This window comes from Streptomyces viridosporus T7A, assembly GCF_008704515.1.
Lineage (GTDB): Bacteria > Actinomycetota > Actinomycetes > Streptomycetales > Streptomycetaceae > Streptomyces > Streptomyces viridosporus.
On record NZ_CP023700.1, the window covers coordinates 1,205,660 to 1,318,121 of the forward strand.

The 112,462-nt window shown below is 73.7% G+C and carries 106 protein-coding genes and 2 pseudogenes (1 of these 108 only partly in view); 59 read left to right on the plus strand and 49 right to left on the minus strand.

All coding sequences use genetic code 11. The annotated features are described in order from the left end of the window. The 3 genes from CP969_RS05695 to mgrA all read right to left on the minus strand — a co-directional run. On the minus strand, positions 1-1,350 hold the 5' portion of the coding sequence (locus CP969_RS05695; protein ID WP_004991858.1) for an ABC transporter ATP-binding protein/permease. The gene continues 966 nt to the left of window position 1, outside the view; 1,350 of the gene's 2,316 nt are visible here — the first part of the coding sequence; it begins with the start codon at positions 1,348-1,350; its stop codon lies beyond the left edge, outside the window. 75 nt (positions 1,351-1,425) lie between these two features. Continuing rightward, positions 1,426-1,836 (minus strand): hypothetical protein, encoded by a 411-nt coding sequence (locus tag CP969_RS05700; RefSeq protein ID WP_004991856.1) that lies wholly within the window; start codon positions 1,834-1,836, stop codon positions 1,426-1,428. Positions 1,837-2,149: 313 nt separating this feature from the next. Then, on the minus strand, positions 2,150-3,142 hold the full coding sequence (gene mgrA / locus CP969_RS05705; RefSeq protein ID WP_016827524.1) for an L-glyceraldehyde 3-phosphate reductase: 993 nt from the start codon (positions 3,140-3,142) through the stop codon (positions 2,150-2,152). Positions 3,143-3,269: 127 nt separating this feature from the next. Between mgrA and CP969_RS05710 the strand changes: the two genes are divergently transcribed. Next, entirely contained in the window at positions 3,270-4,154 is an 885-nt protein-coding gene (locus CP969_RS05710; RefSeq protein WP_004991854.1) for a LysR family transcriptional regulator, read from the plus strand. Between the two features lie 27 nt (positions 4,155-4,181). Then, positions 4,182-4,697, plus strand: a complete 516-nt coding sequence (locus tag CP969_RS05715) for a mycothiol transferase (RefSeq protein ID WP_004991853.1) — start codon at positions 4,182-4,184, stop codon at positions 4,695-4,697. Here CP969_RS05715 and CP969_RS05720 read toward each other — a convergent pair. From CP969_RS05720 to CP969_RS34585, 10 genes are all read right to left on the minus strand, one after another. Next, complete coding sequence (locus CP969_RS05720; protein WP_016827523.1) at positions 4,679-5,758, minus strand: adenosine deaminase; 1,080 nt, start codon at positions 5,756-5,758, stop codon at positions 4,679-4,681. The two genes, CP969_RS05715 and CP969_RS05720, sit on opposite strands and share 19 nt — an antisense overlap. Before the next feature lie 44 nt (positions 5,759-5,802). Continuing rightward, positions 5,803-6,195, minus strand: coding sequence for a VOC family protein (locus CP969_RS05725; RefSeq protein WP_004991851.1), 393 nt, complete (start codon positions 6,193-6,195; stop codon positions 5,803-5,805). Positions 6,196-6,330: 135 nt separating this feature from the next. Beyond that, positions 6,331-7,701 carry a phosphoinositide-specific phospholipase C-related protein gene (locus CP969_RS05730; protein WP_016827522.1) on the minus strand — a complete coding sequence of 457 codons (1,371 nt, stop codon included), beginning with the start codon at positions 7,699-7,701 and terminating at the stop codon, positions 6,331-6,333. 104 nt (positions 7,702-7,805) lie between these two features. Continuing rightward, positions 7,806-8,696 carry a glycoside hydrolase family 19 protein gene (locus tag CP969_RS05735; RefSeq protein ID WP_026085390.1) on the minus strand — a complete coding sequence of 297 codons (891 nt, stop codon included), beginning with the start codon at positions 8,694-8,696 and terminating at the stop codon, positions 7,806-7,808. Between the two features lie 206 nt (positions 8,697-8,902). Continuing rightward, positions 8,903-10,048, minus strand: coding sequence for an LLM class flavin-dependent oxidoreductase (locus CP969_RS05740; RefSeq protein ID WP_016827520.1), 1,146 nt, complete (start codon positions 10,046-10,048; stop codon positions 8,903-8,905). 38 nt (positions 10,049-10,086) lie between these two features. After that, positions 10,087-11,271 carry an SfnB family sulfur acquisition oxidoreductase gene (locus tag CP969_RS05745; RefSeq protein WP_016827519.1) on the minus strand — a complete coding sequence of 395 codons (1,185 nt, stop codon included), beginning with the start codon at positions 11,269-11,271 and terminating at the stop codon, positions 10,087-10,089. Positions 11,272-11,276: 5 nt separating this feature from the next. Then, complete coding sequence (gene ssuE, locus CP969_RS05750; RefSeq protein WP_016827518.1) at positions 11,277-11,831, minus strand: NADPH-dependent FMN reductase; 555 nt, start codon at positions 11,829-11,831, stop codon at positions 11,277-11,279. Positions 11,832-11,956: 125 nt separating this feature from the next. After that, positions 11,957-13,174, minus strand: a complete 1,218-nt coding sequence (locus CP969_RS05755; RefSeq protein WP_016827517.1) for an acyl-CoA dehydrogenase family protein — start codon at positions 13,172-13,174, stop codon at positions 11,957-11,959. A gap of 61 nt (positions 13,175-13,235) precedes the next feature. Continuing rightward, positions 13,236-14,354, minus strand: a complete 1,119-nt coding sequence (sfnG, locus tag CP969_RS05760; protein WP_004991838.1) for a dimethylsulfone monooxygenase SfnG — start codon at positions 14,352-14,354, stop codon at positions 13,236-13,238. Positions 14,355-14,535: 181 nt separating this feature from the next. After that, on the minus strand, positions 14,536-14,628 hold the full coding sequence (locus tag CP969_RS34585) for a putative leader peptide (RefSeq protein ID WP_352159845.1): 93 nt from the start codon (positions 14,626-14,628) through the stop codon (positions 14,536-14,538). Between the two features lie 128 nt (positions 14,629-14,756). Here CP969_RS34585 and CP969_RS05770 point away from each other — a divergent pair, with 128 nt between their 5' ends. Further along, positions 14,757-15,719 carry a LysR family transcriptional regulator gene (locus CP969_RS05770; protein ID WP_004991835.1) on the plus strand — a complete coding sequence of 321 codons (963 nt, stop codon included), beginning with the start codon at positions 14,757-14,759 and terminating at the stop codon, positions 15,717-15,719. Here CP969_RS05770 and CP969_RS05775 read toward each other — a convergent pair. The 3 genes from CP969_RS05775 to CP969_RS05785 form a co-directional block, all read right to left on the minus strand. Then, positions 15,661-15,840, minus strand: coding sequence for a hypothetical protein (locus CP969_RS05775; RefSeq protein ID WP_026085389.1), 180 nt, complete (start codon positions 15,838-15,840; stop codon positions 15,661-15,663). The two genes, CP969_RS05770 and CP969_RS05775, sit on opposite strands and share 59 nt — an antisense overlap. A 202-nt stretch (positions 15,841-16,042) precedes the next feature. Then, positions 16,043-18,130, minus strand: coding sequence for an MMPL family transporter (locus tag CP969_RS05780; RefSeq protein ID WP_016827515.1), 2,088 nt, complete (start codon positions 18,128-18,130; stop codon positions 16,043-16,045). 117 nt (positions 18,131-18,247) lie between these two features. Next, the gene (locus tag CP969_RS05785) at positions 18,248-18,757 is read right to left on the minus strand and encodes a MarR family winged helix-turn-helix transcriptional regulator (RefSeq protein ID WP_004991830.1); all 510 of its coding nucleotides are present in this window, start codon (positions 18,755-18,757) and stop codon (positions 18,248-18,250) included. A 160-nt stretch (positions 18,758-18,917) separates the two neighbouring features. Between CP969_RS05785 and CP969_RS05790 the strand changes: the two genes are divergently transcribed. Together CP969_RS05790 and CP969_RS05795 are read left to right on the plus strand one after the other, a co-directional pair. Then, complete coding sequence (locus tag CP969_RS05790; protein ID WP_004991827.1) at positions 18,918-19,358, plus strand: SPW repeat protein; 441 nt, start codon at positions 18,918-18,920, stop codon at positions 19,356-19,358. A 152-nt stretch (positions 19,359-19,510) separates the two neighbouring features. Continuing rightward, entirely contained in the window at positions 19,511-19,774 is a 264-nt protein-coding gene (locus tag CP969_RS05795) for a GlsB/YeaQ/YmgE family stress response membrane protein (RefSeq protein ID WP_004991826.1), read from the plus strand. A 154-nt stretch (positions 19,775-19,928) separates the two neighbouring features. On the opposite strand, the gene CP969_RS05800 is transcribed toward CP969_RS05795, so the two are convergent. Further along, on the minus strand, positions 19,929-20,711 hold the full coding sequence (locus tag CP969_RS05800) for a GNAT family N-acetyltransferase (RefSeq protein WP_016827514.1): 783 nt from the start codon (positions 20,709-20,711) through the stop codon (positions 19,929-19,931). Positions 20,712-20,843: 132 nt separating this feature from the next. Between CP969_RS05800 and CP969_RS05805 the strand changes: the two genes are divergently transcribed. After that, entirely contained in the window at positions 20,844-21,329 is a 486-nt protein-coding gene (locus CP969_RS05805) for a nucleoside deaminase (protein WP_004991821.1), read from the plus strand. Between the two features lie 56 nt (positions 21,330-21,385). Here CP969_RS05805 and CP969_RS34425 read toward each other — a convergent pair whose 3' ends face one another. Continuing rightward, positions 21,386-22,009, minus strand: a complete 624-nt coding sequence (locus CP969_RS34425) for a chaplin (RefSeq protein ID WP_016827513.1) — start codon at positions 22,007-22,009, stop codon at positions 21,386-21,388. A 310-nt stretch (positions 22,010-22,319) separates the two neighbouring features. Here CP969_RS34425 and CP969_RS05815 point away from each other — a divergent pair, with 310 nt between their 5' ends. The 3 genes from CP969_RS05815 (at position 22,320) to CP969_RS05825 (ending at position 26,859) form a co-directional block, all read left to right on the plus strand. Further along, a complete protein-coding gene (locus CP969_RS05815; RefSeq protein ID WP_026085387.1) occupies positions 22,320-23,921 on the plus strand; it encodes an alpha/beta hydrolase in 1,602 nt (533 codons plus the stop codon). Between the two features lie 134 nt (positions 23,922-24,055). After that, positions 24,056-25,150, plus strand: a complete 1,095-nt coding sequence (locus tag CP969_RS05820; RefSeq protein WP_004991816.1) for a baeRF3 domain-containing protein — start codon at positions 24,056-24,058, stop codon at positions 25,148-25,150. A gap of 290 nt (positions 25,151-25,440) precedes the next feature. After that, positions 25,441-26,859, plus strand: a complete 1,419-nt coding sequence (locus CP969_RS05825) for a PP2C family protein-serine/threonine phosphatase (RefSeq protein ID WP_016827511.1) — start codon at positions 25,441-25,443, stop codon at positions 26,857-26,859. Positions 26,860-26,955: 96 nt separating this feature from the next. On the opposite strand, the gene CP969_RS05830 is transcribed toward CP969_RS05825, so the two are convergent. Beyond that, complete coding sequence (locus CP969_RS05830) at positions 26,956-28,449, minus strand: DNA-binding protein NsdB (protein ID WP_004991814.1); 1,494 nt, start codon at positions 28,447-28,449, stop codon at positions 26,956-26,958. A gap of 233 nt (positions 28,450-28,682) precedes the next feature. Between CP969_RS05830 and CP969_RS05835 the strand changes: the two genes are divergently transcribed. Together CP969_RS05835 and CP969_RS05840 are read left to right on the plus strand one after the other, a co-directional pair. After that, a complete protein-coding gene (locus CP969_RS05835) occupies positions 28,683-29,819 on the plus strand; it encodes an aminoglycoside phosphotransferase family protein (protein WP_004991808.1) in 1,137 nt (378 codons plus the stop codon). Between the two features lie 294 nt (positions 29,820-30,113). Beyond that, entirely contained in the window at positions 30,114-32,072 is a 1,959-nt protein-coding gene (locus tag CP969_RS05840) for an N-acetylmuramoyl-L-alanine amidase (RefSeq protein WP_026085386.1), read from the plus strand. 47 nt (positions 32,073-32,119) lie between these two features. Here the strand turns inward: CP969_RS05840 and CP969_RS05845 are convergent, their stop codons facing one another. From CP969_RS05845 to CP969_RS05860, 4 genes are all read right to left on the minus strand, one after another. Further along, complete coding sequence (locus CP969_RS05845) at positions 32,120-32,617, minus strand: hypothetical protein (RefSeq protein ID WP_004991805.1); 498 nt, start codon at positions 32,615-32,617, stop codon at positions 32,120-32,122. A gap of 90 nt (positions 32,618-32,707) precedes the next feature. Further along, positions 32,708-33,307, minus strand: coding sequence for a CGNR zinc finger domain-containing protein (locus tag CP969_RS05850; protein WP_150474898.1), 600 nt, complete (start codon positions 33,305-33,307; stop codon positions 32,708-32,710). A gap of 94 nt (positions 33,308-33,401) precedes the next feature. After that, a complete protein-coding gene (locus CP969_RS05855; RefSeq protein WP_004991798.1) occupies positions 33,402-34,307 on the minus strand; it encodes a universal stress protein in 906 nt (301 codons plus the stop codon). A gap of 157 nt (positions 34,308-34,464) precedes the next feature. Next, positions 34,465-34,707, minus strand: a complete 243-nt coding sequence (locus tag CP969_RS05860) for a DUF397 domain-containing protein (protein WP_004991796.1) — start codon at positions 34,705-34,707, stop codon at positions 34,465-34,467. A gap of 199 nt (positions 34,708-34,906) precedes the next feature. Between CP969_RS05860 and CP969_RS05865 the strand changes: the two genes are divergently transcribed. Both CP969_RS05865 and paaK read left to right on the plus strand, forming a co-directional pair. Next, positions 34,907-36,820: an alkaline phosphatase family protein gene (locus CP969_RS05865; protein WP_016827508.1), complete on the plus strand. Its 1,914-nt coding sequence runs from the start codon at positions 34,907-34,909 to the stop codon at positions 36,818-36,820. A 312-nt stretch (positions 36,821-37,132) separates the two neighbouring features. Then, the gene (paaK, locus tag CP969_RS05875; protein ID WP_016827507.1) at positions 37,133-38,434 is read left to right on the plus strand and encodes a phenylacetate--CoA ligase PaaK; all 1,302 of its coding nucleotides are present in this window, start codon (positions 37,133-37,135) and stop codon (positions 38,432-38,434) included. A 157-nt stretch (positions 38,435-38,591) separates the two neighbouring features. Here paaK and CP969_RS05880 read toward each other — a convergent pair whose 3' ends face one another. Then, on the minus strand, positions 38,592-40,088 hold the full coding sequence (locus tag CP969_RS05880; protein ID WP_016827506.1) for an acyl-CoA synthetase: 1,497 nt from the start codon (positions 40,086-40,088) through the stop codon (positions 38,592-38,594). 163 nt (positions 40,089-40,251) lie between these two features. Between CP969_RS05880 and CP969_RS05885 the strand changes: the two genes are divergently transcribed. After that, the gene (locus CP969_RS05885) at positions 40,252-42,030 is read left to right on the plus strand and encodes a serine hydrolase domain-containing protein (RefSeq protein WP_016827505.1); all 1,779 of its coding nucleotides are present in this window, start codon (positions 40,252-40,254) and stop codon (positions 42,028-42,030) included. Between the two features lie 49 nt (positions 42,031-42,079). On the opposite strand, the gene CP969_RS05890 is transcribed toward CP969_RS05885, so the two are convergent. From CP969_RS05890 to CP969_RS05900, 3 genes are all read right to left on the minus strand, one after another. Beyond that, a complete protein-coding gene (locus CP969_RS05890; protein ID WP_016827504.1) occupies positions 42,080-43,648 on the minus strand; it encodes a phytoene desaturase family protein in 1,569 nt (522 codons plus the stop codon). A 58-nt stretch (positions 43,649-43,706) separates the two neighbouring features. Beyond that, positions 43,707-45,965 (minus strand): serine/threonine-protein kinase, encoded by a 2,259-nt coding sequence (locus tag CP969_RS05895; protein ID WP_150474899.1) that lies wholly within the window; start codon positions 45,963-45,965, stop codon positions 43,707-43,709. Between the two features lie 172 nt (positions 45,966-46,137). Then, the gene (locus CP969_RS05900) at positions 46,138-46,509 is read right to left on the minus strand and encodes a four-helix bundle copper-binding protein (protein WP_004991785.1); all 372 of its coding nucleotides are present in this window, start codon (positions 46,507-46,509) and stop codon (positions 46,138-46,140) included. 162 nt (positions 46,510-46,671) lie between these two features. Between CP969_RS05900 and CP969_RS05905 the strand changes: the two genes are divergently transcribed. Both CP969_RS05905 and CP969_RS05910 read left to right on the plus strand, forming a co-directional pair. After that, a complete protein-coding gene (locus tag CP969_RS05905) occupies positions 46,672-47,052 on the plus strand; it encodes a DUF6479 family protein (RefSeq protein ID WP_026085385.1) in 381 nt (126 codons plus the stop codon). Positions 47,053-47,113: 61 nt separating this feature from the next. Beyond that, the gene (locus CP969_RS05910) at positions 47,114-47,464 is read left to right on the plus strand and encodes a DUF8129 domain-containing protein (protein ID WP_004991780.1); all 351 of its coding nucleotides are present in this window, start codon (positions 47,114-47,116) and stop codon (positions 47,462-47,464) included. Between the two features lie 160 nt (positions 47,465-47,624). On the opposite strand, the gene CP969_RS05915 is transcribed toward CP969_RS05910, so the two are convergent. The 7 genes from CP969_RS05915 to CP969_RS34215 all read right to left on the minus strand — a co-directional run bounded on the left by CP969_RS05915 (position 47,625) and on the right by CP969_RS34215 (position 53,553). Then, positions 47,625-47,960, minus strand: coding sequence for a DUF6343 family protein (locus tag CP969_RS05915; RefSeq protein ID WP_004991773.1), 336 nt, complete (start codon positions 47,958-47,960; stop codon positions 47,625-47,627). 388 nt (positions 47,961-48,348) lie between these two features. Further along, complete coding sequence (locus CP969_RS05925; RefSeq protein WP_223887059.1) at positions 48,349-48,960, minus strand: AAA family ATPase; 612 nt, start codon at positions 48,958-48,960, stop codon at positions 48,349-48,351. A 40-nt stretch (positions 48,961-49,000) separates the two neighbouring features. Then, the gene (gene nhaA, locus CP969_RS05930; protein ID WP_016827499.1) at positions 49,001-50,824 is read right to left on the minus strand and encodes a Na+/H+ antiporter NhaA; all 1,824 of its coding nucleotides are present in this window, start codon (positions 50,822-50,824) and stop codon (positions 49,001-49,003) included. Between the two features lie 441 nt (positions 50,825-51,265). Continuing rightward, entirely contained in the window at positions 51,266-52,051 is a 786-nt protein-coding gene (locus CP969_RS05935; RefSeq protein ID WP_016827498.1) for a sulfite exporter TauE/SafE family protein, read from the minus strand. 1 nt (position 52,052) lies between these two features. Next, the gene (locus CP969_RS05940; RefSeq protein WP_016827497.1) at positions 52,053-52,247 is read right to left on the minus strand and encodes a hypothetical protein; all 195 of its coding nucleotides are present in this window, start codon (positions 52,245-52,247) and stop codon (positions 52,053-52,055) included. 86 nt (positions 52,248-52,333) lie between these two features. Then, on the minus strand, positions 52,334-53,293 hold the full coding sequence (locus CP969_RS05945; RefSeq protein ID WP_016827496.1) for a glutathione S-transferase C-terminal domain-containing protein: 960 nt from the start codon (positions 53,291-53,293) through the stop codon (positions 52,334-52,336). 134 nt (positions 53,294-53,427) lie between these two features. Continuing rightward, positions 53,428-53,553, minus strand: a complete 126-nt coding sequence (locus CP969_RS34215; RefSeq protein ID WP_016827495.1) for a hypothetical protein — start codon at positions 53,551-53,553, stop codon at positions 53,428-53,430. Positions 53,554-54,191: 638 nt separating this feature from the next. Between CP969_RS34215 and CP969_RS05950 the strand changes: the two genes are divergently transcribed. The 8 genes from CP969_RS05950 (at position 54,192) to CP969_RS05985 (ending at position 63,194) form a co-directional block, all read left to right on the plus strand. After that, positions 54,192-55,421: an acyl-CoA dehydrogenase family protein gene (locus CP969_RS05950; protein WP_016827494.1), complete on the plus strand. Its 1,230-nt coding sequence runs from the start codon at positions 54,192-54,194 to the stop codon at positions 55,419-55,421. Positions 55,422-55,492: 71 nt separating this feature from the next. After that, positions 55,493-55,951: an RrF2 family transcriptional regulator gene (locus CP969_RS05955; protein ID WP_016827493.1), complete on the plus strand. Its 459-nt coding sequence runs from the start codon at positions 55,493-55,495 to the stop codon at positions 55,949-55,951. A 464-nt stretch (positions 55,952-56,415) separates the two neighbouring features. Beyond that, entirely contained in the window at positions 56,416-57,522 is a 1,107-nt protein-coding gene (locus CP969_RS05960; RefSeq protein ID WP_004991743.1) for an ABC transporter substrate-binding protein, read from the plus strand. 40 nt (positions 57,523-57,562) lie between these two features. Continuing rightward, positions 57,563-58,360 carry an ABC transporter ATP-binding protein gene (locus CP969_RS05965; protein WP_016827492.1) on the plus strand — a complete coding sequence of 266 codons (798 nt, stop codon included), beginning with the start codon at positions 57,563-57,565 and terminating at the stop codon, positions 58,358-58,360. Next, the gene (locus tag CP969_RS05970) at positions 58,347-59,273 is read left to right on the plus strand and encodes an ABC transporter permease (RefSeq protein WP_004991740.1); all 927 of its coding nucleotides are present in this window, start codon (positions 58,347-58,349) and stop codon (positions 59,271-59,273) included. The genes CP969_RS05965 and CP969_RS05970 overlap by 14 nt, the downstream gene beginning before the upstream one ends. Positions 59,274-59,929: 656 nt before the next feature. Then, entirely contained in the window at positions 59,930-60,115 is a 186-nt protein-coding gene (locus tag CP969_RS05975) for a hypothetical protein (RefSeq protein ID WP_016827491.1), read from the plus strand. A 765-nt stretch (positions 60,116-60,880) separates the two neighbouring features. After that, positions 60,881-62,761: a Na+/H+ antiporter NhaA gene (gene nhaA / locus CP969_RS05980; protein WP_016827489.1), complete on the plus strand. Its 1,881-nt coding sequence runs from the start codon at positions 60,881-60,883 to the stop codon at positions 62,759-62,761. Positions 62,762-63,002: 241 nt separating this feature from the next. Continuing rightward, a complete protein-coding gene (locus CP969_RS05985; protein ID WP_223887179.1) occupies positions 63,003-63,194 on the plus strand; it encodes an MOSC domain-containing protein in 192 nt (63 codons plus the stop codon). A 53-nt stretch (positions 63,195-63,247) separates the two neighbouring features. On the opposite strand, the pseudogene CP969_RS05990 reads toward CP969_RS05985, so the two are convergent. After that, a pseudogene (locus tag CP969_RS05990) lies at positions 63,248-63,457 on the minus strand (SAM-dependent methyltransferase); the annotation flags it as partial. Between the two features lie 323 nt (positions 63,458-63,780). Here CP969_RS05990 and CP969_RS05995 point away from each other — a divergent pair. The 3 genes and pseudogenes from CP969_RS05995 to CP969_RS06005 form a co-directional block, all read left to right on the plus strand. After that, on the plus strand, positions 63,781-64,188 hold the full coding sequence (locus CP969_RS05995; RefSeq protein ID WP_004991727.1) for a YciI family protein: 408 nt from the start codon (positions 63,781-63,783) through the stop codon (positions 64,186-64,188). Between the two features lie 8 nt (positions 64,189-64,196). Then, positions 64,197-65,342: an RNA polymerase sigma factor gene (locus tag CP969_RS06000; RefSeq protein ID WP_016827487.1), complete on the plus strand. Its 1,146-nt coding sequence runs from the start codon at positions 64,197-64,199 to the stop codon at positions 65,340-65,342. A gap of 16 nt (positions 65,343-65,358) precedes the next feature. Then, positions 65,359-65,673: pseudogene (locus CP969_RS06005) on the plus strand (ABC transporter ATP-binding protein); the annotation flags it as partial. Between the two features lie 70 nt (positions 65,674-65,743). Here CP969_RS06005 and CP969_RS06010 read toward each other — a convergent pair. Then, positions 65,744-67,252, minus strand: a complete 1,509-nt coding sequence (locus tag CP969_RS06010; protein ID WP_016827485.1) for a SulP family inorganic anion transporter — start codon at positions 67,250-67,252, stop codon at positions 65,744-65,746. A 404-nt stretch (positions 67,253-67,656) separates the two neighbouring features. Between CP969_RS06010 and CP969_RS06015 the strand changes: the two genes are divergently transcribed. From CP969_RS06015 to CP969_RS06030, 4 genes are all read left to right on the plus strand, one after another. Then, positions 67,657-68,079: a MerR family transcriptional regulator gene (locus tag CP969_RS06015; protein ID WP_016827484.1), complete on the plus strand. Its 423-nt coding sequence runs from the start codon at positions 67,657-67,659 to the stop codon at positions 68,077-68,079. Positions 68,080-68,576: 497 nt separating this feature from the next. Next, positions 68,577-69,569, plus strand: coding sequence for a dihydroxyacetone kinase subunit DhaK (gene dhaK, locus CP969_RS06020; protein WP_016827483.1), 993 nt, complete (start codon positions 68,577-68,579; stop codon positions 69,567-69,569). 48 nt (positions 69,570-69,617) lie between these two features. Further along, a complete protein-coding gene (gene dhaL / locus CP969_RS06025; protein WP_004991714.1) occupies positions 69,618-70,235 on the plus strand; it encodes a dihydroxyacetone kinase subunit DhaL in 618 nt (205 codons plus the stop codon). Then, positions 70,228-70,638: a PTS-dependent dihydroxyacetone kinase phosphotransferase subunit DhaM gene (locus CP969_RS06030; protein WP_016827482.1), complete on the plus strand. Its 411-nt coding sequence runs from the start codon at positions 70,228-70,230 to the stop codon at positions 70,636-70,638. Before dhaL ends, CP969_RS06030 begins: the two co-directional genes overlap by 8 nt. A gap of 134 nt (positions 70,639-70,772) precedes the next feature. Here the strand turns inward: CP969_RS06030 and CP969_RS06035 are convergent, their stop codons facing one another. After that, positions 70,773-71,417, minus strand: coding sequence for a glycoside hydrolase family 75 protein (locus CP969_RS06035; RefSeq protein WP_050793909.1), 645 nt, complete (start codon positions 71,415-71,417; stop codon positions 70,773-70,775). A gap of 446 nt (positions 71,418-71,863) precedes the next feature. Between CP969_RS06035 and CP969_RS06040 the strand changes: the two genes are divergently transcribed. Beyond that, positions 71,864-72,862: a fibronectin type III domain-containing protein gene (locus CP969_RS06040; protein WP_026085383.1), complete on the plus strand. Its 999-nt coding sequence runs from the start codon at positions 71,864-71,866 to the stop codon at positions 72,860-72,862. A 170-nt stretch (positions 72,863-73,032) separates the two neighbouring features. Further along, positions 73,033-73,566 carry a hypothetical protein gene (locus CP969_RS06045; RefSeq protein WP_016827479.1) on the plus strand — a complete coding sequence of 178 codons (534 nt, stop codon included), beginning with the start codon at positions 73,033-73,035 and terminating at the stop codon, positions 73,564-73,566. Between the two features lie 76 nt (positions 73,567-73,642). Here CP969_RS06045 and CP969_RS06050 read toward each other — a convergent pair whose 3' ends face one another. The 3 genes from CP969_RS06050 to CP969_RS06060 form a co-directional block, all read right to left on the minus strand. Beyond that, on the minus strand, positions 73,643-74,218 hold the full coding sequence (locus CP969_RS06050) for a PadR family transcriptional regulator (protein ID WP_016827478.1): 576 nt from the start codon (positions 74,216-74,218) through the stop codon (positions 73,643-73,645). 32 nt (positions 74,219-74,250) lie between these two features. Continuing rightward, positions 74,251-76,266 (minus strand): NADPH-dependent 2,4-dienoyl-CoA reductase, encoded by a 2,016-nt coding sequence (locus CP969_RS06055; protein WP_016827477.1) that lies wholly within the window; start codon positions 76,264-76,266, stop codon positions 74,251-74,253. A 129-nt stretch (positions 76,267-76,395) separates the two neighbouring features. Further along, on the minus strand, positions 76,396-76,764 hold the full coding sequence (locus CP969_RS06060) for a hypothetical protein (protein ID WP_004991698.1): 369 nt from the start codon (positions 76,762-76,764) through the stop codon (positions 76,396-76,398). Between the two features lie 247 nt (positions 76,765-77,011). On the opposite strand from CP969_RS06060, the gene CP969_RS06065 reads away from it, so the two are divergent. After that, complete coding sequence (locus tag CP969_RS06065; RefSeq protein WP_026085382.1) at positions 77,012-79,081, plus strand: SpoIIE family protein phosphatase; 2,070 nt, start codon at positions 77,012-77,014, stop codon at positions 79,079-79,081. A gap of 54 nt (positions 79,082-79,135) precedes the next feature. On the opposite strand, the gene CP969_RS06070 is transcribed toward CP969_RS06065, so the two are convergent. Continuing rightward, the gene (locus tag CP969_RS06070) at positions 79,136-79,978 is read right to left on the minus strand and encodes a putative protein N(5)-glutamine methyltransferase (RefSeq protein ID WP_078495452.1); all 843 of its coding nucleotides are present in this window, start codon (positions 79,976-79,978) and stop codon (positions 79,136-79,138) included. Between the two features lie 223 nt (positions 79,979-80,201). Between CP969_RS06070 and CP969_RS06075 the strand changes: the two genes are divergently transcribed. From CP969_RS06075 to CP969_RS06105, 7 genes are all read left to right on the plus strand, one after another. Beyond that, positions 80,202-80,636 carry a MarR family winged helix-turn-helix transcriptional regulator gene (locus CP969_RS06075; RefSeq protein ID WP_016827474.1) on the plus strand — a complete coding sequence of 145 codons (435 nt, stop codon included), beginning with the start codon at positions 80,202-80,204 and terminating at the stop codon, positions 80,634-80,636. Positions 80,637-80,732: 96 nt separating this feature from the next. Further along, positions 80,733-81,338, plus strand: a complete 606-nt coding sequence (locus CP969_RS06080; RefSeq protein WP_016827473.1) for a sulfite oxidase-like oxidoreductase — start codon at positions 80,733-80,735, stop codon at positions 81,336-81,338. Positions 81,339-81,495: 157 nt separating this feature from the next. Continuing rightward, a complete protein-coding gene (locus CP969_RS06085) occupies positions 81,496-82,215 on the plus strand; it encodes a ferredoxin reductase (protein ID WP_016827472.1) in 720 nt (239 codons plus the stop codon). 147 nt (positions 82,216-82,362) lie between these two features. Next, positions 82,363-82,947: an Rv1733c family protein gene (locus CP969_RS06090; RefSeq protein ID WP_016827471.1), complete on the plus strand. Its 585-nt coding sequence runs from the start codon at positions 82,363-82,365 to the stop codon at positions 82,945-82,947. Between the two features lie 343 nt (positions 82,948-83,290). Further along, positions 83,291-84,259: an acetylxylan esterase gene (locus CP969_RS06095; RefSeq protein WP_016827470.1), complete on the plus strand. Its 969-nt coding sequence runs from the start codon at positions 83,291-83,293 to the stop codon at positions 84,257-84,259. A gap of 114 nt (positions 84,260-84,373) precedes the next feature. Next, entirely contained in the window at positions 84,374-85,540 is a 1,167-nt protein-coding gene (locus CP969_RS06100) for an EstA family serine hydrolase (RefSeq protein WP_004991682.1), read from the plus strand. Between the two features lie 130 nt (positions 85,541-85,670). Then, positions 85,671-86,414, plus strand: a complete 744-nt coding sequence (locus CP969_RS06105; RefSeq protein WP_016827469.1) for a GntR family transcriptional regulator — start codon at positions 85,671-85,673, stop codon at positions 86,412-86,414. Here the strand turns inward: CP969_RS06105 and CP969_RS06110 are convergent. From CP969_RS06110 to CP969_RS06120, 3 genes are all read right to left on the minus strand, one after another. Next, positions 86,384-87,202 carry an acyl-CoA thioesterase gene (locus tag CP969_RS06110; protein WP_039831748.1) on the minus strand — a complete coding sequence of 273 codons (819 nt, stop codon included), beginning with the start codon at positions 87,200-87,202 and terminating at the stop codon, positions 86,384-86,386. The genes CP969_RS06105 and CP969_RS06110 overlap by 31 nt on opposite strands. A gap of 77 nt (positions 87,203-87,279) precedes the next feature. Beyond that, the gene (locus CP969_RS06115) at positions 87,280-88,008 is read right to left on the minus strand and encodes a class I SAM-dependent methyltransferase (protein WP_004991665.1); all 729 of its coding nucleotides are present in this window, start codon (positions 88,006-88,008) and stop codon (positions 87,280-87,282) included. Next, positions 87,995-88,576 (minus strand): PadR family transcriptional regulator, encoded by a 582-nt coding sequence (locus CP969_RS06120; protein WP_016827467.1) that lies wholly within the window; start codon positions 88,574-88,576, stop codon positions 87,995-87,997. The genes CP969_RS06115 and CP969_RS06120 overlap by 14 nt, the downstream gene beginning before the upstream one ends. Positions 88,577-88,646: 70 nt before the next feature. Here CP969_RS06120 and CP969_RS06125 point away from each other — a divergent pair, with 70 nt between their 5' ends. The 3 genes from CP969_RS06125 to CP969_RS06135 all read left to right on the plus strand — a co-directional run bounded on the left by CP969_RS06125 (position 88,647) and on the right by CP969_RS06135 (position 91,896). Further along, positions 88,647-89,036: a nuclear transport factor 2 family protein gene (locus CP969_RS06125; RefSeq protein WP_016827466.1), complete on the plus strand. Its 390-nt coding sequence runs from the start codon at positions 88,647-88,649 to the stop codon at positions 89,034-89,036. 405 nt (positions 89,037-89,441) lie between these two features. Next, positions 89,442-90,587 carry a transcription termination factor Rho gene (gene rho / locus CP969_RS06130; RefSeq protein ID WP_016827465.1) on the plus strand — a complete coding sequence of 382 codons (1,146 nt, stop codon included), beginning with the start codon at positions 89,442-89,444 and terminating at the stop codon, positions 90,585-90,587. A gap of 88 nt (positions 90,588-90,675) precedes the next feature. After that, positions 90,676-91,896 carry a D-alanyl-D-alanine carboxypeptidase family protein gene (locus CP969_RS06135; RefSeq protein WP_016827464.1) on the plus strand — a complete coding sequence of 407 codons (1,221 nt, stop codon included), beginning with the start codon at positions 90,676-90,678 and terminating at the stop codon, positions 91,894-91,896. Between the two features lie 72 nt (positions 91,897-91,968). On the opposite strand, the gene CP969_RS06140 is transcribed toward CP969_RS06135, so the two are convergent. Both CP969_RS06140 and CP969_RS06145 read right to left on the minus strand, forming a co-directional pair. Next, the gene (locus CP969_RS06140; RefSeq protein WP_016827463.1) at positions 91,969-92,235 is read right to left on the minus strand and encodes a helix-turn-helix domain-containing protein; all 267 of its coding nucleotides are present in this window, start codon (positions 92,233-92,235) and stop codon (positions 91,969-91,971) included. A 419-nt stretch (positions 92,236-92,654) separates the two neighbouring features. Further along, positions 92,655-94,676: a beta-galactosidase gene (locus CP969_RS06145; RefSeq protein WP_016827462.1), complete on the minus strand. Its 2,022-nt coding sequence runs from the start codon at positions 94,674-94,676 to the stop codon at positions 92,655-92,657. A gap of 183 nt (positions 94,677-94,859) precedes the next feature. On the opposite strand from CP969_RS06145, the gene CP969_RS06150 reads away from it, so the two are divergent. The 5 genes from CP969_RS06150 to CP969_RS06170 all read left to right on the plus strand — a co-directional run bounded on the left by CP969_RS06150 (position 94,860) and on the right by CP969_RS06170 (position 99,523). Beyond that, positions 94,860-96,179: an ABC transporter substrate-binding protein gene (locus CP969_RS06150; protein WP_016827461.1), complete on the plus strand. Its 1,320-nt coding sequence runs from the start codon at positions 94,860-94,862 to the stop codon at positions 96,177-96,179. After that, positions 96,176-97,114: a carbohydrate ABC transporter permease gene (locus CP969_RS06155; protein ID WP_016827460.1), complete on the plus strand. Its 939-nt coding sequence runs from the start codon at positions 96,176-96,178 to the stop codon at positions 97,112-97,114. The genes CP969_RS06150 and CP969_RS06155 overlap by 4 nt, the downstream gene beginning before the upstream one ends. Further along, a complete protein-coding gene (locus tag CP969_RS06160) occupies positions 97,111-98,016 on the plus strand; it encodes a carbohydrate ABC transporter permease (RefSeq protein WP_004991650.1) in 906 nt (301 codons plus the stop codon). Before CP969_RS06155 ends, CP969_RS06160 begins: the two co-directional genes overlap by 4 nt. Continuing rightward, positions 98,013-99,044: a LacI family DNA-binding transcriptional regulator gene (locus CP969_RS06165; RefSeq protein ID WP_016827459.1), complete on the plus strand. Its 1,032-nt coding sequence runs from the start codon at positions 98,013-98,015 to the stop codon at positions 99,042-99,044. Before CP969_RS06160 ends, CP969_RS06165 begins: the two co-directional genes overlap by 4 nt. An 89-nt stretch (positions 99,045-99,133) precedes the next feature. Next, complete coding sequence (locus CP969_RS06170) at positions 99,134-99,523, plus strand: MarR family winged helix-turn-helix transcriptional regulator (protein WP_004991645.1); 390 nt, start codon at positions 99,134-99,136, stop codon at positions 99,521-99,523. A 36-nt stretch (positions 99,524-99,559) separates the two neighbouring features. On the opposite strand, the gene CP969_RS06175 is transcribed toward CP969_RS06170, so the two are convergent. Further along, positions 99,560-99,964, minus strand: coding sequence for an SseB family protein (locus CP969_RS06175; RefSeq protein ID WP_004991640.1), 405 nt, complete (start codon positions 99,962-99,964; stop codon positions 99,560-99,562). A gap of 267 nt (positions 99,965-100,231) precedes the next feature. Between CP969_RS06175 and CP969_RS06180 the strand changes: the two genes are divergently transcribed. After that, complete coding sequence (locus CP969_RS06180; RefSeq protein WP_004991639.1) at positions 100,232-101,677, plus strand: glyceraldehyde-3-phosphate dehydrogenase; 1,446 nt, start codon at positions 100,232-100,234, stop codon at positions 101,675-101,677. Positions 101,678-101,841: 164 nt separating this feature from the next. Further along, the gene (locus CP969_RS06185) at positions 101,842-102,810 is read left to right on the plus strand and encodes a tetratricopeptide repeat protein (protein ID WP_004991636.1); all 969 of its coding nucleotides are present in this window, start codon (positions 101,842-101,844) and stop codon (positions 102,808-102,810) included. A 23-nt stretch (positions 102,811-102,833) separates the two neighbouring features. On the opposite strand, the gene CP969_RS06190 is transcribed toward CP969_RS06185, so the two are convergent. Beyond that, positions 102,834-104,594 carry an FAD-dependent oxidoreductase gene (locus CP969_RS06190; protein ID WP_004991635.1) on the minus strand — a complete coding sequence of 587 codons (1,761 nt, stop codon included), beginning with the start codon at positions 104,592-104,594 and terminating at the stop codon, positions 102,834-102,836. A 233-nt stretch (positions 104,595-104,827) separates the two neighbouring features. On the opposite strand from CP969_RS06190, the gene CP969_RS06195 reads away from it, so the two are divergent. The 8 genes from CP969_RS06195 to CP969_RS06230 all read left to right on the plus strand — a co-directional run bounded on the left by CP969_RS06195 (position 104,828) and on the right by CP969_RS06230 (position 111,964). After that, the gene (locus CP969_RS06195) at positions 104,828-105,952 is read left to right on the plus strand and encodes a SchA/CurD-like domain-containing protein (protein WP_016827457.1); all 1,125 of its coding nucleotides are present in this window, start codon (positions 104,828-104,830) and stop codon (positions 105,950-105,952) included. 187 nt (positions 105,953-106,139) lie between these two features. Continuing rightward, positions 106,140-106,490, plus strand: a complete 351-nt coding sequence (locus CP969_RS06200) for a cupin domain-containing protein (protein ID WP_375137777.1) — start codon at positions 106,140-106,142, stop codon at positions 106,488-106,490. Beyond that, positions 106,487-107,755: a beta-ketoacyl-[acyl-carrier-protein] synthase family protein gene (locus tag CP969_RS06205; RefSeq protein WP_004991632.1), complete on the plus strand. Its 1,269-nt coding sequence runs from the start codon at positions 106,487-106,489 to the stop codon at positions 107,753-107,755. The genes CP969_RS06200 and CP969_RS06205 overlap by 4 nt, the downstream gene beginning before the upstream one ends. Continuing rightward, positions 107,752-109,008 (plus strand): ketosynthase chain-length factor, encoded by a 1,257-nt coding sequence (locus CP969_RS06210; protein ID WP_004991631.1) that lies wholly within the window; start codon positions 107,752-107,754, stop codon positions 109,006-109,008. Before CP969_RS06205 ends, CP969_RS06210 begins: the two co-directional genes overlap by 4 nt. Before the next feature lie 28 nt (positions 109,009-109,036). Beyond that, positions 109,037-109,297 carry an acyl carrier protein gene (locus tag CP969_RS06215; protein ID WP_016827456.1) on the plus strand — a complete coding sequence of 87 codons (261 nt, stop codon included), beginning with the start codon at positions 109,037-109,039 and terminating at the stop codon, positions 109,295-109,297. Positions 109,298-109,299: 2 nt separating this feature from the next. Beyond that, positions 109,300-109,782: an SRPBCC family protein gene (locus tag CP969_RS06220; protein WP_004991629.1), complete on the plus strand. Its 483-nt coding sequence runs from the start codon at positions 109,300-109,302 to the stop codon at positions 109,780-109,782. Positions 109,783-109,809: 27 nt separating this feature from the next. Continuing rightward, positions 109,810-110,145 carry a TcmI family type II polyketide cyclase gene (locus CP969_RS06225; RefSeq protein WP_004991628.1) on the plus strand — a complete coding sequence of 112 codons (336 nt, stop codon included), beginning with the start codon at positions 109,810-109,812 and terminating at the stop codon, positions 110,143-110,145. A gap of 394 nt (positions 110,146-110,539) precedes the next feature. Further along, complete coding sequence (locus CP969_RS06230; protein WP_004991627.1) at positions 110,540-111,964, plus strand: Gfo/Idh/MocA family protein; 1,425 nt, start codon at positions 110,540-110,542, stop codon at positions 111,962-111,964. A gap of 86 nt (positions 111,965-112,050) precedes the next feature. Here the strand turns inward: CP969_RS06230 and CP969_RS06235 are convergent, their stop codons facing one another. Beyond that, the gene (locus tag CP969_RS06235; RefSeq protein ID WP_016827455.1) at positions 112,051-112,269 is read right to left on the minus strand and encodes an EF-hand domain-containing protein; all 219 of its coding nucleotides are present in this window, start codon (positions 112,267-112,269) and stop codon (positions 112,051-112,053) included. Positions 112,270-112,462 lie beyond the last annotated feature (193 nt).

Here is a 112,462-nt window from a genome sequence, read left to right on the forward strand (position 1 = left end):
GTGCTCGAAGCCGAAGAAGGCGAGGGCGTCGCCGGGCGGGCCGTAGTAGGCGGTCCTGCCGCCGGGGGCGAGGACGAGGAGGCGGTCGCAGACGTCCAGGCTGAGCACGCTGTGGGTGACGACGATGACGGTCCGGCCGTCGTCGGCGAGGCCGCGCAGCATGTACATCACCGAGCGGTCCATGCCGGGGTCGAGGCCCGAGGTCGGCTCATCGAGGAAGAGCAGCGACGGCTTGGTCAGCAGTTCCAGCGCGACGCTGACCCGTTTGCGCTGTCCGCCGGAGAGGCTGTGCACGTGCTGGCGGGTCCGCTCCTCGAGGCCGAGTTCGCGGATCACCTCGTCGACCCGGGCCCGCCGTTCGGCCTTGGCGGTGTCCTGCGGGAACCGCAGCTCGGCGGCGTAGGACAGGGCGGCGTGCACGGTCAGCTGGGTGTGCAGGATGTCGTCCTGGGGGACGAGGCCGATGCGCTGGCGCAGCTCTGCGTAGTCGTGGTAGAGGTCGCGGCCGTCGTAGAGGACGGTGCCGTGGTCGGCGGGGCGCTGGCCGGTGAGCGCGTTCATCAGGGTGGACTTGCCGGAGCCGCTCGGGCCGACGACCGCGAGCAGGCACTTCTCCCCCACCGGGAAGGAGACGTGGTCGAGGAGGCGTTTGGTGCCCCGGTCGACGGTGACGGTGAGGTCCTGGACGTCGAGGGAGACCTCGCCGGTGTCGACGTACTGCTGGAGTTCGTCGTCGATCAGGCAGAAGTCGGAGTGGCCGACGCCGACGATGTCGCCGGGGCGGATGTCGGCCCGGTCGACCTGCAGGCCGTTGAGGTAGGTGCCGTTGTGGCTGCCGAGGTCGACGATCTCGTAGGAGCCGTCGGCGTGGGCGTGCAGTTCGGCGTGGTACCGGGAGACCATCAGGTCGTCGACGACCAGGTCGTTGCCGGGGTCCCGGCCGATGCGGACGGTGCGGGTGGGCAGCGGCCGTACGGAGGTCGGCTGCCGGAAGGTGTGGGTGAGGGCGGGGTGGGAGACCGCCGACGGCCGGGCGCGCGCGGGGGCGGTGAGGACGGCGCGGGGCCCGTCGTCGGGACTGCCGAAGCGGATGACGCTGCCGGGGCCGACCTCCCCGACACGGACGCGCCGGCCGTCGGCGTAGGTGCCGTTGGCGCTGTGTTCGTCCTCGACGGTCCAGTGGCCGTCCTCGGGGTGGAGCACCGCATGGTGCCAGGAGACCCGGGCGTCGTCGAAGACGATGTCGCTCGACGGGTCGCGTCCGACGTGGTAGTCGCGGATCGGATTCATCGGGGTGGAGCCGGTCTCGGTCTCCAGCACGAGCTCCGGCGCGACCGGCCGCTCCGTCATGCCTGAATTCTACCGACGGGTCCGTTCGGGTGCCCGGCGTGGGGGGGCGGGGCGGTGCCCCCGGGGGGGCGGGGGTCAGGCGACCGGGACGCCCGGTGAGCGGGCGGCGCGCTGCATGCGCAGGGCGTCCACGGACTCGGCCAGCAGCTCGTACTCGGTGGTGTCGTCGCCGGTGGCGACGCGCACCAGGCGTCCGGCGGCCAGCGCCTCGGCCACTTCCTCCTGCCGGGCGACGTCGCCGCACCAGGCGCGCAGCGCGGCGGGCACGTCGGGCACGCCGTCGGGGACGGGGACGAGCGAGCCCGACGGTAAGTGCTCGGTGTCGGGCTGCGGATCCAGGCGCTCGGCGATCCAGGAGGCACGGTCGCGCAGCCACCACAGGGCGAGGGCCAGGGTGGGCGCCCGGTAGGTGCCCAGCGGTACGCCGATGCGCCGGCCGTCGCAGACACCGTACGCCGTGACGTGGCACAGGAATTCGTCGTGCACGTTCCCCTCCCCCGCTGCGTTGCCCGCCCGCCGGGCGGGTTCGCCGCCCGTCCGTGGCTCGCGTGCTGTGCGTGAGGGCGCCGTCGCGCGGTGTGAAGCGCTCTCGTTGTCGAGTATGTTCACCGCTGAAACACTGTCACCATGTGTTTCCGGCCAGTCTCCTGGCATATTCACGGTCGCGTCTGGCCGAAACATTGCGCCGGCCGGTGGCCGTACGGACGGGGCGCGGGGTCGGCGGTCCCACGGCCCGCGGGGCGGCCGGCCGCGCCCCGGGAGGGCAGGGCGCGCGGCCGCCGGTCCGCCGGTGCGGTCCCTACTGCTTGACGACGGCGTCGATGCGGGCCAGCTCCTCCGCGTCGAAGCCGAGGGCGCGGGTGGCCGCGACGCTGTCCTCCAGCTGCTGCGGGCTGCTCGCCCCGACCAGGGCGGAGGTCACCCGGCCGCCGCGCAGCACCCAGGACAGCGCCATTTGCGCCAGGCTCTGGCCGCGGGAGGCGGCGATCTCATTCAGCGCGCGCAGTCGGCCCACCAGCTCTTCGGTGAGGGCGTCGGTGTTCAGGAACGGGCTGTCGCTCGCCGCCCGGGAGTCCTCGGGGATGCCGTCGAGGTAGCGGGCGGTCAGCAGACCCTGCTCCAGCGGGGAGTAGGCGATGGAACCGACCTGCAGCTCGTCCAGGGCGTCCAGGAGGCCCTCGTCCTCCGGGCGGCGGTCGAGCATCGAGTAGCGCGGCTGGTGGATCAGCAGCGGGGTGCCCAGCTCGCCGAGGATGCGGGCGGCCTCGCGGGTCTGCTCCGCGGAGTAGTTGGACACGCCGACGTAGAGCGCCTTGCCCTGCTGGACCGCCGTGTGCAGGGCGCCCATCGTCTCCTCCAGGGGAGTCTCCGGGTCGAAGCGGTGCGAGTAGAAGATGTCGACGTACTCCAGACCCATGCGTTCCAGGCTCCGGTCCAGCGAGGACAGCAGGTACTTGCGGGAGCCCCATTCGCCGTACGGGCCGGGCCACATGAGGTAGCCGGCCTTGGTGGAGATCACCAGTTCGTCGCGGTACGGCGCGAAGTCCGCCTTCAGCGCCTCGCCGAGCGCGGACTCGGCGGCGCCGGGCGGCGGCCCGTAGTTGTTGGCGAGGTCGAAGTGGGTGACGCCGAGGTCGAAGGCGCGGCGCAGGATGGCGCGCTGGGTCTCGGCCGGGCGGTCCGGACCGAAGTTGTGCCACAGGCCGAGCGAGAGCGCGGGGAGCTTCAGGCCGCTGCGTCCGGTGCGCCGGTAGGGCATGTCCGCGTAACGGTCGGGGTGTGCGGTGTACAACGCGACTCCAGAGGGGTTGGCACAGGTCTCGGCGGTTCCGTCGAACCGCCGTTCCACTCTGGCGTGACCCGGGGGCAGTGGTCCAACAGAAGAATCCGATGGGATTCAGCGGATACGCTTCTCAATCATGGAACTGCGCCATCTCCAGCACTTCGTCGCCGTCGCCGAGGACCAGCACTTCACCCGGGCGGCGGAACGGCTGATGGTCTCCCAGTCGGGTCTGTCCGCGTCCATCCGCGCCCTGGAGCGCGAACTGCAGACCCCGTTGTTCGTCCGGACGACCCGCAGGGTGACGCTCACCGAGGCCGGGCGGGCCCTGCTGGCGGAGGCCGAGCGGATCCTGGCGCAGGTGCGGGCGGCGCACGAGGCGGTGGCCGCGGTGCAGGGCGTGCTGCGCGGCACCCTCGCGCTGGGCGCCGAGCAGTGCATCGCCGGGGTGCACGTGGCGGAGCTGCTCGCGGCGTTCCGGCGGCGCCACCCGGACGTGGAGATCCGGCTGCGGCAGTGGGGTTCGGCCGCGCTCGCGGAGGAGGTCGCGGCGGGGCGGCTGGACCTCGCCTTCGCCTACCGGACGGAGGCGGACTCCGACCACCTGCGGTCGGTGCCGCTCACCAGCGAGCCGATGACCGTGCTGTGCCACCCCGGCCACCGGCTCGCGCGGGCCGGGGCGCCGCCGACCCCGCACGACCTGGCCGACGAGGTCTTCGTGGACTTCCACCCCGACTGGGGCCCGCGCCGCACCACCGACGCCGCCTTCGCCGCCGCCGGGGTGCGGCGCACGGTGGCGCTGGAGGTGAACGACGTGCACAGCCTGCTCGACCTGGTCGACGAGAACCTGGGCGTCGCCGTGGTGCCGCGCCACTTCCGGCACAAGCGCGAGGCGCTGACCGCGCTGCCGCTGAAGGACACCGGCGAGTCGGCCTACGAGACCGTCGCCCTGGTGCCGGCCCCGCGGGCCACCAGCCCGGCGGCGCGGGCGCTGATGGCCCTGCTGGACGACGGGGGCGCGTGAGGGGCGGCGATGCGCGAGGGTGGACCCATGCACGCCAAGGACATCCTCATCGACGGCTTCGGCCGCGTCCGCGAAGAGGTCCACGCCGCCGTCGAGGGCCTGGACCCCGACGACCTGGGCTTCCGGCCCGCCTCCGGCGCCAACTCCGTCGCCTGGCTGGTCTGGCACCTCACCCGGATCCAGGACGACCACGTCGCGGACGCCTTCGGCCTCGACCAGGTGTGGCTCTCCCGGGGCTGGGAGGAACGCCTCGGGCTCGGCCTGCCCCGCCGCGACACCGGGTACGGGCACGATCCGGCGCAGGTGGCCGAGGTACGGGTCGACTCCGCCGACCTGCTGACCGGCTACCACGACGCGGTGCACGAGCAGACGCTCGGGGCCCTGCGCGCGCTGACCGCCAAGGACCTGGAGCGGATCGTGGACGAGCGCTGGGACCCCCCGGTCAGCCTGGGCGTGCGGCTGGTCAGCGTCCTGTCCGACGATCTGCAGCACGTCGGACAGGCCGCCTACGTACGGGGACTACTTCAGAGCGCGGACGCGTAACCGGGCAGGACCACGTCCCGGATCAGGGCACCGCGCTCGTCGAACGGCAGGAACGCGCTCTTCACCGCGTTGACCGTGACGGTGCGCAGGTCCTCGACCGTCCAGCCGGCCTGCTCCACCAGCAGGGACATCTCGCGGGTCATGGTGGTGCCCGACACCAGCCGGTTGTCGGTGTTGACGGTGACGCGGAAGCCGAGGTCCTTCAGCGCGGTGACGGGGTGCTCGGCGATCGAGGTCGCGGCGCCGGTCTGGAGGTTGGAGGTGGGGCACATCTCCAGCGCGATCCTGCGGTCGCGCACCCACCCGGCCAGCCGGCCGAGCTTGCCGGCCGCGAGGTCGGGGATGTCCTCGGTGATCCGCACCCCGTGCCCGATGCGCTGGGCGCCGCACACCTGGAGGGCCTGGTGGATGCTGGGCAGGCCGTGGGCCTCACCGGCGTGGATGGTGAAGGGGACGTTCTCGCGGCGCAGGTACTCGAACGCGTCGAGGTGGTCGGCGGCGGGGAAGCCGTCCTCGGCGCCGGCGATGTCGAAGCCGACGACACCGGCGTCCCGGAACGCCACGACCAGGTCGGCGATCTCCCGCGTCCGGTCGAACATCCGCATGCCGCACAGCAGCGTCCCGACCCGCACCGGCGTGCCCGCGGCCGCCGCCTTGGCCATGCCGGCCGCGAGCCCCTCCTGCACCGCCTCGACGACCTCGGACAGGGTCAGCCCGCCCTTGGTCATCAGCTCGGGGGCGTAGCGCACCTCGCCGTAGACGACGCCGTCGGCGGCGAGGTCGAGCACGTACTCCTCGGCGGTGCGCAGCAGGCCCTCGCGGTGCTGCATGACGGCGAGGGTGTGCTCGAAGGTGGCTATGTAGCGGACCAGGTCGCCGGAGCCGGCGGCCTCGACGTACCAGGCGGCGAGTTCGTCGGGGTCGGTGGTGGGCAGGGTGTGGCCGACCGCGTCCGCGAGCTCCACCAGGGTGGCGGGGCGCAGGGCGCCGTCGAGGTGGTCGTGCAGCACGGCCTTGGGCAGCCGGCGGAGGGTGTCGGTGTCGATGCGGGGCGCGGTCATGGGCGGTGCGTTCCTCGGCAGGTGGTTTCTCGGGTGCGAAGGGGTCATTCGGCGGGCTGGAGCAGGTCCCAGCGGTTGCCGTACAGGTCCCGGAAGACGGCGACCGAGCCGTACGGCTCGTGGCGCGGCTCCTCCAGGAAGGCCACGCCCGCGGCGGCCATCCGGGCGTGGTCGCGGGCGAAGTCGTCGGTGTGCAGGAAGAAGCCCACGCGTCCGCCGGTCTGGTCGCCGACCCGGGCGCGCTGCTCCTCCCCCTTGGCGCGGGCGAGCAGCAGTCCCGTTCCGGTGCGCCCGTCGTCCGGTGCGACGACGACCCAGCGGGAGCCGTCGGGCCGGGGCGTGTCCTCGGCGAGCCGGAAGCCCAGGGCCTCGGTGAAGAAGCGGATCGCCTCGTCGTAGTCGTCGACGACGAGGGTGACCAGGGCGACGCGTCTCATCGTGGCCTTTCGGAAGGAGGGTCGACCGGAGAGGTTATACGTAAAACTACCGGACGCGCCAGTCACGCCTCCGTCGGCCCCGCCCCGGACGGCGCGGGGTCCGGGGCGGGGCCGGTGGGACGGGTGGGGGGGCCGCTACGGATACGTGTACGTGTTGAGGGCGGCGACGGCGGACGCCGGGTCGCCGAGGTCGTAGCGGTCCACGGCGAGGTAGTTGGGCTTCTTGCGGGCGGCCGGCTGGCAGAACCGGCGGGCGCGGTCGGCGAGTTTGGAGTTGTCCGTGCCGGCCGTGGAGGCGATCGCGGTGTCCCGGAAGTGGTTCATGACGAACAGCGGGCGGAAGCCGGGCTCGGTGCGGGTCAGCGGGATGTTGGTGTCGGCGCCGTACCAGCGGCTGTGGCAGGACCAGTCGGACGCGCCGACGCCCGGACCCATGGACCAGTGGTTCTCGACGGTCCACTCGCGCTGGTACATCACGCCGAAGCTGTCCCGGGTGAGCCCGGCCGCCTGGTCGGCGGCCCGGCTGCGGTCGGTGAAGACCAGCAGCCGGTTCCCGGTGGCGGTCAGGTCGGCCAGGGCCGGCCAGCCGTTCTCGCGCACACCGGTGCGGTCCGGCCGGTAGAGCACGTCCGACAGCCCCCGGACCCGGGCGAGTTCGGCGCGCAGGACGCCCGGGTCGACGTAGTCCTCCAGGAAGACCGTGACGAACTGGTCGGGGTGGGCGCGGAGGAAGTCGACGATCCGCTGGAGGTCGACCCACAGGGCGACGGGCCTGCTGACCAGCGTGCAGCTGTTGTGGCAGAGGATCGCGCCGTCCGGGGTCTGATGGATGTCCAGCATGAATCCGCGGACGCCGTCGGCGAGTTGGCGCTCGATTCCCCGGGTCTGGTTGGGGAAGAGGTCGACGAACGGCGGGGCGAAGCCGCCGTCGACCCCGTTGGCGTAGGCGTTGTGGGCGGTGAGGAAGGTGACCTGGTCGAGGGTGCGCCGGTCCTGGGGCGGCATGGGGCGGGTGACCGGGTCGACCGGGGTCAGGTACCAGGTGGCGAGGTCGTCCGCGCCGGTGCCGACGGCGAGGGCGGCGGGATGGTTGGCGCCGGGAGGCTTGGGCGCGACGGTGAGGCGGCGGTCGGTGCCGGGCGCGGTGAGGGTGAACCGGTCGGCCCCGGCGGGGACGATCCGCCAGGAGGCGTCCGGGCCGGTACAGGCGACGGTCCGGGCCCGGTCGCCGTCCCGGCCGAGGCAGGTGCCGGGGCGGTCGGTGCTCTCCAGGAGGTGTCCGGCGCCGTCGGCCCGCAGGATCCACTGCTGGTGGTCCTCGTCGCCGCGGGGTCTGTGCTGCTCGACGGCTCCGGCGCTGTCGGCGGCGTTCAGCCCGGTGGTCGCGCTCTGGACGTAGTAGGTGCCCGGCGGCGGTGCCTCGTCGGCCCCGGCGGCGGGGACCGGCGCCACGGCCGCCGCGACGAGCGCGACGGCCGTGGTGAGCAGGACGTGGGGGGTGCGCATGGTGGATGCCCTTCGTCCGAAGGACGGCCGCGCGCACACGGGGTGCGCGCGGACCGTGACCCGATTGTGGTCAGGTGCATGACACCATGCCCCGCCGTCCCCCGTCAGCAGTACAGGTTGCCGCCGGGAGTCGTGCCGAGGATCTGGGCGAACCGCTGGTACGTGTTCACCCTGCTCTGCACCTGGGCCGGGTTCTTGCCGTCGCACTCCAGGGAGCCGTTGATGCTGCGGATCGTCTGGCCGAAACCGGCCTGGTTGACCATGGCGTTGTGCGGGGTCATGGTGCCGGGGCCGGACTGGGTGTTCCAGTACCACAGGGCCGTCTTCCAGGCGACGGCGGCGTCGTTCTGCACCAGCCAAGGGTTGTTCAGCAGGTCGATGCCGAGCGCGTCGCCCGCGGCCTTGTAGTTGAAGTTCCAGCTCAGCTGGATCGGACCGCGCCCGTAGTAGGCGGCCTGACCGGCCGGGCAGCCGTACGGCTGCCCCCAGTCGCAGTAGTGCGGGTAGTTGGCCGTGTTCTGCTCGACCACGTGCACCAGGCCGCCGGTCTCGTGGCTGACGTTGGCCAGGAAGGCGGCGGCCTCCTGCTTCTTCACCGTGTCGCTGCCGGTGTTGGCGAAACCGGGGTAGGCGCTCAGGGCCGCCGTGAGCCCGCTGTAGCTGTAGAAGGAATTCCGGTTCGGGAACATCTGGTTGAACTGCGCCTCGGTCACCACGAAGTTCCCGACCGGCGTCCCGGGGCCGTTGTCACAGGCGTAGGGCTCCCAGTACCAGGTGCTGATCGTCGGGTCGTAGCCCGGGTTGGCGTGCTCGGCGATGTACGCCCGGCCGTCGGTGTAGCGCACGATGTCACCGGCGTTGTACGACTTGCCGGCCACCCAGGCCGGGTAGCTGGAGCAGGAGGCGGCGGAGGCGGTGGCCGCGGGCAGCAGGATCGGTGCGCTGCCGGCCAGGATGACGGCGGTCAGCACGGCGGAGATACGGCGTCTCGACAAGGGGGCAACTCCTTTGCGGGACACGGCCGCTCCCGGGCGGGGACATGCCTGGGCGAAGGCCCGGCCCGCACGCGCCGGCGAGACCGGTCACGGCGTGGGGCGGCCGTGGTGGGGGGTGTGGAGCACACTCAACCGCTTTGGTCTGTACCAGTCAAGGCCGTCGACCAGTAATCCCGGATTGTCCACCAAGTCACTTGCTACAGGCCTCAGTTCGCGAACGGCACCTGTACCGCGGGGACTTCCCGCCGCACTCCCGCCGGATGCCACCACAGCCCCTGCGCGGCGAGACGCGGCAGCACTCCCTCACCGAACCAGTACGCCTCCTCCAGGTGCGGATGGCCGGAGAGGACGAACTCCTCGACGCCCAGCGCGTGGTACTCGCGGATCCGTTCGGCGACGTCGTCGTGGCTGCCGACCAGGGCGGTGCCCGCGCCGCCGCGCACCAGGCCGATGCCGGCCCACAGGTTGGGGTGGATCTCCAGCCCGTCCCGGGTTCCGCCGTGCAGGGCGAGCATGCGCCGCTGCCCCTCGGACTCGCTGCGGGCGAGACCGGCCTGCACGGCGCGCACGGTCTCCGGGTCGAACCCGTCGAGCAGCCGGTCCGCCTCGGCCCAGGCCTGCTCTGCGGTGTCGCGGGTGATGACGTGCAGCCGGATGCCGAACCGCAGGCCGCGGCCCTCCCGGACGGCGAGCGACCGCAACCGGACGATCTTCGCCTCGACCTGGGCGGGCGGCTCGCCCCAGGTGAGGTAGACGTCCGCGTGCCGGGCGGCCACCTCCAGGGCGGCGGGTGAGGAGCCGCCGAAGTACACCTGCGGCACGGGGTCGGGCACGCGGGTCAGCGCCGCGTCCTGCACGCTCAGGTGCTCGCCGTCCAGCGAGACGGTCTTCCCCTCCCACAACTCCCTGACGACCCCGAGGAATTCGCCGGTGCGGCGGTAGCGGGCGTCCTTGTCGAGGAAGTCGCCGTAGGCCCGCTGCTCGTGGCTCTCGCCGCCGGTGACGACGTTCAGCAGGAGCCGTCCGCCGGTCTGCCGCTGGAAGGTGGACGCCATCTGCGCGGCGAGCGTCGGCGAGACGAGGCCGGGCCGGAAGGCGACCAGGAACTTCAGGCGCTCACTGGCCTGGGAGACCATCGCGGTGGTCAGCCAGGCGTCCTCGCACCAGGCGCCGGTGGGGGTCAGGGCGCCCGTGAAGCCGAGGTTCTCGGCGGCGCGGGCGATCTGGCTCAGATAGGCGACGGTCGGCGGCCGGTCCCCTCCGGCCGGGGAGGCCGGGGCGCCGTGACCGCCGCCGACGACGTGGCGGCTGTCGCCGTTGGTGGGCAGGAACCAGTGGAAGGTCAGGGACACGCGGGGTCTCCGATCGGGGTCGTCCTCGGGGCGGGCCGTCACAACAGGCCGTGGCGGGGCGGCCGGATTCCGCCGAGCACGTACCTGCCGATGTGCTGGATCTTCCAGCGGACCGGGTCGTGCAGGGTGTGGGTACGGGCGTCGCGCCAGTGGCGGTGCAGATTGAGCGGGTTCAGGGCCGAGCGGGTGCCGGCGACCTCGAAGAGGGCGCTCGTGACCTCCACGGCGGTGTCGGCGGCGTGCGCCTTCGCGGCGGCCACCGCGATGGACGCCCCGGCCGCCGAGTCGTCGGTGAGGTGGGCCCGGGCCTCGTCCACGGTGCGGGCGGCCTCCCGCAGCAGCGCCTCCGACGCGCGGACGCACACCTCGAGTTCACCGAACCGCTGGACCAGCAGGGGGTCCTCCGCGGCCGTCGCGAAGCCGCTCTCGAACCAGGGGCGGCTCTTCGTCCGGACGAACTCCGCGGCCTCGGACAGCGCTCCCCGGGCGATGCCGGCGTCGATCGCGGCGTGCAGCAACTGGGCCACGGCCCCGTGGAGTTGGGGGCCCTCGAAGGTGAGGTGGTGCGGGAACACCCGGTCGGCGGGGACCGGGACGCCCGCCAGGCGGACGGTGCCGCTCGCGGTCGTCCGCTGGCCCATCCCGTCCCAGTCGTCGACCACGGTGAGGCCCGGGGCGCCGCGCGGGACACAGGCGACGTGCAGCCTGTCGTCCTCGGCCCGGGCGAGGACGGGGATCCAGTCGGCGTAGAGGGCACCGGTGGCGTAGTGCTTGACACCGTTCAGGACGTACGAGCCGTCCGGCCGGGGTTCCAGGCGGGTGCGGATGTCCTGGACGTGCCGGGTGCCGGCCTCCGACTGGGCGTTGCCGAGCCGGCGCCCGGCGAGCAGTTCGGAGAAGAAGAACTTCTTCTGCGCGTCCGTCCCCTGGCGTTCGATCACCTGGACGTAGGTGAAGTGGCTCTGCGGGATCTGGGCCAGGCTGGCGTCCGCCGCGGCCAGCAGCCGGAAGATCTCCGCGAGGGTCTGCCGGCTCACGTCCGCCCCGCCGTGCTCGGCGGGCACGGTGACGGCGAGCAGACCGGACGCGGAGAGCCGTGCCACCTCCTCCCGGGGCAGCCGGCGTCCGGCGTCCCGGGCACCGGCGCCCGCGCGGAACTCCTCGGCCAGGGCGGCGGCGACGGCGAGGGCCTCGGCGTCGTCGGCGATCACGTGCGCGGTCACGGCCGTCAGCTCGCGGCGGCCAGCGCCGGGACGGGGAGCAGGGCCGCCGAGAACTGGTCGACCACCTGGGTGAGGGCCTCCTCGGCGGCCGGGGCGACGGTCAGCGCGCCGTCCTCGTGCACGGTGATGTCCTGGTCGAGGGTGAACCAGCCCTGCACGACGTGGGCCGCGCCCATGGAGTTGAGGACCGGGCGGAGCGCGTAGTCGATGGCCAGGACGTGGGCGGTGGTGCCGCCGGTGGCCAGCGGCAGCACCGTCTTGCCGGTCAGCGCGTACTGCGGCAGCAGGTCGAGGAGCGCCTTCAGGACACCGGAGTACGACGCCTTGTAGACGGGGGTGCCGACGACGACGCCGTCGGCACGGGCGAAGAGCGCGCCGGCCTCCACGATGGCCGGGTGCCCGAAGTCGGCGCCGAGCAGCGCCTCCGCGGGGAGGGTGCGCACGTCGAGCGGGATCACCTCGTGGCCCTGTGCGATCAGCCGCCGGTCCAGATGGCGCAGCAGGCGGTTGGTGCGGGAGGCGGCGGAGGGACTGCCGGAGACGGACAGGACGGTGGCCATGGGACCTCTTTTCCGGTTTTCCGGGCTCTCGGGCTCTCGGGCTCTCGGGTTCTCGGAGGGGTGTGCGGGCTTCGGGGTGTTCGCGGGGCGGGGTGCCCGGACGCGGCCGGGCACCCCGGGGGCGGTCAGGAGTACCAGGTGGGCTCGGGCAGTTCGCCCTCCAGGACCCAGCGGCCGACCTCACGGCGCTTGTAGGCGACCGGGTCGTGCAGCGTGTGGGTGCGGATGTTGCGCCAGAAGCGGTCCAGACCCTCGGCGGTCGTGGTGGAGCGGGCACCGGTGACCTCGAAGATGCGGCTCGTGACCTCCAGGGCGACGTCCGTGGCGCGGGCCTTGACGGCGGCCACCCGCACCTCGAAGTCGCCGCGCGCCTGCTCGGTGACCGCGTCGGGGTCGTCGTGCAGCCGCTGCCCCTCGACGGCGACGGCGTCGGCGAGCGCCTCGACCGCCCAGAGCTTCGCCGTGAGGTCGCCGTAGGTGTCGATGACGTGGGGCTCGTCGACCGCGCGGTCGTGGCCGCCGTGCAGCCAGGACCGCGCCTTGGTGCGGGTGTAGGCGGCCGCCGTCTCCAGCGCGCCGGCCGCGATGCCGAGGTAGAAGTTGACGAAGACCAGCTGGATGGTGGGGACGTTGAGGGTGTTGTAGACCCGCGGCCGGAACTCCTTGTCGACGTACCCGGCCGCGGAGGACCAGGGGGTGCGGACGCCGTCGAGGGTGACGCTGCCGCTCTCGGTGAGCCGCTGGCCGATGTTGTCCCAGTCGTCGTGGAAGGTCAGTCCCTCGCTGTCGGACGGCACGATGGCGAAGACGTGCCGGTCCGTGCCCTCGAAGACGCCTTCCAGGACGGTGACGTCGGAGACCCTGCTTCCGGTGGAGAAGGACTTGCGGCCGGTGAAGACCAGGTCGTCGCCGTCCTCGGTGACGACGACGTCCTCGTCCCGCGGGTTGACGGCGCCGCCGAAGAACCAGCGGTTGCGGGCGGCCTCGGCCTCGAGGTGCTCCCACTGCTCGCGCGTGCCGACCAGGCGGGCGGCCCAGTTCCACAGGTAGTGGTAGCCGAGGAGCTGGCCGATGGAGCCGTCGGCCTTCGCGATCTCCCGGACGACGTGGTGGGCGGTGATCCAGTTCTGGCCCCCTCCGCCGTGCTCGGCGGGGCCCAGCAGGGTGACGAGGCCGGAGTTCTTCAGCAGCCGGACCTCGGCGTGCGGGGCGGCTCCGGCGCGGTCGCGGGCGGCGGCGTCGGTGGCCAGGACGGCGGCGACCGCCGCGGCGCGGGCGGTCCAGTCCTCGGCGGTGCGCGGGGCGGGGCGGACGCTCCAGTCGGTGGGGGTGACGGTGCTCATGGGGGTGTCGGCCTCTCTTCTGCTCTCTCGTGCGCGTGTGCGGATCTCGAGGGACGGGTGGTCAGGCGTGGGCGGGGACGGAGGCGGGGCCCGTGCGGTCGGCGGCCTCCAGCTCGCGCACCAGGGGCAGGACGCGGCGGCCGAAGTACTCGACCTCCTCGTGGTAGTGCAGGAAGCCGAGCAGGAAGAGGTCGACGCCGAGCCGCTTGTAGGCGACGATCCGCTCGGCGATCCGCTCCGGGGTGCCGATCAGCCCGGTGCGGAAGCCGTCGTTGTACTGGACCAGGTCCTCGAAGGTGGAGTCCTGCCACATGCCCTTGCCGTCGGCGGTGGACCTCCCCGCCTGCCGGACGGCGGCGCCGAAGCCCTCGACGGCCTCGGTGTCGGCCCGGGCGACGATCTCCCGGAGGGTCTCCCGGGCCTCGGCCTCGGTGTCGCGGGCGATGAGGAAGCCGTTGAGGCCGAACTTCGGGGGCCGCCTCCCCGCCCGGGAGGCGGAGTCGTGGACGTCGGCGATCTGCTCGGCGACCCCGTCGACGTCCCGGCCGTTGGAGAAGTACCAGTCTGAGACCCGGCCGGCCATGGCGCGGGCTGCGGTGGAGTTGCCGCCCTGGAAGATCTCCGGATGCGGACGCCCGGCGGTGCCGAGGGGCTTGGGCTTGAGCGAGAAGCCCCGCAACCGGTAGAAGTCACCGGCGAGTTCGGCGCGGTCCTCGGTCCAGCTCGCGCGCAGGGCGCGGATGAACTCCTCGGCGCGCCGGTAGCGTTCGTCGTGCTCCAGCCAGGGTTCGCCCAGGGCGGTGAACTCGTCCTTGAACCAGCCGCTGACCACGTTGACCGCGAAGCGGCCGTGCGACAGGTGGTCCGCGGTGGCGCCCAGCTTGGCGAGGACACCGGGGTGCCACAGGCCGGGGTGGACGGCGGCGATCACCTTCAGGCGCCGGGTGGCGAGCAGCAGGGCGAGGCTGAAGCTCGTCGACTCGTGCTGCTGCTCGGCGCCGTAACCGGCCATGTAGCGGACCTGGGTGAGGGCGTAGTCGAAACCGTTGTTCTCGGCCAGGACGGCGAGTTCGCGGTTGTAGTCGTACCCCCAGTCGGTGCGCTGCTCGATCCGGCTGGTGACCAGGCCACCGCTGACATTGGGAACCCAGTAGGCGAATTTCAAGGGATCTGCGGGCATGCGGAACTCCTGCCGCGGAATGTCGCGGAATTCAGAGGGATTTCGGGCACGCCGAATTCACGGACCGCCGAAAGGCGCGGAATTCAGGTGGTTCAGGTGATTCGGGTGACGAGGGGACGGACGGCGCGCGGCCTGCGGGGCCGGCGGGCGCTGCGGGAAGGGAGGCGGCGAATCGGGACGATCAGGCCGCGGAACGACAGGAGGCGCTGGAAACGCGCGCGAGGTCGACGTGGCGTCGCCGCGTGAGGTCCAGTCGCATCGTCATGTCCGTCATCGTGGCAGCCGCCGCTCGGGGGCGTCAAGGAAAACCCGACCGGTCTCGTATCGCGGACCATTGAATTTCACGAAGGCGTGACAGGGAAACCCTTGAACGGGATGTTCGGGCACCCGCATTCTGCTGCCGTGCGGACTGAACAACTGGAATACATCGCGGCCGTCACCCGGTGGGGTTCGCTGCGCCGGGCGGCCGAGGAACTGAGGCTCTCCCAGCCCGCGTTGAGCGAGACCGTACGGAACCTGGAGCGCGAGCTGGGGGTCGACCTGCTGGAGCGCAAGCGCTCCGGGGCGACGATGAGCGCGGCGGGCCGGGAGCTGCTGCCGCGCATCGTCGACGTCCTGGACGCGGTGGACCGGCTGCGGGCCGCCGCGGGCGAGCAGCACCGCGTCCGCCGCATGGTGCGCGTCGGCACGGTGAACGCGGCGACCGTGCCGCTGCTGGTGCCGGCCGTGCGGGAGTTCCGCGGCGCGCATCCGCTCACCCAGGTCGAGGTGGTCGGGGCGCAGCAGACGGACATCCACCGGGCGCTGCTGGAAGGGGGGCTCGACCTCGGGTTGGTGAACCACCTGGAGGGTGACGACATGCCGGACGGGTTCGAGTCCACCGAGCTGCTGCGCGGCCGGCCGGTGGTGTGCCTGCACCCGGACAGCCCGCTCGTCGGCCGGGCGGAGGTGTCGGCGGACGATCTGCTCACCGAGCCGCTGATCGCGATGCGCTCGGGCTATGTGATGCACCGTTACGTGCACCGGCTCCTGGACGGCCGCTCCCCGGCGTTCGCGTACTCCACCGACGGCGCCGAGATGGGCAAGCTGATGGTCGCCGAAGGGCTCGGGGTGACGGTGCTGCCGGAGTTCAGCGTCGTCGGGGATCCGCTGGAGCGGCAGGGCGCGCTCGTGTGCCGTCCGGTCGCCGGTGACCGGTCCCGGGTGCTGCTGGTGCTGCGCCGGCGCAGGTCCGCGTCGGTGCCGCTGGCCGCCCGGGCCCTGCACGAGGCGTTCGTGCGGCGGGCCGGGCGGCTGGGCGGTGCGGTCAGTCGTCCTGCGGAGACGGGACCACCACGAGGAACGCGTCCGACTCCAGGTCCATGACGACCGTGGCGGGTTCGCCCTCGGCGCGGTGCCGGGCCGCGCACTCCTCCGCCGGCCAGGACCCGCGCGGGGCACCCGCGGGGAAACGTTCCAGCACCTTCGCTCCCGTCACGGCAGTCATGGGGCGGACACCTCCTGTCGACCTGCGGCCCGAAGGCCGTTCCGTTCCGTATGTTTTCCGTACGTTCCGGCTGCCCGGGATCGGAACGGACATGTCCGGGGACGGGCGCGTACGGGACAGACATGTCCGGGACGGCCGCGTACGGGACGGACCCGCCCGGGACGGGCGCGTACGGGGGGCGCGCCCGTCCCGGGCGGGGGTCTCAGTCCCGCGCCTCCTTGCGTTCCCTGGCGAGCCGGCCCGGCCACCAGGCGACCGGCCCGAGGTCCAGGGCCAGGGCGGGCACCAGCAGGGAGCGCACGACCAGCGTGTCGAGGAGGACGCCGAAGGCGACGATGAAGGCGACCTGTGCCAGGAAGGCCAGCGGGATCACCCCGAGCGCGGCGAAGGTGGCGGCCAGCACCACGCCGGCCGAGGTGATCACCCCGCCGGTGCTGACCAGCCCGCGCAGCACGCCCTGGCGGGCCCCGTGCCGCAGCGACTCCTCCCGGACCCGGGACATCAGGAAGATGTTGTAGTCGACGCCGAGGGCCACCAGGAACACGAAGCCGTACAGCGGCACCGACGGGTCGGTGCCGGTGAAGCCGAACACGTGCGGGAAGACCAGGGCGGAAACCCCGATCGTGGCCAGGAAGTTGACCGCGACGGTGGCGACGAGCAGCGCGGGCATCAGCAGTGAGCGCAGCAGCACGGTCAGCACCAGGAAGATGACGACGAGGACCACGGGGACGATGAGGGTGCGGTCCCGTTCCGCCGTCCGCAGGGTGTCGTACTGCTGGGCCGTGTAGCCGCCGACGAGGGCGTCCGCGCCGGGGATGTCGTGCAGGGCGGTGCGCAGCCGTGCCACGGTGTCCTTCGCGGCGTCGCTGTCGGCCGCGGAGTCGAGGGTGACGTCGACGCGGACCCGCCCGTCGACCACCAGGGGTTCGCCGCCGGGACGTCCGGAGGCCGTCGCACCGGCCGCCGAGGCGACGCCCTCGGTGTTCTCCGCCACGGCCACGACGCGGCCCAGCCGGTCGGCGGCGGCGATGACCACGGTGGGGTTGCCGGAGCCGCCGGGGAAGTGCTCGGAGAGGGTGCGCTGGGCGGCGACCGACGGCGCGTCGTTGACGAAGGTCTCGTCGAGCGGCACGCCCTTGGAGTCGAGGGTCGGCGCGAAGGCGGCGCAGGCGATCAGGGCGGCCAGCGTGAGGGCCCAGACCTTGCGCGGTGCCCGTCCGACGAGGGACGCGACACGCCGCCACACGCCGTCGCCGGTGCTCCGGTTCCCGGTGGCGCGCGGCTTCGCGGGCCAGTAGGCGGCGCGGCCGAGCAGGACGAGCACGGCGGGCAGGAAGGTCAGGGTGCTGAGCACGGCGCAGGCGATGCCGACGGCGCCGACCGGGCCGAGCGCCCGGGTGTTGGTCAGGTCGCTGAGCAGGAGGGCGATCAGGCCCAGCGCGACGGTGGCGGCGCTGGCCACGACCGCGCCCCAGGACCGCAGAAGCGCGGACCGCATGGCGGTGAAGCGGTCGTGCTCGGCCAGTTCCTCGCGGAAGCGGGCGGTGACCAGCAGGGCGTAGTCGGTGGCGGCGCCGATGACGAGGATGGACAGGATGCCCTGGACCTGGCCGTCGACGCGTACCACGTCGTTGTCGGCGAGGGCGTACACCACCGCGCAGGCCAGGGCGAGCGCCAGGACCGAGGACACGATGATCACCAGGGGCAGCAGGACGCTCCGGTACACCAGGACCAGGATCACCAGGACGGTCACCAGCGCGACGGCGAGCAGCAGGCCGTCGATCCCGGCGAAGGCGTCGGACAGGTCGGCCCGGGTCGCGGCCGGTCCGGCCAGCTGGACCGTGGTGCCGGGCACCTTCTCGGCCGCCGTGCGGATCCGTTCGAGCGCGTCGGGGAGCCCGTCGCCGAGCCCGGGGTCCAACTGGACGACTCCCTGCAGGGCCTCGCCGTCCTCGGACGGGATCGCCGGGGAGGTCCTGCCGACGACGCCCGGGGTGTCCACGAGGGAGGCGAGCGCGCGGGTGGCCTCGGGCTGCCGGTCCCCCACCGGGCCGTCCGCGTCGCCGGTCCACAGCACGATCGCCGGCAGGGTCTCGTCCTGCCGGAACGCCTTCTGCTCCTCGATGACCTCCGTCGACTCGGCGCTGCGCGGGAGGAAACCGGCCTGGTCGTTGACGGCCACCTCGCCGAGCTTGCCGGCGTAGGGGCCGAACGCCCCTCCGATGCCGAGCCAGGCGACGAGCAGCAGGACGGGGACGAGCCGGCGGGCCCATCGGGATGAGGCGGTCATCACTCTCCAGGTGCGGTGATAATCATCTCGACGAGAAACAATCTCAATGATTGAAATAGATTGCGGGTGTGATCGTAGACCACACCGGTTCCACTGGTACGGCCGGGCCGGGGGCGGTCAGTGCCGCCCGGGAGCCCCGCGGAGGGCGAGTTCCTCGTTCAGCGCGGTGAGAAACCGCAGGGCGACGGCGAGTTCGGAGTCGTCGAAGCGGGAGAGCGCCGCACCCGCGGCCTGCGCGAGCGGACGGAAGTACGCCCGGGCCGCCGCCTTGGCGTCGGCGGCGTAGTACAGGTGGACCACCCTGCGGTCGGCGCTCTCCCGGACCCGGGTGACGTGTCCCGCGCGCTCCAGCCGGTCCACGCACGCGGTCACGGCCCCGGAGGTGAGCCCGAGGTGCTCCCTGAGCCGGCCGGGGGTCATCGGCTCGTCCGCGTCCAGGATCGCCGCGAGCGCCTGGACGTCGGTGGCGTGCAGCTCGTTGCGGCCCGCGAAGCCGTGGACCATCCGGTTGATCTCGCCGTTCATCCGGCGCAGCTGGACGGCGAAGGCCTGGAGGTCGGCCGCCTCCGGCACCCGGAGCGTGTCGTGCTCCGCCGCCCGCCGTTCCGCGTCGTCTGCTGTGGCCACACGGTCACCCTATAGAAGGCACGGCACCGGGAGGACGCCACCCGCCCCGCTCCTCACGAGCCCTACACATAAGGGAAAAATAAGAGCAATATGAACATACGCGTCTTTTCCTGCACACCGCACCAGACGCGTCAGGTCCGCTAGTCGAAGGAGACGACTCATGGCCAACGTCTCGCACCCGCGCGGCGACATCGGCGCCCACCCCGATGCTCCCGAGATGCGGGCCCGGTACGACCGTGTGCTCGGCGGCCGTGACGTGGCCCTCGTGGACGGGCCGGTGTTCCTGCTCGGTCTGTACTGCGCGGTGTCCCCGTGGATCCTCCACTACACGACGAGCCAGCCCGCGCTCGCGACCCACAACCTGATCGTGGGCATCGCGATCGGCCTGCTCGGCCTGGGGTTCACCGCGGCTCCGGCGCGCATGTACGGCCTCAGCGGGGCCATGTGCGCCCTGGGCATATGGATGATCATCTCGCCGTGGATCGTCGGCCGGGGCCCCGACGCCGGCGTGATCTGGAACAACGTCGTCATCGGTGCCCTGACCCTGGCCCTGGGCACGGTCTGCCTCGCCACCGCGGCCAGGGGCGCGTCCAGGCGGTAGGCACGGCCACCCGGCCGGTCCGCGCCCGTCCGGACCGGCCGCTTTCGCATCCGGGCCCGGGCACGGCCGCGCGGTCCCCGCGGGAACGGGGACTGTCCCCACCGCCCCGGGGCAGAAGCTCTCCAGCGGGAGTCACGAGGAGAAGGGGCGAAATGGAGATCGACGGCATCATCAGTGCCATCGTCATCGGCATTGTCATCGGCGTTCTGGGCCGGCTCGTGGTCCCGGGGCGCCAGCGCATCGGGGTCCTGTGGACGATCCTCGTCGGCATCGTCGCCGCGCTCATCGGTTCGGCGATCGCCGCGGCCCTCGGGGTGGCCGACACCAAGGGCGTCGACTGGGTGGAGTGGTTGATCCAGATCGGTCTCGCCGCGCTCGGAGTGGTCGCGCTGGACCGTGCGAGGGCGCGCCGCTGACCGGCCCCCGGCAGCCGGGGGCGGACACGCAGAACGGGTCCGGAGGCAGGCACCGCCTGGTGCCGCCCTCCGGGCCCGTTCCCGTTCCCGCTGCCACCGCTCGCCGCCGAGGGCCGGGGAGTCCGGGCTCCGGGGCCCCGCCCGGTGCGCCCTCCTACCGTGCCGGCACGTACACGTACGGAGTCGTCGTGGTCAGGGGCGCGAAGCCGAGACGTTCGAGGACGGGGCGGCTCCGGTCGGAGGCGTCGACCTGGAGGTAGCGGTGGCCGCGGTCCGCGGCGACCCGGGCCCGGTGGGCGACCAGTGCGCGGTAGACGCCCCGGCCGCGCCAGGCCGGCACGGTGCCGCCGCCCCACAGACCGGTGAACGGGGTGCCGGGCACCGGCTCCATCCGGGCCGCGCCGACCGGTTCGCCGCCGGCCAGGGCCACGACGGCGACGACGGTGCCGGGGTCGACCGAGAGCCGGGCGAGCAACTGGCGGCGCAGCCGGGACGCGTCGGCGCCGAACGCCTTCTCGTGCACGTCGGCCACCAGCTCGGCACCCGCCCGGTCGGTGACGGGCACGACCCGGACGCCCTCGGGCGTCCCGGTGTCGAGGCGGAGGTCGGTGATCTCGCCGACCATGAGGGTCTCCTCCGGCTCGGGTGCGAACCCGGCCGCCGCGAGCCGCTGCCCGAGGTCCGCCGGCCGATCGTGGCCGTACAGCTTCCACTCGAACTCGCGGCCGAGCGCGGTGAAGTGCGCGACCTGCTCCGCGATCGCCGCGTCCGCGTCCGTCTCGTCCAGGGCGGACCAGAGGACGCCGTTCCAGCCGTGCTCGGGAGCGGTCTGCCGCACCACGCCGCCGGTGCGCTCGACGCGGGCGCCGGGCCCGTCGGGCCGCGCCCCCTCGCGCAGGTCGCGGTCGAACAGGGCGAGTACCGAGGCGTGATCCATGCGACCGACCCCACCACGGGGCCGGTACCGGGGGCAACGGGATTAGGGGGCGGCGTCCGCGGCGGCTTCGCCTCCGCGCGCCCACGGCCTTAGGGTGCTGTCGATCAAGCCGATGCGAGGAGGGCCGGGCCCATGGTCGTGAAGGAAGCCGAACTGCCGCACCTGCGCCGCTGTGTGGAGCTGGCGACCGAGGCGCTGGAGTCCGGGGACGAGCCGTTCGGCTCGGTCCTCGTGGGTGGGGACGGCACCGTGCTCGCCGAGGACCACAACCGCGTGGCCTCCGGGGACCACACCCGGCACCCCGAGTTCGAGCTGGCGCGCTGGTCGGCGGCCCACCTGACGCCCGACGAGCGGGCCGCCGCCACGGTGTACACCTCCGGCGAGCACTGCCCGATGTGCGCGGCGGCCCACGCCTGGGTGGGCCTCGGACGCATCGTGTACGTCGCCTCCTCCGAGCAGCTGGCGTCCTGGCTCTCCGAGCTGGGGGTGCCCGCCCCGCCGGTGCGGACGCTGCCGGTCGCCGAGGTCGCCCCCGGCGTGGTCGTGGACGGCCCCGTCCCGGAACTGGTCGGAGAGGTCGAGGAGCTGCACCGGCGGTTCCACCGCGCACGCGCCTGACCCGCGCGGACCCCGCCGGACGACGCGGGACCCGGGGGCCCGCCCGTTCCCCGCGGTCAGCCGTCCGTCCGCGGGCGGGCGCGGCGGTACAGGACGACTCCGCCGAGGAGGAGCGCCGCACCCGTCGCGAGAACCGGGACGGTGCGGTCGGCGCCCGTCTCGGCGAGGGCGGCCGTCCTCGGCGGGGCGGCCCGGGGCGCCGGCTCGGGGACCGGCGGCGTGCGCGGCGGGGTGGACGCCTCGGGCTCCGGGCGGTCGGGCCGCTCACCGGAGGTGTTCGCGGACACGTTGTCGACGGCCGCGTTCCCGACGCCGACCACGTTCACGCTGTTCCCGCTGACGTTGACCGGGAGGTCCACCGGCAGTTGCACCTGGTTGCCGGAGACCACGCCCGGTGAGCCCTGCGCGCCGCTCCCGGCCGTCGCGCCGCCGGCCGGGCCCGGGGCCCCGGCCCGCTGGTCCGCGTCCTCGTCGGCGCAGGTGTTGCCCGCGGCGGGGTTGAGCAGGCCCACCACGTTCACCGTGTTCCCGCACACGTTCAGCGTGGCGTGCACCGGGAGCTGGAGGGTGTTTCCGGACACCACCCCGGGCGAACCGACCGCGGCGCCCTCCGCGCCGGCGTCGGCGTACGCCGGCATCGCCACGGCCATCGCGCCCGACGCGGCAGCGACGGCGATCACACCGTTCCGAGTAACCCTTCTCATAGGTTCCCTGCCTTCCAGAGTTGGTCGCGGGCACTCGCCCGCACCGGACAGAACGCGCGTGCCGCCATCCGGGTTATGGCTCCCCCGTACGGCCCCGGACCGTTCACTCCTCCAGGGGTCCCGCCGTTCGAAGCCCGGGCGGATCCGTCGAACGCGCGGCTGACGAACACGCGCGGCCGGGCCCCGGACGTGCCCTCGTCCGGCCGACAGGCGGGGGCCGCGGGGCCCGCTTATGGTGGGCGAGGGCGCCGGTCCCGGTCCGCTGCGGGCGCCCCTGGAGGCATCGATGCTGGCCAAGCTCTCCACGCGACCCTCGGCCCGGTGCCGCGCGATGCGGTCCTCGGTCCGGCGCCGCGCGGCCACCGGCGCGGCCGGGCTGGCCCTGCTGGGTGCGGGACTGACGGCCCTCGGCGACACGGACCCGGACCTCGGCCGGTTCTACGACCAGAAGATCAGGTGGACGGCGTGCGAGGGCACGGAGCTGCCCGAGGACCTGCAGTGCGGGAGGATCACCGTCCCGCTCGACTACGCCGAGCCCGAGAAGGGGACCCTCGAGCTGGCCCTCGCCCGCTACCGGGGCACCGGCGACCCGCGGGGCTCGGTGGTGCTGAACTTCGGCGGCCCGGGCGGCTCGGGCGTCCTGGGACTCGCCCACGGCGGCAAGGAGTTCATGGGCCTGACCGACGCCTACGACGTGGTCTCCTTCGACCCGCGCGGCGTCGGCCGCTCCTCACCGGTCAGCTGCGGCACGGAGGCCACCGGCCGGGCGCTGGAGGCGACCGGCGGCGAGGACATGTCCGATCCCCGGGAGGCGCTCGCGCAGTTGCGCGAGGTGGCCGCCGAGTGCGCCGAGCACTCGGGCCCCGTCCTCTCCCACATCGGCACCGTGGACGTCGCCCGCGACCTGGACGTGATGCGTCAGGCGCTCGGCGACAAGAAGCTCAACTACCTGGGCTTCTCCTACGGAACCCGGCTCGGCGCGGTGTACGCGTCCCGGTTCCCCGAGAAGGTGGGCCGGTTCGCGCTCGACGGCGTGGACACGCTGACCGAGCCGCTGACCGAGCAGGCAGTGGCGAGCGCCAAGGGGCAGCAGAAGGCGCTGGAGAGCTTCCTCACCTGGTGCACGCAGGACATCGCCTGTCCGTTCGGGCAGGACCCGCGCGACGCCCGCCGGCAGGTGGTGAGGCTGGTCGAGTCGCTCGACGAGAACCCGGTGCCGACCGACTTCGGTTTCGAGTTCACCGGTCAGGACCTCGCCGGCGCGCTGGGGCAGGGGCTCTACAGCAAGGAGCTGTGGCCGCTGCTGCAGCGGGCCCTCGCGCAGTTGATGGAGGACGGGGACACGCGCGGGGTGGAGGCCTTCGCGACCGGAGGGGTGGCGCCCCCCTCGCCGCGGCCGTCCGACGACCCCCTCGTCGACGAGGGGGAGGTGCCGCTGGACAACCTGCCGGCGGCGCTGATGGCGGTGAACTGCGCGGACGACCCCGACCGTCCCACCGCCGAGCGGCTGACCCGGGACCTGGCCCGGCTGCGCACCGCCTACGAGGAGGCCTCGCCGGTCTTCGGCCGGTACCGGCTCGCCCAGGTGCTGATGTGCCACGGCCGGCCCAAGGGCACCGACTACATCCGCGAGCGGGTCAAGGACCTCGACACGCCGAAGATGCTGCTGGTCGGCACCCGGGGCGACCCGGCCACGCCGTACCGCTGGACGGTGGAGACGGCCGAGCGGCTCGGTGAGGCGGCGGTGGTGCTGGACAACCGGGGCGAGGGGCACACCGGTTACGGGTCGTCCGAATGCGTGCACCGCAAGGTCGACGACTTCCTGCTGTACGGATCCCTGCCGCCGAGCGGCAGTTCCTGCGGTTCCGAGGAGGACGGCCGGCTCTGAGCCGCCCGTGCGGACTCCGCGGGGCCGGACCCGGCGCCTCCGCCCGCCGGCCCGCGCCTGCGCCGGCCCGTGCCCCCGCAGCCGGGCGACATGCCCCGAATGCCCGATAAACGAATCGGCTCTATGGTGCTGTCATGGAGCACGACCTGAGCCCTGCGGCCCTCGCCGAACTGCGTCGGCCGCGGCCCTATCCCGCGGTGTCCGTGCTGACCCCGACGCACCGGCGTGATCCCCTGAGCGCGCAGGACGCCGTCCGGCTGCGCAACGCGGTGAGCGAGGCCAAGAAGCAGCTGGAGGCCGACCCCGCGGTCACCCGGGACCGGCGTGCCGACGTGGCCCGGCAACTGGACCGGGCCCTGTCCGAGATCGACCTGTCGCACAGCGAGGACGGCCTGATCATCTTCGCGGCCCCGGGTGAGCACCAGGTGTGGTCGCTCGCCCGCTCCGTGCCCGAGCGCGTGGTGCTCTCCGACACCTTCCTGACCCGCAACCTCGTCTCCGCCCACACCGCGGAACGGCCGTTCTGGGTGCTGTCGGTGGCCGCCGACCGGGTCACCCTGTGGAGCGGCGGCACGGACCGGGTGGTGGAGGAACGCGCCGGGGGCTTCCCGCTGATCCGGAGCGCGGAGAACTTCGACCCGGAGCGGCTGGAGCGGGTCGGCGACCAGCCGAGCGCCTTCCGCGACGAAAGCACCCGCAAGTTCCTGCGCGAGGCCGACCTCGCGATGGGCGCGCTCCTGCGCGACCACCCCCGGCCGCTGTACGTCACCGGCACGTCCGCCGCCCTGTCCCTGCTGTCCGAGGTCGGTGGCATGACCAGGGACGCGGTGCACGTCCCGCACGGCGGACTCGCGGACAGCACGCCCGACGCGGTGTGGCAGGCGGTGCGGCCGGTGCTCGAGGCCGAGGCCCGCAGGAGCACCGAGGACGTGACCCGGTCCCTGGAGTCCGCCCGCGGGCGCAAGGAGTTCGCGGCCGGGGTCGACGAACTGTGGCAGAGCGCCCGGGAGGGACGGGTGCGGCTGCTGGCCGTCGAGGAGAACTACCGGGTCACGGTGCGCGACACCGGTGACCACCTGGTCGTCGCCGCGGACGGTGACCTGGACGCCCGCGAGGACATCGTGGACGAGATCGTGGAGCAGTGCCTGGAGACCGGCGCCGAGGTCCGCTTCGTCCCGGACGGCGCCCTCGGGGACGCGGACGGGATCGCGGGGGTGCTGCGGTACTGAGAACGGGGTGACCCACCGGTCGGCCGCGAACGAACACCTGACCGTCGAACACGCGAGTGAGCCGTCGCGATTACCCGACGAGTCGTCACTTCACTTGCGTACCATGGGAGTTGGCGATCGAGGCGGCCCCTGGCGCATACCCCGGAGTAACTCCCCGAAGACGGTGGCATATGCCGCGGGCACCGCCTTATCGTGTGTTGCCAAATCCCTTACAGGGCGTCGCGGGCTGTGCCACAGTCGTAACGGTCCCTCCCCGCCCGAAGGCCGTACCGTTCCCATCGGAGTGCGTCATGCCGTCCCACCTCTCCGCGGGCCGCCCAGCCGCCCAGCCGCCAGGTCCCGGCGGTGTCGACGCGCTCATCTCGCAGGCCCGGCGGCTCAAGGGCGAGGTGGACGCCGTGCGGCGCGACACGCCGGCCGACCGGTCGGACCCGCGAAACCGCTGGCAGCGCGCGCTGTACGACCTGGCGCTGCACCAGCTCGACGACCTGGACGAGCACCTGGCGCAGCTGCGGGACGGACCGTCGCCGATGGCCGCGGCCCCCGCGCCCGCGCCGGCCGCCGCACCGGACGGCGGGCCCCTGCTCAGCAGGGTCGGCAGTGCGGAGTGGAACCTGCTCACGGACGAGGCGAGCTGGTCCGGGGAGCTGTACCGCATCCTGGGCCGCGACCCGGCCGCTCCCCCGCTCACCCTCGACGAGCTGCCCTCCCTGGTGCACGACGAGGACCGGCCGAAGCTGACGGCGATGGTCACGGACTGCCTGGTCGACGCCCGGCCCATCGACGGGGAGTTCCGCGTCGTGCGCCCGGACGGCGGCGTACGGACCGTGCACATGATGGGCGAACCGGTGCTCGGTGCCGACGGCAGCACCACCTCGATGTGGGCCGTGCTGCGGGACGTCAGCGAACTGCGCCGCTGCCGACGGGCGGTGAGCGAGACCCGTGACTCGCTGCACCACCAGCGGCACGCCGCCGCGCAGACCGAGCGCCGGCTCGCGGTCGAGCTGCAGGAGGCCGTGCTGCCCCCGTGGCGCGGCTCCCTGCGGCTCCCGCACGGCGGTCCGCGCACCCTGGACCTCGCCGCCCACTACCTGCCGCCGTCGACGGGCACGCCGATCGGCGGCGACTGGTACGACGCCCTGGAGCTGCCCGACGGCACGACGCTGCTCAGCGTCGGCGACCTGACCGGGCACGGGGTCGGCGCGGCCACGGGCACGGCGATGCTGCTCGGCGCCGTGCGCGGCATGGCGATGACCGGCACCGAGCCGGGTCCCCTGCTGGCCTGCCTCAACCGGTTGCTGGACGCCGCCGTGCAGCCGGCCCTGGGCAGCGCCGCCTGTCTGCGCTACCGGCCCGACACCCGCTCCCTGGTGTGGGCGCAGGCGGGACACCCCGCCCCGCTGCTGTTCCGCGACGGGACGGGGCGCGCGCTGGACGCACCGGACGGCGTACTGCTCGGGGCCACCTCCGGTGCCTCCTACGGGCAGGCCGAGGTCACCCTCGAGGTCGGCGACCTGCTGCTCCTGCACACCGACGGACTGGTGCCCGGGCACGCCGGAACCGCGGCCGTCCACCGCCTCCTCGGCCTGGCCGCGCACTTCGCCGAGGCCCGCACCGCCCAGCGCTGCGTCCGCGCGGTCGTACGGGAGTTCGGCGAGAGGGAGCGCGAGGACGGCGCCTGTGTGCTCGTGGCCCGGGTCGCCTCGTAGCGGGCGTCCGGCCGGTCCGTCCACGAGACGTCCGGGCGGTCCGCCGGCAAGGACGACGGCCGCGCGGGGGTCCGGGACCGCGGGTGCCGCGCGCCCTCACGCCTGGGCTCCGGCGGCGCCCTTCCCCCTCGGCTTCGGCAGCGCCAGTCTGATCTCCTCCCTGAGCTCCTGGACCCTCGGGTAGGAGGCGTACTCGGCGGTGAGCCGGTACATCTGGCGCAGCCGGTCCCAGGTGCGGCGCGAGGAGTTGGACCCCATCGACATCAGGGCGAGGCGCGCGTACCGGTCGGCCTGTTCGGGATCGTCCGCGATGAAGCAGGCGGAGGCCATGGACAGGTGGTCGAAGATCTTCGACCGCTCCCGCCCGTCGACGCGCAGGGACAGGGCCTTCTCCGCGTAGTGCCGGGCGTGCGCGGCCGCGCCGGGCTCGAACTCGGCCAGCGTGCGGTAGGCCAGGGCCTGCATGCCGTACAGGTCCTCGTCCTTGAAGGTCTGCATCCAGTCCGGCGGCTCCAGGTCGGCCCGGTCCGAGACGAACAGGTCCTCGGCGCGGCCCAGGGTGCGGCGCATCGCCTGGCCCTTGCCCATGGACGCCTGCGCCCAGGCCTCGATGGTGTGGAACATCGCGCGGGTGCGCGGCAGCACCTCCTCGCCCGAACCCGACTGGGCGAGCTTCATCAGGTCCAGGGCGTCGTCGGGCCGGCCCAGGTGCACCATCTGGCGGGCCGCCCGGGACAGCGCCTCGCCGGCGCGCGGCCGGTCGCCCCCCTCCCGGGCCGCGTGGGTGGCGATGACGAAGTACTTCTGGGCCGTCGGTTCCAGGCCGACGTCGTGCGACATCCAGCCGGCGAGGACGGCGAGGTTGGCGGCGACGCCCCACAGGCGCCGCTGGAGATGGGGTGGGTGGTGGTAGGCGAGGATGCCGCCCACCTCGTTGAGCTGGCCGACCACCGCCTTGCGCTGGAGGCCGCCGCCCCGGGCGGCGTCCCAGGCGCGGAACACCTCCACGGAGCGCTCCAGTTCCTCGATCTCCTGCGACCCGATGGGGGCGGCCTCGTAGCGGTCGAACCCGACGGGTTCGGCGTGCAGGGGGTGGTCGAGTCGTGGAGCGTCGGCGGTCAGGGTCGGATCGGTGTGCAGCCAGTCGTGCATGGCGCTGCTGAGTGCGGATCCCGCGGCGAGCGCGGCGCCCGCGCCCACCAAGCCGCGTCGGTTGAGCATGAGGTCCATTCCCGTGAATTCGGTGAGGACCTCGGCCGTCCGCTCGGGCGCCCACGGCACTCCGTCGGGATGTTCCGTCCTCCCGCCGCGTGGCCGTTTCCCCGCACGCCCGTGCCGGACCAGACCGAGGTCCTCGATGGTCACGACACGGCCGAGACGCTCGGTGAACAGAGCCGCCAGCACCCGCGGTACGGGATCGCGCGGGATTTCCCCCATGTCGATCCAACGCCGCACCCGGGAGGTGTCGGTCGCCAGCTGGGGGTGGCCCATGGCCGCCGCCTGCCGGTTGACCAGCCTCGCGAGTTCGCCCTTGGACCAGCCGGCCAGGCCGAACAGGTCCGCGAGCCGGGTGTTGGGTTGTCCGCTCACGTCAAGCCCCCAGGTTCTCGGCTGAGTTGACAGTAGCCCGGGGAGAGTTGCCGGGCGACTATTCGCCAGGGTTCGCCAGGGTGCGCCAGATGGTGTGCCAGGGGCCCTCGGGTGTCGAGTAGGAACGCGCCACCACGACCCGGTCGCCGCAGGGACACTCCCCAGGGTGTGCCTGGGCGGCCGGGCCGGGTGGTCGACGACGTCTCAGGCACACGAAGGGATCTGTATCGCCCATGTACGCAGCATCGTCCTCCGTGTCCGCCCCGCTCCGGCCGCTGCGTCCGCGTCCGTCGGACGGCGGCCCCTACCTCACCCCCGCGCGCCCGGCGACCCCCGTGCTCGGCGCGGGCACGGTACGGCGCCCCGCGGGACCGGGCACCCAGCCGCTCAGCGGGCGGCTCGACCTGTCCGGCCCGCAGGGTGCCCAGTTACGCACGGCGATCGCGTCGGTGCGCCGCATCTGTCCGGAGTTCGCCCCCGTGCAGGTGCTGCGCCGCAACGGCCGGTCCGTCCTCCTGGTGGGGACCGTCGGCCGGAGCAGCGCGGTCGCCAAGTGCTTACTGGACCACTCCCCCGCGTGGAGCGAGCGGATCCGCCACGAAATAGTGGCGTACCGCTCGTTCGTCCGGCACCGCCCGCCCGTGCGGGCGCCCCGGCTGATCGCAGCGGATCCGGACAACTGCACCCTGGTGATCGAGCGGATGCCGGGCCGGGTGGCGGCGCTCCAGCGGCACCCGGTCGAGGCGCCGCCGCGGGCGGACATCAGAGCGGCGCTCGGCGCGATCTGCCGGCTCAACTCCTGGCGGCCGCCGGCCGGCACGTTCGACGCCCCGCTGGACTACGCGGCCCGCATCTCCCGGTACCACGAGCTGGGCCTGCTCACCGACCGGGACATGGGCGATCTGCAGAAGCTGCTGCACGGCATCTCGCTCGCGGCCGGGCGGCAGGGCATGGGCCAGTTCTGTCACGGTGACGCCCTGCTCTCGAACATCCTGATCTCACCGGCCGGTCCCGTGCTGGTGGACTGGGAGCACGCGGGCTGGTACCTGCCGGGCTACGACCTGGCGACGCTGTGGTCGGTCCTGGGGGAGGCGCCGGTGGCCCGGCGGCAGATCAGCCAGATCGCCCAGTCGGCGGGCCCCGCCTCGCGTGACGCGTTCCTGGTGAACCTGATGCTCGTGCTGACCCGCGAGATCCGTACCTACGAGACGGCCGTGCAGCGTTCGATGCACGACCCGGCCCCGGCGCCGGGCGCGGTCCACCCGGGTGCCGCGCCGTCCGGCGAGGAACAGCGGCTGCTGCTGCGGCGGCTGCACGACGACTGCCAGCTGGCCCGCCGGGCCGTGCGCGCGGCGGTCGGCACGCGCTGACGAGGACGGCGGTCCGCGGTGCGCCTCCACCGGAGCGCACCGCGGACCGCGTGCGTCCGCACCCGGAAAGTCCCCCGGCCGGGAGCAAAGGCTCCTGGGTCCGGCGCCATTGGTGCACTCCACTGACGCGCCGCAGGCCCCGGGGCCGTCGCCGCGAAACCTCACCGCACCCCGATTGACCGGGGATATCGCCCCCTCCTGGGCATGATTGACGGATTATCAGCCGACCGGTACCACTGTCCCACCGCTCGGCTCCGCAGGGCTCTCCTCGCCCGACCGTCCCAGGAGGCTGCATTGCGACCATCCGTCCCCGAACCCGGCAGTGCGGCCGGGTCCCGACGCGCCCGTGGCGCCGTGTGCGCCCTGGCCGCGGCGGCGCTGACCCTGCCCCTGCTGGGCGCGGCCCCTGCCCCGTCCCCGCCGGACACCGCCCGGCTCCAGCAGGCGTTCGCCGCCGCGGCCGCCGCGTACGACGTGCCGCAGAGCGTGCTGCTGGGCGTCTCCTACCTGCAGTCCCGCTGGGACGCGCACGGCGGCGCCCCGAGTGTGACCGGCGGCTACGGCCCCATGCACCTCACGGACGCCCGTACCGCGCTCGCCGCGGCCGAGCACCACGGCGCGGGCGCGGAGGACCCCCGCGGCGACGACGCCCGTCCCCCGCTGCGTCCCGGGGCGCGCTCACCGCGCGCCGACGCCCTCCCGGCCCGTCTGACGACCCTGCCGACGGCGGCCCGGCTGACCGGGCTGAGCCCCGAGCGGCTGCGCGAGGACCCGGTCGCGAACGTGGCGGGTGGCGCCGCGCTGCTGGCCGAGGCCCAGCGCCGGCTGGGCGAGCCGCCGAGCGAGGACCCGGCGGACTGGTACGGGGCGGTGGCCCGTTTCTCCGGCGCGGACGACACCTCGTCGGCGTCGGCGTACGCCGACGAGGTGTTCGAGGTGATCCGGACCGGCGGGGAACGGGTCACCGACGCGGGGCAGCGGGTCGCCCTCGCCGCCCACCCGGGCCTGGCGCCCGACACCTCGACGCTGGGCCGCGCCGGCCTGCGCACCGCCTCCACCGCCGGGACGGAGTGCCCGGCGACGGTGTCCTGCGAGTGGATCCCGGCGCCGTACGAGGAGTTCGGGGACGGCGACTACGGCAACCACGACCTGGGGAACCGGCCCGCCTCGCAGCCGGTCCGCTACATCGTCGTCCACGACACGGAGGGCGCCTGGGAGGGGGTCCTCCACATGGTGCAGGACCCCACCTACGTGTCCTGGCAGTACAGCCTGCGCTCCACCGACGGCCACATCGCCCAGCACGTGAAGGCGAAGGACGTGGCCTGGCACGCGGGCAACTGGTACGTCAACGCGGCGTCGATCGGGCTGGAGCACGAGGGCTTCCTGACGGAGCCCGACGCCTGGTACACCGAGGCGATGTACCGGTCCTCGGCCCGTCTGGTGAAGTACCTCGCCGAGAAGCACGGCATCCCCCTGGACCGGCAGCACATCCTCGGCCACGACACCGTGCCCGGGCCGACCTCGGGGGCCGTCCCCGGGATGCACACCGACCCCGGCCCCTACTGGGACTGGCGGCACTACTTCGAACTGCTGGGCCGCCCCTTCGAGGCCACGGCCGGCCGACACGCCGGCATGGTGACGATCCGGCCCGACTACGACGCCAATCGGCCGGTCTTCACGGGCTGCGCGAAGGCGGGCGAGCCGTGCGCGGCGCACGGGTCGAGCGCGGTGCGGCTGTACTCCGACCACGACGAGAGCTCTCCCCTGATCAGGGACATCGGCCTCGGTTCCGCTCCGACCACCGGGGTGAACGACCTGTCGTCGCGCGCCTCCACGGGGCAGCAGTACGCGGTGGCCGAGCGCTGGGGCGACTGGACCGCCATCTGGTACCTGGGGCAGAAGGCGTGGTTCAGGAACCCGAAGAAGCAGCCGACCGCGGTACCCGCGTCGGGCCTGGTCGTGACCCCGAGGAAGGGCCTCGACTCCGTGCCCGTGTACGGGCGCGCGTACCCGGAGGAGGCCGCCTACCCGGAGGGGGTGCCCGCGCAGGCGGTGTCGCCGCTGCCGTACACGCTGCCGAAGGGCCAGCGGTACGTGACCGGGGGCAAGGTGCCCGGCGAGTACTACTACGCGGTGACCTTCGACGAGGCCTCGCACCGGGTCGTGACCGGCGAGGACCTGTACTACGAGATCCAGTTCGGGCACCGGGTCGCCTTCGTGCGGGCGGCGGACGTGACGGTGAAGCCGGCGTAGCACCGCCGCGCGAGGGGCCGGGTCCGGTCCCTCGCGCGCGGTCGGGGTCAGCCCTGCTGGAACAGTTCCGCGGGCAGCGGCTTGAGGAGGGCGTACAGGTCGTCGGTGATCGGGCGGTCCCAGGCGGCGATGGTGACCAGCACGTTGTCGCTGCGGTCGAACTGCACGCAGGAGATCCGGCCCTCGGAGAGCTTGACGCGGCGCACGATCAGCAGGTTGTCGCCCTGCATCACCGGCACGTCCTCGGTGCCGACGACGGTGACCTCCTCGTCGTTCTCCAGCGCCAGCAGCAGCTGCCCGACCTCGAAGGGGACCTCGCCCTCGGGGACGTCCCGGGCCGGGGAGCCCTCCGGCAGGTTGCCGATGATCATCGCGGGGCCGCGGCCGCCGAACAGGTCGTAGCGCAGGAAGACACCCTGGCAGCTGCCGTCGGGGGCGGGCAGCAGCCCGGCACCCAGATTGCCGGGCCAGTCGCCCGGGTCCATGGCCAGTACGTCGAAGTCGGGCCCGGCGGGAGTGGCACTGCGGCGGCGGAGGAACGACATGCCGCCATGGTACGTGCCCGGGCCCCCGGACGGTCAGCCGGACGGGCGGGCGATCGGTCGGGCCGACGGGCGGCCGGGCGGCGTCCGCCGCTACGCGGTCCGCCGGTGCCGCTCGTGGTGGCGGGCCACCCGGGCCCGGTTGCCGCAGGACGGCTTGCACCACTCCTGACGCGGGTGCTCCTTCAGGAAGTACCGCACGCAGCGCGGCGCGTGGCAGGCGCGCAGCCGCTGCCGGTCGGGGCCCGCGAGGAAGCCGATCGCGGCCTGCGCCAGGACGGCGGTCAGGTCGTCCTCGCCCCGGACGGGACGCCGCCGCGCGACGGGCCCGGCCCCCTCGGCCCACCGCAGGACCGGCACGGTGGGGGTGCGGGCGGCCGCGTCGTTCAGGCGCCGCAGGGCCTCGGGCACGGGCAGCAGCCGGGCCGCGTCCGCGGGGCTCGGCGCGTCCGGGCGCACGGCGCGGGCGAAGAGGGCGCGGACGGCGGCGCGCAGCTCGCGGACGGCGGTGAGGTCCTCGGCGTCGGCGGTGAAGCGGTCCGCGCCGGGCAGGGCGTCCGGGTGGGCGCGCACCCAGGCGGTGAGTCCGGCGGGGTCGGCCAGGTCGTCGGCGGTCCCGCCGTCGCCGTCGTGCCGGACGGTCAGGGCGAGGTCCAGGGTGAGCCCGGTGTCCCTGCTGATCGAATCCCGCATGGGCCGATGATAGGCACGCCGGGAGCCGTGAGGACGGTCGCGGACGTTGCGGTGCCCGTCCGGAGAGCGGGTTCCGGGGTGTCCGGCGCGGGGCCTACGCCTCCTCCGGCGGGGCCGGCGGGATCACCGCGACCGGGCTCTCCGCGTGCAGCAGGACGGCCTGGGTGACGGAGCCCATCATGCGGGCCGGTGCCAGCAGGCGGCGCCGGTGCCGGCCCACGACGACCAGCTCCGCTTCCCGGGAGGCCGCGACCAGGTGACCGGCCGCGTCGCCGGGCAGCACCTGCGTCTCGGCGGTGACCTCGGGGTGCCGTTCGCGGTGCGGGGCGAGGAAGCCGTCGGCGAGGACGCGCGTCTCGTGCTCGACGGCGTCCTGGTCGATCTCCGGCGGGGGCATCTCCCCGGGCAGCATCCAGGTCTGCAGGGGCCAGGGGTAGGCGGCGACGATCCGGAGCCGGGCGCCGCGCAGGGCGGCCTCGGCGAAGGCGAAGGCGAGCGTGGCCTCGTCGGGGCTGTCGGCGTTCAGGCCGGCCACCACGAGGCGGTCCGGACCGGCCGGCGGCTCGCCGTCGGCCCCGCGTCCGGGCCGGGGCACCACGACGACGGGGCATTCGGCGTCGCGGGCCGCGGCCAGGGAGTTCGAGCCGAGCAGCAGGCTGGCGAAGCCGCCGCGGCCCCGGGAGCCGAGCACCAGCAGCCGGGCCGTGGCCCCCAGTTCGGGCAGCACGGCGCCGGGCGCCCCCACCAGGGTGACGTACTCGACGGCCGGGGGGCCGGTGTGTCCCTCCAGGTGGGCGCGGACCTGGTCGAGGACCGGGTCGTCGTCCGGGTCGGGCGGGCCGGCGGCCAGAACCTCGGGCTGCGCCCAGGGGGTGTACTGACGCACGTGCACGGCCCGCAGCGGGGTCCCGCGCCGACGGGCGGCGTCGAGGGCCCACTCCAGGGCGCGCAGACTGTCGTCCGAACCGTCGACCGCCGCGACGACCGGCTGGGTGCTCATCGTTTCCTCGCCTCCGGTGTACGACCTCCGCCTTCCCGGACCAGCCTGGCTCAGGCGGGGACCGGGGGAGGCGCTTCTGATCGCGTGTCCGGAAAAACGCGGAGAACACGTCCCTCGGCGACGGCGGTCCGGCGGCCGGGGCTCCCGCGGGCCCGGGTCACGTCAGGTCGAACTCCCCCTCCCGGGCTCCCGACACGAACGCGCCCCACTCGGCGGGGGTGAAGATCAGGGAAGGGCTCTCCGGGCGGCCGCTGTTGCGCATGGCGATGAAACCCTCCACGAAGGCGATCTGGACATCGCCCAGTCCGCGGCTGCTGGACTGCCACTGCGCGTTGCTGAGGTCCAGGTCCGGCTTGTCCCAGCCCATGAGCGGGCGCTGCTGGGTGGTGCTCTCGGCCACGTCCGTGCTCCTCCCGATTCCGTCGTCCGCGGTCAGCCTAGCGATCGGTCCCGGCCCCCGACAGGCCACGCGGGAAGTACCTTTCCGCGGCGGTGTCCGTTGAACCCGCGGGACCGCACGGACGTACTGGTGAGGGCAGGCCCGCTCGCCGGGCCCGGTTTGCCATGCCATCGCAGGACCGCACGGAAGGACCCCCCGGGTGTCGCTCTTCACTCGCTCCCGTCAACCGTCGGACACCACCGGGGGCGGCGCGGAGGAGGACGGTGCCGCGCCCGCGCCCGAGGAGGTGCCCGAGGCCGCGCCCCCTTCCGAGGCCGAGCCGCCCCCCGGCGCCGCGCCGCCCTCCGAAGCCCCCTCGCCCTCCGACGGCACGCCCTCCCCCGAAGCCCCACCGTCCTCCGAGGCCGCGCCGGCCGCCGCGCGCCCGGGGCGGCCGGGCCTGCGACAGCGGTGGCCCCGCACGGCGCGCGGCGTCACCGTCGGGACGACCCTCCTCGCCGGAGCGCTGGTGCTGTTCGCGCTCCTCGTGCCGAACCGCGTGGAACGGCTCGCGTTCGACGCGTTCCTCCGCCTGCCCGCCGAGGGGATCCTGCTCGCGGCCCTGCTGCTCGCGCTGCCGCCGAGGCCGCGGCGGATCGCGGCGGTGGTCTCGGGCGTCCTGCTCGGCCTGCTCACCGTCCTGAAACTCGTGGACATGGGCTTCTACCAGACGCTGGCCCGGCCCTTCGACCTGGTGCTCGACTGGATCCTGCTCGACGACGCGGCGGATTTCGTCCGGGAGTCGTTCGGCCGGGGCGGGCAGGTGCTCGCCGTGGCCGGGGTGATCGTCCTGTTCGTCTCCCTGCTCGTGCTCATGACGCTGGCGACGGTGCGGCTGACCGGCCTGATGGCCCGTCACCGCCCCGCCGCCGCCCGGACCCTGCTGGCCCTGGGCGTCGTGTGGATCACCTGCGTCACCCTGGGCGTGCGGATCACCGGCGTCCCGGTGGCCACCAGGGGCACCGCGGAGATGCTGGGCAACCGCGTGGAGCAGGTGCGCGCGGGCCTGCGCGACGCGCGGGTCTTCGAGGAGCAGGCCGCCGTCGACGCCTTCGCGAGGACACCGCCCGACCAGCTGTTCACCGGGCTGCGCGGCAAGGACGTCCTGTTCACCTTCATCGAGAGCTACGGCCGGGTGGCGATCGACGACCCGGCGATGGCGGAACCGATCGACGCGGTCCTCACGGAGGGCACCGACCGGCTGCGGTCCGCCGGCTTCGCCTCGCGCAGCGGCTGGCTCACCTCGCCGGTGACGGGCGCCGGCAGCTGGCTCGCCCACTCGACCTTCCTGTCCGGCCTGTGGATCGAGAACCAGCAGCGCTACCGCAGTCTGACCACCAGCGACCGCATGACCCTCACCAGCTACTTCCGCAAGGCCGGTGACTGGCGCACCGTCGGCATCGTGCCCGGGGTGCGCCGGGCCTGGCCGGAGGGGAAGTTCTTCGGGCTGGACCACATCTACGACTCCGAGCACCTCGGCTACCACGGTCCGTACTTCAGCTGGACCCCCGTGCCCGACCAGTTCAGCCTGGAGGCCTTCGAGCGCCTGGAGCACGGCAGGAAGGACCGCCGGCCGATCATGGCGGAGATCATCCTCGCCTCGAGCCACAACCCCTGGTCCCCCGTCGCCCGCATGATCGACTGGGACGACCTCGGCGACGGCTCGGTGTTCCACGAGATCAAGAAGGAGGGCACGGACCCGAAGGAGGTCTGGAAGGACCCGGAGAAGGTGCGCACCGAGTACCGGCGGGCCATCGAGTACTCGCTGCGGAGCCTGACCGAGTGGGTCGAGCGGTACGGCGACGAGGACACGGTCCTGGTCTTCCTCGGCGATCACCAGCCGGTCCCCACCGTCACCGCGGGGGACACCGGCAAGGACGTGCCGGTCACGATCGTCGCCCGGGACGAGAAGGTGCTGGAGCGGGTGGAGGAGTGGGGCTGGACCGACGGGCTCAAGCCCGCGCCCGACGCCCCGCGCTGGGGCATGGACGCCTTCCGCGACCGCTTCATGACGGCGTTCGGACCGCAGGGGGCGCCGGCCGCCGGGGCGCCGGCGTCCCGGGAGCGGCCGTGACGGGGACACGGGCGGGACGGGACGGCGGACGGGACCGCCGTCGCGTCACCGCCGCCCGGAGAGGAGGTCCCTGACGGGCCCCGTGAACCGCTCGGGGACGTCCGGCCACGGGCGGTGCCCGGCGCCCGGTCGCACCGCGCACCCGGCCGCCGGGAACGCCTCGCCCGCCGCCGACGCGGAAAATGTGCAGGCCCAGGTCTTGCCCTGGGCCGGATGGCCTGGATTACTGATCCCGGAGGATCGACCGAATGATCGGTCGACCGGATCGGCGCGCCAGGGACGACAGGCGCGACAGGTGAGGGGAAGGTGCCGATGACGGAGGCGGCGGACCTGCTGGACCCGGCGGAACGGCTCGACGCGGAAGGGCTGCGGGCGCTCCAGCTCGAGCGGCTGCGGGCCTCGCTGCGGCACGCGTACGACAACGTGCCGTTCTACCGCGCGTCGTTCGACAAGGCGGGCGTCCACCCGGACGACTGCCGCTCGCTCTCCGACCTGGCCCGGTTCCCGTTCACCACCAAGGCGGACCTGCGGGAGCACTACCCCTACGGCATGTGCGCCGTGCCGCGCGACCGCATCCGCCGCCTCCACGCCTCCAGCGGCACCACCGGACGCCCCACGGTCGTCGGCTACACCGAGGGCGACCTGTCCCTGTGGGCGGACATGGTGGCCCGTTCGATCCGCGCCGCGAGCGGCCGTCCCGGCGACACGGTCCACGTGGCCTACGGCTACGGACTGTTCACCGGCGGCCTGGGCGCCCACTACGGCGCCGAGCGGCTGGGCTGCACGGTGATCCCCGCCTCCGGCGGGATGACGTCCCGCCAGGTGCGGCTGATCCAGGACCTGGAGCCCACGGTCATCATGGTCACCCCGTCCTACATGCTCACGCTGCTCGACGAGTTCGAGCGGCAGGGCGTCGATCCGCGCGGGACCTCCCTGCGCGTGGGGATCTTCGGCGCGGAGCCGTGGACGGAGCGGATGCGGCAGGAGATCGAGGAGCGGTTCGCGATCGACGCGGTCGACATCTACGGGCTGTCGGAGGTGATCGGGCCGGGCGTCGCGCAGGAGTGCGTGGAGACCAAGGACGGCCTGCACATCTGGGAGGACCACTTCTTCCCGGAGGTCGTCGACCCGGTCACCGGCGAGGTCCTCCCGGAGGGCGAGCGGGGCGAGCTGGTCTTCACCTCGCTGACCAAGGAGGCGATGCCGATCGTCCGCTACCGGACGCGGGACCTGACCCGTCTGCTGCCGGGGACCGCGCGGGTGTTCCGGCGGATGGAGAAGGTCACCGGCCGCAGCGACGACATGGTGATCCTGCGCGGGGTGAACCTCTTCCCCACGCAGATCGAGGAGATCGTGCTGCGCACGCCGGGCGTCGCGCCGCACTTCCAGCTCCGGCTCACCCGGGAGGGCCGGCTGGACCGCCTCACCGTGCGCGCGGAGGCCCGGCCCGGCGCGGACGCCGCGGCGCGGGAGGCGGCCGCACGGTCCATCGGGGCGGCCGTGAAGGACGGCATCGGGGTGTCGGCCGAGGTGGAGATCGTCGACCCGGAGACGCTGGAGCGGTCGGTGGGAAAGATCCGGCGGATCGTGGACCTGCGCGAACGGCGGGAGTAGCGGCCTTTCCCCGGGCGGCGGGCGGGGCGCCTCGCCCTCTCCCCCGCCCTCCCTCTTCCCGGCCGGACCGCCCGCCCGGCTCCTCCGCGGCGCTACGGGGCACCGCTGCACCCCGAGCGCCACGAGCGCCGGGTCGCGGGTCCGGCCGGGGGTGCCCTCAGGTCCCGAAGCGGTCGCGCAGTTCCCGCTTGAGGATCTTCCCGCTGGCGTTGCGCGGCAGTTCGTCCGCGAACAGCACCCGCTTGGGCGCCTTGAAGCCGGAGAGCCGCTCGCGCGCGTGGGCGATCAGTTCCGCCTCGGTGACCTCGCCGCGCGGGACGACGACCGCCGTGACGGCCTCGACCCAGCGTTCGTCGGGCAGGCCGATCACCGCGGCCTCGGCCACGGCCGGGTGGGTGTAGAGCGCGTCCTCGACCTGGCGCGAGGCGACCAGGACGCCACCGGAGTTGATGACGTCCTTCACCCGGTCGACGACCGTGAAGTAGCCCTCGGCGTCCCGCACCGCGAGGTCACCGGAGTGGAACCAGCCGTCGCGGAAGGCCTCGGCGGTCTCCTCCGGCTTGTCCCAGTAGCCCTCGCACAGCTGCGGTGAGCGGTACACGATCTCGCCCGGGGTCCCGTCGGGCACGTCCTTGCCGTCCTCGTCGACGACGCGCGCGTCCACGAACAGCACGGGCCGCCCGCAGGAGTCCATGCGCCCCCGGTGCTCGTCGGGGCCGAGGACCGTGGCCAGCGGGCCGATCTCGCTCTGCCCGAAGCAGTTGTAGAAGGCCAGCGAGGGCAGTCGCTCCGTCAGCCGCTCCAGCACCGGAACCGGCATGATCGACGCCCCGTAGTACGCCTTGCGCAGCCCGCTCAGGTCCCGGGTCCCGAAGTCGGGGCGGTTCGCCAGGCCGATCCACACGGTGGGCGGCGCGAACAGGCTGTCCGCGCGGCCCGCCTCGATCAGGTCGAAGAGCCGGTCCCCGTCGGGCGCGTCGAGGACGACGTTGGTCGCGCCGACCGCGAGGTAGGGCAGCAGGAAGACGTGCATCTGCGCCGAGTGGTACAGCGGGAGCGCGTGCACGGGGCGGTCGCCCGCGGCGAGGTCGAGCGCGGTGATGGCACTCAGGTACTCGTGCACCAGGGCCCGGTGGGTCATCATCGCGCCCTTGGGCAGCGCGGTGGTGCCGGAGGTGTACAGCAGCTGCACCAGGTCCTCGGAGCGCGGCTCGGGGCCGTCGTACGGGGGCGCCCCGGCCAGCCGCGCGAGCAGCGAGTCGCCGGCGTCGCGCAGCGGCAGCGTCCGCGCGCCGTCCGGCAGCCGGGCGGCGAGGCCGGGGTCGGTGAGCACCAGGGCGCTGCCGGACTGCTCGAGGAGGTAGGCGAGATCGTCACCGGTGAGGTTCTGGTTCACCGGTACGTGCACCAGGCCCGCGCGGGCGCAGGCGAGGAAACCGATCAGATAGGCGTCGGAGTTGTGGCCGTAGGCGCCGACCCGGTCGCCGGGGGACAGCCCCTCGGCGAGGAGGACGCTCGCCGCGCGGGAGACGGCGGCGTCGAGTTCGTCGTAGGTCCAGGTGCGGTCGCCGTACTCGACGGCGACGCGCGCCGGGGTGCGCCGGGCGCTGCGTCGCAGGACTCCGTCGACCGTACTGCCGTGTCCGGGCGTCATGACAGATGATCCTCGGTTCACCGGCCGGGAAAGGTCAAGACACCGGCCCGCGAACTGTCCGCCCCATTGACACGCGCCGCGCCTGACAGGAAAGTTCCACCCCGCAAGGCGATCCCCGAAAGATTCTTTCAGCCGCGCAGGGTGACGACACGGGAGGAACCTCATGACGGACGAAGGGGCGAGAGGAATCACGCGCCGCCGGCTGGGCGGACGGGCACTGGCCCTGGGCGGCGCCCTCGCGTTCGCCGCCCTCCCGGCCGGCCCGGCCTCGGCCACCCCGCCGGGCGGTGGCCGTCCGACCCTGCGGCACGGATCGGCCCGGCGCGCCGGGCTGATCCCCGAGCACCTGCGGCAACTCGTCGCCGACGCCGAGGCCTTCCTCGGCCCCTCCCCCCAGCACCCCTGGTACGCGGGTGCCGTCCTGCTCGCCGGACGCGGTGGCACCGTGGCGCTGCACAAGCCCCTCGGCATGGCGGTGCGCTACCGCGCGTACGACGAGGAGAGCGACACCGGTGTCGAGTTCCCGGCGGAGCAGCAGATCCCGATGGCCGAGGACACCGTCTTCGACCTGGCCTCGGTGTCGAAGCTGTTCACCTCGATCCTCGCCGTGCAGCAGATCGAACGGGGCGCGCTGGAACTGGAGTCGCCCGTCGCCTCGTACCTGCCGGACTTCGGACGCGCCGGCAAACAGGACGTCACGATCCGTCAGCTCCTCACGCACACCTCCGGCTTCCGCGCCTGGATCCCGCTGTACGAGGCGCCGACGTACGAGGAGAAGGTCCGGCGGGTCCTCGACGAGGCGCCGATCAGCCCGCCCGGCAGCGCGTACCTGTACTCGGACCTGAACCTGATCTCGCTCCAGCTGGTCCTGGAGGAGGTCACCGGCCGCTCCCTGGACGTGCTCCTGCGCGAGGAGGTCACCGGCCCGCTCGGCATGCGCCGCACCCGCTACAACCCGCCCGCCTCCTGGCGGCCGCGCATCGCCGCCACGGAGGACGCCCGCAAGCCGTGGTCCGGTCTCGACCGGGGGCTGGTGTGGGGCGAGGTGCACGACGAGAACGCCCACAGCCTGGGCGGGGTCGCGGGGCACGCGGGCGTGTTCTCCTGCGCCTGGGACCTGGCGGTGCTCGGACGGACCCTGCTCAACGGCGGCGTCTACGGCCGGACGCGCGTCCTGGAGCCCGAGTCGGTGGAGCTGATGTTCACCGACTTCAACACCGCCTTCCCCGGGGACGAGCACGGGCTCGGCTTCGAGCTCCACCAGCACTGGTACATGGGGGCGATGGCCACCCCGCGCACGGCCGGGCACACCGGGTTCACCGGGACCTCGCTGGTGCTCGACCCGACGACCGACTCGTTCCTCGTCGTGCTGGGCAACTCGGTGCACCCGGTGCGCCGTTGGCGGTCCGGTTCCGCTCCCCGGGTGGCCACCGCGAACCGTCTCGCCCGTGCGGTCCCGGTCCGGCCGGCGCGGGGACGCACGGCATGGTTCTCCGGGATGGAGAGTGCGACGACGGCGACCCTCACGCTGCCCGCGCTGGACACGGCGTCCGGCGACGCACGGCTGCGCTGCGCCCTGTGGTGGGACACCGAGCCCCGCGCCGACGTCCTCGTACTGGAGGCGAGCCCGGACGGCGGGACGACCTGGCAGGCGGTGCCGTTCACCACGCGGCGCCGCGGCGGGGAGCCGGAGCGGCATCCGTCGGGCACGGCCACCGGCTGGTCGGGCCGCGTCTGGCACGCGCTCACCGCGGCCCTGCCCGCCGCACCGGGCCTCACGCTGCGCTGGCGGTACACGACGGACCGGCTGTACGTCGGACGCGGCGCGTACGTCGACGCGGTACGGGTGGAGACGGCGGCGGGCGGCGTGCTCTTCGACGAGGCCCGGCCGGCGGACGCGGGACGCGTCCGGGCGGTGGGGTGGACCCGGTCGGCCGACTGAGGGAGCGCCGTCCGGGACGCCCGGCCCGTTCCGGACGGGCCCCGGCCCGTCACCCCTCCCCCGCCTCCAGCACCGCCATCGCCGCGTTGTGTCCCGGCACCCCGCTCACCCCGCCGCCGCGCACCGCGCCCGCGCCGCACAGCAGGACATTGGCGTGCCGGGTCTCCACGCCCCAGCGGCCGGTGCCTTCCTGGGCGTGCGGCCAGGACAGTTCGCGGTGGAAGATGTTGCCGCCGGGCAGCCCGAGGTCGCGCTCCAGGTCCAGCGGGGACCTGGCCTCCAGGCAGGGGCGCCCCTGCGCGTCGGTCGCCAGGCAGTCGGCGAGCGGTTCGGCCAGATGGGCGTCGAGCCGGGCCAGCGTCGCCTTCAGCAGTTCCTCGCGCACGGCGTCGTTGTCCCGCGCGAACAGGCGCGCCGGGGCGTGCAGACCGAACAGGGTGAGCGTCTGGTAGCCCCGCGCGGCCAGGTCCGGGCCGAGGATCGTGGGGTCGGTGAGCGAGTGGCAGTAGATCTCGGAGGGCGGTTCGGCGGGCAGCTCGCCGGAGGCGGCCTGGGCGTACGCGGCGCCCAGTTGCCCGTACCCCTGCGCGATGTGGAAGGTCCCGGCGAACGCCTCGCGCGGGTCCACGGAGGTGTCGCGCAGTCTGGGCAGCCGCTCGAGCAGCATGTTCACCTTGAGCTGGGCGCCCTCGGCGGGCGGCGGGGGCGTGTCGCCGGTGAGGGCCGCCAGTTCCTGCGGGGAGGCGTTGACCAGGACGTGCCGCGTGGCGGCGACGCCCTCGCCGTCGGCCGTGCGGTGGGTGACCTCGGCCGTGCGGCCGTCCGTCGCGATGCGGACCGCCTCGTGGCCGGTGGCGATGACCGCGCCGGCGGCGCGCGCGGCGTCGGCCAGCGCGTCGGTGAGGGCGCCCATGCCGCCGACCGGCACGTCCCAGGCGCCGGTGCCGCCGCCGATGACGTGGTAGAGGAAGCAGCGGTTCTGCTTGAGCGAGGGGTCGTGGGCGTCGGCGAAGGTGCCGATGAGGGCGTCGGTGAGGACGACGCCGCGCACCAGGTCGTCGGTGAAGTGCTCCTCGACGGCGACGCCGATCGGTTCCTCGAACAGGGCCCGCCAGGCCTCCTCGTCGCCGACGGTGCGGCGCAGTTCCTCACGGGTGGGGAGCGGCTCGGTGAGGGTCGGGAAGACGCGCCGGGCGACGCGGCCGGTCATGTCGTAGAAGCGCTGCCAGGCCCGGTACTCGCGGTCGGAGCCGGTGAGCCGGGCGAACGCCTCGCGGGTGCGCCGCTCGCCGCCGCCGACGAGCAGACCGGTGGGCCGTCCGTCGCGCTCGGCCGGGGTGTAGGAGGAGATCGTCCGGGTGCGCAGCCGGAAGTCGAGCCCGAGGTCGCGGACGATCTTCCGGGGCAGCAGGCTCACCAGGTACGAGTAGCGGGACAACCGGGCGTCGACGCCGGGGAAGGGCCGGGTGGACACCGCTGCTCCGCCGGTGTGGTCCAGCCGCTCCAGCACCAGTACGGAGCGCCCGGCCCGGGCGAGGTAGGCGGCGGCGACGAGGCCGTTGTGGCCTCCGCCGACGATGACGGCGTCGTACGTCCGGGACGGCTCGGGTGCGGTCATGGTTCTTGGTAGCACGCGGTGATCCGCACCGGCCAGGGGACGGGTCCCGCCGGGGCGTTCACGCCCTCCCGGCCGCCCGCCGCCGGCGCAGGGCCGCCGCCCGGCGGTGCAGTCCGGCGGCCTCGGCGCCGCGGCCCAGCCGTTCCAGGCAGTGGGCCTCGTCGTCGCGGGCGGCGAGGGTGTCGGGGTGGTCCGCGCCGAGGAGGCGCTCGCGGGTCTCGGCGACCCGCCGGTACTCGGTCAGCGCGTCCGTCCAGCGGCCCAGCCAGCCCAGGCCGACGGCGACCTCGCGCCGGCTGACCAGGGTGTCCGGATGGTCGGCGCCGAGGACGCGCTCGCGCAGGGCGCACACGTCGCGGGACTCGGCGAGGGCCTCCTCCCAGCGGCCCAGCCGGCCCAGGTTGACGCCGAGGCCGTGCCGGGCGCGCAGGGTCTCGGGGTGGCCGCTCCCCTGGAGGCGGGTGCGGTCCTCGACCAGGTCCCGGTAGAGCTCGAGGGCCTGGGGGGCGCGGCCGAGCCGGCCCAGGGCGACACCGATCCCGTGGCGGGCGGCGAGGGTGTCGGCGTGATCGGGGCCGAGGGCCCGGGCGCGGGCCCCGGCCACCTCGCGGTAGGCCTCCAGGGCCTCCTCCCAGCGGCCCAGCCGGCCCAGGGTGTGGGCGAGGTCGTGACGGGTGACGAGGGTGTCCGGGTGCTCGGGCCCGAGCACCCGGGCGCGGGCGGCGGCCACCTCGTACGCCATGCCGCAGGCGTCCTCCAGCCGCCCGAGCCGGCTGAGGTTGAGGGCGAGGTCGTGCCGGCAGCGCAGGGTGTCGGGGTGGTCGGGCCCCAGGGTGCGCTCGCGGGCGGCGAGCACCGACAGATAGACCCGGTGGGCGTCGAAGGGACGGCCGGACCGGGCGAGGACGTAGGCCATCTCCTGGCGGGTGGCGAGGGTGTCGGGGTGGTCGGCGCCCAGTGCGCGGATGCGGGCCTCGGCCACCCGCTTGTACACGCGCAGCGCCTCGGCGGCACGGCCGGTGCGGCTGAGGCCGAGGGCGACCTCGTGGCGACTGGCGAGCGTGTCGGGGTGGTCCGGTCCGAGCAGGCGCTCGCGCTCGGCGGCGACCCCGCGGTGCACCTCGCCCGCCTCCGCCCAGCGGCCCAGTCGTCCCAGGCCCAGGCCCGCGTCGTGCCGTTCGGCCAGGGCGGCCGGCGCCTCCGGTGACGGGGCGGGCCGCTCGTCCGGCACGGGACCCCCGGCACGGCCGCCCGCGGGGCGGGCGGTCCACTCGCCGGAGAGGCCGGCCGCGGGGTCCGGGGGCGTGGTGCGCAGTCCGTCGCCGACCGCCTTGTGCCCGGTGGTCATACCGCGGGTCCAGGACGGCAGCCGCGCCGCCCGCCCCGCCGGTGCGGGCCGGACCGCGCTCCGTGCCTCCGCGGCCTCCCGCCGGGTCGCCACCGCGAACGTGGCGGGCGGCGGCACGGCCCGTAGCTCCCCGAGGCGTCGAGCCAGTTCGCGGGCGTCGTCCGGGCGCCCGTCGGGCTCCTTGGACAGCAGGTCCAGGATGACGCGCTCCAGCCGCTCGGGCAGTTCCGGGCGGTGGTCGCGCGGCGGCCGGGGCGGGGTGTCGCGGTGGCCGACGAGGACCGCCCAGGCGTCGTCGAGGTCGAACGGCGGTACCCCGGTGGCGATCTCGTACAGCACGCACCCGAAGGAGTACAGGTCGCTGCGCCGGTCGACCTCCGAGCCGCTGATCTGCTCCGGCGACATGTAGTGCGGGGTGCCCATCGCGACGCCGGTGCCGGTCAGCCGGGAGGTGAAGCCGATGTCGTGGCCGAGGCGGGCGATGCCGAAGTCGCAGATCTTCACGGTGCCGTCGTCCAGCCGCACGATGTTGGCGGGCTTCAGGTCCCGGTGCACGACGCCCTGGTCGTGGGTGTAGGCGAGGGCGGCGGCGACCTGCTCGGCGATGTCCACGACCTCGTCGACCGGCAGCGGGTGCTGCCGGTTGTCCTCCAGGAGCCGGCTGAGGTTGCGCCCCTGGAGCAGTTCCATCACCAGGTAGAGCACGCCCTCGGACTCCCCGAAGTCGTGCACGACGGTGATCCCGCGGTGCTGCAGCGCCGCGGCCACCCGGGCCTCGCGGCGGAACCGTTCGCGCAGCACGCGGCCGGACGACCGGTCGTGGTGCGGGCCGAGCGGCTTGAGGCACTTCACGGCGACCTGCCGCCCCAGTGACTCGTCCCGCGCCCGCCACACCTCGCCCATGCCGCCGCGCCCGATCGCGTCGAGCAGCCGGTACCGGCCCTGGATGAGCCTGCTGGTGTCCCCCATCTCCTGCGCCCGCCCCCGTCGCCGTCCTGCGCGCCCCCCTGGCTCGTCCAGTATGGCGACATCTCGCCCGAGTTTGTACCGCGCCGGGCGGCGCGCACCCCGGTGCCGCACCGGGCTCCGGTCCGGCGGGCGTGCCCGGACGGGGTGCGCGGCCCGGTGCGTCCCGGATTCCTCAGTTCAGGGTGGCGAGGAACGTCGTGCAGGCCCGGGCGCAGGCCCGGCAGGCCTCCGCCGTGCGTTCCGCCCCGGGGTGCCCGTCGAACACGTGCGCGCTCTCCAGGCACACCTGTCGGCACCACTCGACCTGGACCCGGATGGTCTCCTCGTCCACCTGGTTCTGCTCGGACAGCACACGGCAGGTCGCGTCGCACACCTCCGCGCACATGATGCCCTTACGTCGTACGAGTTCCTGGTTCTCGGTGCCGTCCGGGTCCACGAGACTCGCCCGCGTCGCACAGGCCCGCGCGCATTCGGTGCACGCCTGGGCACAGGCAAAACGGTCCTCCAGGAACCGGAACAGCTCCTCCTGGGATGTCGTCGTCACACCGCGCGGGTAGCCGCGGTTCCCGCGCTCAAACCCGGCTCCCCCAAGGGTTCCGCACGGCTTCCCGGGCCCGCCGCCGAAGACGCGCGCGGCGCCGGAGCGCCCCTGCGGCGCGGTCCGGGTGAGCTGGTTCGTCGACCGGACCCGGGGTACCCGCGAGCCATGACGAACACCTCATGGATGCAGTCGGCCGATCTCGCCGCGAGTCGCGGCGCCCTGGGCATCGGGCTCGTGGTGGCGGCCGTGGTGGTCGTGGCCCTGCTGATCGGCGCGTTCGCCCTCGGCAGCCGCCGGGTCGCGCGCAGCGGGATCCGCAGGCCCCGCCCCGAGGAGCAGCCCCGGGTGCCCGAGGGCGGGCCGGTCCGCGAGGTCCGGGAGCACCGGGAACCCGACGAGGTGCCCCGCAGCGACACACGCCTGACGCCGCACGAGCTGAACGACCACGGCAACTCCGGCACCCGCACCGGCGCGCCGCAGCAGCGGCCCCGCTGGGACGAGGGCAGCAGCGGAGGGTTCGGCAGCGGCGGCCCGGGCGGTCGCTGACCGCCCGCGCGGCCCCGGCCGCCACCGTGCCCGCCACGCCGTCCACAGGGAAGTGAGAACCATGACAGATCCCGCCCGCAACGCCCTGCCGCTGCCCGACTACGACCACCTGCCCATCGGCGGTCTGGAGAGCCGGATCCGCTCGCTGTCCGCGGACGAGGTCGAGAACCTCCTGTCCTACGAGCGCTCGCACGCCGACCGGCTCCCGGTGACCGAACTGCTGACGGCCCGGTTGGAGCAGCTGCGCGCGGGGGCCGAGCCGACGTCCGGCGATCCGGACGCGCTGCGTCCCGAGCAGGGCGCGAGCCGGACCGGTTCCCCGGTGTCGCCCGCCACCTCGCCGCAGCCGTTCAGCCCGCCGCCGCACGGTACTCCGGACCAGTTCGGCAAGCCGAAGGGCGACCGCACCTAGGGCCTGTCCTGGCCGCCTCGGGCGGGCCGTGCGCCCACCGACCGTCCTCGTACGGCCGATGGCGCACGGCCCGCCCCGCGTCGTGTCCGCCGCCTCACCCGCGCGTTCGCCCTGTCCGCCCTCCCGGGGAGGGGGAACCCGCTCCCCGGGAGGGGAGGGGTCACCCGCGGATGCCTCGTTCCCGTCGCCGCCTGCGGACCACGACCAGCACGTCGACCGCCGCGATCAGGGCCAGTACGCCGCACCCGACGGCGATCCCGGTCAGGACGTCCTGGCCGGGGCTGTCGCCGGGCCCGGAGTTCGCGGCCCACAGGCCGAACAGCACGGCCGCCACGCAGAAGACGGGCAGGAAGACACCGGACAGCAGCAGGCGCAGGCCGAGCGGACTCTGCGCGTTCCGCGGTTCCGTGCCGCTCCTCGGGGAGCGGCTGCCCAGGGCGCCGGAGCGGGACCGCGGTACCGGCTCCGTCCTCCGCCCGGATCGCTCGTCACTCATGCCGTGGCCCCTCCGACGGTTCGCGGCCGTGCCGGCCGCCTGCGGTTCCTCGTGGATACGCGAACTGCTTCATGACGCCCGCGTAGCCCGCGGCGACGGGCGTAAACCAGAGGGCGCCGCGGGTCCCGCGGCCCCGGACCGGGTCGGGGCGGCCGGGTCGGGGCCTGCGGTGGCGTGGGCGAGGAGGCAGCCGGACAGCGGGAAGCGGGCGTACAGCAGCCAGTGCACGGCCGGATGGGCCGTGGCGGCGTGGTGGAGCGGGGTGAAGCAGAGAAGCCCCAGCGTGCCCGTGGACGGCGGACGGACTACCAGTCCGCCCGCCGTACCGCTGCCGCTCGTCCGGTCGTGCGGCCCGGTGGGCGGCGGTGGGCCGGCCGCCGCGGGCGTCTCACCTCTCCGTGTCCCGCCGGTCGGGGTCGGCTTCGCCGGCGCCGCGGCCGGTGCGGCTCGACCGTCCACCGCCGGCGGTGCCGCAACCGCCGGGCTCGTTCCTCGGCAGGGTGCGCGGGGTGCCCGGCGCTCCGGATGCACGCGGTGTCCCGGCGCGCACCTCGAAGCCACCGCGGCCGTCGAACCGCACCTCGAGCACCGCGTCGAACCCGTCCTCCGTCGAGGGCCTGCGGAGCTTCTTCAGCGTGGCCAGGACGCCGACGTCCGGGACGCGGTCGCGGCCCTCGCGGGCGGCGTTGCGCCGCAGTGAGCCGGTCACGTCCGGGGGGAACCAGTACGCCGTCGCGGTGGCGCCGTGGGCGTGGGCCAGTTCCACCAGCGGCGCCCACTCGTGCGGTGACGGGTTGGTGTTGTCCACCGCCACCGACCGCCCGGCGGCCAGGTGCTCCCGCACCAGCCGCATCTGCCGCCGCTGCCTGTTGCGGGCGCCCCGCGGGAACAGGTCCTTGCCGACCAGCGCGTACCGGCCGGACAGGCACTGGCCGTAGAAGGTGGACTTCCCGGACGCCTGCAGCCCGACGAACACGGCCACATCCGCTCCCGTCGCCATACGGCCACGATGCCACGCCGTCCGGTGAGGCGGGGCGGGACTACGGCAGGTGCGAGTCGGCGGCGGACGTCTCGAGTTCCCGGGCGAGTGTCTGCGCGTCGTAGGGCCCGGTGTGCCGTCGGCTGCCGAGGAAGAACGTCGGGGTGCCGCGGGCACCGCTGGCCTCGGCGCTGGCCACGTCGGCCCGCACCCGGGCCGCCGTCCGCTCCGAGTCGAGGTCCTCGAGGAACCTCTCGACGTCCAGCCCGAGCTGAGCGGCGTAGCCCACGATGTCCTCGAACTCGAGCTGGTCCTGGTGGGCGAAGAGCAGGTCGTGCATCTGCCAGAAGCGTCCCTGGGCGTCGGCGGCGACGGCCGCCCGGGCGGCGAGCTCGGAGTGGGGGTGCACGTCGAGGAGGGGCAGGTGCCGGAAGACGTAGCGGAGCCGGTCACCGAAGCGCTGCCGCAGTTCCTGGGCGACGCCGGTGGCACGGGCGCAGAAGGGACACTCGAAGTCGCCGTACTCCACCAGGGTCAGCGGCGCGTCCGGCGGGCCGGTGACGTGGTCCGTGGCCGGGTCGACCGGGCGGTCCAGGAAACGCGGCAGGTCGGCCTCCGTCTCGCCGCGCAGCACCGCGGCCAGGTGGAACACCACCCATCCCAGGAGCGCGGAGAGCAGGGCCGCCAGCAGGACACCGACGGTCGCCCGGGTCCGGAGCGACGGGTCCTCGAAGGCGAGACCGGCGATCAGCAGGGACACGGTGAAGCCGATCCCGGACAGGGCGGCACCGCCCAGCACCTGGCCCGGTCCCACTCCCTGGGGAAGCCTTCCAAGACCCAGGCGGATGCCGAGGAAAGCGCCGAGGGCGATACCCAGGAGTTTTCCGACGACGAGACCGATGACCACGGCCCAGGTGACCGCGGAGGACAGGGCTTCGGCCAGGACACCGCCGCGCAGGTCGATGCCGGCACTGGCCAGGGCGAACACGGGGACGACGACATAGCTGGTCCAGGGGTGGAGGACCGTCTGCAGCCGCTCGTTGACGGAGACGGCGCGCTGCAGCCCCATGCGGGCCGTCCGGCCCACGTCCGGGCGGGGTGACTGGCGGAAGGCACGGAAGAGCCCGGCGGCCTTTTCCACCAGCTCGCGCGTGGGGGCCCGGGCGGGGATGAGGAGACCGCCGATCATGCCCGCCACGGAGGCGTGGAGGCCGGATGCGAAGGTGGCGCACCACAGCGCGAGAGCGACCAGGACGTACGGGGCCGTGCGCCAGACCCGCAGACGGCTCAGCCCGGCCAGAAGCGCGCAGAGGACGAGCGCGGCCAGCAGGGGCACCGGGCGGACCGTTCCCGAGTAGACCACGCCGATCACGGTGACGGCCACGATGTCGTCGAGGACGGTGACGGCCAGCAGGAAGACGCGCAGCTGGGTGACGAACCGGGGGCCGACCACGGCGAGCGCCCCCAGCATGAACGCCGTGTCGGTGCCGATCACCACACCCCATCCGCCGCGGGCCTCCCCTCCCGGCACGACCGCCAGGTACAGCAGCGCGGGGACGAGCATGCCGCCGGTCCCGGCCAGCGCCGGGAGCACGACACTGCGGCGCCCGGTCAGCTCGCCCGCAGACGCCTGGTAGCGGACCTCCAGGCCGACGACGAAGAAGAACAGGGCCATCAGGCCGTCGCTGACCCAGTGCCCCAGGTCCATCGACAGATCGGCGCCGCCGAGCGAGACGGACGCCTCGGTCGCCCAGAGCGACGTGTATGAATCCGACCAGGGGGAGTTCGCCCACACCAGGGCGACCACGACCGCGGCCAGGAGCAGGCCGGCGCTGCCCGCCTCGGTGGCCAGGAAGGAACGCACCGGGCCGGAGAGCTGGGCCACCAGATCCCGTCTCCTCGCCCGGGTCTGGGAGACCCGGGCGGTCGTCACCCGCGCCACCCGGTCACCGTGCCGGGCCGCTGTCGCGGGTGACGCCGGATGGCCCCGCGCGGCCGACGGGGCACCGGGCGGGCGACGGTCCGGCCCGGCGGCGCAGGGTCCCGCGGGCGCGCACGGCGCCGGCAGCGGTCTCCCGGCGACCGGTCGCCTCCGGACACGACGGAGCAGGATGACCGGTACAGGGCCGATCGGCAGGCGTGTCGGCGGCACTGACCGGTGCACTCACCGCAGGACCTCTCCCTGCGCGTACTTCACCGGACACATTGGGAAATACTCCCTTTCCCGGCTGTTTCTCGCATCCGGCGAACCGCTCGTCCCGCCCGGAAGCGAGTGACAGCCGGGAGGTGACCGTCGGCGCGGTCCGCGTGCTCGGCACCCGTCGCGTCAGCGCGGGGACTGAACCGCGTAGAGGGCCCCGAAGACGGCGGCCAGGGCGCCCAGCAGCAGACGCAGGGCGGTCTCGGGCAGACGGGGTTGCAGGCGTGCCCCGAGGTAACCGCCGATCAGCCCGCCCACACCGCAGGCCAGTCCGAGGGGCCAGTCGGGGGCGACGTCACCGGAACCGGTCAGGGACAGCAGGGCGAAGACCGCGGCCCCGGCCACGGACGTGGCGAAGGTGGCGGCGAGGGCGGCGGGGGCGACCCGGCTCACCGGCATGCCCCGGCCGACCAGGACGGGGCCGAGGAGGGAGCCGCCGCCGATGCCGTAGATCCCGCCGATGATTCCGACGACCAGGGCCAGGCCGGTGACGGTACGGCGGGAGGGTTCCGCCGCCGGGGCGGCCGGGCGGGCGGGCCGGAAGGTACGGACGATCAGCCACAGGCCCAGCGGCATCAGCAGTCCGGCGACCAGAAGGCGGAAGACGGCGGGCCCGGGGACGGCGAAGACCCGCACCACCGCGCCGATGACCACACCGGGCAGAGTGCCGATCACCAGACGGCGGGCCAGCGGGCTGTTCAGCAGGCCCGCACGGCGGTGGCGCAGCAGAGCACCGGGCCCGGCCACCACGTTGAACAACAGGTTGGTGGGGGTGACCGCCGGACTGGGCACGCCGAACACGCTCAGCTGCACGGGCAGCAGGAACACCGCGCCCGAGACCCCCACGGGCGCGGTCACCACCGCGATGATCAGGCCGACGGCCAGAGCGTGCAGTTCCGGTGGTCCTGCCATGTCAGCCCCTGATCGTTCGAACGTTCGCCCTGCGGCGCGGACGGGAGGTGCCGACCCATCGACGCCGCCGTTCCTCGCGGATGCCGCGCGCCCACGGGCCGTAGCCGGCAGCCGGTTGCCTGGCGGCCGTGTCGTCCTCGGCGACGACGGCGGCGGAGACGGCGACGCGGGGCCTGTCGATGGTGTGGCGCAGCACCTCGTCGGCGGTGGAGCCGGACGGGATCGGGACGAGTCGGGAGGGGCCTGCCGCGCTCCGGTCCGGCAGACCCCTGTCGTCGCAGGCTAGGCGGAGCCGGAGGGACGGAGGTGGAGGGCGTGTTGCGGTTCCATGAAGCCGTCCGGGCGCTCCCGGTGGAGCCGGGCGGCGGTCCCGCCCGCGCTGTGCGCCGCCCAGTCCATGATCTGCACCGCCGCGCCCGCGGCCTCCAGCCCCTGGCAGTGGGCGTGGTGCCTGCGGGCGATGCCGTCCAGGTCGAGGTGGGTGCCGAAGGCGGGATGCGCGGCCAGGCGCCGGGCGTAGGCCCACAGGTGCGGGTGGTCGGCGATGCGGTGGACCGCGGCGGCGTCCAGGTGCAGCCGGTGCACGGTGTCGAGCTGTACGAGGGTCACCCACATCCGCACGTCGGCGGCGGTCATGTCGTCCCCCAGGACGAAGTCCTGGTGCGCGAGCCGCCGCTCCAGCGAGTCCAGGACGCGGAGCAGGGAGCCGAGGGCGGTGCGGCGCGCCGCGGCGTCGGCGTCGGCCCGCCCGGCGTACTGCGCGGCCTCACCGATGCGGTGCGCGCAGAGGCGTTCGACGGCCTCGATCTCCGCCGCCCTGTCCTGCGGGTGCAGCGCGGGCCGGCCGGGTCCGTCGCCGCCGAAGCGCCGGACCAGGTCGCTCAGGATGTCCGGGGGGTGCGTGCTGACGATCCGCCCCGTCCAGGTGTCGCTCAGCACCGGTGCGGCGGCCGGTCCGGGATACCGGTGCGCACTGGCCTCGTACAACGGGCGCAGGGCGCGGTGTCCGCCGTCGGGCCCGTCGGGGACCGCGGCCAGCCGCAGCACCGGGAGGGTTTCCCCCAGACCGAGCAGGCTGTGGGTGATGGCGATCCGCAGACAGTCCGGGCAGGACGGCGAGAGGTGGAGGCGGTAGCGGCGCGGCACCGGGTAGTGGCCGCTGTTCGCGTCGCAGCCGATCCTGCCCCGGAACGGCGGTGGGGAGGGGAGGGACGGCACGGTGGTCGGAGGTGCGGCGGGCATGTGTCTCCCTGGGTCCGGGTCCGGCTTCTGGTTCTCAGAGGTGCGGCGGGCGGCGCACGGGGGTGAGGGGCGCGCGGTGGCGTCGGCGCGTATCCGTGCACGGCGGGGATGCGGTGCCGGCGGGCACCGCCGGCTCAGCGCAGGGGGCTCGCCGCGCTGCAGACGCGCAGGAGATCGATGTGGCGGCGGGAGGTCAGGAGAAGGGACGGCCGGCCCGCGCGCACGACGCCGTCGGCGGGCGGTTCCGGACGCTCCATCATTTCCTACCAATCCACTAGGGATCTTTGCTCTGGAGTGTCGGACGGGCTTCCCCCCGCGTCAAGGGGGCGCCCACGCATCCCGCACGGCGTCTCACATGATGGGAGGATCCGCCCGCCGGAAGCACCCCCGGCCGACTGCCGACCGGCCCCGGCGGGCCGAGCGGGCCAGGCGGTCGAGGGCGACCGGCGAACCCCTGCGGCGTCAACTTCCCTACTTTTCCTATCGATTTACTGGGGAAGTGTTGACGGCCCTGTCGGCCGGTGCGCAGGATGATGCGCATGCCCCACACGCAGCAGCGACTCGTTCGTCGTCGGCATGTCGACTTCGGCCACGTCGTCAGCGCCGCCTGTCGTCGCGTGTAGGGCACGCGGCTCGCCCAGCGCGCATGCCGTTCCGCTCCTCCTCCCGCCCGACCGCCCGACGGGAGGCGGCGCCGTCCGCATCGGTCCCGCGTGGTACACGGCAGAGCTGGACGGACGCGAACTCGGCCTTTCCCAAACGGAGTTCGAGCTGCTGTCCCGCCTCGCGCCCCAGCCCCACCGGGCGCCTTCATGTGAGCGTTGACGGCCGGCATCCGGGACTACGACCACATCGGCGACGGCCGCACCTTGCCACCGATCCTGAGGAGACCACCACCATGGGCGTTGCCACCGCGCCGTCCGGCCCCGCCCGGGCTGCCGACCGAACCGGGCCCGGCCGCGCGCACTGGCTGCGCGTGGCCCGCGAGACGGCGGACGACCTGGCCACGGACGCGGTGGCCAGGGAGCAGGCGGGCAAGACCCCGTTCGACGAGGTGTCCCGGTTGCGCGAGTCGGGCCTGCCGGCGCTCCTCGTGCCGGCCGACCTCGGGGGAGGCGGCGCGGACTGGACCACGGCCTACGCCGTCGTCCGGGAGATCGCCGCGGCCGACGGCGCCATCGGCCAACTGCTCGGCTGCCACTACTTCCTGTCCTGGAGCGCCCGGCTCTTCGCCGAGCCCTCCCTCGCCGCTCGCGTCGAGCGGCAGTCCGCGGCAGAGCAGTGGTGCTGGGGCGGCGGTCTCGCCCACCGGGAACCGTCCCTGACGCTGACCGGGACCGCCACCGGCCAGGTGCTCGACGGCCGGCAGAGCTACGCCACCGGGGTCCTGGTCGCCGACCGCCTGGCCGTGCGGGCCGTACGGGCCGACACCGGCGAACCCCTCGCCGTCCTCGTCGATCCCGCCCTGCACGGCGTGGGGATCGACGGCGACGCCGACACCTTCGGCCAGCGGCTCACGGCCGGCGGAAGCGTGGAGTTCGACGCCGTACCGGTCGCCGCCGACGCCGTACTCGGCTCCCTGTCCGCGGACGAGGACGTCCTGTCGCCCCCGGTCGCCCTGGCATCGCCGGTCGGGCGCCTCCTCTCCGCCCATCTCCGCCTCGGCATGGCCGAGGGAGTGCTCGCCGAAGCCCGTGAGTACAGCAGGGCGGGCCACCTGTTCCGGCACCCCGCCCGGCCGGCCGCCTCTCCCCGGGACCCGCAGGTGCTGTCCGCCTACGGGGAGCTCACCGTCCTCACCCGTGCCGCATCCGCGCTCACCGATCAGGCCCGGGAGGCCGTGCACGGCGGACTGGCGCGCGGCGAGGGGCTCACCTACGACGAGTACGCAGAGATCTCCGCGCTCGTGGCCATGGCCGAAGCCGCCGCCTCCAGGGCCGTGCGGGAGTCCGCCGACCGCGCCCTCGACATCGTCGGCGCCCCCTCCGCGTCCTCGCACCTGGGCTTCGACCGCTTCTGGCGCAATGCCCGCACCCACACCCTGTACGAGCCCGTCGCCCACCGGCTCCGCGACGTCGGAGACTACTTCCTCAACGGCGCGCACCCTCCGTTCGTCCTGCCGGTCTGACCTCGGGCGCCCCGCGGCCGGCGGCCCGCCCGCGGCGGGCACCGGCCGAAGCCGTACGGGATAATGTGCGCATGCGGATCTCAGCCAGAGCGGACTACGCGGTACGTGCTGCACTGCAGCTCGCCGCGTCACGGCAGGACGGGCCGCTGAAGGCCGAGGCCATCTCCGACGCCCAGGACATCCCGCACAAATTCCTCGAAAGCATCCTGAACGACATGCGCCGGGGCGGTCTCGTGCACAGCCGACGCGGCGGCAACGGCGGCTACCGGCTGGCCAAGCCCGCCGAGTCCATCACCATCGCCGACGTCATCCGCACCGTGGACGGCCCCCTGGTCTCGGTGCGCGGCGTCCGCCCTCCGGAGCTGTCCTACACCGGCCCCGCCGAGTCGCTGCTGCCCCTGTGGATCGCGTTGCGGTCCAATGTGCGCGAGATCCTCGAGGGCGTGTCGCTCGCCGACGTCGCGTCGGCCCAACTGCCCGACAAAGTCTCCGCGTTGGCCCACGGCCCGGACGCCTGGGCGAACCCCTGACGGACGGGGCACCCACGGCTCGTCTCGTATGGCGATACGAGGTCGTCCACCATGCGAACACCCTCTTGGGGTGGACGCCTCCTTCTGCCACGATCCCTAGCAACCAGGTAGGAAAACTAGGGATTCACGGGGGGTGGCCATGGGAACGCTCGATCGCGCAGCCCGGTCACTGCCCCTGCTGACCTCGCGCCGTCACATCGATCTCGGCCGCACGTCCAGCGACATCTGTCAGCCCTTCTGACGCCGCGGAACCCGGCTTCCCCGAACCAGCGCTGCCTTCGCACCGCCCGCCCCCGCCGGCGGGCCGGACCTCCCTCGGCCGACCGCGCCCCCACTTTCCCCCTCCCGACCGTCGACGGCGTGCCCGCCGACGACGAGGAGCGGAGTGCCGGCGCGTGCCGGGAAGCAGTGCGCCTCGCGTTCTCGCACCTCCCTGATCACCCCTTCCCCGAGAGGACACCACCGTGTCTGCCGCACGACCACTCGCCGCCCTGCGCATCCTCGCCGCCATAGCCGCACTCCCCCTCCTGCTCACCGCCTGCGGCTACGGTTCCGAGTCCACCGACGACGACGAGCGGGCCGAGGTCGCGGCGGACGCCGAGAAGCTCTCCGCCGACGAAGTGAAGATCGGCTACTTCCCCAACCTCACCCACGCCACCGCCCTGGTGGGCGTCCAGGAGGGCCTGCTCCAGAAGGAGCTCGGCGGCACCAGGATCAAGGCGTCCACCTTCAACGCCGGCCCCTCCGAGATCGAGGCGCTGAACGCCGGCTCCCTCGACATCGGCTGGATCGGCCCCTCCCCCTCCATCAACGGCTACACCAAGTCGAACGGCAAGAACCTGCGCATCATCAGCGGTTCCGCCTCCGGCGGCGTGAAGCTCGTCGTCAACCCGGACCGGATCAAGTCCCCGGACGACCTCAAGGGCAAGAAGATCGCCACGCCGCAGCTCGGCAACACCCAGGACGTCGCGTTCCTCCACTGGATCGCGGAGAAGGGCTGGAAGGTCGACGCGCAGAGCGGCAAGGGCGACGTCTCCGTCGTCCGCACCGACAACAAGATCACCCCGGACGCCTACAAGTCCGGTTCCATCGACGGCGCCTGGGTGCCGGAGCCGACCGCGTCCAAGCTGGTCACCGAGGGCGCGAAGGTGCTGCTCGACGAGGCGGACCTCTGGCCCGACAAGAAGTTCGTGATCACGAACATCATCGTGTCGCAGAAGTTCCTCGAGGAGCACCCGGACGTCGTCGAGGCCGTGCTGCGCGGCTCGGTGAGGACCAACGAGTGGATCAACGCCAACCCGCAGAAGGCGAAGGCCTCCGCCAACGCGGCACTGGAGAAGCTCGCGGGCAAGGCCCTGCCCGCCGAGGTCATCGACCCGGCCTGGGAGTCCATCACCTTCCTGGACGACCCGCTGGCCGCCACCCTCGACTCCCAGGCGGAGCACGCGGTGCAGGCCGGCCTGCTGGAGAAGCCCCGGCTGAAGGGCATCTACGACCTCGCGCCGCTCAACAAGGTCCTCGAGGCCGACGGCAGGGGCGCGGTCGACGACGCCGGTCTCGGCGTCGAGTGACGGCCCACCGGACCCGATGAGTTCCCAGGAGGTGACGACCATGGCCACCACGATCGCCAAGGCTGCCGAGGACGCCGCACCGGCGACGCACGCCGCCCGCATCGAGCACGTCTCGAAGTCCTTTCCCGCACCGGGCGCGCCCGGCGGACGGCAACTCGTCCTCGACGACATCACGCTCGATGTCGCACCGGGCGAGTTCGTCACCCTCCTGGGAGCCTCCGGCTGCGGCAAGTCCACCCTGCTCAACCTGGTCGCGGGACTGGACCTGCCCTCCGCCGGCTCGATCGGCACGGACGGCCGGCCCGCCCTGATGTTCCAGGAGCACGCGCTGTTCCCGTGGCTGACCGCGGGCAGGAACGTCGAACTCGCGCTGAAGCTGCGCGGGATCGCGGGACCCCGGCGCCGCCAGGAGGCGCAGCGGCTGCTGGAACTCGTGCGGCTGCAGGGCGCGTACGACAAGCGGGTGCACGAACTGTCGGGCGGCATGCGGCAACGCGTCGCACTGGCCCGTGCGCTGGCCCAGGACAGCCGGCTGCTGCTGATGGACGAGCCGTTCGCCGCGCTGGACGCCATCACCCGCGACGTCCTGCACGACGAACTCACCCGCGTCTGGCGCGAGACGGGGGTGTCCGTGCTGTTCGTCACGCACAACGTGCGGGAGGCGGTGAAGCTGGCGCAGCGCGTGGTGCTGCTCTCCTCGCGCCCGGGGCGCATCGCCCGGGAATGGACCGTCGGCATCGCACAGCCGCGCCGCGTCGAGGACAGCGCGGTCGCCGAACTGTCCGCCGAGATCACCGAGGATCTACGGAGGGAGATCCGCCGTCATGGCCAGCACTGACACCGGCGCCGACGCCGGGAGGAACGACTCACCGGCGGCCGGGAAGTCCCCGGACACACAGGATCTGGCGGGGCTGGAGGCCGGGCTCGACGCGCTGGAGTCGGTGCAGGCCGTCCGCACACCGCTGCGCGAGACCCTGAGCCGCAAGGTCCTGCCGCCCGTCACCGCCGTCGCCCTGGTGCTGGCGGTCTGGCAACTGCTGGTGTGGGCCGAGGTAGCCCCCGACTACAAGCTGCCCGCGCCGTCCGACGTGTGGGGCGAGGTGACCGACGCCTGGCGGCAGGGCACGCTGCTCGACTACGTCTGGACGTCCGTCTCGCGCGGTCTGCTCGGCTTCCTGATGGCACTCGCCATCGGCACGCCGCTCGGCCTGCTGGTCGCCCGGGTGAAGTTCGTCCGGGCGGCCGTCGGCCCCGTCCTGTCCGGGCTGCAGTCGCTCCCGTCGGTGGCGTGGGTGCCACCGGCCGTGCTCTGGCTGGGCCTCAACAACTCGATGATGTACGCGGTGATCCTGCTCGGCGCGGTCCCGTCCGTCGCCAACGGCCTCGTCGCGGGCATCGACCAGATCCCGCCCCTGTTCCTGCGCGCCGGGCGGACACTGGGGGCGACCGGACTGCGGGGGGCCCGGTACGTCGTGATGCCGGCCGCGCTCCCCGGCTACCTGGCGGGGCTGAAGCAGGGCTGGGCGTTCTCCTGGCGGTCGCTGATGGCCGCCGAGATCATCGCCTCCTCGCCCGATCTGGGCGTCGGACTCGGTCAGTTGCTGGAGAACGGGCGGAACAACGCCAGCATCGCGCAGGTGTTCCTGGCCATCTTCCTGATCCTGCTCGTCGGCATCGCCATCGACCTGCTGATCTTCAGCCCGCTGGAGCGGCGGGTGCTGCGCGGCCGGGGCCTGCTGGTCACCCGCTGAACGAACGGAACGCGCTCACCACGGGACGCGTGCTCTGCCTCCCCCACCGGCCCTCCCCCACCGGACCCGGCACACGGCGCCCGGCATGCCGGCACCGGCTCCGCGAAGGCATCGCCCCGCAGCGGAGCCGGTGCCGTCGCGCCGTCACGCCGTCACGCCGTCACGGCGTCCGTGATCCGCCGCCGGTCGCAACCGGGGCAGGACCACGGTCTCTTCCGGCGCTCGGAGCCCTGGGGCGCGCGGCCCCGGCACCGGGGCCCGACCCGCGCCGTGATATCTTGTTTGCGAGAGAAATTAACTGAGAGTTCTCGTCCGCGCACGCTTTCCGGCGACGGATTCGTGGGGGTGCGGTCGCCGGTCAGGGCACGCACAGGCCCCGCTTCCGGCTGTTCCGCGCACCCGGAGCACCCGGGCCACCGCCCGGCGGGCGCAGGAGAACGAGCAGTACCGGGCCGAGGGCCCGCCCGCGCGGCCTTCGGCCGGCGCACCGGCGCGGGAGCGCCGCGAACAACTGAAAGAACGTCGACCCGGTCCTGGTGCCCGAACGGACCGGTGGCCGAACGGGAAACAGCCACCGACCGCGAATGCGCGCCCCCGAACCGGGTACGTCGAGACACTCGGCACCGTATGAGAGCCGACGCGGAAGGGGAGGGCCCTTGAGGGATGGCGCCGGACACGACCGGAGGCCCGGTGCGACGAGCGGCCCGGTCGACGATCTCGCCGACCAGGTCGGCGCCGACCGTTCCCGGCCCCCGTGCCCGTACGCGCCCGACCGCCGCGGGACCACCGTCGACGCGACCCGTGCGCGCCGCTCCCTGCCCACCGAGGCCCGCCTGTGGTGAGGGCCCGGTGCCCGGCCGGCCCCGTGAGGCCGACCGGCGTCACCGAGGGCAGCCGCCCGGACGTCGGCCCGCCCCCGCGCATCACTCCGCACGTCGTCACCCGGCCGCCCGGCTGCCGGGTCCCCCTCCGCGGCGGCCCCGGCCCGGGGCGAGTCGCCCGGCCCGGCCGGCCGGATCCGACGCGGGAGTGCGCGCTCGCCCCCGCCCTCACCGGCGCGGTCGCCGTCCCGTCCGCCCGGCGTGTCACCGGTGCCCCGAGCCCGGCGGCACGCACCCGCCCCATCCCCTTAAGCAGGACCGGGACCGCACCGAAACCGCTCGGCACCTGAGACCGAGCAGATGTCGGCCGTGGCCCGGACCGTCGTCGCCGTCAAGGCGTCCCACCGCGTGTACAAGAGTCGGCCGCAGTCCCGCGCCCAGCCGGACGGTCGCCGCACCGCCCGCAATTCGCCCGGAAAGCCCCAGGAGGGTCCCCCATGTCCATCACCGCCCGCGACATCCACGGCTCGGAAAGCCCGCGCGAATCCCTCCAACCGAAGGTTCACCGATCTCGCACGTGGAGCACGACGGAACCGGCGCGGCCCTTCTTCGGCACCTACGACATGACCACCGCACACCGTCGGGGCGGCCCCACCGCGCCGGGCGTCCCGGCGGACCGGGAAGCCGGCCCCGCTCCGGCACAGAGGTGTCGTCCCCTCAGCGGGACAGGCGCGCCCATGGGCACGGCGGACCCGCACGGCGGGCAGGGTGACGCAGGTGACTGACGTGCAGAAGGCCAACGTCCAGGAGGACTCCCAGACCCGGTCCAGAAGGCGCACCCTGGTGGCCCAGCTCTCCGGCCCGGTGCGTTCCTTCCTGGCCACCGAGGCGGGCAGCGCCGGCCTGCTCCTGGCCGCGGTCGTGGTCGCCCTGGTGTGGGCGAACTCCCCCTGGTCGGATTCATACACGTCGCTCTGGGCGACCGAGGCGTCGTTCTCCATCGGCGGCGCCGATCTGTCGATGAGCCTGGGGCACTGGGTCAGCGACGGCCTGATGGCCCTGTTCTTCTTCGTCATCGGCCTGGAGGTCCGCTACGAGGTCTCCGTGGGCGTGCTGACCGACCGCCGGCGTGTCGTGATCCCGGCGCTGGCCGGGATCGGCGGCATGCTCGTCCCCGCGCTGCTGTACCTGGTGATCGCCCCCGGGGGCGACGCGAGCAACGGGTGGGGCGTGGTGATCGGCACCGACACGGCGTTCATGCTGGGGGCGCTCGCCGTGGTCGGCCCCCGGTTCGTCACCCAGCTGCGCGTCTTCCTGCTGGCCATCACCGTCATCGACGACATCGTCGCCGTCGCCGTGATCGGCCTGGTCTTCTCGGAATCGGTCCGCCCGCTGCTGGTGCTGGCCGCGCTCGCCCTGTGCGTGGTCCTGGCCGGACTGTCCCGTCTGGGCGCCTGGCGCACGGCCCCGTACGTGCTGATCGCTCTCGCGCTGTGGCTCGTCACCTTCGAAGCGGGGCTGCACGCCTCCATCGCGGGCATGCTCGGCGGTCTCCTCATCCCCGCCCGGGCCCCCACGCGCCAGGCGGTGGATCGGGCCGCCCGGCTCTTCCGTGCCTTCCGCCAGTCCCCGCGTCCGGACGTGGGCCGGACGGCCCGCATGGGGCTGCAGCGCGCCGTCTCCGTCAACGAGCGGCTGCAGACGGTCCTCCACCCCTGGACCAGCTATGTCGTCGTCCCCGTGTTCGCCCTGGCCAGTGCCGGTGTCGACCTGCGTGACGGTGTCCTGGCCGAGGCGCTGTCGTCCTCCGTCACCTGGGCCGTCGTCGTCGGCCTCGTCATCGGAAAGCTCGTGGGCCTCGGAGGCTTCGCCCTGGGCGGTGCCCGGCTGGGTCTCGGGAAGCTCCCGCGGGGAGTCGGCGAGGGCCAGGTGCTGGGCGGCGCCGTCCTGTCCGGGATCGGCTTCACCGTGTCCCTGCTGATCGCCGGACTGGCCTTCGAGGATCCCGCCCTGCGCGCCCAGGCGACCGTCGGCATCCTGCTGGCGGCCCTGCTCTCCGCGCTCCTGGGATGGGTGGTGTTCCACCTCGCCGCGGTGCTGCGCGGCGAGACGGAGGCCGACCTGCCGCGTTTCCTGGACCGCCCGGTCGACCCGGCCACGGACCACATCACCGGCCCACCGGACGCGCCGCTCACCCTGGTGGAGTACGGCGACTACGAGTGTCCCTTCTGCGCGCACGCCACCGGCGTCGCCCAGGAACTGCAGCAGCGCTTCGGCGACCGGCTCCGCTACGTCTTCCGGCACCTGCCGCTCCCCGACGTGCACGAGCACTCCGAGCTCGCCGCCCGGGCGGCCGTCGCCGCCGACGCCCAGGGACGCTTCTGGCAGATGCACGACCTGCTCTTCGCCCACCAGGACCAGCTCGAGTTCGAGGACATCCTCGGCTACGCCGGCCAGATCGGGCTGGACGTCGAGAGGTTCCTCGAGGACCTCGACTCGGAGCGGACGGCGGCCCGGGTGCGGGCCGACGTGGCCAGCGCCGAGGCCAGCGGTGCCCAAGGCGCTCCCACCTTCTTCATCGGCAACCGCCGCCACACCGGGCCGTACGACGCGCAGACACTGGCCGCCCGGCTCGAGGCGTCCGGCGCCGGCGGGGGCCCCGCGTAGCCCTGGCGACGCCACCACGTTCTCGTACGTGGTGCGAAGCTCCTGAAGGAGGGCCTGCGGGCCGGAAGGGGGGCGGGTCGACACCCGCCCCCCCCTTTTCAACGGTCAACTACCGTCTCGGCGTCTTCGGCGGCCTCGCCCTGCCCGGTCCGGAGAGGTCCGGCACCTTCGGCCTCCGGGGCCGGCGGGCGGTCCTGGTCCGGGGGTGTTCCACCGGGCGGTCACGGTGAGCGGTGACGCCGTGGGGGACACACCGGCCGGCGCCGATCGTCTGCTCGGCCTGCCGGTGGGCACGCTGCTGCGCATCGGCGGCGCCACGGTGCCGGAGGTGACCGGCCTGCGCAGTCCACGCCTGCGGATCGACGCCTTCTTCGACCGGGAGGGCCCCTCCTCCTTGAGGCCCACCGCCCCGACGGCGTGGCCCTGTTCGTGAGGGGTGCCCGCCCGGTCGGGGTCCGGGCGGCAGTCGGCGGAACGGATCCCGGCGTCGCGCGCCAGGAACCGCACCGCTCGGACCGGGAGACGCCGTTGCGCACGGGCGATGACCGCGAACTCGGGGAAGTTCCGGGGGATCAGCTCGCCGGCCCGGTTGTCCACCGGGTAGTGGTTCTCTGCGCCGAGCAGGTAGTCCCACACGCGCGCCGAGTGGGGCCGGCCGGTCCGCGGTCCTCCGCTCCGGTCGTCTCGGTCAGTCATGATCGACGCAAGACACACGGCGGTCCGCGGGGCGCCCAACTCCCTTGTCCACAGGCAGTGTCGTTCCTTCGCACAGCCTCTCGGACGGCGTCGTCCGCGTCCACTGCCCCGAACCCCCCGGCCACCGCCTCGACCGCCCCTCCTCGGGCAGGCGCGGCGCCCTGGAATCCGGCGGCCGACCCCGACACCGCGAGACGGCGTCCCCGGGCTCGTCCGGGAGGGCCCGAAAAAAGTCGGGCGGCGATGTCGAGAACCCGTGGCCGGCTCCGTCCCCGCAGTGAACGCGACCACAATGGGTCGCACCAGCACCGAGGAGAGACACGATGGCCAAGTACCTGCTGCTCAAGCACTACCGCGGCGCCCCGGCTCCGGTCAACGACGTGCCCATGGACCAGTGGACCCCGGAGGAGATCTCGGCCCACGTGCAGTACATGAACGACTTCGCGGCCCGGCTCGAGGAGACCGGCGAGTTCGTCGACGGTCAGGCGCTCGCCCCCGAGGGCATGTTCGTCCGGTACGACGGCGAGGGGCGCCCGCCGGTCACCGACGGCCCGTTCGCCGAGACCAAGGACCTCATCGCCGGCTGGATGGTGATCGACGTCGACAGCCGCGAGCGCGCCGTCGAGCTGGCCGGGGAACTGTCGGCCGCCCCCGGGGCGGGCGGGAAGCCGATCCACGAGTGGCTCGAGGTGCGCCCGTTCCTGGCCGCGCCGCCCACCATCACGGAGTGACCTCTTCGATGGACGAGGTCCTCCTGCGGAGCCTCACGCCGAGCGTCCTCGCCGTCCTCGTCCGCCGCGGAGCCGACTTCGCGGCGGCCGAGGACGCCGTGCAGGACGCGCTCATCGAGGCGGTCCGCGTCTGGCCGGCCGCTCCCCCGCGTGACCCGAAGGGCTGGCTGGTCACCGTGGCCTGGCGCAAGTTCCTCGACGCGGCCCGGGCGGACGCGGCCCGCCGCCGGCGCGAGGACCTCGTCGACGAGGAACCGGCGCCCGGGCCCGCGCCCGCGGTGGACGACACGCTCCAGCTCTACTTCCTGTGCGCCCACCCGTCGCTGACGCCGTCGTCCGCGGTCGCGCTCACGCTGCGCGCCGTCGGCGGACTCACCACCCGCCAGATCGCCCGGGCCTACCTGGTGCCCGAGGCGACCATGGCGCAGCGGATCAGCCGGGCCAAGCGCACCGTCTCCGGCGTGCGGTTCGACCGGCCCGGCGACGTCGCCACCGTGCTGCGCGTCCTCTACCTGGTCTTCAACGAGGGCTACTCCGGCGACGTCGACCTCGCCGCCGAGGCCATCCGGCTCACCCGGCGACTCGCCGCCGTGATCGACCACCCCGAGGTGGCGGGGCTGCTCGCCCTCATGCTGCTCCACCACGCCCGGCGCGCCGCCCGGACCGCGCCCGACGGCAGCCTGGTGCCGCTCGCCGAGCAGGACCGCGGCCGGTGGGACACCGCGCTGATCGCGGAGGGCGTCGAGATCCTGCAGGCGGCCCTCGCCCGCGACCGGCTGGGCGAGTTCCAGGCCCAGGCCGCCGTCGCGGCGCTCCACGCCGACGCGCCCACCGCCGAGGAGACCGACTGGGTGCAGATCGTCGAGTGGTACGACGAGCTCACCCGCCTGACCGACAGCCCGGTCGTCCGGCTCAACCGCGCGGTCGCCGTCGGCGAGGCCGACGGACCGCGCGCCGGACTGGCCGCGCTCGCGGAACTGGACGCCTCACTGCCCCGCCGCACCGCGGTGGCGGCGTACCTCCACGAGCGCGACGGCGACCTGGCGACGGCGGCACGGCTGTACGCCGAAGCGGCCCGGAAGGCACCCGACCTCGCCGAACGCGACCACCTGACACGGCAGGCCGCCCGGCTCAACACCCGCCTACGCCGCTGACGGGCCGCGTCCGGACTCCTCACTGTCCGCAGGACAGTGGCAGCGCCTGGTGTGCGGACGTGCCCTGTACCGGCGGGCGCCGCTGCCGATCCTGGACGAACCGACCTCCCGGACGGACGCCCGCGGCGAGCACGCCGTCCTCCTCCGGATCAGGAGGATCGCCGCCGGACGCATGACCGTCGTCGTCACCCACCAGCTCGAGAACACCCCTCTCGCCGACCGCGTCCTCGTCGTGGACGAGGGCCGGGTCGTCGAGCACGGGCGGTACGAGGAGCTGGTCGACGCCGGCGGTCTGTTCGCCGAACTCGTCGCCCTGGCGAACGACCGGTGACCCGCCCACCCGTGCGGGGCCCCTCGGCCACCGGGCCGAGGGGCCCCCGCCGCCGCCAGTGCGGTGACGATCAGTGGGCGGACAGTTCGCCGGTGAGCTTGTCGTGGAGCTGCGCGCTGGGGGCGTTGAGGCCGGTGATCTCGACGGTCTTGCCGTGCCGGGCGTACTTGGTCTCGACGGCGTCGAGGGCCGCGACGGAGGAGGCGTCCCAGATGTGCGCCGAGCTCAGGTCGATGACGACCTTCTCCGGGTCGGTGGCGTAGGCGAACCGGCCGACGAGGTCGTTGGAGGAGGCGAAGAACAGCTCGCCGGTGACCCGGTAGACCACGGTCGTGCCGTCGGGATCGGTGACGGCCGTGACCTCGGCGAGGTGGGCGACGCGCTTGGCGAAGACGACCATGGCGGTGACGGAGCCGACGACGACGCCGATGGCGAGGTTGTGGGTGGCGACGACGCAGGCGACGGTGACGAGCATGACGGCGATCTCGCCGGCGGGCATCCGCCGAAGCGTCTTCGGGGCGACGGAGTGCCAGTCGAAGGTCGCGAACGACACCATGACCATGACGGCGACCAGGGCGGCCATGGGGATGTCGGAGACGACCGGGCCGAAGACGATGCACAGCACCATCAGGAACGCGCCGGCGAGGAAGGTCGACAGGCGGGTGCGGGCACCGGAGACCTTCACGTTGATCATCGTCTGGCCGATCATGGCGCAGCCGCCCATGCCGCCGAAGAAGCCGGTGACGATGTTGGCGATGCCCTGGCCGATGGACTCACGGGTCTTGTCGGAGCGGGTGTCGGTGATGTCGTCGACGAGCTTCGCCGTCATCAGCGACTCCATCAGGCCGACCAGCGCCATCGCGAACGCGTACGGGGCGATCGTCGTCAGCGTCTCCGGCGTGAACGGCACGTCCGGCAGCCCCGGCACGGGCAGCGAGGACGGCAGCTCGCCCTTGTCGCCCACGGTCGGCACGGCGATGCCCGCCGCGACCGTGATCACGGTGAGGACGACGATCGAGACGAGCGGGGCCGGGACGACGGTGGTGACCCTCGGGAAGAACACCATCAGCGCCAGGCCGCCGACGATCAGCGGATACACGGGCCAGGGCACGTTCCGCATCTCCGGCACCTGCGCCATGAAGATGAGGATGGCGAGGGAGTTGACGAAGCCGACCATCACCGAGCGCGGGATGAACCGCATCAGCTTCGCCACCCCGAGCGCACCCAGGACGACCTGGAAGGCGCCGGCCAGGATGACGGCCGCGATCAGGTGGCCGAGACCGTGTTCACGGTTCAGCGGGGCGACCACCAGGGCGATGGCACCGGTGGCGGCGGAGATCATCGCTCGCCGACCGCCCACGATCGAGATCACGACGGCCATGGTGAAGGAGGCGAACAGGCCGATCGCCGGGTCGACGCCCGCGATGATCGAGAACGAGATCGCCTCGGGGATCAGGGCCAGGGCGACGACCAGGCCGGCCAGGACCTCGGTGCGCCAGACCTTCGGGTCAGAGATCCAGTCGGGCTTCAGGCCGCGCAGACGTGCGGCCGGGGACGGGGCGGGGGCGGCAGAAGACAAGGGAGACGGAACCTGTCGTGCTCGGGCACACCCCGTTCGGCGGGCGGGGGCGTGCGGGAGGACGCGGAGGGGCCGGGGCGGCACCCCGCGGGCGGCACCGCGGGACGCGGAGCCGGAAGGCGAAGGAGACGGAGCGGGGCCGTGCGGCGGCGCGGCCGGACTCACGTCCGGGGGTGAAGTGTCACGGCGGGCAGGCGGCGCCGGACGTCGTGGGCTCGCGCACGCTTCTCCCCTGCAAGAATCGGGATTCCGACGGGGGCGTCGTCGGCCCCGACACAGCAACGGCGGGGCAGCGGTACACCGCCCTCACCGTTCAGCAACTCTACCCTAACGTTAGGGTAGAGATCGGCGGTGCCCACCCGGGCCGGGCCGACAAGGACCAGAAGGGCCAGAGGATCAGCGGCGTGGACGGCAAGCACATGCAGATCGGCGAGGTCGCCGCACGGACCGAACTGTCCCTGCGCACCATCCGCCACTACGAGGAGACCGGTCTCGTCATCCCCTCCGCCCGTTCCCAGGGCGGCTTCCGCCTCTACACCGAGACCGACGTGCAGCGCCTGATGGTCATCCGGCGCATGAAGCCGCTCGGCTTCACCCTGGACCAGATGCGCGACCTGCTGGACGCCACCGACCGCCTCGACGCCGACGGCGGGCTCGACGGCGAGGAGCGTGAGGCACTCCTCGACCGGGTCCGCGCCTATCAGCGGGTCGCCGCCGAACAGGTGGAGAAGCTCCGAGTCCAGCTGTCCCGGGCCGAGGATTTCGAGGGCACGCTGCGGGCGCGGCTGGAGCAGGCCGTGCCACCCGCCGCCACGGGGCGGGGCTGACGCCCTTGCGGCCATTCGGCGGCGCCCGTTCCTTACCGCCGGTGGTTCCGGTGCCGGGCCTTGCGCACCGGGCGGTGCCGGCCGGTGCGCGTGAGCCGCCGCGGGCGGCGGTCGTGCTACGGACGGCGGGCGTGATACGGGCGGCGGGCGGCTTCCGCGGCCCAGGTGTGCGCCCGGCACGATCCCCACCGGACGCCGGCGTCCGGTCACGACCGGACCCGCCCGCTCCGGAACCGGGGCACGCCCACGACGTCCTCGCGCGTGCCCTTCGCTGCCGCAAGACCGATACTGCCGACAGCGGCACTCCATCCGATTCCCACCCGACCGCCCGATCGCCCTGACGGCCCGTCACCGAAGTCGGCGTCGAGCCGGCGCCAGTACCGCCGCAGCCCGCTTCCGGCCGCTGCGGACCACCAAGGCCGAAAAGTCCCCGTACCCGATCCGACCAGCGAAGACGCAGACCGAAGACCCACCCACTGAGCTCCCAGGAGGCACCCATGAAGATGCTCATCAACGTCCCGGAGACCGTCGTGGCGGACGCGTTGCGCGGCATGGCGGCGGCCCATCCCGAGCTGACGGTGGACGTGGAGAACCGGGTGATCGTGCGCAAGGACGCGCCCGTGGCCGGGAAGGTGGCCCTGGTCTCCGGCGGGGGGTCCGGGCACGAGCCGCTGCACGGCGGGTTCGTGGGGCCGGGGATGCTGTCGGCGGCCTGTCCCGGAGAGGTGTTCACCTCGCCCGTGCCCGACCAGATGGTGCGGGCGGCGGCGGCCGTGGACAGCGGGGCCGGGGTGCTGTTCGTCGTGAAGAACTACACCGGTGACGTGCTCAACTTCGACATGGCCGCCGAGCTGGCCGAGGACGAGGGCATCCGGGTCGCGAAAGTGCTGGTCAACGACGATGTCGCGGTGACCGACAGCCTCTACACGGCCGGGCGGCGCGGCACGGGGGCGACGCTGTTCGTGGAGAAGATCGCGGGCGCGGCGGCGGAGGAGGGCCGGACGCTGGAGCAGGTGGAGGCGATCGCCCGGCAGGTGAACGAGAACTCCCGCAGCTTCGGTGTGGCGCTGAGTGCCTGCACGACGCCCGCCAAGGGCAGTCCGACCTTCGACCTCCCCGCCGGTGAGCTGGAGTTGGGCATCGGCATCCACGGGGAGCCCGGCCGGGAGCGGCGGCCCATGATGACCTCCGGCGAGATCGCCGGGGTCGCCGTCGACGCGGTCCTGGAGGACCTCACCCCGCGCAACCCCGTCCTGGTGCTGGTCAACGGCATGGGCGCGACGCCGCTGCTGGAGCTGTACGGCTTCAACGCCGAGGTGCAGCGGGTGCTCGGCGAGCGCGGGGTGCCCGTCGCCCGGGTCCTCGTCGGCAACTACGTCACGTCCCTGGACATGGCGGGCGCCTCGGTCACCCTGTGCCAGGTCGACGAGGACCTGCTGCGGCTGTGGGACGCGCCGGTGCGGACGCCGGGGCTGCGCTGGGGCATGTGAGGGACGTCGGGAAATGCTTCACGAAGACCTAGTACGCGAGGAGATCCCGTGCTCGACGCCGACTTCTTCCGCCGTTGGATGACGGTGACCGCCGCGTCCGTGGACCGCGAGGCGGACCGGCTGACCGCCCTCGACTCGCCGATCGGCGACGCCGACCACGGCAGCAACCTCCAGCGCGGGTTCACGGCGGTGCGGGCCGCGCTGGAGAAGGAACCACCCGCCACACCCGGTGCGGTACTGGTCCAGTCCGGGCGGCTGCTCGTCTCGACCGTGGGCGGTGCGTCGGGCCCGCTGTACGGGACGCTGCTGCGCCGCACCGGCAAGGCGCTCGGGGAGGCCACCGAGGTCGACGAGCGGCAGCTGGCCGAGGCCCTGCGCGCCGGGGTGGACGCGGTGATGCAGCTCGGGGGTGCCGCGGCGGGCGACAAGACGATGATCGACGCGTTGCTGCCCGCCGTGGACGCGCTCGGTGACTCGTTCGCCGCGGCCCGCAGCGCCGCCGAGGAGGGCGCCGTGGCCACGACGCCGTTGCGGGCCCGCAAGGGCAGGGCCAGTTATCTCGGCGAGCGGAGCATCGGGCACCAGGACCCGGGGGCCACCTCGGCGGCGCTGCTGATCGCCGCGCTGGCCGATGCCGCTTCGGGGGCGGGGGCCGGGGATGAGTGACGAGAAGGTGGTGGGCATCGTGCTGGTGTCGCACAGCGCGACGGTGGCCGCGTCGGTGGCCGAGCTGGCGAAGGGGCTGGCGGGCGCCGGTGCCGCGGTGCCGGTGGCACCGGCGGGCGGTACCGAGAGCGGCGGTCTGGGCACGAGCGCGGAGTTGGTCTCCGCGGCGGCCGCGTCCGTCGACCGCGGAGCCGGTGTCGCCGTCCTGGCCGACCTGGGCAGCGCGGTGCTCACGGTGAAGGCGCTGCTCGCGGAGGGCGACGAGCTGCCCGAGCAGACCCGTCTGGTGGACGCGCCGTTCGTGGAGGGCGCGGTGGCCGCGGTGGTCACGGCGGCCGCGGGGGCCGATCTGGCGGCGGTGGAGGCGGCGGCCTCGGAGGCGTACACGTACCGGAAGACGTGAGGGGTCGGCGGGGGCGGGGGTGCGAGGGGCGGCGGGGCGGCTCCCTCCGTCCCACCGCCCCCCTTCGCCGTCCCCCCGCCGACACCGGCTCCCCGAGCCGGTGGTTCCGGCCGTGCGGCGTCCCTGCGGCCGGTTCAGCCGCCGTTCACGAACTGCCGGGCCAGCCGCTCCCCCTCCGTCACCGCCGCCCGGTGGTCCTCGATGGGGGTCGCCCGGCTGTCCTTGAACACGATGTAGGTGACGCCGGAAGGCGCACCGCCGCTTCGTGGGTCGGGGTTGATGCCGAGGGCCTCGGCCATGGCGTAGGACGCCTCGCCGATGACGTCCGCGGGACCGGTGTCGCCGACGACCCCGTACTGCACCCGGTCCTGGTACACCACCGCCACGACCGATCCGCCGCGCACGCCGTGGGCCCGGTAGTCCCATACGGCGCTGGGCGCGGGCACCACCACGAAGGGCAGGTCCTCGGAGCTCAGCGGGCGGCCGTCGGACTGGGCGAAGGCCGTGGCGGCGGAGAAGTACGGGTCGTTCAGGACGTTGCAGTGGCGGCCGGGACGGCCGTCGCAGTCGATGTCCATGTCGGCCTTCCAGAACACGGCGTCGTGGGTGCCGCACACCGGGACGGTGGCGGAGGAGCCGTGGTCCTTGCGGTAGCGGCCCTGGGAGACGGGCGCGCAGTCGCGCACCTCGGCCAGCAGTTCGGCGGCGGAGACGGAGGTCGCGCGCCACGCGGCCGGTTCGGCGCGGGTCTGCGGCGCGGCGGCGGCGGGAAGCGCCATGGGGACGAGCAGGACGGCACCGGCCACGGCCGGGACGAACGATTGTATTCGGGACACGATCAAGAGGGCCTCTCGTCGGGGGCATTGACGGTCACTCGGCCCCATTTGACCCCGCGGCGGTGCCGACGCCACCCCGGCAGGGCCGGACGGTGGACGGTCACGTCGGCGGCCGTGACAGGGCCGGGGGCCCGAGCCCGTGTCCGCTCCGGCCCCCGGCCGCCCGCGCCGGCGCGGGATCTGCGACGACAGCGGTCCGCGCCACGGGCCTGAACTCCCGAGCCCTCGTGGGCAGTTCAGCCGTTCGCACCTTCAGCATACGTAATGTGCCGGAGCGCCGTTCACCGGCACCCTCTTGATGTGACCCCGTCATCAGGGTCATATTGGTCCGGACCATTGCCCGGGTCCCCGCCCGGGCCCCTGCCGTGTACCGCCCCGGAGGCAGAGTCGTGCGAGGCGTTCCCGCTGCCGTGTCCCCGCGCCGCCTTGCCGCGCTCTGCGCGGTGTTCCTGCTGGTCACCTCCTGCGGAGGGGGCCGACCGGGTGAGGGAGCGGCGGACCGGCCGCCCGGAGCGCCGACGGGCGTCACGGCCGAGGCCGGCAGTGCCACCAGCGTGCACGTCATGTGGAACGCGGTCGCCGCGGCCGACACCGAGGTGAGCCGGTACGAGGTGTATCAGGGCACCACCAAGGTCAAGGAAGTACCCGGTTCCGAGCACATGGTGGACGTCACCAGGCTCCGTCCCTCGACCGTGTATGTCTTCACCGTGCGGGCGCGCGACGCGGAGGGGCGGCTCGGACCGAGCAGCCGGGAGGTCCGGGCGACGACCCCCGGGGCGGCGGCAGCGGACGACTCCGCCCCGACCCGTCCGGCGAAGCTGCGCGGCCGGGCGGCCGGGAGCCGGGCGGTCCAGCTGTCGTGGTCCGCCTCGACGGACGACCGGGGCGTGGTGTCCTACGACATCCAGCAGGGCGGAACGAAGATCCACAGTGTCGGCGGGAACCAGACGGCCGCCGTGGTCACGGGGCTGCGGCCGGGCACCCGCTACGTGTTCACCGTCCGGGCCCGGGACGCGGCCGGCAACCTCTCCCCGGCCGGTGCCGCCGTCCGCCTCACCACCGCAGGCAGCGGGGCCGCCGCGCCCACCGCCCCCACCGGCTTCCGCGCCACGAGCCACCGGTCCGGCGGGGCGTACTACCTCGACCTGAGCTGGGTGCCGCCGCGGGTGGACGGAGTGGTCACCGAGTACGAGGTGCACCTGGACGGCCGCGCGGCCACCTCGCTCGTCCAGGGCGGCGACGCCTCGCGCGACCGGGCGGCGTACCGCTTCTACGTGGGGCGGGAGGCGGGGGTCACCCATCGGGTCCGGATCCGGGCGATGCTGCCGGACGGAACCTGGGGCGGCTTCTCGGCGGAGCGCACGGTGACGACGGGCCCGCGGCGCTGACCGGTGCCCTCCGGTCGGCCGGACGGTGCAGGGCGTCACCTGCCCGGCGGCGACCGGAGTGCGCGGCGGACCGGGTGCGTCTTGGCTGGTCGTGTGGCGGCACGGGTGTCCCCCGATTCTCGGCGGAGCGAGGAACGCACCGCCGGCCGTGCCGCCGGAAGGCAGTCCACATGCGCACCTCGAAGCCACTGCTCGGCTCCGGTCCGGTCGCGGCGGCCGCCGTGCTGGCCCTCGCCCTGACCGGTCCGGCCGCCGCGAACACCGGGATCTCCGTCAGTACCACCGGGTCGACGGTCTCGGTCACCACCCGTGCGTGCACGCAGGCCAACGGCAGCTGGGGCAGCGCCTCGCTGCTCGCCAGCAGCCAGACGAGCTTCTCCCAGGGCCGTCAGGTGGCGCTGTCGGGGACCGCCTCGGGACAGTCCGCCGCGTGGGGGGACGTCGCCCCGGGCACGTACACGGTGATCGTGATGTGCTCGAACGGCAACCCCGCGGGCACCCAGTCCGTCATCGTCTCCCCCGCGCCCGATCCGCCGGCGGCCACCCCCGCGGCCTCGCCGTCCCTCGGGGTGATGGGCGGCATCGGCGGCGGCTCGAAGGACTACGGCACGGTGGCGCTGGTGACGGGCGGCACTCTGGTCGGCACCGGTCTCCTCGCCACGGCCTGGTACGTGCGCCGGCGCAGCAGGCCGCGCCACCCGTAGGCCCGGCGCCGGCCGCCATCACGTCCGACGCGCTCCGGTCGGGCGGCCGGCGTCGTTCACCGGGGAGCCCCGGGGGTCACCCCCGGGGCTCCCCGGTCCGTTCCGCCTCCCCCGGGTCCGGCAGGCGCGCGAACTCCGACAGCGCGTGGCCGAGCCACTGGATCCAGAAGGTCTCCAGGTCGATACCGGCGCGCAGCACCAGGTGCCGCAGCCGGTCCTCCGTCCCGTCCTTGCCGGGCGGGAAGTCGCGCCGCTCGATCTCCCGGTACTCCGCCAGCTGGCGCTCGTGCAGCTCCAGATGGCGCCGCAGGTCGGCCTCGAGCCCCGCCGCGCCGACCACGGCCGCCGCCCTCAGCCGCAGCAGCAGCGCGTCGCGGTGCGGCTTGGGGTCCTGGGGCGCGCCGGTCCAGCGGGCCAGTTCCGCGCGTCCCGCCGGCAGGACCTCGTACGCCTTCTTCTGCCCCCGGGCCGGCTGCTCGGCGGGGAGGGCCCGGATCAGGCCCTCCGCCTCCAGCTTCCCCAGCTCGCGGTAGATCTGCTGGTGCGTCGCCGACCAGAAGTAGCCGATCGACTTGTCGAACCGGCGCGTCAGCTCCAGTCCCGACGACGGCTTCTCGAGCAGGGCGGTGAGGATCGCGTGCGGGAGTGACATGGGGCTCATCCTAGGGACGGGCCGCGGGTCCCCTACAGCTCCGCCGCCAGCTCCGTGCCCTGCTTGACGGCGCGCTTGGCGTCCAGTTCGGCGGCCACGTCGGCGCCGCCGATCAGGTGGACCGTGCGGCCGGCGGCGACGAGCGCCTCGTACAGGTCGCGGCGCGGCTCCTGTCCGGTGCACAGGACGACCGTGTCGACCTCCAGGACGGTGCTCTCGCCGTCGATGGTGAGGTGGAGCCCGGCGTCGTCGATCCGGTCGTAGCGCACGCCCGGGACCATGGTGACCCCGCGGTGCCTGAGCTCGGTGCGGTGGATCCAGCCGGTGGTCTTGCCGAGGCCGGCGCCGACCTTGGACGTCTTGCGCTGGAGCAGGTGCACGGTGCGCGGCGGGGCGGGGCGCTCGGGCGCGGTGAGGCCGCCGGGGGCGCGGTAGTCGAGGTCGACGCCCCACTGGCGGAAGTACGTCTCGGGGTTCTCGTGCGCCTTGTCGCCGCCGTCGGTGAGGAACTCGGCGACGTCGAAGCCGATGCCGCCCGCGCCGAGGATCGCCACCCGCTCGCCCACGGGGGCGCCGTCGCGCAGCACGTCGAGGTAGCCGAGCACGCTCGGGTGGTCGACGCCGGGGATGTCCGGGGTGCGGGGGGTGACGCCGGTGGCGACGACGACCTCGTCGTGGCCGGACACGTCGTCGGCGGTGACGTGGGTGTCGAGCCGTACGTCCACGGCCAGTTCGGCGAGCCGGGTGCGGAAGTAGCGCAGGGTCTCGTCGAACTCCTGCTTGCCGGGGACCTTGCGGGCCACGTTGAGCTGGCCGCCGATCTCGCTCGCGGCGTCGAACAGGGTGACGTCGTGGCCGCGTTCGGCGGCGCTGACGGCGCAGGCGAGGCCGGCCGGGCCGGCCCCGACCACCGCGATCCGCTTGCGGCGCCGGGTCGGGGCCAGCACCAGCTCGGTCTCGTGACAGGCGCGCGGGTTGACCAGGCAGGAGGTGATCTGTCCGCTGAAGGTGTGGTCGAGGCAGGCCTGGTTGCAGCCGATGCAGGTGTTGATCGCCTCGGGGCGGCCGTCCGCGGCCTTGGCGACGAAGTCGGGGTCGGCGAGCATCGGGCGGGCCATCGACACCATGTCCGCGTACCCCTCGGCGAGCAGTTGCTCGGCGAGTTCGGGGGTGTTGATGCGGTTGGTGGTGACCAGCGGGACCGACACCTCGCCCATGAGGCGCTTGGTCACCCAGGTGTACGCACCGCGCGGGACCGAGGTGGCGATGGTGGGGATGCGGGCCTCGTGCCAGCCGATGCCGGTGTTGATGATCGTGGCGCCGGCCGCCTCGACGGCCCTGGCCAGCGTGATCACCTCGTCCAGCGTGGAGCCGCCGGGCACCAGGTCGAGCATGGAGAGCCGGTAGACGACGATGAAGTCCTCGCCGACCGCCTCGCGCACCCGGCGGACGATCTCGACGGGGAAGCGCATCCGGTTCTCGTAGGAGCCGCCCCAGCGGTCCGTGCGGTGGTTGGTCCGCGTGGCGATGAACTCGTTGATCAGGTAGCCCTCGGAGCCCATGATCTCGACGCCGTCGTAGCCGGCCCGCTGCGCGAGGCGGGCGGCGCGGGCGTAGTCGTCGATGGTGCGCTCGACCTCGGCGTCGGTGAGCTCGCGGGGCGGGAAGGGGCTGATCGGCGCCTGGAGGGGGCTCGGGGCGACCAGGTCCCGGTGGTAGGCGTACCGGCCGAAGTGGAGGATCTGCATCGCGATGCGCCCGCCCTCGCGGTGCACGGCCTCGGTGACGACCCGGTGCTGCTCGGCCTCCGCCTCGGTGGTGAGCCGCGCACCGCCCTCGTGGGGCCGCCCCTCGTCGTTGGGGGCGATGCCGCCGGTGACGATGAGGCCCACCCCGCCGCGGGCGCGGGCGGCGTAGAACTCGGCCATGCGCGCGAAGCCGCCCTCGGCCTCCTCCAGACCGACGTGCATGGAGCCCATGAGGACCCGGTTGGGCAGCGTGGTGAAGCCCAGGTCGAGGGGGGTCAACAGGTGGGGGTAACGGCTCATCGGGCCCTCCGTGCACGCGGTGTCGTGCCTCTGTTGTAGAGGACGCCCACCGCTTTATGCAACTAGTTGCATAAGCGTGACGGAGGGCACAGCGGTCCGGTGGCGCCGGGTCCGGGAGCCCCGGACGCGTCACCGGCTTTCGAGGCGCACGTGCAACTCCTCCTCCTGGTCGCCGGGGACCGCGCTCAGGTCGTGCACCGTGAACAGGGAGCCCAGGGTGGTGCGGAAGCGGTCGATCGCCCAGTAGCCGCCGTGCGCGTCGGCGTCGACCGACGAGGACAGCCGGGCCGGGCGGGCACCCTCACGCGCGTCGGCGACGTCGAACGTGCCGAGCCACACCGTGGGACGGGTCTCGTGGAACTCCTCCGGCACGTCCTCGGCGCACCGGTCGGACGCGAAGCACGCGCACAGCGCGTCGAACACGATCCGGGCGTCCTGCTTGCTGCATCCGCTGATCTCGACCGAGACGGATTCCGGGTGCGGTCGCTCACTGCTCATGGTGATCGGCTCCTCTCGTGGCCCTGCCACCGTGCCCCGCCCCTCCCCCAGCAAAGCACCCCCCGCCCGGGAGCACTACCCGCGGACCGCTTCCGCGGCGACGGCGTCGCGAAGCGCCCGGCGCGATGGTGCGGGAAGGTGGAAACAGACCGCAGGAGCGGCGGAAAATCGTCCCCGCGCGCGGTAGAACAAGGGGAGCCGGCACGCCGAGGGCGTGCCGGGAGAATCGGCGAAGGCGGGGCCTGGGATGAGTGCAGCGGGGTCACTTCCGGGCGACGGCGACGACGGGCCGGTGCGTCCCAGCGGACTGCTCGACGTGCTGCGCGTGGCCTCGGTGGTCCTGGACGCCCAAGGGCGGATCACGCTGTGGAGCCCCCAGGCCGAGGAGCTGTTCGGGTACGACGCCCAGGAGGCGCTGGGCCAGTACGCCGCCCGGATCATGGTGCACGAGGAGCACCTGGACCTCGTGGTGGAGCTGTTCGCCGACGTCATGCGCACCGGGCAGAGCTGGGCCGGGGCCTTCCCGATCCGGCGCAAGGACGGCACGACGCGGCTCGTGGAGTTCCGCAACATGCGGCTGCTGGACGACCGGGGGGAGGTCTACGCCCTCGGCCTCGCGGTGGACCGGTCGACCGTGCGCCGCCTGGAGAGGGACGTGGCGCTGTCCACGCGGATCGTCGCCCAGTCCCCCATCGGACTGGCCGTGCTGGACTCCGCCCTGCGGTACGTCACGGTCAACCCGGCACTGGAGCAGATCAACGGCGTTCCGGCCGAGGCGCACCTGGGCCGCACGATCCGCGAGGTGCTGCCGATGCTGGACACCGGGCCCATCGAGGCCGCCGCCCGCGAGGTGCTGGACACCGGGCGGCCCGTGGTCGACCGGCCCACGGTCGGCCGCACCCCGGCCGAGCCGGACGAGGACAACGCCTGGTCGGTCTCGCTGTACCGGCTGGAGAACGCGCTCGGCACCGTGCTGGGAGTGGCCCTGTCGATCGTGGACATCACCGAGCAGTACCGGGCGAGCCTCGAGGCCGAGACCGCCCGGCGCCGGCTGGCCCTGATCGCCGACGCCTCCGCGCGGATCGGCACCACGCTGGACCTGGAGCGCACGGCCGGCGAACTCGCCGAGGTGGCCGTGCCGGAGCTGGCGGACGTGGCGGCGGTGGACCTGCTGGAAGCGGTGGTGCGGGGCCACCGCAGCTCCCTCGGCCCGGCCGAGTCCGTGATGATCCGGGCCCTGGCGGTGCGCGGCGCGGAAGCGGAGGACGCGGTGCGGGCGGCCGACCCGCCGGGGCAGGTGACCCGGTACGCGCCGGACCGGCTGGTCACCGAGTGCGTGCGCACGGGGCGGCCCGTGCTGGTGCCGCGGGTGAAGGACGAGGACCTGGCCCGCATAGCCCGTTCCCCGGAGGCGGCCGAGCTACTGGCCCGGGCGGGTCTCCACTCGTACCTGGCCGTGCCGCTGATCGCGCGCGGCGAGGTGCTGGGCGCCCTCGACCTCAAGCGCACGCACGATCCCGCGCCGTTCGACGAGGACGACCTGCTGCTCGCGCGGGAGCTGGCCTCCCGCGCGGCCGTGCAGATCGACAACGCCCGCTGGTACCAGAACGCCCGCGCCACCGCCCTGACCCTCCAGCGCAGCCTGCTCCCCAGCCATCCGCGGGTGACGGGCGGACTCGAGGTCGCCTCCCGCTACCAGCCGGCGGGCGCCACCAGCGAGGTGGGCGGCGACTGGTTCGACGTGATCCCGCTGGAGGGCGACAAGACCGCCCTCGTCGTCGGGGACGTCATGGGCAGCGGCATCCCCGCGGCGGCCGCCATGGGCCGGCTGCGCACGGCGACCACGACGCTGGCCTCCCTCGACCTCGATCCGGCCCTGCTCCTGGAGCACCTGGACCGGATCGCCGGGGGCCTGGACCAGGCCATCGCCACCTGCGTCTACGCCGTCCACGATCCCGCCGCGCGGCAGTGCACCGTCGCCAACGCCGGACATCTGCCACCGGTCCGGATCCGGGTCGGCCACGCCCCGGAACTGCTCGACCTGCCCACCGGGGTGCCGCTGGGGGTGGGCGGGGTCGGGTTCTCCACGACCACCGTCGGCCTGGAGCCGGGCGACCGGCTGGTCCTCTACACGGACGGTCTCGTCGAGACGCGGCACCACTCGCTGGACGAACGCCTCGACCGGCTGCTCGCCCTGCTGGACCGCCCCGGCCTCTCCCTGGAGGAGGTCTGCGACCTGCTCCTGCGCACCCTGCACGAACCCGACAACTTCGACGACGTGGCCCTGCTCATCGCCCGCGCGACGGCATCCGCCTGAGCACACGCCCGCGGCACCGGCCGCCCGGTCCCCGCGGCGGCCGGTGCCGCGGGCCTACGGCCCGACGCCGATCACGACATGGGCGCACCGCTCCTCGGAGACGGCCAGACGGGTGCGCAGTCCCGCGCCGGTGAAGGCGGCGACGGCGGCGGGCGCCTGACGGCGGCTCGTCTCCGCCAGCAGGCAACCGCCGGGCGCCAGCCAGCCGGGCGCCCCGGCGGCCACCCGGCGCAGCACGTCGAGGCCGTCCGCGCCGCCGTCGAGCGCGACGCGCGGCTCGTGGTCGCGGGCCTCCGCGGGCAGCAGGCCGATCTCGCCCGTGGGCACGTACGGCACATTGGCCGCCAGGACGTCGATCCGGCCCCGCAGCCCGCCGGGGAGCGCCTCGAACAGGTCGCCCGTGTGGACCTGGCCGCCGAGGTCCGCGACGTTGCGGCGGGCGCAGCGCACGGCGACCGGGTCGATGTCGGCGGCGTGCAGTTCGACCTCGCCCAGCCCGGCCGCCAGCGCCGCGCCGACGGCGCCCGAACCGCAGCACAGGTCCACGACGACGGCCGCGCCGGGCGCCTGCGCGAGAGCCTGCTCGACGAGGAACTCGGTGCGGCGGCGGGGGACGAAGACACCGGGTTCCACGGCGATGCGCCGGCCCAGGAACCCGGCCCAGCCGACCACGAGTTCGAGGGGCAGCCCGGCCGCCCGGCGCTCGACCATCGAGGCGGCGGCGTCCGGGCTGGGCGCGGCGGCGAGGATCAGCTCGGCCTCGTCCTCGGCGAAGACGCAGCCCGCGGCGCGCAGCGCGGCCACGACGGCGGCCCGGGACGCGGGCGAGGACGGCGGGGCGGCCGAGAGCGGGGGCGAGGGAACGGGTGAAGGGGGCGGGGACGGCGTGTGCGGCAAGAGCCTGGGGCCTTTCGGAAGCCGAAGGGCGCTCTCGCGGTCACCTAGTGCCGGTGGTCCGCGTCGCTCCGGGAGGAGAGCACCCGATCTGACACAGCGGTGATGGGTCCCACCTCCTCGGCTTCCCCGGCCGGGTCCCTCCGCGGCCGGAGGGTCACCCTACCCGAATCCCCGTGGTTGTACGGTGCCAGGAGAACCCGGGGTCGCGAAGGGAGGTGTCCGGGTGGACGCAGCCGAGGCCGTGGAGGTCATCCAGCGCGAGATGACGGTCTTCGCCCGCCGTGCCCGCGCGTCGGCCGGGCGCATGCACCCCGAGCTGTCGCTGGTGTCGTACACGCTGCTCGGGCACCTGGAGACGAGCGGGGGCTGCCGGGCCACGGACCTGGCCGCCCACTACGCGCTGGACAAGTCGACCGTGAGCCGCCAGGTGGCCGCCCTGGAGCGGTCCGGTCTCGTCGAACGGCGGGCGGATCCCGAGGACCAGCGGGTCCAGGTGGTGCGGCTGACGCAGGCCGGCCGGCGCGTCCTGGCGCGGGTGACCGAGAGCCGCCGCGCGGCCTTCGCCGAGCGGCTGGCGGACTGGCCGGAGGAGGACCTGCGGCGGTTCGCCGGCTATCTGGAGCACTACAACGCGTGGTCACCCTCCGGGGAGCACTGAGCGGCGGGACCGGCGGGTGCGCGTCCGGCCGCGCACACCGCGTACGGTGGGACGTCGGAACGACTCGAGCACTCTCGCAACGGAAACACCGATCACGTGAACATCACCCGAGGCTTCGCCGGCCGTCCCCGCGTGGACGACCCCGGGCTGCCGCCCGGTCAGTACGACGCGGGCGACGAATGGCCCGTCCTGTCCGCCGAGGTCACGCCCGACCTCGCGCCCGCCGACTGGACCTTCCGGGTCGACGGGCTGGTGGCCGAGCCCCGCACCTGGGACTGGGAGCAGGCGCACGCGCTGCCGGACTCGGCGTACGAGGGCGCGATCCACTGCGTGACGGGCTGGTCGAAGTTCGGGGTGCGGTTCGGCGGGGTTTGCCTGGACGCCTTCCTGGACGTGGTCCGGCCCCAGGACTCCGCCACCCATGTCGTCGCCTACGCGCACACCGGCTACACCACCAGTCTCCCGCTCGCCGACGTGGTCGGCGGCCGGGCCTGGATCGCCTGGGAGTACGACGGCCGGCCGCTCCCTCCCGAGCACGGCGGCCCGGCGCGGCTGCTGGTGCCGCACCTGTACTTCTGGAAGAGCCCCAAGTGGATCGCGGGCCTGCGGCTCCTGGACCACGACGAGCCGGGCTTCTGGGAGGGCAACGGCTACCACGCGCGCGGCAACCCCTGGGAGGAGCAGCGGTACTCCGGTGACTGAGCGGACGACGCGGACGGCGACGCGAACGGCGGCACGGGCGGTGCCGGAGACGACGCCGACGGGCACGGCGACCGGGGCGGCGGACCCCGCGCCACGAGGGGCCCGGGGGCCCGCGGAGAGCGCGCCGGGGCGTTTCACCCCGCCGACGCGGTTCGCCGTGCCCGGGCGCATCGGCGTGAGCGAGCAGACCGCCTCGGTGTGGCGTACGGCCACCCTGGCCGGGATCCGCCGCGAGACCCCGCGCGTCGCGACCTTCCGGTTCGCCGTGCCCGGCTGGCCGGGTCACCTGCCCGGCCAGCACCTTCTGCTGCGGCTGACCGCGGCGGACGGGTACACGGCCCAGCGCCACTACTCGATCGCGTCCGCGCCGGACGACTCCGGACACATCGAGCTGACGCTGGACCACGTCGAGGACGGCGAGGTCTCGGGCTGGTTCCACACGGTGGCCCGGCCCGGGGACCGGGTGGAGGTGCGCGGTCCGCTCAGCGGCTTCTTCGCCTGGCCGGGCGACCGGCCCGCCCTGCTGGTGGGGGCCGGCTCCGGCGTGGTCCCGCTGATGTCGATGGTCCGGCACCACCGGGCCCGGGGCCTGACCGTGCCGCTGCGGCTGCTGGTGTCGGCGCGCAGTCCCGAAGAGCTGATCTACGCGCGGGAGTTCGGCGCGGAGACCACACCGGTGTTCACGCGGAGCGCGCCGGAGGGTGCGGCCGTGGGGCGTATGGCTGCCGCACATGTGGCGCCGCTCCTGGCCGAGCGGCCTCCCGGTGGGTGGGAGGCCTATGTGTGCGGCTCCAACGCCTTCGCCGAGCACGCCTCCAGGCTGCTGGTGGCGGCCGGACAGCCCGTCGACCGGATCCGTATCGAGCGCTTCGGCTGACCGCCCGCGCCGGTTCCGGCCCGCCGTTTCGCACCGGTGCCTCCGGGCACCCCTGACCGGGGGCCGGTCGCGCGTGCCGCGCGCGACGACGGGAGCGGCAGGGGCGTCCCGTCCGGCCCCGGCTGCGGCGACGGTGAGGAGGTCGACATGCGGACGCGGTGGCTCGGCCGGTCCCGGGGGCGCAATCCGCTGCGGCGCCGGTCGGACGTGGTCGAGGCGTGGACGGCGCTGGCCGTCGCCGTGCTGGTGTGCGTGGGGGCCCCGCTGATGGGAGCGGTCACCGCCCGGTGGGCCCACGGCGAGGCGCGGACGACCGCCGAGGAGCAGCGCGCCGATCGTCACCGGGTGCGCGCCGAGGTCGTGGAGCGGCCCGCCGGGCCGGGGCCCTCCTCCCGGACGGACGAACAACGCGTGCCCCGTGCGACCGTGCGCTGGACGGAACCGGGCGAGGGGCGGCGCACCGCCGTCGCGCGCGTCCCCGCGAACGCGCGCCCCGGGGACACGGTGCACGTGTGGTTCGACTCCCGGGGGCGCAATGTGCCGCCCCCGGTCGACAACGCCTCGGTGTGGCAGCACAGCATCGGCATGGGCACCTTCGCCGCGGGGGTCTCGGCGGCCGGGGTGCTCCTGGTGCACCGGGTGGTGCGCGAGGCGGCGATGCGCCGCCGGCTGGCGGAGTGGGAACGGGCGTGGGCCCGTACGGAGCCGCAGTGGGCCCGGCGCGGGGCCTGAAGACGCGGGACCTGAGGACGCGGGGCCCGAAGGCGCGGCACCCGAAGAGGCAGGGCCTGAAGACGCGGGGCCTGAAAGCGACGGCCGCCGTCCGCTCGTCGGCGCCTCGGGCCCGCCGGGCCGCCGTCGGTACGAGCGTCCGCACTCCGTCCGGCCGCCGCCCTGCCGCTCCTGCGGGCGGCACCGGAAGCCGATCGGGAGAAATCGCTTACCACTCCTCCCACCTGCGGGTCCTTCCACCGGGATCGCACGGGGGAAGTACCGCGGAGACCCTGGCAGCCCTTCCCGTGATCCACGTACGGTGTCATCGCTGCGCACTGTCCCTTCGCAAAGGCGGTCCCCGATGGCCCTGTTCGACCTCCCCCTCGACGAACTGCGCGCGTACCGCAGCGAGTGCACCGCGCCCGAGGACTTCGACGCGTTCTGGTCCAAGACGCTCGAGGAGGCGCGCACGTACGATCTCGACGCCCGTTTCGAGCCGGTCGACACGGGGCTGTCCACGGTGCGGGTCTTCGACGTGACGTTCGCCGGGTTCGGCGGTCACCCCGTCAAGGGCTGGCTGGTCCTGCCCGCCGGCGCCGACGCCCCGCTGCCGCTGGTGGTGGAGTTCATCGGCTACGGCGGCGGCCGCGGACTGCCCCACGAGCACCTGTTGTGGGCGTCCACGGGCCGGGCCCACTTCGTGATGGACACCCGCGGCCAGGGCAGCGCCTGGGGCGCCGGCGGCGGCACCCCGGACCCGGTGGGCGGGGCCCCCGCGTACCCCGGGTTCATGACGCGCGGCATCGACGCGCCCGAGAACTACTACTACCGCCGGGTCTTCACGGACGCCGTGCGCGCGGTGGAGGCGGCCCGGTCGCACCCGCTGACCGACGAGCGGCGCACGGTGGCCGTGGGCGCCAGCCAGGGCGGCGGCATCACCCTCGCGGTGGGCGCTCTGGTCCCGGACCTGGCGGGCGTAGCGCCGGACGTGCCGTTCCTGTGCGACTTCCCGCGCGCCACGACGCTCACCGACCGGCACCCGTACCGGGAAATCGGCCTCTACCTCAAGACGCACCGCGGCCGCTTCGAGGAGGCCCTGCGCACCCTGTCCTACTTCGACGGCGTGCACTTCGCCGCCCGCGGCCGGGCGCCCGCCCTGTTCTCGGCGGCCCTGGAGGACCAGACCTGCCCGCCCTCGACCGTCTTCGCGGCCTTCAACGCCTGGGCGCACGAGGACAAGGCGATCGAGGTGTACGACTTCAACGACCACGAGGGCGGCGGCCCGTTCCAGGAGGCGGCCAAGCTGCGCTGGATGCGCTCCTACGCCTGAGGCGGCCGCTCGTGCCGCACCGGCGGCCTTCCCCCCGGCCCGACCGGTCGGTACGTTCTTGCCGCCCGGGCCGCGGCACCGCGGTCCGGCTTTCCGACGGCCGGCGGAGGGCCCATGTCCGAGCACGAGGTACGAGTCCACGGTCACTGCGAGCCGCGCTTCGCGGCGGTGCGGGCGGCGTTCGAGGAGAACTTCCGGGAACGGGAGGAGCTGGGCGCCGCGGTGGCCGTCACCGTGGACGGCGAGACGGTGGTGGACCTGTGGGGCGGCTGGGCCGACGCGGCGCGCACCCGGCCCTGGGAGCGGGACACCCCGGTCAACGTGTGGTCGACCTCCAAGGGCCCGGTGGCCCTGTGCGCCCACCTGCTCGCCGACCGGGGGCTGCTCGACCTCGACGCGCCGGTGGCCGCGTACTGGCCGGAGTTCGCCGCGGCGGGCAAGGAGAAGGTCCTCGTGCGCCATCTGCTCTCGCACCGCGCCGGGCTGCCCGGACTGCGCGAGCCGCACTCGCTCGCGCAGCTCTGCGACTGGGAGCTGACCACCCGGCGGCTCGCGGCGACGGAGCCCTGGTGGGAGCCGGGCACGCGGTCCGGGTACCACGCGCTGACGTACGGCCACCTGGTCGGCGAGGTGGTGCGGCGGGTGTCGGGGCTGCTGCCCGGAGCCTTCCTGGAGCGTGAGGTGACCGGGCCGCTGGGGATCGACTTCACCATCGGCCTGCCGGCCGAGGACGCCGACCGGGTGGCCGAACTGGTGCAGCCCCCGGTCCGGCGCAGCGCCGAACAGGCGGAGACGTTCGGCCGGTTGGCGCCCGCGGCCGTCGCGGCGCTGACCAATCCGGCGGTGGGCGCGGCGGACGCGAACACACCCGAGTGGCGGGCCGCCGAGATACCGGCCGCGAACGGCCACGGCACCGCGCGGGCCGTCGCCGCGCTGTACGCGGTCTTCGCGGGACGCGGCGCGTACGGCGGCCGCCGCTTCCTGTCGCCGTCGGCGGCCGAGCGGGTGCGCGAGGGACAGGGCGCCTGCCGGGACCTGGTGCTCGGGGCCGGCTTCCGGCACGAGACCGAGATCGGGCTCGGCCTGTGGCTCAGCGGGCCCAACGGCTCGTACGGACCGAACCCGCGGGCTTTCGGACACGACGGGTTCGGCGGCTCCTGCGGGCTGTCCGACCCGGAGGCGGGTGTCTCGCTGGGCTACACGATGAACCGGATGGGGCCCCATGTCGCCGACGACCCCCGCAAGACGGCCCTGGTCGACGCCCTGTACGGCGCGCTGTGACGGGGGTGGCGCCGGGGCGTGTTCCGGCCGAACCGCCGGACCACCCTTCCCTACTGGTTTAGACCAGTGGTAGATGTGGTGGCGCAACGAGCCCGAACGGCTACGGAACGTCACCACCAGGAGGCGCGGCATGGCCCGCACCACCCCGCACGATCACCCGCACGAGGCAGGGACGCCCCTCTACCGGCGGATCGCGAGGGAGTTGCTCGACGAACTGCGCGGCGGGGCCATCCCGCCCGGCGAACGTCTCCCCGGGGAACGGCAGTTGGCCGAGCACTTCGGGGTCAGCCGGGAGACCGTGCGGCAGGCGCTCCGGATGCTGCGCCGCGACGGGCTGGTCGCCACCGACCGGCGGGGCAGCCACGCCGCCCTGCCCGGTCCGCCGAGTCGGACGCCGGCCTCCCCCGGCTTCCCGGTCGGCGCCCGGTCCGCCGTCCGGTGCGCGGCGGACCGGGCCACCGTCGCCTGGGAGACCCCGCCTCCCGGTCACGCCGAGGCCCTGGGAGCGGCCCCGGCGCGGCCGACGCTGGTGCACCGCTACTGGTCCGTGTCGGCCGACGGGCGGGAACTGCGCACGGCCGTGACCTCGTTCTCCGCCGTGGCCCTCGCGGAGGTCGGGGAACTGGCCCGCTACCGCGACCGCGCCGACGGCGCCGCCGCCGCGGAGTTGCGGCGGGCCTACGACTGGATGCGCCGGGCGGGCCTGACCCTGCACCACCGCGACACGATCACGCGGATCGCGGGAACCCCGTCGGTGCGGGTCACCCGGCGGGTGCACGACCAGTTCGCCCGGCCGCTGGAGATCACCGAGCTGCTCGTGGACGCCCAGCAGGACGCCCTGGTCTACGAGTTCACCGTACCGGCCGCGGTCTGACCGGCCCCGGGCCCGCCGGGCGGCCTGCGGTCCCGCGGCTCCCGCACCACACGGGCCTGGCGGCCGGTGGCCAGCAGACGACGGTCGGCCGACCACACGGCACTGTCGTCGACCGCCCAGCCGCCGCCCGCGTGGTCGGTGCGGATGCGCACGAGGGCCCAGCCCTCGGGGGCCTCGTCGTCGAGGGCGTCGGTGAAGTGGACGGTCAGCTCGGCGGTGGGCACCGGGCGCGGGGTGCGCCAGCGGGCGTACAGGGCCGGCGGCAGTGCGTCGGCGAGGGTGGTGACCGCGGCGGCGCCGAGGCCCCGGCCGTCGCGGAAGCGGATCCAGGCGAGGAGTTCGGCGCGCGGGCCGCCGGCGAGCGGCCGGTCGGCCGTGGCGGGGCGGATCTCCAGTTGCCGGGCGAAGGGGACCTGCTCGACGGGCAGGTGCAGCGGGGGGCAGTCGTCCGGCCCCGGGACGTCCGGGGCCGGGAGACCGTCGTACCCGGGGCCGGTGCGACGCGGCCCGAACAGCGCGGAGCCGACGAGGGCCGGCTCGCCGTCCTGGTGGCCGGTGAACAGACAGGTGACGGTGGAGCGGCCGGCCGCGGGGGCGGTCCCGGAGAACCGCAGCGGCCCGGTGCCGACCGGGGCCAGGAAGTGGGTGGTCAGCGAGCGGACCGGCCGGTGGCCGCCGGTGAACGCGTCCCGTACGGCGGTCAGCGCCGCGCCGGCGACCCAGCCGCCGTGCGCCCCCTCCCAGGACCACCACAGCGGATCGACAGGGGTCTCGGCATGCGGAGTCATGGTCACGCGAGCCACCGTAACCAGTTGAGTTGGAAAATCCAACGCACTGGAAGGATCCGGTGGGAAAATCCAACCCGCTAGGCCTCCGGCCGCCTCGCGACGATCAGACGCACGCGCGGACTGCCGTCCCGCCGCCGTCCGAGCTCGGGCAGCGCGTGGAACTCCACCTCGAAGCCCGCCCGGGCCAGTTCGCGCCGGACCTCACCGAAGCGGAACGTCCGGTAGTACATGACGAACGGCGGACGCCACACGGCGTTGCGCACCCGCATCACCGCGTCGAATCCGAGCAGCGCCGCGTACCCGAGCGAGCCCGGCCGGGGCGGCGCGACCACGGGGAAGACGAAACGGCCTCCCGGCCGCAGCACCGAGTGGACCTGGGCGAACAGGCCCGGCAGTTCGCGCGGCAGAAAGTGCCCGAACGCCCCGAAGCTCACCACCAGGTCGAAGACGGGCCGGAACGGCAGCGCCCGCGCGTCCGCCCGCACCCAGGCGACCGGTGGCCCGGCGGACCCGGCACGCTCCCGCGCGACGGCCAGCATGCCGGCGCTGAAGTCCACGCCGGTGACGCTCCCTGCGCAGACCCGCCCCAGCACACCGGTGCCCGCCCCGGTGCCGCAGCACAGGTCGAGCCCGGCGTCGAAGGGCCCCATCCTCCGCAGCGCCGAGGCGGTGGCGTCGAGCACCGCCTCGGGCGTGCGGAAGGGGGTGCGGTCGAACTTCGGCGCGAGGAGGTCGTAGCCGTGCTCCACGGACGACAGCGCCTGGACGGCGAGCTCGCGCAGACCGGGACCTTCAGGACCGAACATCGGACCGCCCCTGGGAGGCCCGCTGCCGCAGGACCGCCAGCACGCGCTCGCACCAGCGCAGGTTCTCCTCCTCGAAGGCGATGCCCCCCATGAGGGTGAGGTACGGTCCGACCCGGTCCGCCTCCCGCAGGTACTGCTCCTCCGAGCGGCCGTCCAGCAGCCGTTCGCGCACCCGCGCGTAGCGGGCGAGCTTGCCGCGCGCCCACGCCATCCGTTCCTCGACCAGCGCGCGGGTCGCCCCGGGGTCCGCGCCGTCCATGGCCTGGACCTTGATCAGCAGTTCGTCGCGGATGGCGGTGGGCCGCCGGGGCGGCTCGGCGGCGAAGGCCCGCAGGTCCTTGCGGCCGGCCTCGGTGAGGGTGAACATCCGCTTGTCCGGGCGCCGTTCCTGCCGGACCACCCGGGCCTCGACGAGCCCGTCCCGGGTCAGCCGCTCCAGCTCCCGGTAGAGCTGCTGCGGCGTGGAGGCCCAGAAGTTGGCGAACGAGACGTCGAAGATCTTGGACAGCTCGTAACCCGAGGCCTCCCCCTCCAGGAGAGCGGCCAGGACGGCGTACTTGAGGGACATGTGGACACGTTAACAGCGGCTGGATACTCTCATCCGCACCTATTCAATTAATTGACTATGAGGGGTCGCGATGCAGGCATTCCGGGAGGCGGTCGAGGCCGGTGACCTCGACGCCGCCGTGGCGCTGCTGGCCGAGGACGTCGTCTTCACCAGCCCCGTCGTGTTCAAGCCGTACACCGGCAAACCGGTCACCGGGGCGATCCTGCGGGCGGTCGCGGAGGTCTTCGAGGACTTCCGCTACGTGCGCGAGATCAACGACGCGGGCGGCCGCGACCACGCGCTGGTCTTCACCGCGCGGGTGGGCGACCGCACGATCGAAGGCTGCGACTTCCTCCACGTCGGCGACGACGGGCTCATCGACGCGTTCACGGTGATGGTGCGCCCGCTGTCGGGCGCGCAGGCACTGGCGGCGGCCATGGGAGCACGGATCGCGCGGGACGCGCGGGAGCGCTCGGCCTGAGCGAGCGCGGGCGCCCCCACGCGTGCGGAAGCGGCGCCCGCACGCCGTACGCCGACACGCCGCACGCACCGCACTCCGGGCCCGCCGGTCGTCACCGGCGGGTCCTTCTTCCCTTTCTCCACCGATACCCCGCATCGGGTGGTACAGTGCGAGCAGCACCTGTGACGCGCCCTCGTTCGGGCGTCGGTGCCCGTTCTTCCCGGGTTCTCCCTCCGGTTCGCCGCTCCGCCCGTCGTATCCGGCCGGCGCTTCGGCTTTTCCACACCACCTCGTCGGCCAGGGGCTCGTCCCGCCGCGACCGAGGTGCTGTTCCCGCCGTCCGGAGGCGCGCATCCGCCCTCCCGCGCGGTTTCCCCACCTTCCCACCGCACCTTTCCGCCCGTCGTCCACGAAAGGACCGCATCCATGACCACCCCCACGCTCGAGCACCCCCCCGTCCGGCAGCGGCCCCGGATCGTCACCGGCGTCCTCGACATCGACGCGGCCGGGAAGGGGCACCTGCGCGCCGAGCACTGCCTGCCCTCCCCCTCCGACCCTCCCGTCTCCCCCACGCTGCTGCGCCGGTACGGCCTGCGCAAGGGCGACCGCGTCGAAGCCGTCCTCGGCGACCGGCACGGGCCGGCCGAGATCACCCGGGTCGACGGCCGCGCGCCCGACGCGCTGCGCGAACGGCGGCACTTCCGGGACCTGACCCCGCTTCACCCGAACGAACGGCTGCGCCTGGAGCACCCGGCGTCCGGGGCGGCCGGACGGGTCGTCGACCTGTTCGCACCGGTCGGCAAGGGCCAGCGCGGGCTGCTCGTGGCCCCGCCCAAGACCGGCAAGACCGTCCTCCTCCAGCAGCTCGCGGCGGCCGTCGCCGGCAACCACCCCGAGTGCCGTCTGATGGTGGTGCTGCTCGACGAGCGGCCCGAGGAGGTCACCGACATGCGGCGCTCGGTGCGCGGCGAGGTGTACGCCTCGACCTTCGACCGGCCCGCCAAGGACCACATCGCCCTCGCCGAACTGGTGATCGAGCGGGCCAAGCGGCTCGTCGAGGCGGGCGAGGACGTCGTCGTGCTGCTCGATTCGCTGACCCGGCTGTGCCGGGCGCACAACAACGCGGCCGCCTCCGGTGGCCGCACCCTCAGCGGAGGCGTCGACGCCTCCGCCCTGATCGGGCCGAAGCGGTTCTTCGGCGCGGCCCGCCGGGCCGAGGAGGGCGGCTCGCTCACGATCCTCGCCACGGCCCTGGTGGAGACGGGGTCCCGCGCCGACGAGTTCTACTTCGAGGAGCTCAAGGGCACCGGCAACATGGAGCTCCGGCTCAGCCGCGAGGCGGCGTCCCGCCGGCTGTTCCCCGCCGTCGACATCGCCCCCTCCGGCACCCGCCGCGAGGAGCTGCTGCTCGCTCCGGCCGAACTGGCCGCCGTCCAGGGCCTGCGGCGCGTCCTGCAGTCCTCCTCCCGTGACGGGCGGACCGGCCTGGAGACGCTGCTGGCACGGATGCGCGAGACCCCCGACAACGCGGCGTTCCTGCGGCGCGTCCAGCCGACCCTGCCCGGCGGCTGACGCCGCGGCGTGCGGCATCCGGGTGCTCCCGGACGGCTTCCGGCCGGGGCAGCACGGTGTTCCGGGCGTCCCTTCCTACGTTTGCGGTATGACTATCGGATTTGCTCTGCGGGCTGCCACGTCCACCTGCGCCCTCTGCGCGGCGGGCCTGCTGGCGCTCGCACCCGCCGCGGCGACCGCCGGCACCAGGGCGGACCCCGCACCCTCGCCCGGCACCGGACCGCGGGCGGGGGCACCGCCGGCGTCCCTGCTGTACCGGTCCGGCACCCACGTCCGGCCGCGCGCGGGGGCACCCGAGGTCCCGGAGCTGTCCGCCAAGTCGTGGCTGGTGGCCGACGCGGGCACCGGCACGGTGCTCGCGGCGCACGACGCGCACCGCAGGCTGCCGCCCGCCAGCACCCTCAAGACCCTGTTCGCCCTCACCGTGCTGCCGGCCCTGCCGGCCGGCCTCCGGCACGAGGTCAGCGAGCGGGACCTGCGGGGCATCGGCCCCGGCAGCAGCCTCGTCGGAGTCGCCGAGAACCGTACCTACGAGGTGTCGGACCTGTGGAACGGGGTCTTCCTCAGTTCCGGCAACGACGCCGTGCACGTCCTGGCCTCGCTCGGCGGAGGCTGGCGGACCACGGCCGAGCGCATGGAGGCCAAGGCCCACGCCCTGGGCGCCCGCGACACCCGGGTGGAGTCGCCCGACGGCTACGACGCGCCCGGCCAGGTGTCGTCCGCGTTCGACCTGGCGGTGTTCGGCCGGGCGGGGCTGCGCAACCCCGAGTTCGCGCGGTACTGCGCCCGGACCGAGGCGCGGTTCCCGGGCCGCGACGGCGGCTCCTACGGGATCCGGAACACCAACCGGCTGCTCACCGGGGCGGACGGAGTCGAACCCTACCCCGGGCTGATCGGCATCAAGAACGGCTACACCAGCAACGCCGGACACACCCTCGTGGCCGCCGCGCGGCAGGACGGACGCACCCTGGTGGTGACGGTCATGCACCCCCGCTCGGGCGGTGCGCACGCGGTGTACGAAGAGGCGCGCTCGCTGCTGGACTGGGGGTTCGAGGCGGCCGGGCGGGTCGATCCGGTGGGCTCGCTGGACGCCCTGCGGGACCGGCCGGATCCGGTGGACCCACCGGACGCCCTGCGGGACCGGCCGCTGTCCGGGCAGCAGGCGGAGCCCGCCCCGGCTCCGGTGGCACGCGGCGACGACCGGTCGGGCCGGCCCGTGTCCTGGACGATCGCGGGTGCCGCGGTGCTGGGCGGCGCGGTGGTGGCCCTGTTCCTGCGGCTCATGTGGGGCCCCGTACCGAAGGATTGACCGAAGGGCACACGGTCGGCGCGGGGCCCGCGGCCGCCTGACGCGGCGCGGGGCGTTCCGGGGCCGCGCCCGCTACCAGCCCTTCTCGAACATCCGCGCCACCTCGGCGATCCGCGCCTCGTCGCGCCGGTAGTGCGGGCGGCCGGCGACGTGGCCGGTGCGCAGCAGGCCGGCCGCCGCGAGCAGCCGGAGGTGGGCGCGGGCGACCGCGTGGGGCAGGGCGAACCTGGTGGCCACGGCGTCCACCGTGGCACCGCGCTCCGCGACACCCGGCTCCTTCAGCCACGCCAGGATGCGCAGTCGTGTCCCGTCGGCGGGAGTCCTCAGCACCGTGTCCACCTCCGCCCCGGGCGTCCTCTCTCCGGGGGCGCCTCCACTGTCCCGCGCCCGGGGCCCCGTGTCCCGTGACTGCGGCGGCTTGTCCGGGACCCGACCACGATGGTCCCCGCCGGGTCCCGGGCGGCACGGCTCCGGCCGGGGCCGGACCTCACGGTCCGCCGCGTCTCACCGGTGGCGGAACCACGCCGTCGCGGGCAGCGCGCGGTCGTCGTAGCCGAACAGCGCCTGGTTCTCCCAGCCGTTGCCGGAGGACGGGTCGGCCGGGTCCCAGCAGCGCCCGGAGCGTGCGTCCGGGATGGAACAACATGACCGTTCGTCGTCCCTTCGACGTGGGGAGGGGGGTGCCCTGGCACCCGGAGGGCGAGGGCCCCCTCCGCCCGCGGCTCGGGTGGCTCGCGCGGGCGGAGGGGAGTCGCGGCTCAGCCGTCGAGGCGCACGACCCGGACGGCTCCGGCCGGGACCGCGAGGCGGCCCGCGGCGCGTCCACCGGTCAGCAGCTCGGTGCCGGCGGTCCCCAGCGGCACCTCGGCGTCGGTGGCGGTGTGGTTGATCGCGAACAGGAAGGTGCCCGACTCGCCGGTGCGGCGCACCACTTCGACATCGCGGGGCAGATCGGCGCGCGGGGCGAGGGGGGTGTCCTCGGCCGCCCGGCCGAGCAGGGCGTCCAGGCCCTCGGCGTCCAGGCGGGTGGAGACGTACCAGGCGGTGCCCCCGCCGAGGCGGTGCCGGGTGACGGCCGGGTGCCCGGCGGTGAGGCCGTCGGCGTACGTCCAGACGGTCTCGGCGCCGCGCGGCACCACGAACTCCGTCCACACGTCGGCGTCGAGTTCCGCTCCCCCGGGGCCGGTCAGGCGCACCCTCCCGCCCGCCGGCAGCGGGGAGAACTCCTCGACGGTCAGGCCCAGGACGTCGCGCAGGGCGCCCGGGTGCGGGCCCTCGTGCACGGCGTCGTGCTCGTCGACGATGCCGGAGAAGTACGACACGACGAGGGTGCCGCCGTTCTCCACGTACGCGCGGAGGTTGTCCCCGGCGGCCCGGGTCATCAGGTACAGGGCGGGCACGACGACCAGGGGGTGGCCCGACAGGTCGGCCTCCGGGTGGGCGAAGTCGACGGTGAGGTGGCGGTCGTAGAGGGCCTCGTAGAAGGCGTCGGCGCGTTCGCGGGCGTCGTGGTCCTCGCTGGGCCGCCAGTCGAGGTTCTGCGCCCACCAGGAGTGCCAGTCCCACAGCACGGCGACGTCGGCCTCGGTGCGGGTGCCGCGCAGCGACGCCAACGAGCCGACGGACGCCCCGAGTTCCACCACCTCGCGCCAGACACGGGTGTCGGTGCCGCCGTGCGGCACCATCGCGGAGTGGAACTTCTCGGCGCCGCGCCGGGACTGGCGCCACTGGAAGAACAGGGCTCCCTCGGAGCCGCGGGCCACGTGCGCGAGGGAGTTGCGGGCCATCTGGCCGGGCGCCTTGGCGGGGTTGCGGGGCTGCCAGTTGACGCCCGAGGTGGAGTGCTCGAGCAGCAGCCAGGGGGCGCCGCCGGCCACGGAGCGGGTGAGGTCGGCGGCCATCGCGAGGTTGACGTGGGTGCGGCGGCCGTCGGTGATCAGGTAGTGGTCGTTGGTGACGAGGTCGACCTCGCGGCCCCAGGCCCAGTAGTCGACGGAGTCGCACTGGCTGAGGGCGGTCATGAAGTTGGTGGTCACCGGGATCCCCGGGGACAGGCGGTGCAGGACGTCCCGCTCGGCCGTGAAGTTCTCGCGCATGGTGGCGTCGGCGAACCGCCGGTAGTCCAGCGCCTGGGCGGGGTTGCCGACCGTCGGGGTCAGGCGCGGCGGGTCGATCTCCTCGAAGGAGGCGTAGCGCTGGCCCCAGAAGGCGGTGCCCCAGGCCTCGTTGACGGCGTCGACGGTGCCGTACGCCCGCGCCAGCCAGCGGCGGAAGTGGGCGGCGCAGGAGTCGCAGTAGCAGGCCGAGACGGGGACGCCGTACTCGTTGTGGACGTGCCACATCGCGAGCGCGGGGTGGTCGCCGTAGCGTTCGGCGAGCCGGGTGGTGATGTCCACCGCGGCGGCCCGGTAGTCGGCGTTGCTGTGGCAGATGGCGCCGCGGGAGCCGAACGCGAGCCGCTCGCCCCGAGCGGTGACGGGCAGGGCGTCGGGGTGGGCGCGGTAGAACCAGGCCGGCGGCACCACGGTGGGCGTGCCGAGGTCGACGCGGACGCCGTTCTCGTGCAGCAGGTCCAGGACGCGGTCGAGCCAGCCGAAGTCGTACGCACCGGGCGAGGGCTCCAGCAGGGCCCAGGAGAAGATGCCGACGCTCACCAGGGTGACGCCGGCCTCCCTCATCAGCCGGACGTCCTCCCGCCAGACGCTTTCCGGCCACTGCTCGGGGTTGTAGTCCCCACCGAAGGCGAGCCCGGTGAGGCCCCTGGGGGTGGTCTCCGGCATGGATTCTCCCGATGCACTCGATCATTTGTGAACGTACACACACCCTGACGGTGCGGTTAGGCCAACATAACCGCACAGCAACAATCATTGACAAGCGTCCGGGATGTTTCTCTACTGTGAACGCTCACAGAAGCATGGCTGGTCCCCGCAGCAGGCGGGGGCCCCAGGTCAGGGGAGAGTTCCATGCCGTACACGAAGCACCGTCGCCTCGTGAGTTCCGCCGTCGCCGTCGCGCTCGGCGCCACCGCACTCACCGCCTGCGGCTCGTCGCCCGACGACGGCGGGGCCCGGTCGGGCCCGGTCTCGCTGACGTACTGGACCTGGGCGCCCGGCATGGACAAGGTCGTGGACCTGTGGAACAAGGGGCCGGGCAAGGAGCAGCAGATCACCGTCACGGTGAAGAAGCAGGCGTCCGGCGACACGCTGGTCACCAAGATCCTCACCGCGCACCAGGCCGGCAAGGCGCCCGACCTGGTGCAGGCGGAGTACCAGGCGCTGCCCACCCTGGTCAGCAATGACGCGCTGGCCGACATAGCGGAGCACGTGGGCGACGTGAAGGGCAGGTTCGCCGACGGCGTCTGGCAGCAGACCACGCTCGGCACGGACGCGGTCTACGCGGTCCCGCAGGACATCGGTCCGATGATGTTCTACTACCGCGAGGACCTGTTCAAGGAGTACGGCCTGAGCGTCCCGGCGACCTGGGAGCAGTTCGCCGAGACCGCGCGGAAGGTGAAGAAGGTGGCCCCCGACAAGGCCCTGACCACCTTCTCCGCCAACGACCCGGGCCTGTTCGCGGGTCTCGCCCAGCAGGCCGGCGCGCGGTGGTGGACCACCTCCGGGGACAAGTGGAAGGTCGGCATCGACGACGGGGCGACCCGGAAGGTCGCCGAGTTCTGGGGCGGCCTGGTCGAGGAGGGCGTCATCGACAACCAGCCGATGTACACCCCGGCCTGGAACAAGGCGCTGAACACCGGCAAGCAGATCGCGTGGGTCAGCGCCGTGTGGGCGCCGGGCACGCTGACCACGGCCGCGCCCGACACCCGGGGCAAGTGGGCCATGGCCCCGCTCCCCCAGTGGTCGGACGGTGAGAGCCGGACCGGCAGTTGGGGCGGCTCGTCCACCGCCGTGACCACGGACTCCCGGCACGAGGAAGCCGCCGCCGAGTTCGCCGCCTGGCTGAACACCGACGGCGACGCCCTCAACGCGCTGGCCAAGGAGAGCGGCATCTACCCGGCCTCCACCTCGGCCCAGCTCAGCGGTGCCTTCACCAACCCGCCGGAGTACTTCGCCAACCAGCCCGACTTCTACGAGAAGGCCGCCCGGATCGCGGAGACCACCGCACCGTCCGCCTGGGGCCCGAACGTCAACGTCGCCTACACGGCGTTCAAGGACGCCTTCGGCGCCGCCGCGAAGAACAAGTCGGACTTCACCGCCGCCCTGGGGACCATGCAGAAGGAAACGGTCGCCGACCTGGAGAAGCAGGGCTTCGGGGTCGCTCGGTGAGATCCGCACGCCGCCGGGGGCCGTACGGGGTCAAGAGGGCCCCGTACCTCTTCCTCGTCCCCGCGACCGCCCTGTTCCTGCTGTTCTTCGCACTGCCCATCGGCTACGCGGTCTGGCTCAGCTTCCGCAAGGTGCGGGTCTCCGGCCTCGGCCTGGGGTCCGGCGCCCGGACGGAGGTCTGGGCCGGCCTGGAGAACTACACCGGCGCCCTGTCCGACAGCGAGCTGCTCGGCGGCGCGCTGCGCGTGCTCGGCTACGGCTGCATCGTGGTGCCGGTCATGCTGGGCCTCGCCCTGCTGTTCGCGCTGATGCTCGACTCCGAGAGGGTGCGGCTGGCCCCCTTCACCCGGCTCGCGATCTTCCTGCCGTACGCCGTCCCCGGTGTGGTGGCGGCCCTGCTGTGGGGCTTCCTGTACCTGCCGGACGTCAGCCCCTTCCACTTCGTGCTCGACGAGCTGGGCCTGCCGCGGCCGGACCTGCTGGACGGCGGTCCGCTGTACCTGGCGCTGTCGAACATCGCGGTCTGGGGCGGCACCGGCTTCAACATGATCGTCATCTACACCGCGCTGCGGGCCGTCCCCGCCGAGGTGTACGAGGCGGCGAAGCTGGACGGCGCCACCCCGCTGCAGATCGCCCTGCGGATCAAGATCCCGATGGTGGCGCCCTCACTGGTGCTGACCTTCTTCTTCTCGATCATCGCGACGCTCCAGGTCTTCAACGAACCGACCACCCTCAAACCGCTCACCAACTCCGTGTCCACCACCTGGAGTCCGCTGATGAAGGTGTACCAGGACGCCTTCGGCAACGGCGACATCCACGCCGCCGCCGCACAGGCGACCCTCATCGCGCTGGTCACCCTGGTGCTGTCCTTCGGCTTCCTGCGGGCCGCCGACCGGGGCACCAAGCGGAACGCCGGTCGAGGAGGCGCCCGATGAGCTCCCTCCCCATGCGCACCTCCGAGCCCGCGGCCGGCACCGCCCCCGGCACGGCCCGGGGCCCGGCGCGGCGCCGCCGGATCGCGCCGGTCCCGACGCTGGTCCTGCTGCTCGGCGCGCTCTACTGCCTGCTGCCGGTCGCCTGGGTGGTCGTCGCGTCCACCAAGTCCGGCCGGGAGCTGTTCTCCACCTTCACGTTCTGGCCGGGCACCGGGCTCGCCGGGAACCTCTCCGACCTCCACGCCTACCGCGACGGCGTCTACTGGCGGTGGATGGGCAACTCCGCCCTGTACGCCGGGCTGGGCGCGCTGCTGTCGACGTGCGTGTCGGCGTTCAGCGGCTACGCGCTGGCGACCTACCGCTTCCGGGGCCGCGAGACGCTGTTCAACGTGCTGCTCGCCGGTGTGCTGATGCCGCCGGTGATCCTCGCCGTCCCGCAGTACCTGCTGCTCGCGAAGGCCGACCTCACCGACTCCCACCTGGCGGTGCTGCTGCCGCAGATCCTCTCCCCCTACGGCGTCTACCTCGCGCGGATCTACGCCGCGGCCGCGGTCCCGGCCGACGTGGTGGAGGCCGGACGGATGGACGGCGCGGGCGAGTGGCGGATCTTCACCCGGATCGCGCTGCCGATGATGGTGCCCGGACTGGTCACGGTCTTCCTGTTCCAGTTCGTGGCGGTCTGGAACAACTTCCTGCTGCCGTACATCATGCTCAGCGACGACGAGAAGTTCCCGATCACGCTCGGTCTGTACACCCTGCTCGAGCAGGGCGCCAACACCCCGGCGCTGTACACGCTGGTGATCACGGGCGCGCTCCTCGCGGTGCTCCCGCTGGTCGCCCTCTTCCTGGTCGTCCAACGGTTCTGGAGCCTGGATCTGCTCTCCGGGGCCGTAAAGTCATGACCATGGGCAACACGGGGGGCAGGCGCAAGCCGCCGACGATCCACGACGTGGCGCGCGAGGCGGGGGTCTCGCGCGGCACCGTCTCGCGCGTGCTCAACGGCGGCCACTACGTCAGTCCGGCCGCGGCGGAGGCGGTCAACGCCGCCATCCGCAAGACGGGCTACGTCGTCAACCGGCACGCCCGTTCGCTGATCACCGGCCGTTCCGACTCGGTGGGCTTCCTGCTCACCGAACCGCAGGAGCGGTTCTTCGAGGACCCCAACTTCAACGTCCTGCTGCGCGGCTGCACCCAGGCGCTGGCCGCGCACGACATCCCGCTGCTGCTGATGCTGGCCGGCACGGACGACGAACGGCGGCGCATCACGCGGTACATCACCGCCGGGCACGTCGACGGGGTGCTGCTGGTCTCCAGCCACTCGGGCGACCCCGTGGCCGAGGAGCTGCGGGCGGCGGGCGTGCCGCTGGTCGCCTGCGGCAAGCCGATCGGGCTGGGCTCGAAGGTGAGCTACGTGGCCGCCGACGACCGGGACGGCGCCCGCGACATGGTGCGGCACCTGCTGGCGCTGGGGCGGCGGCGGATCGGCGTGGTGACCGGCCCGCTCGACACCCCCGGCGGCGTGGAGCGCCTCGCCGGTTACAAGGAGGTGCTCCGCGAGGCGGGCGTGGAGATCGACGAGCGGCTCGTCGTCTCCGGGGACTACAGCCGGGCCAGCGGTGAGGCGGGCGCGGAGCGGCTGCTGGCGCGGGCGCCGGACGTCGACGCCGTGTTCGTCGCCTCCGACCTGATGGCCCAGGGCGTGCTGACGGCACTGCACCGCGCGGGGCGCCGCGTCCCCGAGGACGTCGCGGTCGGCGGATTCGACGACTCCCCCGCGGCCGTCGCCGCCAGTCCGGAGCTCACCACCATCCGCCAGCCCTGGGACCGCATCAGCACGGAGATGGTGCGGGTGCTGCTGGCCCAGATGGGCGGCGAGGACCCGGCGGCGGTGATCCTGCCGACGGAACTGGTGAAGCGGGAGTCGACGTAGGGGTCGGCGTCGACGCAGGGGCGACCCGGGCGCGGGAGCCGCGCCCTGCACCGGGTCGTTGAACATCGAACCGGTGTTACCGTTCGACCATGGCGGCGAACACGGCCGGGGACCGTCTCGAGGAGCGGTGGCGGAACATCCTCGCGGCGCACGCCCGCGCCCTGGGCGAGATCGACCGCGCGCTGCACCCGTACGGCCTCGGCGCCTCCGACTTCGAGGTGCTCGACCTGCTCGTGACCGCGAGGCCCCGGGAGGGCGAGCGGTGCCGGGTGCAGGACCTGGCGGGCCGGGTCCACCTCAGCCAGAGCGCGCTGTCCCGCCTCCTCGCCCGACTGGAGAGGGACCGCCTGGTCGAGCGCAGCGTGTGCGCGGAGGACCGGCGCGGTGTGTACGTGACGCTCACCCGGAAGGGGCGCGACCTGTACGGCGAGGTGCTGCCGGTGCAGCGTGCCGCCCTGGCCCGCGCGCTGGGCGAGTAGGCGCACGGGGCGTCGGTCCTTCGGGAGCCGCCCGGGCTACGGCCGGGCCAGCAGGGTACGCACCCCCTCCGAGGTGAGCGTCAGACGGTGCTCGGAGCTGCCGTCGATGGTGAGGGACAGATCCTCGGCCGGCCACTGCGCGGCGAGCGCGCCGAGCGGGACCAGGCGGTAACGGGACACGAACGGCAGCAGCCCGGCCATCTCCAGCTCGGAGGTGAACACGGGCACCACCTGGGTGCCGCCCGGCTGCTCCAGCACCGGAAGCGCCACCGCGCCCGGGTCGGCCGCCTCGCCGTCACCGGCGTCGTCGGGCACCGGGATCAGGACGTCGCTGTTCGCGAGGGCGTCCAGCGCCGCCGTGTCCTCGGTGTTCTCCGCGAGGGCGTCCAGAGCCCGCTGGGCGGGTGTGGGGGCGTTGTTCTCGTGCGCGGGTGTTTCCATGACAGATTCCCTGGTAGCGGCGGTCGTGCGGCCCGCCCGGGACAAGACCCTCCCCGGGCACAGTGCTGGACGCGTACCCGATCGCAGGGGGCGCAATCCTGCGGGGCCGACGTGTTCCCAGGGGCTCTCCGGGGGGATCCCCGGGGGGCTTCCTGGGGGCTTCCCGGGGGCTTCCCGGGGGCGGACGGAGCCGGAAGGACACCCCCTCGGAACCCCGCCGAAGCCATGGTTATCATATGAGCGCCGTCTAGCTCGAAAGATAATCCTGTGACTGTCAATGAAGACTCGTTCACCAATTGGAAGCACCGCGAGGAGATCGCGGAGTCGATGATCCCGATCATCGGGAAGCTGCACCGCGAGCGGGACGTCACCGTCCTGCTGCACAGCCGCTCCTTGGTGAACAAGTCGGTGGTCAGCATCCTCAAGACCCATCGCTTCGCCCGGCAGATCGCCGGCGAGGAGCTCTCGGTCACCGAGACGCTGCCTTTCCTGCAGGCGCTCACCACGCTCGACCTCGGGCCCTCCCAGATCGACATCGGCATGCTGGCCGCGACCTACCGCGCCGACGACCGGGGTCTGTCGGTGGCGGAGTTCACCGCCGAGGCCGTCGCCGGCGCCACCGGTGCCAACAAGATCGACCGCCGTGAACCGCGCGACGTCGTCCTCTACGGCTTCGGCCGCATCGGCCGGCTCCTGGCCCGCCTGCTCATCGAGAAGGCGGGCTCCGGCAACGGCCTGCGGCTGCGCGCCATCGTGGTCCGCCAGGGCGGTGAGCAGGACCTCGTCAAGCGGGCCTCGCTGCTGCGCCGGGACTCCGTGCACGGGCAGTTCCAGGGCACGATCACCGTCGACGAGGCGAACAGCACGATCATCGCCAACGGCAACACCATCAAGGTGATCCACGCCGGCGACCCGTCGCAGATCGACTACACGGCGTACGGCATCAAGAACGCCATCCTCATCGACAACACCGGCAAGTGGCGCGACCGCGAGGGCCTCTCGCAGCACCTGCGTCCCGGCATCGACAAGGTGGTGCTGACCGCGCCCGGCAAGGGCGACGTGCCCAACATCGTGCACGGCGTCAACCACGACACCCTCAAGCCGGACGAGCAGATCCTGTCCTGCGCGTCCTGCACCACCAACGCGATCGTCCCGCCGCTGAAGGCGATGGCGGACGAGTACGGCGTGCTGAGCGGCCACGTGGAGACCGTCCACTCGTTCACCAACGACCAGAACCTGCTGGACAACTACCACAAGTCGGACCGCCGCGGCCGGTCCGCGCCGCTCAACATGGTGATCACCGAGACCGGTGCCGCCTCGGCCGTCGCCAAGGCGCTGCCCGACCTCGACGCGACCATCACCGGCAGCTCGATCCGGGTCCCCGTGCCGGACGTCTCGATCGCGATCCTCAACCTCCGGCTGGGCCGGGCGACCGACCGCCAGGAGGTCCTCGACTACCTGCGCAACGTGTCGCTGACCTCCCCGCTGAAGCGGCAGATCGACTTCATCAGCGCCCCCGACGCGGTCTCCAGCGACTTCATCGGCTCGCGCCACGCCTCGATCGTCGACGCCGGCGCCCTGAAGGTCGAGGGCGACAACGCGATCCTCTACCTCTGGTACGACAACGAGTTCGGCTACTCCTGCCAGGTCGTCCGCGTCGTCCAGCACGTCTCCGGGGTGGAGTACCCGACGTTCCCGGCCCCGGCGGTCTGACCCGGGAGCACAGGAGCGGGACCACGGTGGCGGGGCCGGCCGAAGGGCCGGCCCCGCCCCTCGGCGTGCGGCGGAACAGGTGCCTGACCGGCCGGTAAGGGGCAGATCGGTAACGATCGGCTCCTCCGGGTTGCCCGGGCACCCGGGCTTCCTAGTCTTCGGGCATGCCCCTCTTCAGCAGTCGCACCAGCAGACGTCCCCGTATCGTTCCGGCACTCGACGACGCCGAACTGGCCCGCGTCCTGGGCCGGCTGAGCAAGCGGAGCGGAAGCGGCCGGGCCCAGGACGTGGCGCTCGTCTCCTCCCTGCTGGAGGAGACCGGGGGCGACTGGGACCGCCGCAGCCACCGGACGTCCGTACTGGCCGGGGCGGCGGCCGACACGGGGATCGCGGAGGCCTGGCTGGCCCGGCGACCGGAGCACGCCGACGCCCTGGTGTTCCACGCGTGGGTCCGCCTGGCGCGCGGTCTGCGGGACGGACACCTCGAGGACGCCGGACAGGTGGTCTCCCAGTGCCACCGCGCCGCCGAGCTGAGCCCGGCGGACCCGCTGCCGTGGGTGGTCCTGCTCGGCGTGGCGCGGGTCGAGCGGTACCCGCAGAACGAGGTCAACGCCATCTGGCGGGAGGCCACCGGACGCGACCGCTGGCACCGCGAGGCGTACCTGCAGATGCTCGCCTACCTGTCACCGGAGGAGGGCGGTTCGAGCGCGGCCGTCCTCGACTTCGTCGACGTGGTGCGCACCCGCATCCCGGCCAACGCGCCGTGCGCCGCCGTCGAGCTGACCGCCGCCGTCCGGCAGTACCAGGGGCTGGTGGCGCAGGGCGGGGTCCGCGCCATGACGGCCGGTCAGCTGTGGGAGGGCGCCCAGATCGCGGCCTCGCTGGAGCAGGCCGCCGCGCTGTGGGCGAAGCCGGGCTTCTTCCAGCACGCGGGGGCGCCGGCCGATCTGAACGTGCTGGCGTACGCGCTGGGCGCGGCCGGACGGGCTGCCGACGCGCACCACGTGTTCCAGACGCTGCAGGGCATGGTCACGCCCTGGCCGTGGAACGTCGACGGACCCGCCGTCCAGCGGTTCGAGCAGCACCAGGCCAAGGCGGAACGGGGACGGCAGGGCGGCGTCGGCGGAACGTGACGCCCGCCGCCCGCCGCTCCCCGTCAGTGCCGCGCCAGGACCGTGGTGACGGCCTCCCGCAGCGCCGCCGCCGGGTCGGGCGCGGCACCTTCGGAGCGCCAGGCGACGAAGCCGTCGGGGCGGACCAGCACCGCGCCGTCCTCGGTGATCCCGTGCGCCCGGACCCAGTCGGCGCCGTCCTCGGGGGTCAGCTCCGCGGCGGGGCCGTCGCCGATCCGGTACGCGTCGAGCGGTACGGACAAATCGCTCGCGACCTTCGCCGCCGCGCCGTGCCAGTCGCAGGCCCCGTCCGCGGAGCTCAGCAGCACGCACGACCGCTCGTACAGGTCGAGCGTGGAGATCCGGGTGCCGGCGCGGTCCAGCCACACGTGCGGGGCGCGGCTGCCGGGCTCGCCGTTCAGCACCACTCCTTCGGGGATGACCGGGGTCGCCGGGTCGGTGCCCAGGACCGCGCCGCGCGGATAGCGGTAGCAGAGCGCCACGTTGAGGATGCCGCCCGGCTTCATCCCGGGACCACCGGGACCGCCGGGACCACCAGGACCGCCAGGACCACCGGGACCGCCGGGGCCACCGGGACCGCCCGGGCCACCGGCACCGGGGGCGGGGGCTCCGAGGGCGGGGGCTCCGGGGGCGGGGGTGTACCCGGGGTGGCTGTGCTCGCTCGAGCGGGAGGAGGCACGGGCGCTGGTCGCCTCCGCGACGGGCCGGCGTTCGGCGTCGTAGGTCTCCAGCAGGCCGGGTGAGGCCCAGCCGCCGAGCACGGCGGCCAGCTTCCAGGCGAGGTTGTGGGCGTCCTGGATGCCGGTGTTGGAGCCGAACGCCCCGGTGGGCGACATCTCGTGGGCCGAGTCGCCGGCCAGGAACACCCGGCCGTCGACGTACCGTTCGGCGACCCGCTCGGCGGCGTGCCAGGCGGCCCTGCCGGTGATCGTCACGTCGAGGTCCGGCACGCCGACGGCCCGCCGGATGTGGGAGACGCACCGCTCGTCGGTGAACTCCTCGAGGGTTTCGCCGTGTTCGGGGTGCCAGGGGGCGTGGAACACCCAGTGCTCCCGGTTGTCGACCGGCAGCAGGGCTCCGTCGGCGTCCGGGTTGGTCAGGTAGCAGACGATGAACCGCCGGTCCCCGACGTAGTCGGCGAGGTCCCGGGAGGTGAACGTGAGGCTCACGTTGTGGAACAGGTCGCCCGGGCCGTTCTGCCCGATGCCCAGCGCCTCGCGGACGGGGCTGCGCGGCCCGTCGGCGGCGACCAGGTAGTCCGCCCGGATCCGGGTGTGCTCGCCGGTCTCCCGGTTCTTGACCAGCGCCGTCACTCCTTCGGCGTCCTGGTCGAAGGACATCATCTCCGTCGCGAAGCGCAGGTCCCCGCCGAGCTCGCGGGCTCCCTCGAGGAGCACCGGTTCCAGGTCGTTCTGGCTGCACAGGCACCACCCGCTGGGGCTGAAGCGGGCGATCCCGCCGCCGGGGTCGATCTCCTGGAGCAGCCACTCACCGGCGTCGTCCACCAGGCTCGGGGTCTGCAGGATGCCGTGGTTGCCCGCCAGGACCGACGCGGCCCGGTCGATGCGCTGCTCGAGACCGGCCGTCCGGAACAGTTCCATGGTGCGCACGTTGTTCCCCCGCCCGCGCGGGTGGATCGACGTGCCCGCGTGGCGTTCGACGAGCGTGTGCGGCACACCCAGGCGCCCCAGGAACAGGGACATCGACAGACCCACCAGGGAGCCGCCGACGATGAGGACCGGCGTGCGGTGCTCCGCCCGTCCGGCCGTATCCGTTCGATTCATTGAAACGCCTCCAGCGTCGCCCTCGACGGGCTGGGAAATGGGGACGCACTTTTCATGCCCGGTGCGGGCCGGTTCGCGTCCCGGCGGCACCCGGATGGCATGCGGTTCACCCACCTGCCCCGTGTCGCTCGCGCACACCGGAGAGTCGCGTCAACGATCTACTCATGGCGACCCCGGCCCTCCGGACACGGCGGTCGTTCCTGACCTTCCGATGAAGAGGAGAGGTGCGCCGGATGACCATGTCGGCACGTATATCGCAGTCGGCGTTCGACGGCTCGAGGCTGCGGGTGATCCTGCTGCTCGATCTGTACGAGGGCGCCCAGGAGCAGTTCCTCGACGCGTACGAGCACATGCGCAGCAAGGTCGCTTCCGTCCCCGGTCACATCAGTGACCAGCTCTGCCAGTCGATCGAGAACCCCTCGCAGTGGCTGATCACCAGTGAGTGGGAGAGCGCCCTGCCGTTCCTCGCGTGGGTGAACAGCGAGGAGCACATCCAGATCGTCCGGCCGATGCACAGCTGTGTCCGGGACACCCGGTCGATGCGCTACAGCGTCCTGCGCGAGACCCACCCGGAACGGCCGCTCGCCCCCGAGGAGGCGGAAGCGGGGCTCCAGAAGGCGGCCCGCGTGGGCGTCGGGGTGACCCGCCACGCCCTCACCTTCACCGTCAAGCCCGGCTCCGAGTCCAAGGTCGCGGAGCTCCTGGCCGACCACAAGTCGCCCGAGACCCGGATCGACGGCGTCACACGGCTGCACCGCACGTCGCTCTTCATGCACGGCAACCGCGTCGTGCGGGCCATGGAGGTGGAGGGCGACCTCCTGGCCACGCTGTGCCACGTGGCCCGCCAGCCCGAGGCACAGGCCGTGGAAGACGCCATCAACCCCTATGTGGAGCAGGGCCCGGACCTGACCGACGCCGACTCCGCGCGGGTGTTCTTCACCCGGGCGGCGCTCCCGGCCATGCAGCACGTGACGGCGGGTCGCCCGCAACCCGACCACCTGCGGCGGCACATGCTGTACTACCCGGCCGTGGCGGGCCGCGGCCTGGAGATGGCCCGGTTCCTCGCCCGTCAGGACGAGGCCGCGGCGAACGACCCGGACAGCCCGGTGTACGCGAGCACCGTCTTCCAGCGCGACGACATCGTGACCCGCCAGATCGACATCGCCGGCGAGATCGATGCCGACCCCGCCGCCGCCCTGGGCATCAAGGGCGCGGGAGCGGCGGCCGAGCTGGAGCGGCTCCTGGACGGCGCCGCGATCGGCGTCGAGGGCTCCCTGGACTCGGAGCGCAACCTGCGCCGGCTCCTGGCGCACGCCGACATGATGCCCGTCACCGACCGCAGGTCGGCGGATTCCTGAGCGTCGACAGCGGTGACGTCCGCGGCCGCGCCGGCCCGGACGTCACCGCTCCCACCCGGAGGTATCAACCATGTCCAAGCAGCACCCACGCATCGTGGACCTGAGCGAGACGGAGCCCAACCGAAGGCGCGGAGGTGACCTCAGGACCCTGCTCACGCCGGCGACCGTGGGGTCGACCAGCGGCTTCATGGGGCTGGCCATCATCCAGCCCGGCGAGCGCATCGGCGAGCACTACCACCCGTACTCCGAGGAGTTCGTGTACGTCGTCAGCGGCGCGCTCGAAGTGGACCTGGACGGCGAGCCGTTCGCGCTCCGGGCCGACCAGGGGCTGATGATCCCGATCGACATGCGGCACCGCTTCCGCAACGTCGGCGACCAGGAGGCCCGCATGGTCTTCCACCTGGGTCCGCTCGCCCCGCACCCGAGCCTCGGCCACGTCGACACCGAGGAGACCGAAGGTGCGGCGGCCGGACCGCAGCTGACGGTCGGCGGGCCGGAGCAGGGCCGCCCGTCCGAGGCCAGCGGAGCCGTGAAATGACCCGGCGGATAGCCGTCACCGGCCTGGGCGTGGTCGCTCCCGGCGGCATCGGGGCAACGGCGTTCTGGGACCTCCTCTCCGCCGGCCGCACCGCGACCCGGGGCATCACCCTGTTCGATCCGACGGGTCTGCGTTCGCGCATCGCCGCCGAGTGCGACTTCGACCCGTACGAGCACGGCCTCGACGTGGACCTGTGCCAGCACGCCGACCGGTACATCCAGTTCGCGGCGGTCGCCGCCGGGGAGGCCGTCCGGGACGCCGGACTCGACATCGCCGCCGAGGACCCCTGGCGCACGGCGGTCAGTCTGGGCAGCGCGGTCGGCGGCACCACCCGCCTGGAACACGACTACGTCCTGGTCAGCGAGCACGGCCGGCGCTGGGACGTGGACCACCGGGCGGCCGAACCGAAGCTGCACCAGGCGTTCCAGCCGAGCACGCTCGCCTCGGTCGTCGCCGAGCAGTTCGGCGCCCGGGGCCCGGTGCAGACGGTCTCCACCGGCTGCACCTCGGGGCTGGACGCGGTCGGCTACGCCTTCCACACCATCGCCGAGGGCCGGGCCGACGTCTGCATCGCGGGTGCGTCGGACTCGCCGATCTCACCGATCACGATGGCGTGCTTCGACGCCATCAAGGCGACCTCGCCCAACAACGACGACCCCGAGCACGCCTCGCGGCCGTTCGACGCCCGCCGCGACGGCTTCGTGATGGGCGAGGGCGCGGCGGTGCTCGTCCTCGAGGAGTACGAGCACGCCCGGGCCCGCGGCGCGGAGATCTACTGCGAGATCAGCGGCTACGCCACCTACGGCAACGCCTACCACATGACCGGTCTGACCAGTGAGGGAGTGGAGATGGCCCGGGCGATCGACACCACGCTCGACCAGGCCCGGATCGATCCCACGCTGATCGACTACGTCAACGCGCACGGCTCCGGCACCCGGCAGAACGACCGGCACGAGACGGCCGCGGTGAAGCGGTCCCTGGGCGCGCACGCCTACGAGACGCCCATGAGCTCCATCAAGTCGATGGTGGGGCACTCGCTGGGCGCGATCGGCGCCATCGAGGTGGTCGCCTGCGTCCTGGCCATGAAGCACCAGGTGGTGCCGCCGACGGCGAACTACGAGACCCCCGACCCGGAGTGCGACCTGGACTACGTGCCGCGCACCGCCCGCTCGCGGAAGCTGGACAACGTGCTCTCCGTGGGCAGCGGTTTCGGCGGTTTCCAGTCCGCGGTGCTGCTGACCGGGCCGGGCGGGAGGAACCGATGAGAGCTCAGCGCACTCAGCACCCCCGGCGCGCGGCCGTCACCGGCATCGGTGTGATCGCGCCCAACGGACAGCGGCCCGACGCCTACTGGAAGGCCGTCAGCGAGGGTGTCCCGGTACTGGACCGGATCACCCGCGAGGGCTGCGACCACCTGCCGCTCCGTGTGGCGGGCGAGGTCAGGGCCTTCGACGCGTCGGCCCTCGTCGAGGACCGGTTCCTGGTCCAGACCGACCGGTTCAGCCACTTCGCGATGGCCGCGGCCGCCCTCGCCCTCGACGACGCCGGCCTCGGCAGCGGCGACCCCGCGGAGCCGTTCTCCGTCGGGGTGGTGACCGCCGCCGGGTCGGGAGGCGGCGAGTTCGGCCAGCGCGAGCTGCAGAAGCTGTGGGGACAGGGCTCGAAGTTCGTCGGCCCGTACCAGTCCATCGCCTGGTTCTACGCGGCGAGCACCGGCCAGATCTCCATCCGCGGCGGTTTCAAGGGGCCGTGCGGGGTGGTGGCGAGCGACGAGGCGGGCGGTCTCGACGCCCTCGCGCACGCGGCCCGCGAGGTGCGGCGCGGCACCGGCACGATGATCGTGGGCGCTGCGGAGGCGCCCCTCGCCCCTTACTCGATGGTGTGCCAGCTCGGCTACCCCGAGCTCAGCACCGTCGACGACCCCGACCGCGCCTACCGCCCGTTCACCGCGGACGCCTGCGGCTTCGTTCCCGCCGAGGGCGGCGCCCTGCTCGTCGTCGAGGACGAGGACCGGGCCCGGGAGCGCGGAGCGACCGTCCGGGCCACCGTGGCCGGTCATGCCGCCACCTTCACCGGGGCCTCCCGCTGGGAGGAGTCCCGGGAGGGCCTCGCCCGCGCGATCCGCGGCGCCCTCGACGAGGCGGACTGCGCCCCGGAGGAGGTCGACGTCGTGTTCGCCGACGCCCTGGGCGTCGCGGAGGCGGACCGCGCCGAGGCGCTGGCGATCGCCGACGCCCTGGGCGCGCACGGCACCCGTGTGCCCGTCACCGCGCCCAAGACCGGCATCGGGCGCGCCCACTGCGCGGCGCCGGTGCTGGACACGGTGGCCGCGGTGCTCGCCATGGAACACGGCCAGGTGCCGCCCACACCCAACGTGTCCGACATCTGCCACGACCTCGACCTGGTGATGTCGCGCGCTCGCCCCGCCGAGCTGCGCACGGCCCTCGTCCTGAGCAGGGGACTGATGGGCTCCAACGCGGCGCTGGTAGTGCGCCGTGCCGGCGAATCCGCCCGGTAGGACCGGGTGGGAAGGAGCAGACACAGCCATGATCACCACCGAAATGACCTTCGACGAACTGGCCGCCCTGATGAAGAAGGCGGCCGGCATCACCGTCGACCCCCAGGAGCTCGAGCAGGGCTCGGACTCCCCCTTCGACTCCTTCGGGCTCGACTCGCTCGGCCTGCTCGGCATCGTCGGCGAGCTGGAGAACCGGCACGGCCGGTCGCTCCCCCCCGACTCGGAGCGCTGCAGGACGCCCCGGGAGTTCCTGGACCTCGTCAACAGCACCCTCACGGCTGGAGCCTGAAAGTGGTCGGACACACCGAGAACAGCATCACCATCGACGCTCCCTTCGACCTCGTCTGGGAGATGACCAACGACCTCGAGAACTGGCCGAACCTGTTCAGCGAGTACGCCTCGGTCGAGGTGCTCTCCCGCGAGGGCGCCACGACGACGTTCCGGCTGACGATGCACCCGGACGAGAACGGCAAGGTGTGGAGCTGGGTGTCGGAGCGCACCCCGGACCGCGACAAGCGGATCGTCCGCGCCCGCCGTGTCGAGACCGGGCCCTTCGCGCACATGAACATCCTGTGGGAGTACGCGGAGCTGCCGGACGGCGTCCGGATGCGCTGGATCCAGGACTTCGCGATGAAGCCCGACGCCCCGGTCGACGACGCGTGGATGACGGACAACATCAACCGCAACTCCCGCACGCAGATGGCCCTCATCCGGGACCGGATCGAGCAGGCCGCCGGCGAGCGCGAGGGCGCGCCCGTCGCGTCCTCGCGCTGAGCGCCCGACCAGGAAAGGACCCACCCGATGCACCACGCCCTCATCGTCGCCCGGATGAAACCGGGTTCGGCGCCGAAGATCGCCGACGTGTTCGCCGCATCCGACCGGGGCGAGCTCCCCCACCTGGTGGGCGTCGACCGCCGCAGCCTCTTCCAGTTCGGCGACGACGTGTACCTGCACCTCATCGAGTCCGAGCAGGACCCGGCGCCCGCCATCGCGAAGGTGGCCTCGCACCCCGAGTTCCGCCGTGTCAGCGAGCAGTTGGAGGCGTACGTCAGCGCGTACGACCCGGCCACGTGGCGCAGTCCGAAGGACGCCATGGCCCAGTGCTTCTACCGCTGGGAGCGGAACGCCGGCTCCTGACCGAGGCGCCCGCCGCACCAACCCCGAGGCCGCCGGCCCCGCGTCAGTCGCGGAACCGGCGGCCTCGGGGTTGCGGCCGTGCCTCTCGGCGGTCATCTGCGGGGCCGTCAGGCGGTCGGTCCCGGCGGCCCGCAGCCCGTTCCTTCGCGAGGGGGGCGGTGTCCCCGGCTCCGCCGCGTCCACGGCCTTCCGGGTCGATCTCCCGGGCCGCACGCGGTGCGCGGTCGGGACACCGGCCGACGGGGCGGTGCCCCGGATGCTCGAACCTGCTCGGAACAGCTCCTCATCGAGCACGTATTGACATGCACTCATCGAACCCGCAGAGTCGTCCCCCGACAGTCCCGAGAGTGCACCGGCAGTGATGCAGGCCATCCCACCGAGGAGTGTTGCCGTCATGTCCGAAACACCCGCTGTCCCCCGCCGACTGGTTCTGGGCGGAGCCGTCGCCACCGGCGCGCTCGCGGCCGGGGTGACCGCCGCGGCCCCGGCCGCGGCGGCCGCGACCGGGCGGGCGCCCCGCCGCAGGCCCGGACAGAAGTCGATGATCGGCGTACCGTTCGACGTCCACAGAACCGTCCGCGTCGGTGTGATCGGCCTGGGCAACCGGGGCTCGGGCATGATCACGGGCTGGGCGGCCGTGCCCGGCTGCACCGTGACCGCCGTCTGCGACATCCGCGCCGACCGCGCGAGACGCGCCGCCGACCGGCTGGTGGGCAAGGGCGCCCCGCGCCCCGCCGAGTACGGCGGCTCCGCCGACTCCTACGCCCGGATGCTCGAGCGCGACGACATCGACCTGGTGTACGTCGCCACGCCGTGGGAGTTCCACCACGAGCACGGCAGGGCGGCGCTGCTGAGCGGCAGGCACGCCATGGTGGAACTCCCCGTCGCGACCGAACTGCGTCAGCTGTGGGACCTCGTCGACACCTCCGAGCGCACCCGCAGGCACCTGCTCCTCGCGGAGAACTGCAGCTACGGCCGCAATGAACTGGCCATGCTCAGGATGGCGCACGCCGGTCTGTTCGGAGACCTCACCCACGGCCACGGCGGTTACCTCCACGACCTGCGCGAACTGCTCTTCTCCGACACCTACTACACCGACGCCTGGCGGCGGCGCTGGCACACCCGCAGCACCGCCTCCCTCTACCCCATGCACGGACTGGCCCCGATCGCGGCGGCCATGGACATCAACCGCGGCGACCGGATGACCACCCTGCGCGCCACCGCGACCGCCCCGAGGGGGCTGGCCGACTACCGCGAGCGCTTCGTCCCCCGGGACCATCCCTCCTGGAGGGAGACCTACATCAACGGTGACCTGGTCACCTGCATGATCGAGACGGAGAAGGGCCGGACCGTCCGGGCCGAGCACGACGTGAGTTCGCCCCGGCCGTACAGCCGGATCAACACCCTCGCCGGCAGCCGCGGCATCGTCGAGGACTACGCGGGACCCGCCCCGACCGGTGCGCGCGTCTACCTCGAACCGGACCACGGCGGCCACGCCTGGCGCGACTTCGCCGACTACCGCAAGGAGTTCGACCACTGGCTGTGGCGGAAGGTCGGCGACGACGCCGCGAACAACGGCGGCCACGGCGGCATGGACTACGTGCTGCAGTGGCGCACGGTCCAGTCGATGCGCGCCGGGCTGGTGCCCGACATCGACGTGTACGACTCGGCCGCCTGGTGCGCGCCGGTCCCGCTGAGCGCCGCGTCCCTGGCCCAGAAGGGCCGCCCGGTCGAGTTCCCCGACTTCACCCGGGGCGCCTGGGCCGACAAGCGGCCCGGACTCGACTCGTCCGCCACCGAGATGCCACCCGTCGGCTGAGCGCGGCACGTCCGGCGGAACGGAGGGGCGGAGCCGTCGGAGCGGAACGGCCGGGCCCGGTACGCTCGCGTACCGGGCCCGCGGTGTCAGCGGTTCATGGCCGCCCAGAACTCCTCGAAGGACATCCGGCCGTCGCCGTCGGTGTCGAGCGAGTCGATCAGTTCCCGGGCCTGCGCCTCCGTGATCCCGGAGCCCTCCAGCTCCGTCACGACCTTCCGGTACTCGTCCGCGGTGACCAGGCCGTCCCCGTCCACGTCGTAGCGTTCGAAGACCTTGCGCGCCGCCGTCTCCACGATGTCCGCCATGTGCTCCGTCCCTCTGCCTTCTGCGATCTTCGCTGACGCGCCCACACTATCCGTCCGCCTCGGAGCGACAAGGGGCGGAAGCGGGAGCGGAACAGGAGCGGAGAAGAGGGGGAGAAAGGGAGGGAAAGGGGAGGGAAAAGGGAGGGAAAAAAGGGAAAGGCAAGGAGGTCGTCCACTCCTTGCCACTCTCAAC

Bases quoted from the DNA above. Each gene is read 5' to 3' on its own strand.
- CP969_RS06060 (WP_004991698.1), bottom strand. From the start codon at position 76,764: ATGAGCAGTGAGCGACCGCACCCGGAATCCGTCTCGGTCGAGATCAGC.
- CP969_RS06195 (WP_016827457.1), top strand. From the start codon at position 104,828: ATGACCATGTCGGCACGTATATCGCAGTCGGCGTTCGACGGCTCGAGG.
- CP969_RS05710 (WP_004991854.1), top strand. From the start codon at position 3,270: ATGGAACTGCGCCATCTCCAGCACTTCGTCGCCGTCGCCGAGGACCAG.
- CP969_RS06185 (WP_004991636.1), top strand. From the start codon at position 101,842: ATGCCCCTCTTCAGCAGTCGCACCAGCAGACGTCCCCGTATCGTTCCG.
- CP969_RS05970 (WP_004991740.1), top strand. From the start codon at position 58,347: ATGGCCAGCACTGACACCGGCGCCGACGCCGGGAGGAACGACTCACCG.
- CP969_RS06095 (WP_016827470.1), top strand. From the start codon at position 83,291: ATGGCCCTGTTCGACCTCCCCCTCGACGAACTGCGCGCGTACCGCAGC.
- CP969_RS05800 (WP_016827514.1), bottom strand. From the start codon at position 20,711: ATGGATCACGCCTCGGTACTCGCCCTGTTCGACCGCGACCTGCGCGAG.
- CP969_RS06190 (WP_004991635.1), bottom strand. From the start codon at position 104,594: ATGAATCGAACGGATACGGCCGGACGGGCGGAGCACCGCACGCCGGTC.
- CP969_RS05995 (WP_004991727.1), top strand. From the start codon at position 63,781: ATGGCCAAGTACCTGCTGCTCAAGCACTACCGCGGCGCCCCGGCTCCG.
- CP969_RS05775 (WP_026085389.1), bottom strand. From the start codon at position 15,840: ATGACTGCCGTGACGGGAGCGAAGGTGCTGGAACGTTTCCCCGCGGGT.
- CP969_RS06215 (WP_016827456.1), top strand. From the start codon at position 109,037: ATGATCACCACCGAAATGACCTTCGACGAACTGGCCGCCCTGATGAAG.
- CP969_RS34585 (WP_352159845.1), bottom strand. From the start codon at position 14,628: ATGACGGACATGACGATGCGACTGGACCTCACGCGGCGACGCCACGTC.
- CP969_RS05845 (WP_004991805.1), bottom strand. From the start codon at position 32,617: ATGTCGTTCCTCCGCCGCCGCAGTGCCACTCCCGCCGGGCCCGACTTC.
- CP969_RS05855 (WP_004991798.1), bottom strand. From the start codon at position 34,307: ATGAGCACCCAGCCGGTCGTCGCGGCGGTCGACGGTTCGGACGACAGT.
- CP969_RS05755 (WP_016827517.1), bottom strand. From the start codon at position 13,174: ATGAGCACCGTCACCCCCACCGACTGGAGCGTCCGCCCCGCCCCGCGC.
- CP969_RS05805 (WP_004991821.1), top strand. From the start codon at position 20,844: ATGGTCGTGAAGGAAGCCGAACTGCCGCACCTGCGCCGCTGTGTGGAG.
- CP969_RS06100 (WP_004991682.1), top strand. From the start codon at position 84,374: ATGTCCGAGCACGAGGTACGAGTCCACGGTCACTGCGAGCCGCGCTTC.
- CP969_RS06055 (WP_016827477.1), bottom strand. From the start codon at position 76,266: ATGAGCCGTTACCCCCACCTGTTGACCCCCCTCGACCTGGGCTTCACC.
- CP969_RS06050 (WP_016827478.1), bottom strand. From the start codon at position 74,218: ATGTCACTCCCGCACGCGATCCTCACCGCCCTGCTCGAGAAGCCGTCG.
- CP969_RS05890 (WP_016827504.1), bottom strand. From the start codon at position 43,648: ATGACCGCACCCGAGCCGTCCCGGACGTACGACGCCGTCATCGTCGGC.
- CP969_RS05965 (WP_016827492.1), top strand. From the start codon at position 57,563: ATGGCCACCACGATCGCCAAGGCTGCCGAGGACGCCGCACCGGCGACG.
- CP969_RS06065 (WP_026085382.1), top strand. From the start codon at position 77,012: ATGAGTGCAGCGGGGTCACTTCCGGGCGACGGCGACGACGGGCCGGTG.
- CP969_RS05935 (WP_016827498.1), bottom strand. From the start codon at position 52,051: ATGGCAGGACCACCGGAACTGCACGCTCTGGCCGTCGGCCTGATCATC.
- CP969_RS06175 (WP_004991640.1), bottom strand. From the start codon at position 99,964: ATGGAAACACCCGCGCACGAGAACAACGCCCCCACACCCGCCCAGCGG.
- CP969_RS06210 (WP_004991631.1), top strand. From the start codon at position 107,752: ATGAGAGCTCAGCGCACTCAGCACCCCCGGCGCGCGGCCGTCACCGGC.
- CP969_RS05915 (WP_004991773.1), bottom strand. From the start codon at position 47,960: ATGAGTGACGAGCGATCCGGGCGGAGGACGGAGCCGGTACCGCGGTCC.
- CP969_RS05780 (WP_016827515.1), bottom strand. From the start codon at position 18,130: ATGACCGCCTCATCCCGATGGGCCCGCCGGCTCGTCCCCGTCCTGCTG.
- CP969_RS05885 (WP_016827505.1), top strand. From the start codon at position 40,252: ATGACGGACGAAGGGGCGAGAGGAATCACGCGCCGCCGGCTGGGCGGA.
- CP969_RS06150 (WP_016827461.1), top strand. From the start codon at position 94,860: ATGCCGTACACGAAGCACCGTCGCCTCGTGAGTTCCGCCGTCGCCGTC.
- CP969_RS06090 (WP_016827471.1), top strand. From the start codon at position 82,363: ATGCGGACGCGGTGGCTCGGCCGGTCCCGGGGGCGCAATCCGCTGCGG.
- paaK (WP_016827507.1), top strand. From the start codon at position 37,133: ATGACGGAGGCGGCGGACCTGCTGGACCCGGCGGAACGGCTCGACGCG.
- rho (WP_016827465.1), top strand. From the start codon at position 89,442: ATGACCACCCCCACGCTCGAGCACCCCCCCGTCCGGCAGCGGCCCCGG.
- CP969_RS05730 (WP_016827522.1), bottom strand. From the start codon at position 7,701: ATGCGCACCCCCCACGTCCTGCTCACCACGGCCGTCGCGCTCGTCGCG.
- CP969_RS06145 (WP_016827462.1), bottom strand. From the start codon at position 94,676: ATGCCGGAGACCACCCCCAGGGGCCTCACCGGGCTCGCCTTCGGTGGG.
- CP969_RS05925 (WP_223887059.1), bottom strand. From the start codon at position 48,960: ATGGCGACGGGAGCGGATGTGGCCGTGTTCGTCGGGCTGCAGGCGTCC.
- CP969_RS05945 (WP_016827496.1), bottom strand. From the start codon at position 53,293: ATGCCCGCCGCACCTCCGACCACCGTGCCGTCCCTCCCCTCCCCACCG.
- CP969_RS06105 (WP_016827469.1), top strand. From the start codon at position 85,671: ATGGCCCGCACCACCCCGCACGATCACCCGCACGAGGCAGGGACGCCC.
- CP969_RS06125 (WP_016827466.1), top strand. From the start codon at position 88,647: ATGCAGGCATTCCGGGAGGCGGTCGAGGCCGGTGACCTCGACGCCGCC.
- CP969_RS06230 (WP_004991627.1), top strand. From the start codon at position 110,540: ATGTCCGAAACACCCGCTGTCCCCCGCCGACTGGTTCTGGGCGGAGCC.
- CP969_RS06000 (WP_016827487.1), top strand. From the start codon at position 64,197: ATGGACGAGGTCCTCCTGCGGAGCCTCACGCCGAGCGTCCTCGCCGTC.
- CP969_RS05790 (WP_004991827.1), top strand. From the start codon at position 18,918: ATGGCCAACGTCTCGCACCCGCGCGGCGACATCGGCGCCCACCCCGAT.
- CP969_RS06115 (WP_004991665.1), bottom strand. From the start codon at position 88,008: ATGTTCGGTCCTGAAGGTCCCGGTCTGCGCGAGCTCGCCGTCCAGGCG.
- CP969_RS05720 (WP_016827523.1), bottom strand. From the start codon at position 5,758: ATGACCGCGCCCCGCATCGACACCGACACCCTCCGCCGGCTGCCCAAG.
- CP969_RS05905 (WP_026085385.1), top strand. From the start codon at position 46,672: ATGACGAACACCTCATGGATGCAGTCGGCCGATCTCGCCGCGAGTCGC.
- CP969_RS05950 (WP_016827494.1), top strand. From the start codon at position 54,192: ATGGGCGTTGCCACCGCGCCGTCCGGCCCCGCCCGGGCTGCCGACCGA.
- CP969_RS05895 (WP_150474899.1), bottom strand. From the start codon at position 45,965: ATGGGGGACACCAGCAGGCTCATCCAGGGCCGGTACCGGCTGCTCGAC.
- CP969_RS06165 (WP_016827459.1), top strand. From the start codon at position 98,013: ATGACCATGGGCAACACGGGGGGCAGGCGCAAGCCGCCGACGATCCAC.
- CP969_RS05825 (WP_016827511.1), top strand. From the start codon at position 25,441: ATGCCGTCCCACCTCTCCGCGGGCCGCCCAGCCGCCCAGCCGCCAGGT.
- CP969_RS06135 (WP_016827464.1), top strand. From the start codon at position 90,676: ATGACTATCGGATTTGCTCTGCGGGCTGCCACGTCCACCTGCGCCCTC.
- CP969_RS06045 (WP_016827479.1), top strand. From the start codon at position 73,033: ATGCGCACCTCGAAGCCACTGCTCGGCTCCGGTCCGGTCGCGGCGGCC.
- CP969_RS05820 (WP_004991816.1), top strand. From the start codon at position 24,056: ATGGAGCACGACCTGAGCCCTGCGGCCCTCGCCGAACTGCGTCGGCCG.
- CP969_RS06120 (WP_016827467.1), bottom strand. From the start codon at position 88,576: ATGTCCCTCAAGTACGCCGTCCTGGCCGCTCTCCTGGAGGGGGAGGCC.
- CP969_RS05955 (WP_016827493.1), top strand. From the start codon at position 55,493: ATGCGGATCTCAGCCAGAGCGGACTACGCGGTACGTGCTGCACTGCAG.
- dhaK (WP_016827483.1), top strand. From the start codon at position 68,577: ATGAAGATGCTCATCAACGTCCCGGAGACCGTCGTGGCGGACGCGTTG.
- CP969_RS05815 (WP_026085387.1), top strand. From the start codon at position 22,320: ATGCTGGCCAAGCTCTCCACGCGACCCTCGGCCCGGTGCCGCGCGATG.
- CP969_RS06035 (WP_050793909.1), bottom strand. From the start codon at position 71,417: ATGGCGCTTCCCGCCGCCGCCGCGCCGCAGACCCGCGCCGAACCGGCC.
- CP969_RS05910 (WP_004991780.1), top strand. From the start codon at position 47,114: ATGACAGATCCCGCCCGCAACGCCCTGCCGCTGCCCGACTACGACCAC.
- CP969_RS06160 (WP_004991650.1), top strand. From the start codon at position 97,111: ATGAGCTCCCTCCCCATGCGCACCTCCGAGCCCGCGGCCGGCACCGCC.
- CP969_RS05880 (WP_016827506.1), bottom strand. From the start codon at position 40,088: ATGACGCCCGGACACGGCAGTACGGTCGACGGAGTCCTGCGACGCAGC.
- CP969_RS05725 (WP_004991851.1), bottom strand. From the start codon at position 6,195: ATGAGACGCGTCGCCCTGGTCACCCTCGTCGTCGACGACTACGACGAG.
- CP969_RS05715 (WP_004991853.1), top strand. From the start codon at position 4,182: ATGCACGCCAAGGACATCCTCATCGACGGCTTCGGCCGCGTCCGCGAA.
- CP969_RS34215 (WP_016827495.1), bottom strand. From the start codon at position 53,553: ATGATGGAGCGTCCGGAACCGCCCGCCGACGGCGTCGTGCGCGCGGGC.
- sfnG (WP_004991838.1), bottom strand. From the start codon at position 14,354: ATGCCCGCAGATCCCTTGAAATTCGCCTACTGGGTTCCCAATGTCAGC.
- ssuE (WP_016827518.1), bottom strand. From the start codon at position 11,831: ATGGCCACCGTCCTGTCCGTCTCCGGCAGTCCCTCCGCCGCCTCCCGC.
- CP969_RS06235 (WP_016827455.1), bottom strand. From the start codon at position 112,269: ATGGCGGACATCGTGGAGACGGCGGCGCGCAAGGTCTTCGAACGCTAC.
- CP969_RS06110 (WP_039831748.1), bottom strand. From the start codon at position 87,202: ATGACTCCGCATGCCGAGACCCCTGTCGATCCGCTGTGGTGGTCCTGG.
- CP969_RS06170 (WP_004991645.1), top strand. From the start codon at position 99,134: ATGGCGGCGAACACGGCCGGGGACCGTCTCGAGGAGCGGTGGCGGAAC.
- CP969_RS05835 (WP_004991808.1), top strand. From the start codon at position 28,683: ATGTACGCAGCATCGTCCTCCGTGTCCGCCCCGCTCCGGCCGCTGCGT.
- CP969_RS05850 (WP_150474898.1), bottom strand. From the start codon at position 33,307: ATGCGGGATTCGATCAGCAGGGACACCGGGCTCACCCTGGACCTCGCC.
- CP969_RS05795 (WP_004991826.1), top strand. From the start codon at position 19,511: ATGGAGATCGACGGCATCATCAGTGCCATCGTCATCGGCATTGTCATC.
- CP969_RS06030 (WP_016827482.1), top strand. From the start codon at position 70,228: ATGAGTGACGAGAAGGTGGTGGGCATCGTGCTGGTGTCGCACAGCGCG.
- CP969_RS06205 (WP_004991632.1), top strand. From the start codon at position 106,487: ATGACCCGGCGGATAGCCGTCACCGGCCTGGGCGTGGTCGCTCCCGGC.
- CP969_RS06225 (WP_004991628.1), top strand. From the start codon at position 109,810: ATGCACCACGCCCTCATCGTCGCCCGGATGAAACCGGGTTCGGCGCCG.
- CP969_RS06200 (WP_375137777.1), top strand. From the start codon at position 106,140: ATGGGGCTGGCCATCATCCAGCCCGGCGAGCGCATCGGCGAGCACTAC.